This is a genomic window from Adlercreutzia equolifaciens (genome assembly GCF_029076695.1).
GTDB classification, from domain to species: Bacteria; Actinomycetota; Coriobacteriia; order Coriobacteriales; family Eggerthellaceae; genus Adlercreutzia; species Adlercreutzia equolifaciens_A.
Genome location: NZ_JARFIK010000001.1, coordinates 1,381,627 through 1,496,969, shown reverse-complemented (window position 1 = coordinate 1,496,969; position 115,343 = coordinate 1,381,627). Strand labels below are relative to the sequence as shown.

At 61.7% G+C, this 115,343-nt stretch carries 99 protein-coding genes, 7 tRNA genes, 1 other RNA gene and 1 riboswitch (2 of these 108 only partly in view); of the genes, 14 read left to right on the top strand and 93 right to left on the bottom strand.

From position 1 onward, the window contains the following. The 12 genes from PZH32_RS06115 to PZH32_RS06060 form a co-directional block, all read right to left on the bottom strand. Positions 1-710, bottom strand: partial view of a sulfite exporter TauE/SafE family protein gene (locus PZH32_RS06115; protein WP_275206882.1) — the 5' portion only. 40 nt of this gene lie to the left of the window's left edge; 710 of the gene's 750 nt are visible here — the first part of the coding sequence; the start codon lies at positions 708-710; the stop codon falls past the left edge of the window. Positions 711-772: 62 nt separating this feature from the next. Next, positions 773-849: transfer RNA gene (locus PZH32_RS06110), tRNA-Glu, on the bottom strand. Between the two features lie 53 nt (positions 850-902). Next, positions 903-979, bottom strand: a tRNA-Glu gene (locus tag PZH32_RS06105). A 19-nt stretch (positions 980-998) separates the two neighbouring features. Further along, positions 999-1,072: transfer RNA gene (locus PZH32_RS06100), tRNA-Gln, on the bottom strand. A gap of 175 nt (positions 1,073-1,247) precedes the next feature. After that, the gene (locus PZH32_RS06095; protein ID WP_275206881.1) at positions 1,248-1,916 is read right to left on the bottom strand and encodes a TetR/AcrR family transcriptional regulator; all 669 of its coding nucleotides are present in this window, start codon (positions 1,914-1,916) and stop codon (positions 1,248-1,250) included. A 174-nt stretch (positions 1,917-2,090) separates the two neighbouring features. Further along, a complete protein-coding gene (locus PZH32_RS06090; RefSeq protein ID WP_275206879.1) occupies positions 2,091-2,477 on the bottom strand; it encodes a cytochrome c3 family protein in 387 nt (128 codons plus the stop codon). A gap of 3 nt (positions 2,478-2,480) precedes the next feature. Next, positions 2,481-4,166: an FAD-dependent oxidoreductase gene (locus PZH32_RS06085; RefSeq protein WP_275206878.1), complete on the bottom strand. Its 1,686-nt coding sequence runs from the start codon at positions 4,164-4,166 to the stop codon at positions 2,481-2,483. 189 nt (positions 4,167-4,355) lie between these two features. Further along, positions 4,356-5,237, bottom strand: a complete 882-nt coding sequence (gene thiD / locus PZH32_RS06080; RefSeq protein ID WP_275206877.1) for a bifunctional hydroxymethylpyrimidine kinase/phosphomethylpyrimidine kinase — start codon at positions 5,235-5,237, stop codon at positions 4,356-4,358. A 153-nt stretch (positions 5,238-5,390) separates the two neighbouring features. Beyond that, positions 5,391-5,987 carry a cysteine hydrolase family protein gene (locus tag PZH32_RS06075; protein WP_275206875.1) on the bottom strand — a complete coding sequence of 199 codons (597 nt, stop codon included), beginning with the start codon at positions 5,985-5,987 and terminating at the stop codon, positions 5,391-5,393. Between the two features lie 95 nt (positions 5,988-6,082). Continuing rightward, positions 6,083-6,733: a thiamine phosphate synthase gene (gene thiE / locus PZH32_RS06070; RefSeq protein ID WP_275206874.1), complete on the bottom strand. Its 651-nt coding sequence runs from the start codon at positions 6,731-6,733 to the stop codon at positions 6,083-6,085. A 4-nt stretch (positions 6,734-6,737) separates the two neighbouring features. Then, positions 6,738-8,093 carry a phosphomethylpyrimidine synthase ThiC gene (gene thiC / locus PZH32_RS06065; protein ID WP_275206873.1) on the bottom strand — a complete coding sequence of 452 codons (1,356 nt, stop codon included), beginning with the start codon at positions 8,091-8,093 and terminating at the stop codon, positions 6,738-6,740. Continuing rightward, positions 8,083-8,207: riboswitch (TPP riboswitch) on the bottom strand. It overlaps the preceding gene by 11 nt. 15 nt (positions 8,208-8,222) lie before the next feature. Further along, positions 8,223-8,879, bottom strand: coding sequence for a thiamine diphosphokinase (locus PZH32_RS06060; protein WP_275206872.1), 657 nt, complete (start codon positions 8,877-8,879; stop codon positions 8,223-8,225). 124 nt (positions 8,880-9,003) lie between these two features. Between PZH32_RS06060 and rnpB the strand changes: the two genes are divergently transcribed. Then, positions 9,004-9,369, top strand: an RNA gene (gene rnpB, locus PZH32_RS06055) — RNase P RNA component class A. A 259-nt stretch (positions 9,370-9,628) separates the two neighbouring features. Here the strand turns inward: rnpB and PZH32_RS06050 are convergent. From PZH32_RS06050 to PZH32_RS05960, 19 genes are all read right to left on the bottom strand, one after another. After that, entirely contained in the window at positions 9,629-10,432 is an 804-nt protein-coding gene (locus tag PZH32_RS06050) for a DivIVA domain-containing protein (protein WP_275206871.1), read from the bottom strand. Positions 10,433-10,490: 58 nt separating this feature from the next. Continuing rightward, on the bottom strand, positions 10,491-10,748 hold the full coding sequence (locus PZH32_RS06045; protein WP_275206869.1) for a YggT family protein: 258 nt from the start codon (positions 10,746-10,748) through the stop codon (positions 10,491-10,493). Positions 10,749-10,849: 101 nt separating this feature from the next. After that, a complete protein-coding gene (gene sepF, locus PZH32_RS06040; RefSeq protein WP_275206868.1) occupies positions 10,850-11,665 on the bottom strand; it encodes a cell division protein SepF in 816 nt (271 codons plus the stop codon). Between the two features lie 116 nt (positions 11,666-11,781). Beyond that, the gene (locus PZH32_RS06035) at positions 11,782-12,474 is read right to left on the bottom strand and encodes a YggS family pyridoxal phosphate-dependent enzyme (RefSeq protein WP_275206866.1); all 693 of its coding nucleotides are present in this window, start codon (positions 12,472-12,474) and stop codon (positions 11,782-11,784) included. A gap of 7 nt (positions 12,475-12,481) precedes the next feature. Next, positions 12,482-13,303, bottom strand: coding sequence for a polyphenol oxidase family protein (locus PZH32_RS06030; protein WP_275206865.1), 822 nt, complete (start codon positions 13,301-13,303; stop codon positions 12,482-12,484). A 13-nt stretch (positions 13,304-13,316) separates the two neighbouring features. After that, positions 13,317-14,438: a cell division protein FtsZ gene (gene ftsZ / locus PZH32_RS06025; RefSeq protein ID WP_275206863.1), complete on the bottom strand. Its 1,122-nt coding sequence runs from the start codon at positions 14,436-14,438 to the stop codon at positions 13,317-13,319. Between the two features lie 221 nt (positions 14,439-14,659). Then, positions 14,660-15,673: a cell division protein FtsQ/DivIB gene (locus PZH32_RS06020; RefSeq protein WP_275206861.1), complete on the bottom strand. Its 1,014-nt coding sequence runs from the start codon at positions 15,671-15,673 to the stop codon at positions 14,660-14,662. After that, positions 15,666-16,598, bottom strand: a complete 933-nt coding sequence (murB, locus tag PZH32_RS06015) for a UDP-N-acetylmuramate dehydrogenase (protein ID WP_275206859.1) — start codon at positions 16,596-16,598, stop codon at positions 15,666-15,668. Before murB ends, PZH32_RS06020 begins: the two co-directional genes overlap by 8 nt. Before the next feature lie 8 nt (positions 16,599-16,606). Beyond that, positions 16,607-17,989, bottom strand: coding sequence for a UDP-N-acetylmuramate--L-alanine ligase (gene murC / locus PZH32_RS06010; RefSeq protein ID WP_275206857.1), 1,383 nt, complete (start codon positions 17,987-17,989; stop codon positions 16,607-16,609). Positions 17,990-18,025: 36 nt separating this feature from the next. Beyond that, positions 18,026-19,141 (bottom strand): undecaprenyldiphospho-muramoylpentapeptide beta-N-acetylglucosaminyltransferase, encoded by a 1,116-nt coding sequence (gene murG / locus PZH32_RS06005; protein ID WP_275206856.1) that lies wholly within the window; start codon positions 19,139-19,141, stop codon positions 18,026-18,028. Between the two features lie 3 nt (positions 19,142-19,144). Further along, positions 19,145-20,389 carry an FtsW/RodA/SpoVE family cell cycle protein gene (locus PZH32_RS06000; RefSeq protein ID WP_275206855.1) on the bottom strand — a complete coding sequence of 415 codons (1,245 nt, stop codon included), beginning with the start codon at positions 20,387-20,389 and terminating at the stop codon, positions 19,145-19,147. A gap of 68 nt (positions 20,390-20,457) precedes the next feature. Continuing rightward, positions 20,458-21,930: a UDP-N-acetylmuramoyl-L-alanine--D-glutamate ligase gene (gene murD, locus PZH32_RS05995; protein ID WP_275206854.1), complete on the bottom strand. Its 1,473-nt coding sequence runs from the start codon at positions 21,928-21,930 to the stop codon at positions 20,458-20,460. A 1-nt stretch (position 21,931) separates the two neighbouring features. Then, positions 21,932-22,981, bottom strand: coding sequence for a phospho-N-acetylmuramoyl-pentapeptide-transferase (gene mraY, locus PZH32_RS05990; RefSeq protein ID WP_275206853.1), 1,050 nt, complete (start codon positions 22,979-22,981; stop codon positions 21,932-21,934). After that, complete coding sequence (locus PZH32_RS05985; protein WP_275206851.1) at positions 22,982-24,469, bottom strand: UDP-N-acetylmuramoyl-tripeptide--D-alanyl-D-alanine ligase; 1,488 nt, start codon at positions 24,467-24,469, stop codon at positions 22,982-22,984. A 16-nt stretch (positions 24,470-24,485) separates the two neighbouring features. Further along, the gene (locus PZH32_RS05980) at positions 24,486-25,979 is read right to left on the bottom strand and encodes a UDP-N-acetylmuramoyl-L-alanyl-D-glutamate--2,6-diaminopimelate ligase (RefSeq protein ID WP_275206850.1); all 1,494 of its coding nucleotides are present in this window, start codon (positions 25,977-25,979) and stop codon (positions 24,486-24,488) included. Positions 25,980-25,994: 15 nt separating this feature from the next. Further along, a complete protein-coding gene (locus PZH32_RS05975; protein ID WP_275206849.1) occupies positions 25,995-27,863 on the bottom strand; it encodes a peptidoglycan D,D-transpeptidase FtsI family protein in 1,869 nt (622 codons plus the stop codon). Beyond that, a complete protein-coding gene (locus PZH32_RS05970) occupies positions 27,860-28,453 on the bottom strand; it encodes a cell division protein FtsL (RefSeq protein ID WP_275206848.1) in 594 nt (197 codons plus the stop codon). Before PZH32_RS05970 ends, PZH32_RS05975 begins: the two co-directional genes overlap by 4 nt. A 112-nt stretch (positions 28,454-28,565) precedes the next feature. Continuing rightward, positions 28,566-29,522 carry a 16S rRNA (cytosine(1402)-N(4))-methyltransferase RsmH gene (gene rsmH / locus PZH32_RS05965; protein WP_275206847.1) on the bottom strand — a complete coding sequence of 319 codons (957 nt, stop codon included), beginning with the start codon at positions 29,520-29,522 and terminating at the stop codon, positions 28,566-28,568. Between the two features lie 23 nt (positions 29,523-29,545). Continuing rightward, the gene (locus PZH32_RS05960; RefSeq protein ID WP_275206846.1) at positions 29,546-30,022 is read right to left on the bottom strand and encodes a division/cell wall cluster transcriptional repressor MraZ; all 477 of its coding nucleotides are present in this window, start codon (positions 30,020-30,022) and stop codon (positions 29,546-29,548) included. A gap of 399 nt (positions 30,023-30,421) precedes the next feature. On the opposite strand from PZH32_RS05960, the gene PZH32_RS05955 reads away from it, so the two are divergent. Next, on the top strand, positions 30,422-31,348 hold the full coding sequence (locus tag PZH32_RS05955) for a site-specific tyrosine recombinase (RefSeq protein ID WP_275206844.1): 927 nt from the start codon (positions 30,422-30,424) through the stop codon (positions 31,346-31,348). A gap of 5 nt (positions 31,349-31,353) precedes the next feature. On the opposite strand, the gene PZH32_RS05950 is transcribed toward PZH32_RS05955, so the two are convergent. The 6 genes from PZH32_RS05950 to PZH32_RS05925 all read right to left on the bottom strand — a co-directional run bounded on the left by PZH32_RS05950 (position 31,354) and on the right by PZH32_RS05925 (position 38,043). After that, the gene (locus tag PZH32_RS05950; protein WP_275206912.1) at positions 31,354-32,082 is read right to left on the bottom strand and encodes a trimeric intracellular cation channel family protein; all 729 of its coding nucleotides are present in this window, start codon (positions 32,080-32,082) and stop codon (positions 31,354-31,356) included. A gap of 35 nt (positions 32,083-32,117) precedes the next feature. Continuing rightward, on the bottom strand, positions 32,118-33,599 hold the full coding sequence (locus PZH32_RS05945) for a DUF1846 domain-containing protein (protein ID WP_275206842.1): 1,482 nt from the start codon (positions 33,597-33,599) through the stop codon (positions 32,118-32,120). Between the two features lie 241 nt (positions 33,600-33,840). Continuing rightward, positions 33,841-35,685 (bottom strand): FAD-dependent oxidoreductase, encoded by a 1,845-nt coding sequence (locus PZH32_RS05940; protein WP_275206840.1) that lies wholly within the window; start codon positions 35,683-35,685, stop codon positions 33,841-33,843. A gap of 173 nt (positions 35,686-35,858) precedes the next feature. Further along, entirely contained in the window at positions 35,859-37,352 is a 1,494-nt protein-coding gene (locus PZH32_RS05935) for a helix-turn-helix transcriptional regulator (RefSeq protein ID WP_275206838.1), read from the bottom strand. Between the two features lie 108 nt (positions 37,353-37,460). Further along, positions 37,461-37,790, bottom strand: a complete 330-nt coding sequence (locus PZH32_RS05930; RefSeq protein WP_275206836.1) for a type II toxin-antitoxin system HicB family antitoxin — start codon at positions 37,788-37,790, stop codon at positions 37,461-37,463. A gap of 25 nt (positions 37,791-37,815) precedes the next feature. Further along, positions 37,816-38,043, bottom strand: a complete 228-nt coding sequence (locus PZH32_RS05925) for a type II toxin-antitoxin system HicA family toxin (RefSeq protein WP_275206834.1) — start codon at positions 38,041-38,043, stop codon at positions 37,816-37,818. A gap of 272 nt (positions 38,044-38,315) precedes the next feature. On the opposite strand from PZH32_RS05925, the gene PZH32_RS05920 reads away from it, so the two are divergent. Further along, on the top strand, positions 38,316-39,935 hold the full coding sequence (locus PZH32_RS05920) for a CTP synthase (RefSeq protein WP_275206833.1): 1,620 nt from the start codon (positions 38,316-38,318) through the stop codon (positions 39,933-39,935). Positions 39,936-40,603: 668 nt separating this feature from the next. Here the strand turns inward: PZH32_RS05920 and map are convergent. Both map and murJ read right to left on the bottom strand, forming a co-directional pair. Next, the gene (map, locus tag PZH32_RS05915) at positions 40,604-41,377 is read right to left on the bottom strand and encodes a type I methionyl aminopeptidase (protein WP_275206832.1); all 774 of its coding nucleotides are present in this window, start codon (positions 41,375-41,377) and stop codon (positions 40,604-40,606) included. An 11-nt stretch (positions 41,378-41,388) separates the two neighbouring features. Next, on the bottom strand, positions 41,389-43,314 hold the full coding sequence (gene murJ / locus PZH32_RS05910) for a murein biosynthesis integral membrane protein MurJ (RefSeq protein WP_275206829.1): 1,926 nt from the start codon (positions 43,312-43,314) through the stop codon (positions 41,389-41,391). Between the two features lie 63 nt (positions 43,315-43,377). Here murJ and PZH32_RS05905 point away from each other — a divergent pair, with 63 nt between their 5' ends. Continuing rightward, positions 43,378-44,385 carry an NAD(+)/NADH kinase gene (locus tag PZH32_RS05905; protein WP_275206828.1) on the top strand — a complete coding sequence of 336 codons (1,008 nt, stop codon included), beginning with the start codon at positions 43,378-43,380 and terminating at the stop codon, positions 44,383-44,385. Between the two features lie 80 nt (positions 44,386-44,465). On the opposite strand, the gene rplA is transcribed toward PZH32_RS05905, so the two are convergent. The 10 genes from rplA to PZH32_RS05855 form a co-directional block, all read right to left on the bottom strand. After that, positions 44,466-45,176 (bottom strand): 50S ribosomal protein L1, encoded by a 711-nt coding sequence (rplA, locus tag PZH32_RS05900; protein WP_275206827.1) that lies wholly within the window; start codon positions 45,174-45,176, stop codon positions 44,466-44,468. A gap of 61 nt (positions 45,177-45,237) precedes the next feature. Then, entirely contained in the window at positions 45,238-45,732 is a 495-nt protein-coding gene (gene rplK, locus PZH32_RS05895; protein WP_275206826.1) for a 50S ribosomal protein L11, read from the bottom strand. Positions 45,733-45,846: 114 nt separating this feature from the next. After that, positions 45,847-46,377, bottom strand: a complete 531-nt coding sequence (gene nusG, locus PZH32_RS05890) for a transcription termination/antitermination protein NusG (RefSeq protein WP_275206825.1) — start codon at positions 46,375-46,377, stop codon at positions 45,847-45,849. Between the two features lie 3 nt (positions 46,378-46,380). Then, the gene (gene secE / locus PZH32_RS05885; RefSeq protein WP_275206824.1) at positions 46,381-46,794 is read right to left on the bottom strand and encodes a preprotein translocase subunit SecE; all 414 of its coding nucleotides are present in this window, start codon (positions 46,792-46,794) and stop codon (positions 46,381-46,383) included. A gap of 89 nt (positions 46,795-46,883) precedes the next feature. Continuing rightward, a tRNA-Trp gene (locus tag PZH32_RS05880) sits at positions 46,884-46,960 on the bottom strand. Between the two features lie 23 nt (positions 46,961-46,983). Beyond that, complete coding sequence (gene rpmG, locus PZH32_RS05875) at positions 46,984-47,133, bottom strand: 50S ribosomal protein L33 (protein WP_022740305.1); 150 nt, start codon at positions 47,131-47,133, stop codon at positions 46,984-46,986. Positions 47,134-47,247: 114 nt separating this feature from the next. Further along, complete coding sequence (gene tuf, locus PZH32_RS05870; RefSeq protein ID WP_275206822.1) at positions 47,248-48,450, bottom strand: elongation factor Tu; 1,203 nt, start codon at positions 48,448-48,450, stop codon at positions 47,248-47,250. 83 nt (positions 48,451-48,533) lie between these two features. Next, a tRNA-Met gene (locus PZH32_RS05865) sits at positions 48,534-48,610 on the bottom strand. Between the two features lie 3 nt (positions 48,611-48,613). Continuing rightward, positions 48,614-48,689: transfer RNA gene (locus PZH32_RS05860), tRNA-Thr, on the bottom strand. Between the two features lie 5 nt (positions 48,690-48,694). Further along, a tRNA-Tyr gene (locus PZH32_RS05855) sits at positions 48,695-48,779 on the bottom strand. Between the two features lie 552 nt (positions 48,780-49,331). Here PZH32_RS05855 and PZH32_RS05850 point away from each other — a divergent pair. Then, complete coding sequence (locus tag PZH32_RS05850; RefSeq protein ID WP_275206820.1) at positions 49,332-50,510, top strand: coiled-coil domain-containing protein; 1,179 nt, start codon at positions 49,332-49,334, stop codon at positions 50,508-50,510. Positions 50,511-50,585: 75 nt separating this feature from the next. Here the strand turns inward: PZH32_RS05850 and PZH32_RS05845 are convergent, their stop codons facing one another. Together PZH32_RS05845 and putP are read right to left on the bottom strand one after the other, a co-directional pair. Further along, entirely contained in the window at positions 50,586-51,782 is a 1,197-nt protein-coding gene (locus tag PZH32_RS05845) for an FprA family A-type flavoprotein (RefSeq protein WP_275206819.1), read from the bottom strand. A gap of 270 nt (positions 51,783-52,052) precedes the next feature. Then, positions 52,053-53,615: a sodium/proline symporter PutP gene (gene putP, locus PZH32_RS05840; protein WP_275206818.1), complete on the bottom strand. Its 1,563-nt coding sequence runs from the start codon at positions 53,613-53,615 to the stop codon at positions 52,053-52,055. Between the two features lie 292 nt (positions 53,616-53,907). Here putP and PZH32_RS05835 point away from each other — a divergent pair, with 292 nt between their 5' ends. The 4 genes from PZH32_RS05835 to asnB all read left to right on the top strand — a co-directional run bounded on the left by PZH32_RS05835 (position 53,908) and on the right by asnB (position 59,860). Then, the gene (locus PZH32_RS05835) at positions 53,908-55,203 is read left to right on the top strand and encodes an aminotransferase class I/II-fold pyridoxal phosphate-dependent enzyme (protein ID WP_275206816.1); all 1,296 of its coding nucleotides are present in this window, start codon (positions 53,908-53,910) and stop codon (positions 55,201-55,203) included. Positions 55,204-55,734: 531 nt separating this feature from the next. Continuing rightward, positions 55,735-57,192, top strand: a complete 1,458-nt coding sequence (locus tag PZH32_RS05830; RefSeq protein ID WP_275206815.1) for a hypothetical protein — start codon at positions 55,735-55,737, stop codon at positions 57,190-57,192. Beyond that, entirely contained in the window at positions 57,189-57,926 is a 738-nt protein-coding gene (locus PZH32_RS05825) for an aspartate/glutamate racemase family protein (protein ID WP_275206814.1), read from the top strand. Before PZH32_RS05830 ends, PZH32_RS05825 begins: the two co-directional genes overlap by 4 nt. Then, a complete protein-coding gene (gene asnB / locus PZH32_RS05820; protein WP_275206813.1) occupies positions 57,911-59,860 on the top strand; it encodes an asparagine synthase (glutamine-hydrolyzing) in 1,950 nt (649 codons plus the stop codon). Before PZH32_RS05825 ends, asnB begins: the two co-directional genes overlap by 16 nt. 55 nt (positions 59,861-59,915) lie before the next feature. Here asnB and PZH32_RS05815 read toward each other — a convergent pair whose 3' ends face one another. From PZH32_RS05815 to PZH32_RS05800, 4 genes are all read right to left on the bottom strand, one after another. Beyond that, a complete protein-coding gene (locus PZH32_RS05815; RefSeq protein WP_275206811.1) occupies positions 59,916-60,632 on the bottom strand; it encodes a response regulator transcription factor in 717 nt (238 codons plus the stop codon). Then, positions 60,610-62,340, bottom strand: coding sequence for an ATP-binding protein (locus PZH32_RS05810; protein WP_275206809.1), 1,731 nt, complete (start codon positions 62,338-62,340; stop codon positions 60,610-60,612). Before PZH32_RS05810 ends, PZH32_RS05815 begins: the two co-directional genes overlap by 23 nt. 115 nt (positions 62,341-62,455) lie before the next feature. Beyond that, complete coding sequence (locus PZH32_RS05805) at positions 62,456-63,031, bottom strand: 4Fe-4S dicluster domain-containing protein (RefSeq protein ID WP_275206807.1); 576 nt, start codon at positions 63,029-63,031, stop codon at positions 62,456-62,458. Between the two features lie 12 nt (positions 63,032-63,043). Continuing rightward, complete coding sequence (locus PZH32_RS05800; RefSeq protein WP_275206805.1) at positions 63,044-65,668, bottom strand: molybdopterin-dependent oxidoreductase; 2,625 nt, start codon at positions 65,666-65,668, stop codon at positions 63,044-63,046. A 254-nt stretch (positions 65,669-65,922) separates the two neighbouring features. On the opposite strand from PZH32_RS05800, the gene PZH32_RS05795 reads away from it, so the two are divergent. Together PZH32_RS05795 and brnA are read left to right on the top strand one after the other, a co-directional pair. Further along, a complete protein-coding gene (locus tag PZH32_RS05795; protein ID WP_275206804.1) occupies positions 65,923-66,642 on the top strand; it encodes a ferric reductase-like transmembrane domain-containing protein in 720 nt (239 codons plus the stop codon). A 282-nt stretch (positions 66,643-66,924) separates the two neighbouring features. Continuing rightward, complete coding sequence (gene brnA / locus PZH32_RS05790) at positions 66,925-67,194, top strand: type II toxin-antitoxin system BrnA family antitoxin (RefSeq protein WP_275206803.1); 270 nt, start codon at positions 66,925-66,927, stop codon at positions 67,192-67,194. Positions 67,195-67,340: 146 nt separating this feature from the next. Here the strand turns inward: brnA and PZH32_RS05785 are convergent, their stop codons facing one another. From PZH32_RS05785 to nifJ, 3 genes are all read right to left on the bottom strand, one after another. Next, complete coding sequence (locus tag PZH32_RS05785; RefSeq protein WP_275206802.1) at positions 67,341-68,228, bottom strand: LysR family transcriptional regulator; 888 nt, start codon at positions 68,226-68,228, stop codon at positions 67,341-67,343. A gap of 133 nt (positions 68,229-68,361) precedes the next feature. Then, on the bottom strand, positions 68,362-70,056 hold the full coding sequence (locus PZH32_RS05780; protein ID WP_275206801.1) for an FAD-binding protein: 1,695 nt from the start codon (positions 70,054-70,056) through the stop codon (positions 68,362-68,364). A gap of 220 nt (positions 70,057-70,276) precedes the next feature. Continuing rightward, on the bottom strand, positions 70,277-73,828 hold the full coding sequence (gene nifJ / locus PZH32_RS05775; RefSeq protein WP_275206800.1) for a pyruvate:ferredoxin (flavodoxin) oxidoreductase: 3,552 nt from the start codon (positions 73,826-73,828) through the stop codon (positions 70,277-70,279). A 338-nt stretch (positions 73,829-74,166) separates the two neighbouring features. On the opposite strand from nifJ, the gene PZH32_RS05770 reads away from it, so the two are divergent. Further along, complete coding sequence (locus tag PZH32_RS05770) at positions 74,167-75,783, top strand: ABC transporter substrate-binding protein (protein ID WP_275206799.1); 1,617 nt, start codon at positions 74,167-74,169, stop codon at positions 75,781-75,783. An 86-nt stretch (positions 75,784-75,869) separates the two neighbouring features. Here the strand turns inward: PZH32_RS05770 and PZH32_RS05765 are convergent, their stop codons facing one another. From PZH32_RS05765 to PZH32_RS05605, 33 genes are all read right to left on the bottom strand, one after another. Next, entirely contained in the window at positions 75,870-78,047 is a 2,178-nt protein-coding gene (locus PZH32_RS05765; RefSeq protein ID WP_275206798.1) for a cytochrome C oxidase Cbb3, read from the bottom strand. Between the two features lie 81 nt (positions 78,048-78,128). After that, a complete protein-coding gene (locus tag PZH32_RS05760; protein WP_275206797.1) occupies positions 78,129-78,758 on the bottom strand; it encodes an adenylate kinase in 630 nt (209 codons plus the stop codon). A 35-nt stretch (positions 78,759-78,793) separates the two neighbouring features. Further along, complete coding sequence (gene secY / locus PZH32_RS05755) at positions 78,794-80,074, bottom strand: preprotein translocase subunit SecY (protein ID WP_275206795.1); 1,281 nt, start codon at positions 80,072-80,074, stop codon at positions 78,794-78,796. Continuing rightward, a complete protein-coding gene (rplO, locus tag PZH32_RS05750; RefSeq protein ID WP_275206793.1) occupies positions 80,068-80,517 on the bottom strand; it encodes a 50S ribosomal protein L15 in 450 nt (149 codons plus the stop codon). The genes secY and rplO overlap by 7 nt, the downstream gene beginning before the upstream one ends. A gap of 148 nt (positions 80,518-80,665) precedes the next feature. Then, positions 80,666-80,857, bottom strand: coding sequence for a 50S ribosomal protein L30 (gene rpmD, locus PZH32_RS05745; protein WP_275206791.1), 192 nt, complete (start codon positions 80,855-80,857; stop codon positions 80,666-80,668). After that, positions 80,857-81,381, bottom strand: a complete 525-nt coding sequence (gene rpsE, locus PZH32_RS05740; protein ID WP_275206789.1) for a 30S ribosomal protein S5 — start codon at positions 81,379-81,381, stop codon at positions 80,857-80,859. Before rpsE ends, rpmD begins: the two co-directional genes overlap by 1 nt. A 15-nt stretch (positions 81,382-81,396) precedes the next feature. Beyond that, on the bottom strand, positions 81,397-81,765 hold the full coding sequence (rplR, locus tag PZH32_RS05735; protein WP_275206788.1) for a 50S ribosomal protein L18: 369 nt from the start codon (positions 81,763-81,765) through the stop codon (positions 81,397-81,399). Between the two features lie 35 nt (positions 81,766-81,800). After that, positions 81,801-82,340 (bottom strand): 50S ribosomal protein L6, encoded by a 540-nt coding sequence (gene rplF / locus PZH32_RS05730; protein WP_275206786.1) that lies wholly within the window; start codon positions 82,338-82,340, stop codon positions 81,801-81,803. A gap of 18 nt (positions 82,341-82,358) precedes the next feature. Continuing rightward, positions 82,359-82,757, bottom strand: a complete 399-nt coding sequence (gene rpsH / locus PZH32_RS05725; RefSeq protein WP_275206785.1) for a 30S ribosomal protein S8 — start codon at positions 82,755-82,757, stop codon at positions 82,359-82,361. Positions 82,758-82,865: 108 nt separating this feature from the next. After that, positions 82,866-83,051: a type Z 30S ribosomal protein S14 gene (locus tag PZH32_RS05720; protein WP_275206784.1), complete on the bottom strand. Its 186-nt coding sequence runs from the start codon at positions 83,049-83,051 to the stop codon at positions 82,866-82,868. A 97-nt stretch (positions 83,052-83,148) separates the two neighbouring features. Continuing rightward, positions 83,149-83,697 carry a 50S ribosomal protein L5 gene (gene rplE / locus PZH32_RS05715; RefSeq protein WP_275206783.1) on the bottom strand — a complete coding sequence of 183 codons (549 nt, stop codon included), beginning with the start codon at positions 83,695-83,697 and terminating at the stop codon, positions 83,149-83,151. 172 nt (positions 83,698-83,869) lie between these two features. Then, positions 83,870-84,205: a 50S ribosomal protein L24 gene (gene rplX / locus PZH32_RS05710; protein ID WP_428994014.1), complete on the bottom strand. Its 336-nt coding sequence runs from the start codon at positions 84,203-84,205 to the stop codon at positions 83,870-83,872. Positions 84,206-84,218: 13 nt separating this feature from the next. Continuing rightward, positions 84,219-84,587: a 50S ribosomal protein L14 gene (gene rplN / locus PZH32_RS05705; protein WP_275206782.1), complete on the bottom strand. Its 369-nt coding sequence runs from the start codon at positions 84,585-84,587 to the stop codon at positions 84,219-84,221. Positions 84,588-84,633: 46 nt separating this feature from the next. Further along, positions 84,634-84,894: a 30S ribosomal protein S17 gene (gene rpsQ / locus PZH32_RS05700; RefSeq protein WP_275206781.1), complete on the bottom strand. Its 261-nt coding sequence runs from the start codon at positions 84,892-84,894 to the stop codon at positions 84,634-84,636. Between the two features lie 20 nt (positions 84,895-84,914). After that, positions 84,915-85,109: a 50S ribosomal protein L29 gene (gene rpmC, locus PZH32_RS05695; protein WP_275206780.1), complete on the bottom strand. Its 195-nt coding sequence runs from the start codon at positions 85,107-85,109 to the stop codon at positions 84,915-84,917. After that, positions 85,109-85,531: a 50S ribosomal protein L16 gene (rplP, locus tag PZH32_RS05690; protein WP_275206779.1), complete on the bottom strand. Its 423-nt coding sequence runs from the start codon at positions 85,529-85,531 to the stop codon at positions 85,109-85,111. The genes rpmC and rplP overlap by 1 nt, the downstream gene beginning before the upstream one ends. Continuing rightward, on the bottom strand, positions 85,531-86,244 hold the full coding sequence (rpsC, locus tag PZH32_RS05685; RefSeq protein WP_275206778.1) for a 30S ribosomal protein S3: 714 nt from the start codon (positions 86,242-86,244) through the stop codon (positions 85,531-85,533). The genes rplP and rpsC overlap by 1 nt, the downstream gene beginning before the upstream one ends. A gap of 4 nt (positions 86,245-86,248) precedes the next feature. Continuing rightward, positions 86,249-86,590, bottom strand: a complete 342-nt coding sequence (gene rplV, locus PZH32_RS05680; protein WP_275206776.1) for a 50S ribosomal protein L22 — start codon at positions 86,588-86,590, stop codon at positions 86,249-86,251. Positions 86,591-86,604: 14 nt separating this feature from the next. Next, the gene (gene rpsS, locus PZH32_RS05675; protein WP_016309218.1) at positions 86,605-86,877 is read right to left on the bottom strand and encodes a 30S ribosomal protein S19; all 273 of its coding nucleotides are present in this window, start codon (positions 86,875-86,877) and stop codon (positions 86,605-86,607) included. Between the two features lie 20 nt (positions 86,878-86,897). Then, positions 86,898-87,728 carry a 50S ribosomal protein L2 gene (rplB, locus tag PZH32_RS05670; RefSeq protein WP_275206774.1) on the bottom strand — a complete coding sequence of 277 codons (831 nt, stop codon included), beginning with the start codon at positions 87,726-87,728 and terminating at the stop codon, positions 86,898-86,900. Positions 87,729-88,705: 977 nt separating this feature from the next. Then, the gene (locus tag PZH32_RS05665; protein ID WP_275206773.1) at positions 88,706-90,979 is read right to left on the bottom strand and encodes a YgiQ family radical SAM protein; all 2,274 of its coding nucleotides are present in this window, start codon (positions 90,977-90,979) and stop codon (positions 88,706-88,708) included. A gap of 121 nt (positions 90,980-91,100) precedes the next feature. Beyond that, positions 91,101-92,420, bottom strand: a complete 1,320-nt coding sequence (locus tag PZH32_RS05660; protein ID WP_275206771.1) for a trigger factor — start codon at positions 92,418-92,420, stop codon at positions 91,101-91,103. A 132-nt stretch (positions 92,421-92,552) separates the two neighbouring features. Next, positions 92,553-93,296 carry a response regulator transcription factor gene (locus tag PZH32_RS05655; RefSeq protein WP_275206769.1) on the bottom strand — a complete coding sequence of 248 codons (744 nt, stop codon included), beginning with the start codon at positions 93,294-93,296 and terminating at the stop codon, positions 92,553-92,555. A gap of 2 nt (positions 93,297-93,298) precedes the next feature. Beyond that, entirely contained in the window at positions 93,299-94,957 is a 1,659-nt protein-coding gene (locus tag PZH32_RS05650) for a c-type heme family protein (RefSeq protein WP_275206768.1), read from the bottom strand. 21 nt (positions 94,958-94,978) lie between these two features. Further along, positions 94,979-95,788 carry a TorD/DmsD family molecular chaperone gene (locus PZH32_RS05645; protein ID WP_275206766.1) on the bottom strand — a complete coding sequence of 270 codons (810 nt, stop codon included), beginning with the start codon at positions 95,786-95,788 and terminating at the stop codon, positions 94,979-94,981. Positions 95,789-95,795: 7 nt separating this feature from the next. Continuing rightward, positions 95,796-96,389, bottom strand: coding sequence for a 4Fe-4S dicluster domain-containing protein (locus PZH32_RS05640; protein WP_275206764.1), 594 nt, complete (start codon positions 96,387-96,389; stop codon positions 95,796-95,798). Between the two features lie 11 nt (positions 96,390-96,400). Continuing rightward, positions 96,401-99,046: a molybdopterin-dependent oxidoreductase gene (locus PZH32_RS05635; protein WP_275206763.1), complete on the bottom strand. Its 2,646-nt coding sequence runs from the start codon at positions 99,044-99,046 to the stop codon at positions 96,401-96,403. A 240-nt stretch (positions 99,047-99,286) separates the two neighbouring features. Next, the gene (locus PZH32_RS05630) at positions 99,287-102,559 is read right to left on the bottom strand and encodes an FtsX-like permease family protein (protein WP_275206762.1); all 3,273 of its coding nucleotides are present in this window, start codon (positions 102,557-102,559) and stop codon (positions 99,287-99,289) included. Positions 102,560-102,610: 51 nt separating this feature from the next. Next, positions 102,611-103,312, bottom strand: a complete 702-nt coding sequence (locus tag PZH32_RS05625; protein WP_275206761.1) for an ABC transporter ATP-binding protein — start codon at positions 103,310-103,312, stop codon at positions 102,611-102,613. Between the two features lie 111 nt (positions 103,313-103,423). Continuing rightward, positions 103,424-104,701 (bottom strand): hypothetical protein, encoded by a 1,278-nt coding sequence (locus tag PZH32_RS05620; RefSeq protein ID WP_275206760.1) that lies wholly within the window; start codon positions 104,699-104,701, stop codon positions 103,424-103,426. 216 nt (positions 104,702-104,917) lie between these two features. Continuing rightward, on the bottom strand, positions 104,918-106,525 hold the full coding sequence (locus tag PZH32_RS05615; protein WP_275206759.1) for an FAD-dependent oxidoreductase: 1,608 nt from the start codon (positions 106,523-106,525) through the stop codon (positions 104,918-104,920). 237 nt (positions 106,526-106,762) lie between these two features. Continuing rightward, positions 106,763-108,241 carry a helix-turn-helix transcriptional regulator gene (locus PZH32_RS05610; protein WP_275206758.1) on the bottom strand — a complete coding sequence of 493 codons (1,479 nt, stop codon included), beginning with the start codon at positions 108,239-108,241 and terminating at the stop codon, positions 106,763-106,765. A 223-nt stretch (positions 108,242-108,464) separates the two neighbouring features. Then, positions 108,465-110,414, bottom strand: a complete 1,950-nt coding sequence (locus PZH32_RS05605) for a subtype A tannase (RefSeq protein WP_275206757.1) — start codon at positions 110,412-110,414, stop codon at positions 108,465-108,467. 360 nt (positions 110,415-110,774) lie between these two features. On the opposite strand from PZH32_RS05605, the gene PZH32_RS05600 reads away from it, so the two are divergent. After that, the gene (locus PZH32_RS05600; protein ID WP_275206755.1) at positions 110,775-111,599 is read left to right on the top strand and encodes a protein-ADP-ribose hydrolase; all 825 of its coding nucleotides are present in this window, start codon (positions 110,775-110,777) and stop codon (positions 111,597-111,599) included. Between the two features lie 63 nt (positions 111,600-111,662). Continuing rightward, on the top strand, positions 111,663-112,565 hold the full coding sequence (locus tag PZH32_RS05595) for an SIR2 family NAD-dependent protein deacylase (RefSeq protein ID WP_275206753.1): 903 nt from the start codon (positions 111,663-111,665) through the stop codon (positions 112,563-112,565). Positions 112,566-112,684: 119 nt separating this feature from the next. Here PZH32_RS05595 and PZH32_RS05590 read toward each other — a convergent pair whose 3' ends face one another. Continuing rightward, positions 112,685-114,298 carry an FAD-dependent oxidoreductase gene (locus PZH32_RS05590; protein WP_275206752.1) on the bottom strand — a complete coding sequence of 538 codons (1,614 nt, stop codon included), beginning with the start codon at positions 114,296-114,298 and terminating at the stop codon, positions 112,685-112,687. 154 nt (positions 114,299-114,452) lie between these two features. Next, on the bottom strand, positions 114,453-115,343 hold the 3' portion of the coding sequence (locus PZH32_RS05585; RefSeq protein WP_275206751.1) for an MFS transporter. It continues 552 nt past the right edge of the window; only the last 891 of its 1,443 coding nucleotides appear in the window; its start codon lies off the right edge, out of view — the gene reads right to left on this strand; its stop codon occupies positions 114,453-114,455.

The window sequence follows — 115,343 nt, the reverse complement described above, 5'->3', positions numbered from 1 at the left end:
GCGATGACCACCAGCATGAGGGGACGCAGGAGGGCGGCCCCTTTCTTGTCGAAAAGGCTGGTGCCAATCCAGTTGCCGGCAATGTTGAAAAGACCGGCCGCCAAGCCCAACCCGATGAGCACCTCGCCGTGGACGAGAAACACAACAAGGGCGGCCGTATTAGTGGCCAGATTGATGGCCTTCGTCGTGCCGGCCGCCTCGCGCATGCCCTGATGGGCAACGGCCGTCAACAGCAACATGAGAATAGTGCCTGTTCCGGGTCCGTAAAAGCCATCATAAACGCCCACGGCCAAGGCGAGGGCACCCGTGAGTGCAAGAGCGCGCCGCGGTGGCAACGGGCGCTCCGCGAACCGATTCAGATCACGGGTGCGGAAGACCATCCCCGCCACAAAGGGCAGCGAAACAAGCATGAACACCATAAGGGCAAAGCTGTCGGCCACCAGGGCTAACTGCGCCCCCGCCGCCGAGCCCACCAACCCGCAGGCGATACCAACCAGCACGAACCGCTTCACCATGTAGCCGAAGAGCACGTAGCGTACCGTGGCCACCGTCGTACCCATGGTGGAGGACAACTTGTTCGTAGCAATGGCCGTATGCGGGGGCAACCCGGCAAAGAAGTAAGCCGGAAGGGAGATCAGCCCTCCCCCACCGGCCACGGCATCGACCAAGCCGGCGATGAGCGCCAGGGGGCACACGATGAGAAACTCCAAGACCGCCCCTTCCGTTTGGCGGAGACACAAAAAGAGCTGCCCGCAGGCAGCTCGTAAGTTCTTGGTAGCTCCGACCGGATTCGAACCGGCGACCTCCGCCTTGAGAGGGCGGCGTCCTAAACCGCTAGACGACGGAGCCACGTATGCGCTTTTCAAAAAGTCGGGAGGCGGGTGCCTCCCGGCGAAAGTTCTTGGTAGCTCCGACCGGATTCGAACCGGCGACCTCCGCCTTGAGAGGGCGGCGTCCTAAACCGCTAGACGACGGAGCCACGTATGCTCTGCGAAAAATGGCTGGGGTGGAAGGAGTCGAACCCTCACATACGGCACCAGAAACCGCTGTCCTGCCATTAGACGACACCCCAACGACACTTCTTCGCCCGTGCCGCAAAAGCGGCAAGCGCAAGTGGATATATTACGGATAAGAGCACCCTGCGTCAAGACCCAATTTCAGGAATTCGCGAAATAGCGGGGAACGGCACCATGAAGGGCCGAGTAAGACCCGCAACAAGCATGCCGCCCCCAAGTCTTGGGCCGCCTTTATTCCGGCGTACGCCAGTCGCACGGGTCAGGGGCGGCAAGCGCGCGAATGCCGTTGATGATGATCTCCACTCCCGCCGAAAACGACTCGTCGTTGTAAGCCGTGGCCACAAGGCGCTTCCACCGCGGTTCGTCCCCGCGTGCCTCAGCGCTCTCCAAGGCCTCGGCACTCATTCCAGCGGCGCGCAAAGCGATAGCGTTGTCGGCAAAACCCGTAAGGTACGCGTCCACCATGGCCCACAACTGCGCGAAAAGGGGCTCGGGGATGCCCTGGGCCAAGTGCATGTTCACGATGCGCTCGGTATGACGTTCCAGGCCGCCTCCCCCTACCTCGGGCGTCACGCTAATGGAGGCAATTTCCGGGTGTGCCAGCTCCATCGTGATGAGCGAGTGCATCGTGCGACGCAGCGTATCGTCCCAGCGCTCGCCGGGAACAGGCGCCGTGTCCATGGTATCCATGAAGCGCGAGAGTACCTCGGCCAGCAAGACCTCCCGCGAACTGAAATAGCCGTACACTGCCATGGCCGACACTCCCAGCTCGCGACCGAGCGCCCGCATGGTGAACGCCTCGAGGCCATCGCGCTCGATAAGTTCGGTGGCAGCCACGACAATAGCGTCCGCCGAAAGCGACGGACGGCCGTTGCTCGCTTGGGAAGAACGTGGGGGCATCGAAGCGTCCTCTCATGATGGGAAATGCGACCATTATAGCGAACTCATAAGGCCCGATCACCGAACGACTTCGTCAAACCGACAAGCGCGACATCGCATCCAATAAGCAAACAAGTCCACTTTACTGCCTGCAAAAAAAGAAAAGCGCCCGAAGGCGCTTTTCCGTGGGAGGGACTAGGCCGTAGCACCCAAACCACTGGCAGGATTATGGGGCCAGTCATGGCAATGGGTACATTGGTTGTCTGTGATCTCCTTATCGCGAGCATGGCAGTTCACGCAAGAGTTGGGGCCGCCATGAATGGAGTCATGCGGGTTGGACAGCCCATAGTCGGCCGTTGTGGAAGCCAGCGCCTCGTAACTGCCGCCATGGCAGGAAAGGCACTGCTCGTCGGAGACGTACATGCCATCGGCCGAAGCCTCGACCTGATCGGTCGTCTCAGGATCTGCCGCGGTCGACTCTGCCTCTGGCTGCGGCGCGCAGGCGGCGAGCCCGACGCACAAGGCAACGCAGGCCACCGCCATTCCCAACACGCGGCGCGTGCGCCTATCAAGCATCTTCATGACCTACTCTCCTTTCAGCGCGTGCTCGGCAGCTACGAAACCGAACGTGATGGCGCGACCGATGGACGTTCCCGGAATATGGCGCGGGTAGTTGCCCGCGAAGAAGTTGCCCGAGGCGTTGCCCGTGGCGTACAGACCCTTGATGACCTGGTCGTCGACATCGAGCACCTGGGCATTGCCGTTGATGGTAAGGCCGCCCACCGTGGCCAGCACGCAGCTGTTGGTGGTCAGAGCGAAATAACGCTTGCCGGTAAACGGAATAGTGGTGGCCAAATCGCGGTTGAAGTCGAGGTCGACACCGTCGGCGAAGTACCCGTTGTAGGTTTCGATGGTGGAAGCCAAGGTGTCGGGATCCACGCCGATGGCACTGGCCAGTTCTTGGGGCGTGGCGCCCTCGAACAGCCACCCCTTCTCCTTGAACTCATCGACCGCGTCTTCCATGCCCTCGAACATGGTCTCGTCGAACACCTCCCAGCAGTTCACGCCATAGCCTGGCTGAGCGTTTTGAGCATTGGAGATGCTCTGGAAAGGCAAATCCTCGCGCACGAAGCGGTTGCCCTCCCCGTTCACCAGGATGGCGAAGTAGATGGCATTCCAGGTACGGGCATCGTAGAACGAGTCGGGGTTGCCCCAGCGGAAGTTCATGACCGGCTGCGGGCACGGGTCCATCTGCGCGCCCACCTGGATACCCATGAGGTGGCCGTCGCCCGTGGTGCCCCAGCCGGGATTCCACCAGCTGGACGTGGCGTAATCCTCGGGGCGCGTCCAGGCTTCCATAAGTTCGGGGTTGGCATCGTAGCCGCCCGTGGCCAGCACTACGCCCTTGGACGCGTTCAACTGCACAAAGCTGCCGTCGGGGTTCTTCGCGATGACACCAGTAACCGCGCCGTTGTCTTCGCGCACCAGCTGCACGCCCGGGGTGAGGAAGCGCAGATCAAGGTTATCGTACTGCTTGGCCACTTCCTGCATTTCCAGGCACACGTAGATACCGGAGTAGCCCGAGCGCACGCCCGCATCGGGCGGCAGACAGGGGCTGTCGTAAAAACCCAGCTCGGTGGGGATAAGATCGGTCATGCAGGGCATACCGCAGGTGGAAGGCGCCTCTTGCACCGGGGTGATGACAAAGCCGTTCGGGCCTTTGTCCAGCATGGCCTGCCAAAAATCGGCAGCTTCGCCAGAGCGGTCCACATAGGTGCGCGCCGGTTCAGGGCGCGTGCGCCAATAGGCTGAGCGATAGATCTCGTCGAGCAACAGCGTGCGCTTGCAGTCCAAACCCTCCTGGCAGGCGGCGTTCACGGCACCGAAGCACTCAAAACAGCCGCGCCCCTTGGACATCTTCTCGATGCACACCACATCGGCGCCCTCCTCGGCCGCCTTGAGCGCCGCCATGAGGCCACCGATGCCCGCACCCACAATCACCAGATCATGGTCTTCCGTAGCCGCTATCTGATCGGCGGCAATAGGCTCGGCCACAAACGCCGACTCTCCCTTGGGGCCGGGACAGGCCGCCTTCTTCACCGGCACCCAGGCCGTCTCGGCGGCCAACTGAGCAATAGCCGGGGCCGGAGCCTCAGCTCCTTGGGCCGCGACGGCCGGTGCTGCACCGACTACTGCCATGGCGCCAGCGGCAATACCGGCCACTCCAGCGCCGCGCAGAAAATCGCGGCGGCTGACATGAGCGTTCCCCATTGTTCCTCCTTCTCCGTCAACTTGCACGCGCCTTGACGCCCTTGAGAGCATCTTAGAAACAGCGCGACCGTTAAAGTCCACTTGACCAACAAGCGAACTTTACACTGTAAAGTAACAGCGCAAGAGGAATAGTACTCGTTTGGCTTTACATTGTAAAGTGATTAACTTAGATTTTGTTTTGGCAGCGGCCTAGCAAGGGACCGGACCATAGGCCCACATATGGTTGAGGGGACCGCTTCCTTTGCCCAAATTCAAGCCATCGGCCAGCGCCCCGGCAACGTAGGCCTTCGCCTGGCGAACAGCCACGTCCACCGCGAATCCCTGAGCGAGGCCGCAGGCAATGGCCGAGGATAGCGAACAACCCGTGCCGTGGGTATTGTCAGTATCAATGCGACCCCCATGGAGCCACACGCGTTCGCCATGGGCCATCAGTAGAAAATCGTCGGCCGCATCCGGCTCTCCGACACCATGGCCGCCTTTGATCATAATGGCGGGAATGCCCAGTTCGTCGGCCGTGGCAGCGGGGCGCGCCTCGGCAGCTTCAAAGCTTGGAGCGGTTTCCGCGGCCGCACGGCACCGCGCCGCAATAAGATCGGCGGCCCGCTCTACGTCCTCACGGCTCGCAATGGCCATACCGGCCAGCACTTCTGCTTCGGGAATATTCGGGGTTATCACCGTTGCCCGCGGAAAGAGCTGCTCCACCAGGGCATCTACCGCAGCATCGGCGATAAGCGCCGAGCCGGAAGTGGCCACCATGACCGGATCGACCACGATGTTTTGCGCCTTGTGGCGAACGAGGCCGTCGGCAATGGCCCGTACAATTGCCGGCGAGGAAACCATGCCGATCTTCACCGCATCGGGGCGAATGTCCTCGAACACCGCGTCGATCTGCTGCCCCACGAAGGCCGGATCCACGTCCAGGACGCCCTTAACCCCCAGGGTGTTCTGGGCCGTCAACGCCGTGATGACACTTTCAGCAAACAACTGGTGGGCGGCAATGGTCTTCATGTCTGCCTGGATGCCGGCACCGCCGCTGGAATCGGATCCCGCAATAGTGAGCACTGCCTTCATGGCGCTCCTTTCTCGCAACCGCGTTTTCCCTATCTTTTCATAGAACAGGGGCGGGGAACCATCCCCGCCCCTGGTTTGGCAATCAATCGTCACAGAATGCCAGAACTTGCCTGAGCCCAGTAGGCTTGCGCATGGCAGAATGTCTAATGGATCCTAGCCCTCGATGAGCTTGAGTGCCTCATCGGTGTCAATGACCTTGGCCGCATAGCAGGTCTTCATATAATCGAGCCCCTCTTCCTGGTTACCCACCAGGAAGGTGGCCGTGGCGTCGCCCACCACGATGATGTTGAAGTTGTTGAAGTAGGCGTCGGCCACTGTATGCTTTACGCAAATGTTCGTATCCATGCCGCAGCAAATCAGCGTATCGACGCCCAACTCGTTGAGCAGAAGCAGCAGGTCCGTTTGGAAGAAACCGCTGTAGCGACGCTTCTCTACTACGAAGTCGGTCGGCTGGGGGTTCAGCAGCGGCGAGGTTTGCGCCTCTGGCGTCCCCGCAATGCCGTGCTGGCCCCACAGGGCAAGCTCGCGGTCAACACCGGGAATATGGGCGTCATTCGTGAAAATGACGGGCATGTCCACCGCGCGAGCCGCTTCGCACAGCTTCGCCGTCTGCAGCATCGAGGGCAGCAGCACTGCCTCGAGCGGCGTCCCCGTCGGATCGCCCAGCTCGTCGATGACGAGGAGCGCGCATTTCGCACGATCGATAGTCGACAGGTCGATCAGATCATTGTTGTTCTCGTCGCCAAGCATGCAGGTTCCTTTCCTTGTCAGGCGGCCATCCGCCCCTCCCCGTTAGCGCATATTCACAGGGCTTTACGGCGCCCCGCGCGCGGTGCACTTCCAGCCTACACCGGCAATGTTTCATCTATGATACGGGAGAGCTCGCGGGTGGCGTTTTCGATATCGTCGGCGGCGAAGATAGCCGACACCACGGCGGCCCCAGCGACATCCAGGTCCGCCAAAACCGGCACGGTCTCTGCATCGATGCCCCCGATGGCCACGACAGGAATGCCCACCGCCGCGGCAATGGCGCGAAACTCTTCCGGCGTGAGCACGCCGGCCTCGGGCTTGGTGGCGGTGCCCCGCACGCCCCCGACCCCCAGATAATCGGCACCTGCGGCTTCGGCGGCCCTCGCCTGCTCAACCGTTTGGGTGGACACGCCGATGATGGCGTCGGGGCCCAGCAACGCCCTCGCCCGCTCGCAAGCCATATCTTCCTGGCCCACATGCACGCCGTCGGCACCGACAGCCAGAGCCGTTTCGACATCGTCGTTGACGACAAAGGGCACCCCCGCCGCACGGCAAAGTGCCAACAGCTCGGCGGCCTCAGAGCGCAGCGTGGCCTCATTGGCCTGCTTATCACGCAGCTGCACGAAGGTGGCTCCCCCCGCCAGGGCCGCGGCCACACACTCAGCCAACGTGCGTTCACCCAGCCAAGCATTGTCCGTAACCGCATACAGACGAAGGGCTTCCTTCAGGTTCTTCTTATCAAACATGGCCCTACTCCGCATCTAAATCGACCGTCAACCCGTCCATGATGTCGTTGACGGTCTTCATGGCGCACATCTTGCCGCACATGGTGCAGGTTCCCTCGGTGGAGGGCGGCGCACTTTCGAAGATGGCGCGGGCACGCTCCCCGTCAAGCGCCAGGTCGAACATCTCGTCCCAGGCCACGCGACGACGAGCATCGCTCATGCGGTTGTCGCGCTCACGGGCACCGGGCACGCCCTTGGCGATGTCGGCCGCGTGGGCGGCAATGCGCGTGGCCACCAGTCCTTCACGCACGTCGTTCGCATCGGGGAGGCGCAAATGCTCTGCCGGTGTTACGTAGCAGAGGAAGTCGGCGCCGGCCGTTGCGGCCACCGCCCCGCCAATGGCAGCAGTAATGTGATCGTAGCCGGGCGCAATATCGGTGACCAGGGGCCCCAGCACATAGAAGGGAGCCTGGTGGCACAGACGCTTCTGCAGCTTCATATTGGCGGCAATCTCGTCGAGGGCCATGTGTCCCGGCCCTTCTACCATGACCTGCACGCCCGCGTCCCAGGCGCGCTGCGTCAACTTTCCCAGCTCGATCAGCTCGGCGATTTGCGCCGCGTCCGTGGCATCGTAGCCCGAGCCGGGACGCATGGCGTCGCCCAGTGAAATAGTGACGTCGTACTCGTGCAAGATTGCCAGCACCTCATCGTAGTACTCGTAGAAGGGGTTCTCGCGACCCGTGGCCTCCATCCAGGCGAAGATGAGCGAGCCACCGCGGGAGACAATGTTGGTCAGGCGGCCGGTCTCCTTGAACGACTCGATGACCCGACGGTTCATACCCGCGTGGATGGTCACGAAGTCGACGCCGTCCTCCGCATGGGCGCGCACCACCTCAAGGAAGTCTTCGGGCGAGATGGCAATGAGGGCCTTCTCCAAATACCCAATGGCGTCGTACATGGGCACGGTGCCGATCATGGCCGGCGATTTCTCGATAAGTGCCTGACGGAAGGCGCGGGTCTTGCCGGAATTGGACAGGTCCATGATGGCGTCAGCGCCCAGATCCAGGGCCACGGCCACCTTCTCCCATTCCACGGCCTCGTCGGCCAGATCCCCTGAGATGCCCAGGTTGACATTCACCTTGGTGGCAAGCGGCACGCCGTCGAGCGTGGAGCCCACGGCGGCCGGGCGCAAGCTGGCATGGCGAATGTTGGCGGGAATGGCCACGCGCCCAGCGGCCACAGCGGCGCGAATAGCCTCGGGGTCGCGGCCCTCTTGAAGCGCCACCGCCTCCATCTGGGGGGTGATCCTTCCGGCTCGGGCGAAATCGATTTGCGTGACAGGCGCAGCTTGAGCGGCGCCCCGTGACTGTGCGACAGTCATACCTACTCCCTTCGTTGGCATTACCCATATCAGGTTCGGTGGGTCGGAGCGATACGGCGCTCCCTCTCAGCCTGCCCGGCCGTCCAGCGGCTGCAAGCTCCCCAGCTATGAAATTGTAACTGCCGCGAATTATAGCCCCTCGCCGCGTGCGACCGCACTCTCAAGCGGACAGAACACCGCCAGCGTGCCGCTTTCCACGGCAATGCGGGCAGGACGGCCCGTCAGCTCGTTCGAAAGGCCCCAACTGGTGCGGCTCGTCATAGTCACGGCGTCAAGCTCCCATTTCAGGCCTTCTTCGGTCACGCCACGGCTCTCGTCAGCGAGCGAGAACACCGAAACGATGCCGCCTGCGGCCCCATCAAGAGACAGCTCGCTAGGACCGACCAGAAACACCACGCAGGACTCTTCGCCCACGGCGCTCACCGCCAACCCGCGCTCCGCAAAGGAGGCGAGCAGCTGTAGGTTGGCCAGGGTGTGATCGAGACGTTGACCGAGAGCACCGTACACCATCACTGCCGAGGTGCCCTGCCGCACTGCCTCTTCGAGCGCCAGTTCCATATCGGACGCGTCCTTCTCGGGCGGAAAGGCCTGAACCTCCACACCCGAAGGCACAAACCCCAGCGAATCGAAATCGCCAAGAGCCAGATCGGGCACCACTCCGATGGTTTCCAAGGAAGCGAAGCCGCCGTCCACGGCAATGACAGCATCGAACGCGCCGCCCCGGTAACGAGCCTCAAAATGCGCGGCGTTGAAATCAGAGGCGCCCACAAGGGCAAAGGTGGTCACGAATTGCTCCCCTTCCCCGCGCGCCACCACAACGGAATGTGCTTTGCACCAGGAGCCGCGCAGGCCGTCGTACGGTGGCTGACTGTCGATCAGATCGATTCAAGTTCTGCTACAATACCACAGGCGAGTGGGCCAGGCGACCGCGTACTTCGGTGCGAGGAAAGTCCGGGCTCCCCAGGGCACGATGCCAGCTAACGGCTGGGCGAGGTGACTCGACGGATAGTGCCACAGAAAAGAAAACTCCCCTGCGCGAAACGTTCTGCCCGGCAGAACGCACGAAACAGGAGAAAAGCTGAAACGGTGCGGTAAGAGCGCACCAGCGCGTTGGCAACAACGCGGCTTGGTAAACCCCATCGGGAGCAAGCGCAAATAGGAATGCCATACGGTGGCCCGCCGTGCATTCGGGTTGCGTGCTAGAGGCGCCTGGCGACAGGCGCTCGAGATAAATGGTCGCCCCCGACAGAACCCGGCTTATCGGCCCACTTGCCCTCTTTGTTCCGTCGGCCCTAACGGGACCGACGGACTACGTCGACGCTGCGGGTCCGACAGGCACCTGGCCTTGCACCTCAGCGCTTTCCTTCGCGTACCAAAGTACGCTCAGCCGCGCTTCGGCACAATTCCAGGTGCCTGTCGGACCCTCGCTGACTTCCTTGGGCGCACCTGGGTGACAAAAACTTATTTAATTGATTTGAGTAAAAAAGGAGCCGCACGTGCGGCTCCTTTCAGTTCGTATCTCTTTTGGACCCGAGCTAGTCGATTTCTTCGAACTCGAAGTCGTCGGCGTCGCCGAAACCGGAGAGGTCCTTCTCGTAGGCCGAAGCCACGGGCGTTGCGGCAGCCACGGCGGTGCCCACGGCCTGCGGCGTGGCATAGGCCTGGGGAGCCACGTACTCGTCAATCTCGAAGTTGCCAGTGAGGCCGGCGGCCACGTCGTACTCGCCGTCGATGGTTGCCAAGGTCTTCGGGGCCTGGGCGCCGATGTCAGCCAGCTTGCGAGAGGCATCGGAGATGATGTCCTTCAGCAGGTCGGCGTACTCCTCGCGCGCGTCCTCGCGGTCGTCCTGCAGCTTGCGAATGGCATCCACCACGTCCTGACGGTCGGTATTGGCGCGATCGATGATGCGCTGGGCCTCGTCGCGGGCATCCTGGATGGTTTCCGTGGCATTAGCGTTGGCCTTGGCCAGGATCTCGTCGGCCGAGCGCTGGGCGATGATAAGGGCCTGCGCAATGGCGTTGTCGTCGGCACGCTTGTCGCGCAGCTGACGCTCCAGATCGCCGATGATGGCATCCTTCTGAGCCAGCTCGGCCTCAAACTGCGCCGTATCCACCGAAGCCACGGCGGTCTCGGTAATAGCAACCGTGGAAGAGGCGGGGGCGTCAAAGCCGCTGAAACGGTCCTGCTCAAGCTGAGCCTGCAGCTGGGCGATGGTGTCGTTCAGAACGTCGATCTCGTCGGCCACATGCTCGAGGAACACGTCGACTTCGTCGACGTCATAGCCCTTGCGGTCGATGGAGAAGCTCTGATTGTGGATGTCAGAAGCGGTGATAGCCATGGATGTTACCTTTGCCCTTCTTACGATTGCTGTCTTGTTCTGTATGTCGGTTACCTGATCAGAAAAGCATCACAAGCAAACGCACCCCGAATTGTAATACAAGCAAGGCAATGATGGGAGTTACGTCCACCATACCTCCAAGGGGCGGAATCAACTTTCTGAACAGATTGAGATAGGGATCGCACAACTTGCCCAAGGCGCGATAAATGTCGCCGATGATGCCACTTTGCGTGTTGGGCAGCCACGACATCATGACGTACACGAAAATAATCATGGAGTAGGCGTCAGCGAGCCGTACCAGGATAGCGGTGAGCATAGAACAAGCTCCTTCTTGCAAACGCGACGCGCCACGGTGCCGCAGCCGTCAGATCTTGTCGAGGGCAGTCGTCGTAGGCGCACCGCCCCCGACCTGGTGAACTAAATGACTCCTTGGCTGCGCAGATAGGAGCGCTCGGCGTCGGACAGCTCGTTGATGCGGGTAAGAGCGAACACCTTCGTTCCCACGCACTCCACGTTGGCGTCCAATGCGCTGGCCACACCGAAAGAGAAGTCGAGGATGCGTTTGGCCAGGGCATCCGGCGTTCCCGTCAGGCAGAGCACTACCGCCTCGCCCAACTTGAGCGAGGTGGAGACCGCCTCGGCATCGTTGTAGGCCAGCGGCTTGATAACCTTGACCGTGCGCGAGGGGGACAAGCGCGCGTAGGTGCTGGAGGCACTGCCAGACCGCCCCGCCGCAGCGCGGATATCCGCAGGCTCGGGCGCCGGCGTGGTGGGCTCGAACAGCGAGTTCAAGCCCTCGGAGCGCGCGGAATGGGCTACCGAGGCCGCCGCCGAGGCGGCTGCCGTGCCCTCGGGCGTCATCTGCGGAGGCAGCGAGGAATCGACCATGGTGCGAAACGAGCTGGAGCCCGACGTGCGGCGACTCGAAGACGAAGGCTCGCGATCGGACAGGCTGGGCACCTGGGTGCGGGCGCGCACATCCTCGATGGAAACCAGACGCGGCATGGTGGAACGGGCGCCCACCTCGCGGGTGGTTACCGAGTCGTAGGGATCGTAGCGCGAGCCGGCGGCTCCGCGACCGTAGCCGTCGTCATAGCCGTACTCGCCGTAATCGGCCTCGTCGTCGTACTCCTCGTAGTCATCGTAGTACTCTTCGAAGTCTTCCTCTTTGCGGCCAAAGCCCAGTTTCGACTTGAGATCGGCGAAGGCACGCTTGCCGTCGTTCAAATCCATGGGAGCCTCCTGCTTCGTTTCTTGGCGAAGGGTATTCGCCCGGTGGTCTAGTAAGGTCTCGAGGGTGGCACGGCGCCGCGAGCGCAGTGCCTCACGTCATCATACCAGGTTGCGCGCTACTCCTGAAAAGAATCGCTAAAGATCGCACGACCGATACGGACAATGGTGGCACCGCACTCGATGGCGCAGGGCCAGTCCTCGCTCATGCCCATGGAAAGCTCCGTGAAGGCTGCCGCCTGGTCATCGGGCAACTGCGAGCGAATATCAGCCGCCAGCCGCGCCAGGCCTTCGAAGGCACGGCGGGCTTCCTCGGGGCTGCCCTGAGGCGCCATGGTCATCAGGCCGCGCACGCGCACCTGGGGCAGCGCTTCGCAGAAGCGCACCAAGTCCAGCGCCTCGTCGGGCGCCACACCGCTCTTAGAGGCCTCCCCCGAGACGTTGACCTCGATAAGCACGTCCTGGACCTTGCCCAGCTCGGCGGCCGCCTTGTCGATCTTCTCGGCATGGCGGGCCTGGTACAGCGAGTGAATGAGCGATGCCGACCCCACAATGTCGTGAATGCGGCGCGATTGAATATTGCCGATAAAGTGCCAGCGCGCCTCGGGAAAGGCCGCGGCCTTCGGTACCAGCTGATCGGGGCGGTTCTCGCCGAAATCACGGGCCCCGGCGGCGAAGGCGGCAGCCACGCCGTCCTCCCCTACCGTCTTGGAGACCGCCACCAGGCAGACCTCCTGCGGGCTGCGACCGGCCGCCTGAGCCGTCTTCGCCACCTCGGCGGCCACGCGGAGATAGCGTTCTTCGATTCCCATACCTTGATCAGACTCCTTTGCAGGCCAGCGCGCCATGACGGCCGCAACGGCCCTCGGTGGCGCGATAGGAATAGTAGCGGTCCGAGGCGCAACGGGTGCAAATGCCCGCATCGATGATACGCCGTGCATCCACGCCGGCAGCTTGCACGTCGGCCTTCACCGCCTCGGCCAAACTGACTCGATTATCTTCGGAAACCACAGCGGCGCCGAATTCGTCGGCAAACTGTTGGGCCACGTCGGGTCCCACCTCGAAGCAACACTGGCGAATATGCGGACCCACGTAGACGTTCACCTCCGACGGATCCACCGCTTCTAGGGCGCACAGGCGCTCCACCGCCTTGCGGGCAATGTGTCCCACGGTGCCCCGCCAGCCACCATGGGCCAGGGCGTAGGACCCCGAGGGAGCCACGACAATGATGGGGGTGCAATCGGCGAAGCAGAGAAGCCCCAATATGCCTGGCGCCGTGATAACCAAGCCGTCGGCGCCGTCCTCGGCGCTACGAAGCGCCTCGACCAAAGCCGCCTCGTCGGCGGCGTGCACCTCCACAAGCTCCGTACCATGCACCTGGTTCGCGCCCAGCAGCGCCTTCGGACTCACACCAAAAGCCTCGGCCACGCGACGGCGATTCTCGGCCACGCAGACCGGATCATCGCCCACATGGCCGCCGAGGTTGAGGGAACGAAACGCCCCTTCGCTCACACCGCCCTTCTGGCCGGTAAAAGCAACGCGCACGCCCGAAGTACGGGCGAGCGCGTTGTCGGTAAGCACGGGTATCGTGCCCAGCATATCTTCCTCGAGCTGCGGATAAGGCAGACTGAGAACCTCCATGAAGGCGCGCCGCCTAGCGCTGGCGCTTCAGGAAGTCGGGAATGTAGTCCTCATCGGCAAAGCGATTGGAGGGCGCGGCGCTGGAGAAGGTGACCGGCGCCTGCTGCACCGGCTGAGGCGCCGGGGCCTCGGTGGAGGCGAACAGATCCTTGCGGGAGAAATCCATGGAGGACTGGGAGGCACCCACCTTGAAGCCCGTGGCAATAACGGTGATGCGCACGGCGTCCTTCAGCTCTTCGTCGATGATCTGGCCGTAGATGATGTTGGCGTTCTCGTCGGCGCAGGCCTCTACCGTGCGGGCCGCCTCGGACACCTCGGTGAGGGTGAGGTCGGGACCGCCGGCAATGGAGAACAGCACGCGGGAAGCACCGGCAATGGAAGACTCCAGCAAGCTGGAAGAGGTGGCCTGCTGAGCGGCGTCCAGAGCGCGGTTCTCGCCCGTGGCAATGCCGATGCCCATCATGGCCGTGCCGGCGTCCTTCATGACGGTGCGGATGTCGGCAAAGTCCAAGTTGATGAGGCCGGGAATGGTAATGAGGTCCGTCACGCCCTGGATGCCCTGGCGGAGCGTGTCGTCGCAGATGCGGAAGGCGTCGATCATGGACGTCTTCTTGTCGACAATCTCCAGCAAACGATCGTTCGGGATGACGATGAGCGTGTCAACCTTCTGAGACAGCAGATCAATGCCCTGGTCGGCCTGATTGCGGCGGAGGCGACCCTCGAAGGAGAAGGGCTTGGTAACCACGCCCACGGTAAGGGCGCCAATTTCCTCGCGAGCAATTTCAGCCACAATGGGGGCCGCGCCAGTACCAGTGCCGCCGCCCTCGCCGGCCGTGACGAAGACCATATCGGCCTCGGCCAGCGCCTCGCGGATTTCCGCACGGCTCTCCTCGGCGGCCTGGCAGCCCACCTGGGGGTTGGCGCCAGCGCCCAGACCACGGGTCAGCTCTTCGCCGATGTGGATGGTTTTGTCGGCGTCGGACATAAGAAGGGCCTGACGATCCGTGTTCACGGCGATGAACTCCACCCCGCGTACACCGGCCTCGACCATGCGGTTCACGGCATTGGTACCGCCACCGCCGACGCCGACGACCTTGATGACCGCCAAATGTTCAGAGCCTGGAATGTTCGGCATTTCTTCCTCCACACCTTCTGCGTTGTACTGCTGCGTTTTGTCAAATCTTGTGCGCCTGAAAAAGGCGCTGGTTTCCCCGCCGTGCGAAACGGCGTTTATGTGGGGATATTGTACACGATGAAGGTGCCTTTGCAACGCTTTGCGCGGCTAAAGGAATTCCCACGTCCACGAATAAGCCATTAATGCCTGCATTTTTCCCGCCGTCCGCTTCTTGACGCGCTCTAAACGGCGCGCCAGGTGGGGCGGTCCACAACGCGAACGTTGATGTAGGCCACGGTGCCGGGATTCTCTTCCATGATTTTCAGGCAGATGCGCTCTTTGTCGCGAATGTCATCGGCGGTGCCGAAGGCAATCTGCACGCCATCGTCCAAGGTGAGCAGCGTGGACTGGGCGTCGGTGGCCGACACCGTTCGAATGCGATCGGCAAGCTCGGTGGACAGACCGTCCAAGATGGCCAGGGCGTTGTTCACATTGCCGTCGGTGCAGTAGGTACCCACTTCCGGGGTAAGCCCGAAGGGAACGTCGGTGATATGGAGCACCTTCGCCGCGTCTTCGTAGATTTGCGGGCTGATCATCTGACCTAGCTCGCTGTCCTGATCGGGAATCTCCATAAGCCACATGCCGTCCGAGGCAATGGCCCAGTGCTGCGTCACCTTCGCGTTGTCGGCCACCACGTCCACCACCGCGGCAATGGTGCGCTCGGTTACCACAATCTCGAGGGTGTCGGGGAAATGGCGTTCGACATGCACCGACTGCACCCAGGCATCGCGCACAACGCTGTTCTCGATGCCCGCGGTGTCCACGGTCAGCAGCGTGGTTCCCTGGGGTACGGCGGCTAGCACGGCCATCTCTTCCGAGGTAAGGTGATCGGCGCCGGTTACCTCCACCTTCGTGATGGTGAAGACCGGCGTGAAAAACAGCACCGCATAGGCACCGCCCGCGATCACCGCCACGATAGCCAGCACAACGAGAGCGCGAAACAGCCCCGATCGCTTGGGGGCGGGACGGGAAGTGCGCGCCGAGGGCGCCGTGCGCGGCAGATCCCCCAAGCGCACCGAGCTTACCGTTGAGCGCGACGCAGGCGCAACGGGACGGCCCCCCGCGCGCGAGGCGCCAGAGCGAGCCGTGCGGGCTCCGGGTACGGATTGCGGGCGCGACGCAGTGCCCCCTCGCGCCGAGCGGGCACTGCGGGCCGTCGTGCGAGGATTAACCGACGAAGAGGTGCGCCTAGCCATGGAACGGCTCCTCGAAGCCCACGAGGCGCACCTCGGGCAGCAGGCTCACGCCATAGGCCTCGCGCACCCGCGCGGCAATCTCGTCCATAAGGCTGCGCACATCGGCAGCGGTAGCGCCGCCCTCGTTCACGATAAAGTTGCCATGGACCGCAGAGATGCGGGCCTTGCCCTGGGCATAGCCCTTCAGGCCGAGCTCCTCGACCATGCGTCCCACCGACGCGCCTTCCGGGTTCTTGAACACGCTGCCGCACGTGGGCTGGGACAAAGGCTGGGTCTCTTTGCGACGCGCCAGGTTGGCCTCCATCTTGTCGCGCACCTTGAAAGGGTCGGCCACGTCGGCCACCAGCTCGCACTCGATGATGATCTCATCGGGGGCGAAGGAGCTGGTGCGGTACCCCCAGGACAGCTCATCGCCGCGGCGACGCTGCAAACCCGCTCCGGGCCGATAGGTGGTCACCGTGGCCACACGCTCGCCGATCCACTCGTCGCGCGCGCCGGCGTTCATGCGCAGGGCGCCCCCCACCGTGCCCGGCGTTCCCACGGCAAATTCGAAGCCGCCCAGGTTGCGCTTGAAGGCGTCTTGCACCACCGAGGACAAGGTGGCACCGGCGCCTACGAAAAAGCGGCCGTCCTCAAAGCGCATGGAACGGAAGTCCCGTCCCAACGCCACCGCTACCCCGCCGAAGCCCTCGTCGGAGACAAGTACATTGGAGCCGCGCCCCACCACCACCCAGGGCACGTTCGTTTCAGCGCACACGTCGATGAGCCCCGTGAGGGCGCCAACGGAATTGGCGCGCACAAAGAACCGCGCCGGTCCTCCGATGCGATAGGTGGTATGACGGCTCATGGGCTCGTTGGGGTACACGTCGCCGTCGAAGCGGTCATCGACCAGCAACGACTGAAGCGGAGAGGCGTGACGGGCCATAGGACGTCCTAGCGGCCCAGCTCGTCGACAAGCTGCGGAGCAATGGCGGTGACGTCGCCGGCGCCCATGGTGATGACCAAGTCGCCCGGCTCGGCCGTCTCGATCATGGCGGGTACCACGTCGATGCGGCGCGGCACGTAGCGGGCGCAGGGATGCCCGTGCTCGAGCACCACGTTCAAGAACGTCTTGCCCGTCACGCCGGGCACCGGCGCCTCGCCGGCCGAGTAGACGTCCATGAAGGTAACGGTGTCGGCATTGTCGAAGGCCGCGCCGAACTCGTCGTGCATCACTTCCGTGAACAGCGCCGCCCGCGAATAGCGATGGGGCTGGAACAGAACGTGGACGCGCTTGAAATCGAGGGCCTTGGCCGCGGTGATAGTGGCGGCAATCTCGGTGGGATGATGGGCGTAGTCGTCCACCACGGTAATGCCCTGGGCCTCGCCAATAAGATCGAAGCGGCGGCGCACGCCACCGAAGTCGGCCAGCTTGGCAGCAGCCTGCTCCACGTCGAGCCCCAGCAGGGCGATGAGCGTGAGCACCGCAGCGCCATTGGCCACGTTGTGACGGCCCGGATTCTGCTTGATGCGGCTCTCTACCACGCGCCCGTCGGGCAGCTGCAGCGTGAACTGCGAACCCACGCCGTGGTCCTCGGCGCTCAGAATGCGGGCGTCGCAGGACTCACCAAAGCCGTAGGTGGTAATGGCGCGACCCGTCGAGCGCGCCACCTGCACCAGGTTCTCGTCGTCGCCGCATACCACAATGGGACCCTCGGGGGCCACACCCTCCATGAACATGCGGAACTGGTCGTAGATTTCCTGAAGGCCCTCGTAATGATCCAGATGGTCGGCCTCGATGTTGGTGACAATGGCCGCCGCCGGGGAAAGATAGGTGAACGACTTGTCGGACTCGTCGGCCTCCACCACGTAGTAGCGACCGGTGCCCGAGTGGGCATTGGTGCCATAGGCGCGCACGATGCCGCCAATAAGGAAGGTGGGATCAAGGCCCATGGCGTCCAGCGTGCTTGCCAGCATGGACGACGTGGTGGTCTTGCCATGGGTGCCGGCCACCGCCAGGGTGTCCAGGCCACAGCCCAGCCGCGCAAGCATCTGAGCCCGGTGAACAATGGTAAGCCCCCGGCGCTTCGCCTCGATGAGCTCAGGGTTGTTGTCGAGGATGGCCGTCGACACCACCACCAGCGGGTCCCCCTCGGGGATATGGCTGGCATCCTGACCGATGAAAATGGTGAGCCCCGCATCGCGCAGCTGCTTGGTATAGCGGCTCTCCTTCAAATCGGAGCCACTGACCGCCATGCCCTGGTCGTGGGCCACGCGGGCAATACCGCTCATGCCGACACCGCCGACGCCGATGAAGTGAAGCCTATCTTGAGCCATGGACAACCGCCTTTGGGATTCGAGGATCAAACTTTGTTATTGTATAGCATCGGCAGTGCCCGCGGCAGCGGCTACCACAACATCTGCCAAACGAGAGGCTGCCTCCGTGGTCTTCTGGGCCAGGGCCGCCGAGCGCATGGAGTCACGCAGGGCCGCATCGTCGATAAGCGCCGCCACGGCCTGGGCGAAGGCTTCCGTGTCCAGCTGGTCGTCGGGAATCAGCGTCGCGCAGCCCGCTTCCACGTAGGCGCGGGCATTGGTGGTCTGGTGATCTTCGGTGGCATAGGGAAAGGGCACGAGCACCGCCGGGATGGCCCGGGCGGAAATCTCGGCCAGCGAGGTAGCGCCGGCACGGGACACAATGGCGTCCGCTGCGGCCATGGTCTCCCCCATACGGTCCTGGTAGCCCATGATGTGCCAGCGTTGCTCCTGCTCCGGGGTCAGTGCCAGAGCCTCGCGCACCGCTTCCAGCTCCTTCGGTCCCGTGATGTGCACCACGTGTACCGACGGCCGAGCCAGGATGTCGTCCTTCAGGGCCACGAGCGCCTCGTTGATATGACGCGCCCCCAGCGAGCCGCCGAACACCAGCAGCATGAAGTCGTCATCCCCTAAGCCGAACAACGCACGGCCCTCAGCCCGATCGGCCTCGATGACCGATCGGCGCACCGGGTTGCCGGTCACATGCACCGGAGCACCCGGATCGAGGGCCTTGGCGGAATGATCGTAGGTAAGGCACACGGCCTGGGCACGCTTGGCCAGGTACTTATTGGCCATGCCCATCACGGAATTTTGCTCGTGCACCACCACGGGCACGCCGGCCTGCTCGGCGGCACGGGCCACGGGAATGGATACATAGCCGCCGAATCCCACCACCACATCGGGCTTGATGTCGGCAAACCAGCGCTTGGCCTTTTTGGTGGAAGCGGCAATTTTGCCCACGCCCTTCACCAGCGAAAGAGGATGGGCGCGGTCGAAGCCCGAGGCCTCGAAGGCCGTGAAGTTGACCCCGGCCTGGGGCACCAGTCGCGCCTCGACGCCCTGGGGCGTGCCGGCGAACTCTACCTGCCATCCGCGCTGGCGCAGCTCGTCGGCAAGAGCCAGGGCCGGATTGATGTGGCCGGCGGTACCGCCGCCGGAAAGAACAGCCAACATGGACTACCTCCTTGAAGGGAATGCTAGGGAGCGGGCCGAGCGCACCGAGGCGGTCGAGCGGCGATAACCCCGCGAGGACGAGCGCTCGGAGCCGCGACCGCTTTGACGCGCGGTACTGCCGCCCTCCTGCTTGACCAGGCGCAAATCGGCGCGACGCTGCTCATAGATGGACGGCGCCGGCTCGGCTGCCGACACCGAGAGAATAAGCCCCAGCAAGATAAACGACGAGAGCATCGACGAGCCGCCGGCGGAAATAAAGGGCAGCGGCTTGCCCGTGGTGGGAAAAACGCCGATGACGCAGGCAATGTTGAGGAATGCCTGGAACACCAGCATCACCACGCAGCCGCCGGCAATCATGGAACCGATATCGTCGGAGGAGCGCTCGGCAATGGACAGGCCCGACAGCAGCACGCCGAAGAACAGCAGAATGACCGCCATGGCGCCCACCAATCCCAGCTCCTCGCCGATAACGGCGAAGATGAAGTCGCTTTCCGAGGCGAACAGGTACTGGAACTTCTCATGGGAGTTGCCCAGGCCCACGCCGAAAATGCCTCCCTCGGAAAGCGCGTAATACGAGCGAATGATGTTGTAGCCGGTGCCGTAGCCGCCCTCGCCGTCGTCCCAAGGGTTGAGAAACACCATACGGCCCGCGCGGTAGCCCGTGCCGAAGATGGCGTAAAGGCCGAACAGAAAGCCGGCGCCCATAATGAGCAGAATAACCTTCTTCGGCACGCCCCCCAACCACATGACCGCCAAGATGCCCACGGCGCAAATTACCGTGGTGCCCAGGTCGGACTGCGTGCGGTACATAACGCCCAGGGGAACGACGATGAAGATGATCGCCCGCACCACCGATGCTCGAAACTCCACCGCACCGCTGCGGTAGTCCACCAAAAGACGAATAGCCATGAGCAGAAAGGCGATCTTGCAGAACTCCGAGGGCTGAATGCGGAAACCGCCCAGAGACAGCCAGCGCTGCGCGCCATACTCCGCATGGCCCGATAGAGCCGTGGCAAGAATGAGAGCTACCGCCACGCCCCAGATGACCCACACGATGGGCCCTACCCACACGCGATAGGGAATGACCTTCCAAAGCACCAGGGCCATTACCACGCCGACCGCGGCAAAAATCAGCTGATCGGTAAAGTAATCGCTGGCGGCTACGCCGCTGTCCAGCGCCGTCACCATGGAGGCGGAATACACCATGACCAGGCCGATGAGCACGAGGCCCAGGACGCACAAAAGCAAAAGAACACGAGGCCCCTGCTGCGAGGGGCCCTGCTCGGAGGATCGTTGTGAAGCCCGTGCCGTCAAAGCTAGCAGCCTTTCTGCGCGGCCGCGCGCTGAGCCACCAGGCGCTTGAACACCTCGCCGCGCTCCTCGAAGCAGCTGAACTCGTCGAACGATGCGCAGGCCGGGGACAGGATAACCACGTCTCCCGCATCGGCGCAGGCCAGCGCTTCATCCAAAGCAGGCTCCAAAGTGGCGGCGCGCAGTACCGTGGGCACTTTGCTGCCCGAGAACGCCTCGAAAAAGCGATCGGCCGCCTCGCCGAAGCAGACCACGGCCTTGGCATGCTGCTCGCAGGACGCTACCAACGGAGCCAGATCGGTTCCCTTGTCACGGCCGCCCAAGAGCACGATAGGCTTCTGAGGCACGAAAGCGGTAAGCGCCACCAGCACAGCATCCACGTTGGTGGCCTTCGAGTCGTTGTAGCAGGCCACCCCGTTGACGGTGCCGGCCGGCTCGATGCGATGCTCCAGCGGAGCGAAGGCCAGAAGACCTTCGGCCACCTTGGTAGCCGTGGCGCCCAGCACCAACGCCGCAGCCGAGGCCGCCAAGGCGTTCACCTGGTTGTGCTCGCCCTTGATTTGCAGGTCGTCGATGAACACCAGGCTCGATTCCTCGCCCTCCCAGGCCACCGTCAGGCGACCCGAGGGTGCACGGAACGCGGCATTTTCAGCCCCGCAGACCGTGCGCATGTCGCCGCCCAGCCCCTGGGCCGTTCCCACAGGCACATAGGCGAAGGGGAAGCCCCCTTCGCTGCGGGCGGCGCGGATCTTCGCCCGCACCTCGTCGTCCAGCGCATTGAGCACCGCCACGCCATCGGCTTTGGCCAGGTTGGCGAAAGCCTTCCACTTGGCCTCGGCGTAGTTCTCATGGGTGCGGTGCCATGCCAGATGATCCGGCGTAATGTTGAGCATAATGGCCACATTGGGCGCGAAATCCTTCGTGGAAGCCAACTGGTAGCTGGAAGTTTCAGCCACGTAGACGTCCACAGCCCCCGATGCGACGGCATCAATGCAGGTTTCCCCGATGTTGCCCACGGCGGCCGCCTGGAACCCAGCCTCCTTCAGCAAATGGGCCGTCAAGGCCGTGGTCGTGGTCTTGCCGTTCGTACCGGTGACGGCCACCCAGCGGGAGGTGCGGGCACTTTCGCGCCAGGCAAACTCCACCTCGCTGATAACCTCAGCGCAGGCCGCCTCGGCACTGCGGTAAAAATCGGAAAACTGAGAGATGCCCGGACTGGCGATGCACAGGTTGTAGCTCTCCTCGATAGACTCGTGGTCGAACAGCACCCGAGCCCCGCGCTGGCGAGCGCTCTCGGCCCAGGCGTCGGCCTCCCTCGAGAAGGTGCCGGCGGCAATGGCCACCTCCTGCACCCGCGTGCCCAGCAAATCAAGGCAGTAGTTCGCCACGGCCTTGCCGCTCTTCCCTAAACCCAGAATAAGCACGCGGCCCAAGTCCACGGGGGCCTGCTTGCGATCAGCCAGATAGGCGACAGCCATGTTAGTTCACCCCCAGCGTGGTAGCAAAGTACAGCACAAAGCCGCAGGCAGCCAGCATGCCGGACACAATCCAGAAGCGCACGACCACCTTCGTCTCGGACCACCCTTTCTTCTCGAAATGATGGTGCAGGGGCGCCATAAGGAAGATGCGCTTCTTCGTCTTCTTGTAGTAAAACACCTGGATCATGACGGACAGGGCCTCGGCTACGAACAAACCGCCGATGATAATGACGACGAACTCGGTCTTGGTAACCACGGCCAAGCATCCCAGGGCCATACCAAGGGCCAGCGAGCCCGTGTCGCCCATGAAGATGTCGGCCGGGAAGGAGTTGAACCACAGAAAGCCGATGCAGGCGCCGGCCAAGGCGCCGGCAAAGAGGGCCGGCTCCAAGACGCCGGCGCGGAAGGCAATGGCAGCCATGACCAGCATGACGATCATCACCGTGCCGGCCGCCAGGCCGTCGAGACCGTCAGTCAGGTTCACAGCGTTGCACAGGCCCACCAGCAAGATCAAGCAGTAGATAAGGTAGAGCCAGGGAATCTCGATGCCCTCCCCCACGGGCACCACCGTGGTAAGCACACCCAGATCGATGGTGCAGATAAAGGGAATCTCGACCGTGGGCTTCACGCCCAGCATATTCACCGCGCACAGCACGAACACCGTGGCAATGGCGAACTGCCCTACCAGCTTCGCCTTGGGCGTTAAGCCAAGAGAACGCTCGTGGGCCACCTTGGAGGCATCGTCGATCAGGCCCAGAACGCCGGTGAGCACCGTGGCGCCCAAAAGCAGCCACAGCTCGGGCGTGGGAGCGCCGACCGAAGCCAGAAGCGTGAAGGCAATAACCGCCACCAGCATGATGACGCCGCCCATAGTGGGCGTGCCCTGCTTTACCAAATGACTTTGCGGCCCGTCGGCGCGCACCTGCTGACCGATGTGGCTTGACTTCAGGAAGCGAATCCATGCCGGCATGAGCACCATGGTGACCACCATGGACACCACCACGGCCAGAAAGATCATAAAGGTGGGATAGGACGAGAACAGAGAGAACATTTAACTAACCAATCCTTCGACAACACGATTGAGCTCCATGAAATGCGATGCCTTCACCAGCACCGCGTCTCCGGACTCAAGGCGACCATCGAGCTCTTCGAGCACGTCGGCCACTGTATGGGCGCGCACAATGCGCGCCGGATCCATGCCGGCCGCCTCGGCGCCCTCGGCGATAAGCGCCGCAAGGGAGCCCACGCAGACCAGCTGGTCCAGGGGAGCCGCTGCTGCCGCCTCCCCCACACCGCGATGGCAGGCATCGGCGAAATCGCCCAGTTCGCCCATATCGCCCAGCACGGCAATGCGGCGCCCGTTGACCGTCATAGCGGCAAAGGTAGCCAGCGAGGCGCGCATGGAATCGGGGCTCGCGTTATAGGCGTCGTTGATGACCACAAAGCCGTCCCGGGCCACAACCATCTCTTGGCGTCCGGATTCGGGCACCGAGCCGGCCAAGGCGCGGGCGATGACGGGCAGCATCAGACCGCGCGCGCGGCCCACGGCCGCCGCCGCGCAGGCGTTGGCCACATTGTGGGCACCCTGAAGGGCCAGGGCACACGGAGTGCGCTCGAGGGAGCCGCCCTCAGAAAAGCCAGCGGCGCACAGCATGAAGTGCGGACGCCCCTCCTCGTCAAGGGAAACCTCTTCAGCCCAAACCCGGTTCGCCAACACCACACCGGCCTCTTCCAACGTAGCAAAGTGCGCCTCGGCCTGCGGAGAGCCGTCAAACGCCGTGACCGCCACCGCGCGCTCGGCCAAACGAGCCTGTTGCGCGCAGAACGCCGCGAAGTCATCGGCGGCGTTCAGGAACGCGTGCCCCGTGCCTGCCGGCAGCGCGGCAAATAGCTCGGCCTTGGCCCGGGCGATGTTCTCCCGGGAGCCCAGAAGCTCGATATGGCTCTCGCCCACATTGGTGACAAGACCCCAGTCGGGGCGGACGAAATCGGTGAGTTCGGTAATTTGGCCCTGGCCGCGCATGCCCATTTCCACCACGACCGTGGCGGTTTCGGGATCGGCGGCCAACAGCGTGCGCGGCACGCCCAGCTCGTTGTTCTGATTGGCTTTGGTGGCCACCACCGTGCCGGCGGCGGCGCAGACATCGCGCAGAAGATTCTTGGTGGTGGTCTTGCCCACCGATCCGGTAAGGGCGACAACCCGGCCGTGCAGATGGCCGCGCCATTCACGGGCCAAGTCGGTGATGGCGCTGGTGGTATTGGCCACTTCGATGACGGCCGCCCCCATTTCGCGGGCAAGCAGAAGGGCCGAGCGGACGGGAGGCTGCATTACCAGCACCCCGCGCGCGCCGGCACGCAAAGCGGCCTCGACGAAATTGTGACCGTCCACGCGCTCTCCCGGCAGGGCCACGTAGAGCCAGTCGGGCTGCACTTCGCGGGAATCCCAGGTGATGCCCGTCATTAAGGCACTGGGGTCAATGGGATCTACCAGAAACTGTCCGCCCGTGTATGCTGCGATTTGTTTTGCGTTGAGGCGCACGCGCGTTCCTTTCCTATCAGGCTTCGTTCCCTTCGCCCGCAAAAGCCCGTTCAAGCTCTTCGGCAGCGACGAGACGATCGTCGAAGGACAGCACCTGGTCTCCCACCAGCTGATAGTCCTCGTGGCCTTTGCCTGCTAACAGGATAGCGTCTCCTGGCTGAGCCACGGCGATGGCTCGGGCAATGGCAGACCGACGGTCGGGCTCCACCTCGTAGCGGCTGGCATCTTCCATGCCGGCCACGATGTCGGCAATGATGGCGTCGGGGTCTTCCTTGCGGGGGTTGTCGCTAGTGACCACGGCGTAATCGGCCGCCAGAGCAGCCTGGCCCATGATGGGGCGCTTGCTGGCATCGCGATTGCCGCCGCAACCGAACACGACGATGGTGCGATGGTCGGTGAGCTCCTGAATGGAGGCAATGGCCTTGGCCAGGGCGTCGGGAGTGTGGGCGTAGTCCACATAGATAGTGATGGGCGCCTCTACCGCACAGGCCACCTGCTCCAAGCGGCCCGGCACCGGCGGCATAGTGGTCAGGGCCTCGGCAATAACCGCCGCAGGAATGCCCAGATGCAGGCAGCTGGCGAAGGCCGTCATAACGTTTTCCACGTTGAAGCGCCCCACCAGCGGGTAGTCAAGCTTGATGACGCTGCCGCGCACCTCCAGCTCAACCTGGGTGCGGGTGGCGCCGTAGGTAACCGAGCGCGGATGAATCTGGGCGGTGGTATCGAAGCCCGTGGTGATAACCTCATCGCCGGCAGCCGTGCAGCGGCGCAAAAGCTCGCGACCCCACGAGCCGTCGATGCTGATGACGCGCTTCGCCGGATAGTCTTTCGAGAACAGCAGCGCCTTGGCCTCGAAGTAATCGTCGAAAGTATGGTGGTAGTCCAGGTGATCCTGGGTCAGGTTGGTAAAGGCGGTAACGGCGAAGGTAGCGCCCCAGGTGCGCACCAAGTCAAGCGCGTGGGAGCTGACCTCCATGGCCACCACGTCTACCCCGGCATCGCGCATGCGGGCGAACAGCTTCTGCAAATCGGGAGACTCGGGGGTGGTGTGCTCCGACTTCTCCATGCGGCCGTTGATCTTGTTGCCCACGGTGCCGATGACACCGCAGCGCTTGCCGGCCACGCTGGCAATGTGCTCCACCAGGTAAGTGGTGGTGGTCTTACCGTTGGTGCCCGTAATGCCCACCAGGGAGAAGTCCTTGGAGGGATGGTCGTAGAAATTGGCCGCCACCTGGGCCATGGCCTTGCGGGAATCGGAAACCACTACCTCGGTGACATTGGTGGCGTCAGCCAGATACACCTTGCGCTCGACCACCAGCGTGGTGGCGCCGTGATCGATGGCGTCCTGGGCGAAGCTGTGGCCGTCCACCACATTGCCCACAATACAGAAGAACATATCGCCGGGCTGCACCTGGTCGCTGCGAAACGCGAGGCCCGCTACCTTCTCGTCGGAGTTGCCGATAATGGTGCATTCCATGCCCTGGAACAGTTCAGCACAGGTTTTGGTCATAGATGACACGTCCCTTTACGATGCGGTGATGTTGTACTGCTTTACAGCACTGGCCATTATATCGTTAAAGATTTGGGTGGTCTGCCTCATGCCCTCAACCTCGCTGGCTCCTACAAAACAAACTAAATTGCTTGACGAGTTGTCGATGAAGCCACAGAAGCCCAGGTTGTACACGCCTTCCTTGTAGCCGCCCTCTTCGGAGGCAATTTCCGCCGTGGACGTCTTGCCGCATACCTCGAAGCCTTCCAGATCGGTGGCGGCGGCGGTGCCGGTGCCATCGGTGACCACCGAGCGCAGCATCGAGCGCATATCGGCCAGAGCCTCGGCGTCCTCGGATACCTGCTCCGTGGCGTACTCGGGCACTTCCCCGCTTTGGGGCTTCGAGATCAGGAAGTGCGGCGTGCACATGACGCCATCGTTGAGGATCGTGCCGTAGAAGCGCACCATCTGCAACGGCGTGACGGCAATGCCCTGGCCGAAGCTGATGTTGTAGCCGGCAATCTTGCTCCAGTGGTCGAAGTCGAGCACCGTGCCCGCGCTCTCGCCCGGGTAGTCCACGCCCGTGCACTCGGTGAAGTGGTAGCGATGGATGGCGTCGTTCAGTTTGTCGAAGCCGGCGGCATCGCTGGCCAGCGAGATGCCCACATTCGACGAGTGGTTCAAGATCTCGCGCAGCGAGTAGGTGGCACCGTCGCGCTCGTGGGAGTCGGAAACGTCGTAGTCGTCGGCCGAGATAGTGCTGGGGCAGAACATAGTGCTCTCAGGGCCCATGTACTTGCTCTCCAGAATGCCCATGGCCGATACCGACTTGAAGGTGGAGCCGGGTTCGTAGGCCTGGGTGATGGCCTTCACCTGCTCGGAGCCCACCTTGGACTTCTCCATTTTCGCCGGGTTCATGTACGGCAGCGAGCACGCGGCGTAAATTTCACCGGTGGCGGCGTCCATGACCAGGGCACTGCCCTCTTCGGTGTCCAGATCCTTCACGCCCTCGGCCAGAGAGCGCTCCACCGTGTCCTGAAGCTTAATGTCCAGGGAGATCATGATGTCCTGGCCGTTGACAGCCGGCGTCTCTTCCTTCACACCGCCGGGAATGGGGAAGCCCTGCTCGCCGCGCTCGGCCACATACACGCCGGGTGTGCCGGCAAGAATATCGTTGTACTGGAGCTCGAGGCCCGTGATGCCCTCGCCGTCAGCGTTGCAGAAGCCCACCACCTGGCCACCCACCGAGCCATGGGGATACTCACGACGAGTGTCGGCAATGAAGTAGACTCCGTCGAGACCCAGCTCTTTGACCTCCGCGGCCTTATCGACGTCGGCCTGGCGCTTCAGGTAGACGAAGGTGGTGCTGGGCTTGCTCAGAAGCTCCTGGTAGTCGGCGGCATCACCGCCCAGAACCCGCGCAAGCTCATAGCCCTCGCGGGCCGCATCGGTGACTTCGGCAGGGTTGGCGTAAATGGTAGTGGCATCGACGCTAGTGGCCAGCACAATGCCGTTGCGATCGTAGATGGTGCCGCGACGGGGCGTGGTCTCGAAGCTGATGGTGCGCGACTCCTCGGCCATGGCAGAGTATTGATCGGCCATGATAACCTGGAGAAACACCAGACGCAGAAAGAACACCGCCGCCAGAGCCGCAAAAAAGAGCAGCAGGATGCGGGCGCGACCGGTCACCGACGGCGCCTCCCAGGCCGCTATGCCGCCACGGCGAGGAGCCGTGCTGCGCGCGTACGAGGAAGACCCCTCGCGACGACGGCGCGAGGAACGATCGTCGGTGCTGAAGCCATAGTCCGAGCGGCTGCTCGCAGAGGAGCTGTATCGAGAGGAGCGGCCACGGGAAGAGCGACCGTAATCGCGAGATCCGCGCGAGGAACGAGGTCGCTGGCTCATGCGCCAGCTCCTTGCTGCGCCACCACGGCGGCGCTCTCGGACAGCGACAAATTGCCGGCCCCATCGGTGGCCACCACGTCATCGCCCAGGACAATCTGATCGGTGTATTCCGCGGTAGGAGCCGCCATGTTCATGGATTCCGCTTGGGCCCGAATGCGGGCAGGATTGGAAAGCACGCTTTGGGCTACTTCCAGATCGTTGCCCTCGGAGCGCGCCGACTCGATATTCTGGGTAATCTCGCGCGTCTCCAGAGCGCAGGCCGCCGAGGCCGAGGCAATGGTCACGCGAACGATGGCAATGAGAGCCACGGCCACGGCCACGGCCGCCAGCACCTTGGCCGCCATAAGCACACCGTCGGAAAGACCGTTCGACTGAGGGCGACGCCCTTGGCCGGGCACCACGGCAATGCGCGGCTCGGTATCGTAGTCGGGAAGCACCTCGGCCGTGGCCGTGGGCACATAGCGCGCGCCGCGATAGCCGGCGGCGCCCCGCGACGAGCGCGAAGAAGCAGCCGTGAAGCTTGAGCGCGTCGAACGGGCCGCGGAGGAGCGGCCGTAGGACGATGCGCGGTAGTACGACGATGCGCTCACGGTCTCCTCCTTCGGGTACGTTTCAGTCTGCGTTTTAGGCTACACAAGCCCGAGACTCGCGTCGTCGGGCTTGCATGGTTCATGGAGCGTTTCCTTTGGGAAGCCAGGCTTCTCAAAGCTTTTTCGCGATGCGCAGTTTGGCGCTGCGCGCACGGGGGTTGCGGTCTATCTCTTCTTTCGTGGGCACAATCGGCTTGCGCGTGAGCACCTCGAGTATCGGCTTTTTGCCGCAGGTGCACACCGGCAAGTCCGGCGGGCACGTGCAGCGGTTCGCATAATTGGCGAACAAGTCCTTCACAATGCGGTCTTCCAAAGAGTGGTAGCTGATCACCGCGATCAGACCATTCGGGTTAAGCCAGCGCACTGCTGCGTCCAGCCCGCGTCGCAGAACAGTGAGCTCCGAGTTGACTTCAATCCGAAGGGCCTGGAACGTGCGCTTGGCGGGATGCCCGCCCGCTCGGCGGGCCGAGGCGGGAATCGCCGCTTTGATCACTTCGACCAGTTGGCCGCTCTCCGTGAAAGGAGCCTCCGCCCGCGCCTTCACGATGAAGTCCGCGATACGGCTGGCCCATTTCTCGTCTGAATTGTTGCGAATGATCCGAGTGAGATCTGCTGCGTTGTAGGTGTTGACGATCTCTTGTGCGGTTAGGGTTTGATTACCCGGATCCATCCGCATGTCAAGTGGGCCATTCTCCTTGAAGGAGAAGCCACGTGATTGCGTATCGATTTGCACTGACGAGACGCCCAGATCGAACAAGATGGCGTCGATGCCGGGGATCTCGCAGGACAAGAGCAGCTCGTCGAGGTTTCCGAAATTGCCGCGCAAAAGGGCCAGCTCGGGTCGCTCGTCGGCGGGGATGGCTTCCAGTTTCTCGGAAGCGGCAGCCAGGGCCACCTCGTCTTGATCCACGCCAATAAGCAGTCCGTCTTTCCCCAGATGCTTGGCCGCCTCGAAGGAGTGCCCCGCAAAGCCGAGTGTTGCGTCCACGTACACCGGATGATCCGGCAGATCGAGGGCGTCGATGCACTCGGTGAGAAGAACAGGTATGTGCCGATATTCGCTTGTCACGGTTCGCTCGCCTTACGTCCGCCCTAGCTGTAGAACAGGCTGAGATCCACTTGCTCGCTCTCAGCGGCAAGACGATCGGCGTCCCAAATCTCGAAGCGGCCCGTGTTGCCCACAATGGCGACATCCTTGTCGATGCCGCAGGCCTCGCGCACCTGAGGAGAGAGCATGATACGACCAGAGGAATCGACCTCTACGTCGTAGGAGCGCTTCTTCAGTTCACGGCGCAGGCGCACATGCTCGCGATCGGTTTCCTTGTACTCCCCGAAGCGATCGATGAACAGCTTCTCGATCCATTCGTTGAAGTCCGGCGTCTCGAACACGTACACGCACTCATTGGTGAGCTCGGGGGTTACCACGAGATCTTTGGAAAGAACCTTGCGGAACTTCGCAGGAAGGGCCACGCGCCCCTTGCCGTCAACCTTGAAATGAAACTCACCGTTCAGATCCACCTCATGGCGAGGTGCACCTGCGGCGGTTTCATTGTCGTCGGCGTGCGGCACGGCTTCCTTCCCCTGCTGCGTTTTGAGTGGGATTTGATTTCGTGTGTAGTGCGTTTCGAAATCCCGCTCGGTCTTTTTCCACGTTCTGCATACTACCCCACTTTGCCCCACTTCGCAACATTTTCCGCCACTTTTGCCCCCATTTTGACCCACTTCGCACCCGCAATATCTGGCAGAGCCCGCATAGGAAACATGAGGGAAATCAATATCTTGTATGTCTCTTTTAGGATAAGGGGCTTAAACCACTAGATATGCAAAGCGCGGCAAAATACCGTTGACACCCTGTATAACGAACAAGGCATCGAACGGGCTGTGGGTGACTTTTGAAGACCGTGACATTTCGCCCCACCAACGGCGGTACAATGAGATTCCCGTGGTCCCCTTCGACAGGAAGCCCTTATGTTCGAACTGGAAAATGCCCTGGACGAGTATTTGTCCTACCTGCGCATCGAGCGCGGCTCTTCCCCGCGCACCGCCGAGGCGTACCGACGCGATCTCGAGGGATACCTGGCTTTTCTGGACGGCGAAGGCGTCGAGGGCATCGACGATGTCACGCGAGCGATCATCGTTGGCTACGAAAAGTCTCTGCAAGACGAAGGCCTGGCCGCCACCACCGTGCGCCGGCGCATTTCGGCCGTGCGCGGCTACCATCGCTTTCTGGTGCGCGAGGGGCTCACCCAGGCCAACCCCGCCGAAGCGGTGAAGATCCCCAAGGCTCCCGATAGGCTGCCCGATGTGCTGAGCATTGAGGAAGTGGGGCGCATGATCGACGTCTACGTGGACGAACGGCCCCCGGGCCTGCGCGACCGAGCGCTCCTCGAGGTGCTCTACGGATGCGGCCTGCGGGCCAGCGAGATCTGCGACCTTAATATGGACGGGCTCTTTTTGGACGAGGGCTTTTTGCGCGTGTTCGGCAAGGGGTCTAAGGAGCGCCTGGTGCCCATTGCCGGCGCTGCCGATCGGGCGTTGCGCCGCTATCTGGCCGAGGGACGGCCGGCGCTGGCCCGCAAGGCCTCTGCGCCCAGCGCCGACAATCAGGCGGCGGTGTTTCTCAACCAGCGCGGCGGCCGCCTGGGGCGCCAAAGCATCTTCAACTTAGTGCGCAAGGCGGGAGCTGCCATCAACCGCTATGATTTGCACCCTCACACGCTGCGGCACTCCTTCGCCACCCATATGCTGAAGGGCGGTGCCGATTTGCGCGTGCTGCAGGAAATTCTGGGGCACGCCGACATGTCCACCTTGCAGGTGTACACGCACCTTGATCGCACGCACTTGCACGAGGAGTACATCAGCGCGCACCCCCGCGATAAGATGGACTTGGCCTAGCGTCCCTACTTCCGCTTGCGAAACCGCAAAGCGCGAGCCGTCGGCTCCTTTTTGCGATGAAGCGTGGCTCGGCGGAACATCTCCGCACAGAAGTCCTTCGCCTTATGGGCACCACGACTGACCGTGGGCACTAGATTGGCCTCATCGGAGGTTTTCCAGTCGAAGTACACGCTGAAGTAGCGCAGGAACACCACGGAGAACACGCAGGCGATGGCCGTGAGCACCAAGTTCGATCCCAGAAACGCCATGGTGGCGAACACCAGGGCGCCGGCCAAGCCGGCTACGGCATAGAAATTCGAGCGCTGGAAAATTCCCGGGGTCTCCCCCACGGCGATATCGCGCAAGGCACCCCCACCTACCGAGGTGAGTGCGCCTAGGATGACCACCATGATGAACCCCTCACCGCACTGGAAGGCCTTGTTGGCGCCAGCCAGGGCAAACAAGGCTACCGACAGCGCATCGGCAAAGAAGAGCAGCTGCCCCTCGTGCTTGAACAGTCCCCGGAAATAGAACACGAACACCGCGAGTCCCATGCAAATAAGGATAACCTCGGGGTATTGCATGAAGTACACGCCGTGATCCTGCAAGAGAAGGTCACGGATGATACCGCCGCCATAGGCCGTAAGCAACCCCAGCACCACCGTGCCCACAATATCGAGCTTGCGATCGCAGGCGAAGATGGCGCCGGTAATGACGCCGACGGCCACCGAGAAGAAGTCGGCGCCAAAGGGCACTTGCAAGGTGGCCCCGTCTGCGAAGAACTGCTCCATTACTTGTGGTAGTAGCGATGCTGCTCGTACTTGGGCTCGCAGCACACATTAATGCCCAGCGTGCGGTACAGCTTCTCATCGGCCGCCGAGATGATGACCGAGAAGTAGGCATCGCAGCCGCGCAGCTTGTCGGCATTGTCGATGAGCTCGGCCGCCAGCGGATTGGACACCGAGCTGATGGACAGGGCCAACAGCGTCTCGTCGGAGTGCAGGCGCGGGTTGTGGCTCTTCAGGTGCTCGGTCTTCAGGTGGCAAATAGGCTCGAGCACTTCATCGGAAATGACGTAGAGCTCGTCATCAACCCCCGAAACGCCCTTGAGCGCATTCATGAGCAGCGCCGATGCGGCACCCAGAAGATTGCCGGTCTTGCCCGTTACCACACGACCGTCGGGGAGCACCATGGCGCCGGCGGGGCCGCCGGTGGTCTCCTCCTTCAACAGGGCCGCCGAGCGCGCCGGTGACAGGTTCTGCGTGATGTTCGCCTGGTTCATCAGAAGCTCGATCTTCTTGAGCGCTTCCTCACCGGTGCCCGTGCGCTTGATCTCCTCGGCTGTTTGGAAGTAGCGGCGCACGATCTCGTTGTTGCCGGCCTCGCGGCACACCTCGTCGTCCGAGATGGCCAGCCCGGCCATGTTCACGCCCATGTCCGTGGGCGACTGGTAGGGGCACTCCCCCGAGATGCGCTCCATGGTGGCGCGCAACACCGGGAAGATCTCCACGTCGCGGTTGTAGTTCACCGTGGTCTCGCCGTAGGCCTCCAGGTGGAACGGATCGATGATGTTGTCGTCGTCCAGATCGGCCGTGGCGGCCTCATAGGCAATGTTTACCGGATGGGACAGCGGCAAATTCCAGATGGGGAACGTCTCGTACTTGGCGTAGCCGGCGGTCACCCCGCGCTTGTGCTCGTGATAGAGCTGCGAGAGGCAGGTGGCCATCTTGCCCGAGCCGGGGCCCGGAGCCGTCACCACCACGAGGGGCTTGGTGGTCTCGATGTATTCGTTTTTGCCGAAACCCTCGTCGGAAACGATGTGATCGATGTCGTTGGGATAGCCGGCAATGGGGTAATGCAGATAGCTGGTAATGCCCATGGCCGTCAGGCGCTTGCGGAACAGATCGGCGTTCGGCTGGTTGGCGTAGCGCGTGATAACCACCGAGCCCACCTTGAACCCCATGGAGCGGAAGATGTCCATGAGGCGCAGCACGTCCTCATCGTAGGTAATGCCCAAATCGCCGCGCACCTTCGAGCGCTCGATGTCGTTGGCGTTGATGGCAATGACAATTTCCACCTCGTCCTTCATGGACTGGAGCATGGAGATCTTCGTGTCGGGCTTGAAGCCGGGCAGCACGCGGGAGGCATGGTAGTCGTCGAACAACTTGCCGCCGAACTCCAAGTACAGCTTGCCGCCGAACTGGTCGATGCGCTCGCGAATGCGCTCCGCCTGCAGCTCGATGTACTTGTCGTTGTCAAATCCCTCGCGCATGGCAGTCCTTTCCGCAGTGCTCGCAAACGCTTGCCGCCGGCCGGGGCCGGCAACGCCTTCAAACTCCCAAATTATAGCCGAGAAGCAGCCAAGGCGAGCCCACCGCTTTCCCCTGGACAAGAAATGCGGACAAACGCGTTGAAGCGGTGTTGTCTCTTGGATCCCTCCCTCGAAACGCGACGGCACCGCGCGCCGTCGGGGAGGAAGACGGGGCGCGGTGCCTCGGGAGGGAAAGAGAGATTTAGAGACCCTTGGCGGCGTTCTGACCCGCCAAGCGGCCGAACACAATGCAACCAGCATGGTTCTGGCCCATATTGGTGTTCGGGTAGCAGCTGTGGAAGCGGTTTCCTACCATCGATCCGGCAAGATACAACCCGGGAATGGGATAGTTGTCCCCGTCAAGCGCATGGACATGCTCGTCACTCATGACGCCGCCCACCGTATTGCGGAACTTCGGGGGCGTGATGGCCGTGGCGTAGAAGGGCGCCTTGCGCACCGGCGCCATACGATCGGCACGCTTGCCAAAGTCCTCGTCGACGCCCTTGTCGTACAATTCGTTGTAGCGCTCGATCGTAGCCGTCAACGCATCTACCGGCACGTCCATCTGAGAGGCCAGATCTTCCAGGGAGTCCGCCTTGAACTGGCTCATCTTCTCTACCTCGGAGCGCGTCATGGTGCCGATGGGGTCAAACAGGTGGCCCAGGGGAATATCTTCATAACCCTCGGTGATACGCCAATAGCAACGATGACCCACCGGCATATGGGATACCTGCTCGGGGAAATCGTCATCGAAGATCTGCCACATAACCTTTCCGGCCACGCGCATCGACTTGGCCCCGAAGACCTCGCCGACGGCATCCTCGTTCATGAAGCGATGACCCAATCCATCGACCAGCAGGAACGGGTTGCATCCCATGGCTCCGCCGTAAGAGTCGCACACATAAGTCATCGTCTCTGAGCGATCGATGGCTGCACCGGCCCAGGCAGCCAAGCTGATGCCGTCGCCCACGTTGGTAACATTGCCCTTCGCGTCGTTCTCCGGCCAACCAGTAGGCTCCAATTCCGCCGCCGAACGCACGTAGTAGTCGATCATCGCTGGATTGCTTGAGAAGTTTCCCGTGGCCAGGATGACACCGTTTTTCGCCACAGCTTTGTGCATGGCGCCATCCGCGTCCTCGAAGTACACACCCGTAACGCGGCCCGAATCATCCGTGGCCAACTGTCGCGCCCACACGGCATAGCGAACATCAGCGCCCTCTTCCACGAACGCCGCGGAATACTTGCCCACATAGGAATGACTCGGCTCAACAGCGATCACGGAAGCGAACATCGGATACAGCTCGTCGGTGGGATCCCACTCGGGATTCACCGGATGGTTGAAGAGGTTGATGTAAGGAGCCCCCTGCTTAGCCGCCTCTTCGCGTTCCTCCGTCACCTCGTCAAAATGTCGACCGGCCTTCGCCGCGAGACCATCTGTGCAAATATTGAGAATGGCCTCGTAGTCCAAATCCGTCTCTCCCGCCGTTTGCGCAGCGTCGATAACCGTGTAGTTGGGGCACTTCTCCAGGTACCAGTCGAAATCCTCGCCGCAGTGGTACACCATGTGCTTGATCAGGTTGTAATTACCTCGTCCTCGCCCATCGGCAACCATCTGGCGAAGGATCCGATCGAGATCCTCATCGGAGAATTCTACACCTTGAGCCTTCGCAATCTCGGAGTTGATTGCCGTGATTTGATGCGAGTGAAGATGGAACTCGCTGCCCTTCTCAAGACAGATAACGCTCGCGCCCTCCTCCAGGGCAGCACGGGCGGCACAGATACCAGCTAGCCCCATGCCGACCACAACGACATCAGCTTCAACATTTTCTACGAGCGAAGACTCGTCCACAGGTTCGGGCGCCACAAGAAATGACGGCGTATAAACGCCGTCGGCGTCGAAGCTTCCCCACTGGCTTCCGCCCGACTCGGCGAGCGCCTCACTTTGCGTTTTCGGGGCGCAGCCTGCGAGACCCGCGGCGAAAGCCGCCGCACCTGTCATAGCAGCAGCGCCCTTCAGAAAGCTTCGGCGATTCATGTTGGTTTCCATGGTTGGTTCCCTCCTCGTACAGACCTGGATTTCCGTGACGGCTTTCGGATGCCGAACACGACGCTATTCTGATCTGCACAGCGCCCGTTGGGGAATCAACGAACCATGTGATATTGCATCATTTCCCCTCGTCAATCCATGTGAAAACCGAGGAGGGAGGGAGCGGGAGGACGCTATTCGCCCGTTTGGTGAATGACGGCGATCAATTCCTCTCGTGAGCCAATACGAGCTTTCTTGTACACGTTTCTCACATGAGTCCGCACGGTGTTTTCAGAGACCACCAGCTCCTTAGCGATATAGGGATAGCTGTGACCGCGTCCTAGTAGCGCCAAAACCTCACGCTCGCGTGGCGTGAGCGACCACGCCTCCGCAAGGGCCTCGCAGCGTTGGACGGCCGCAGCCTCGAACACCTCCGCCGCGGTAGCCTCATCCCGAACCAGGAGCGCACCTCCATCGATCACCGGCCCATTGGTGATGGCAATGACAATAAGGTAAAGCGTGAAGAGGATGGCCCCGGCATAGAAGGCAACGTCGCCCAAAAGATAAAATGCCCCCATGCCAGCCAGCTCAGCAATGCCTGCGCCAGCGAACAGCAAGCCCGCTCCCACGCCAAGAGAGACGTTCGACTCACGCGCAGCATCGGCCACTGCCACCCATGCCGCCCCCAGGAACAAGGCAAAACCTGTCTCTCTGAAAAAACCGAAGAGCGTGAGGGTAAGCGCGCTGGGCTCGTGGCCAAGAAAGTAAGGACGAACCACGAACACCAGCACCATGAGAGGCAAGACGATATTGAAAAGCACCCGTTGCGCATCGTGACCGCGATGCGCAAATCGACTAAGTAGTAAAAGCACGGCGGCAGCGGCAACCATTCCGTACACCTTCTCGAACGCAAGGAAGATGCCCCCGTTGAGCGCCGCCGGAACCGTGTCCGTATCCCACGTAAGGCCGAACACGAATAAGGTTATCAGCGCTCCGATGCAGGGACGCCACACACCCGAAGCAAACGAGGCCAGACGGCTTTGCGTCGTCACCCCCTCCTCGCACGCCGAAATCTCCAAAATCGGTGCAGCTTTAAACGGAAGCGCAGCCACGGCAGCCCACGTACACAGCAGTAAAATGCAAACCGATCCAAGAGCAAAGGCGCCGGGCGCGAAATACATAGCGGCACTTGCCAGGGCGGCTACGGCAAACGAAAGACCCAGGCACATCAGCCGGTCGCTCATCGTTCGCGCCGAAAACCACGAAAGCCATGGGTAGAGAAGCAGCCCCATGCCAAAGCCACTGGCAAATCCGCGCAGCAGAAGAGGCAACGGACACAGCAGGCCAATAATGGCCAGCACCAAACCGCAGGTTCCCACCATACGACGGAGGAGTGCCCGAAATGCCATATCTTGAGCGTACTCTTCCCGTACGTAGAAGAGCAGCAAAGCGCCTCCGAGCATCAAGCACCCCGCGAAAAAGCCCATGACGAAAGGTTTCCACTCCGAGAGCCCCTCGGCAAATACCAAAATGCCCGAGCGATGTACCACGGCTGTAAGAGCGGCAAGCAGCAGTCCGAAGCCCCCTGCCGCCAGCGCCAGATTACCTAAGCCGCGCGTTCCTTCAGCTTCGCCGGGTATCCCCTTGGACATTGAACCACGCTCCCTGCATGCATTGGCGTCGGACACCTTTCCTCCCCGTTATTCTATCGCTTCCCGAACGTAAGCTGCTCTGCGCGCGAAAACCTACAACCCAAGTGCGGCGCTTAGAGGCAGGAACCCCACTCGCAAGCCTCCCTAAAGCGCCGCCTCAATAGCCTCCGCAACAAACTGATTGAGCGACTCCTGCTTGGCCGCCGCCGCCATGGCCGCAGCTCGATGCAAATCGGGATTAATGCGCACGTTGAAAGTGCCCCGATACGATTTTTCGGGCTCCTTGCCCTTTTCGGCACAGAAGGCCAGATAGTCGTCGACTGCCTCATGGAAGGCACTCTCGACTTCCGAGGCGCGTTCGGTCTCAAAGTACACGCCATCACGCATCCCTACTACTGCACCACACAGCATCTGGGCGTCGGCATCGTATTCAACTGTGGCATAGTAGCCACGATAGGACAGCACGCCGCTCATCGGTCCTCCTCTCCAGCGATGAACTTCACCGCTGCTTTATAGCACCGCGCGACATCTCATCAGAAGGATGCGGGGCGTACATGATAAAAATTCGACCATCCGCTTCGCGCCAAAAGCGCACCCGCGAGCCAGAAGTAGCGCCCTTCTGATCGATCTCGTAGCCATAACTTTCCATCACTCGTACGAAATCGCGAAAGCGAAACGTGCGCGGCCCCGCCAACAACGCTGCGCGCAGTTTCTCTATTGTAGTCATTGCGACTCTCTTTCTGCAACTAAATTATAGTTGCATTTCTCTATTCGCACGATCTCAGTGTGCGCGTGGCCGGGAGACACCCGTTTCTTCAAAAACGATACCGTGTTTCGCCTTCGTTAAAACCTCGGAGAGGGGCAGCCACAGCGGTCTCGAGGCTTCTACAATAGAAAAGCGTTTGGAAGTGCGCGCGATGCGGCTTCAGGCGCATTTTTTATGCCCGCGCCTCGCGCGATATACGGCGCAGCCCGCAAAGCGGGCGGAAGGGAGTCACCATGGCTAAGCACATCTTCGTGACCGGAGGCGTGGTCTCCTCCCTGGGCAAGGGCATCACCGCCGCCTCCCTGGGACAGCTGCTGAAAGCGCGCGGCTACAAGGTGACCATGCAGAAAATGGACCCCTATCTGAATGTGGACCCTGGCACCATGAGCCCCTTCCAACACGGCGAGGTGTTCGTTACTGAGGACGGCCACGAGGGCGATCTGGACTTGGGCCACTACGAGCGTTTCATCGACGAGAACTTGTCGCGCGAGTCGAACTTCACCCAAGGGTCCATCTACCAGACTCTTATCGCCCGCGAGCGCCGGGGCGATTTCCTCGGCGGCACCGTGCAGGTGATCCCTCATGTGACGGAAGCCATCAAGGAGCGCATCCGCCGCGCCGCGGAGCAGTCGGGAGCCGATATTGTCATATCGGAAATCGGCGGCACCATCGGTGACATCGAGGGACTGCCCTTCATCGAGGCCGCGCGCCAGTTCAAGAAGGAGATGCCCGCGGGCGACGTGCTGTTCGTCCACGTGACTTTGGTGCCCTACATTGCCGCCGCCCACGAGGTGAAGACCAAGCCGACGCAGCACTCCGTGAAGGAGCTGCGCAGTCTGGGCGTCCAGCCCGACTTCATCGTCTGCCGCAGCGATCACGAGATCACCGATGGCGTGCGCGAGAAAATTGCCCTGTTCTGCGATGTCGACACCGACGACGTACTGGCCTGCCCGGACGCCCCCTCCATTTACGAGGTGCCCATCAGCTTGTATGAGCAGGGCTTCGACATTTCGGCGCTGGCTAAGATGGGTCTGGCGCCCCGCAAGATCAACCTGAAGCCATGGCGCAGCTTCCTGCAGGCAAAGGACGCCTGCGAAGGCGAGCTTGACCTTGCCGTGGTGGGCAAGTACGTCAGCCTGCCCGACGCCTACTTGTCCATCAACGAGGCGCTCGTAGCCGCCGGCATTGCCGCAGGCCGCAGCGTAAACGTCCACTTGATCGACGGCGAGGAGCTGTCCGACCGAAACGCGGCCGACGTGCTGGGCGCCATGGACGGTATTCTCGTGCCCGGCGGGTTCGGTCAGCGCGCCTTCGAGGGCAAGATAGCCGCCGCCCGCTACGCCCGCGAGCACAACGTGCCGTTCCTGGGGATCTGCCTGGGGCTTCAGGCCGCCGTCTGCGAGTTCGCCCGCCACGTGGCTGGTTTGGAAGGAGCCACCTCGGCCGAGTTCGCCGACAGCGCCCCCGATGGAGTTCCGTTTGTGATCGACCTCATGCCCGAGCAGGAGGACGTCGAGAACAAGGGAGGCACCATGCGCCTGGGCGCCTACCCCTGCAAAGTCATCCCCAACACCCGCGCAGCGGCGGCCTACGGCGAACCGATCATCTACGAGCGCCACCGTCATCGCTACGAGGTAAACAACGCCTACCGCGACGCGCTGACCAGCGCGGGCCTTGTTATCAGCGGCCTCTCCCCCGACGAGCGCCTCACCGAGATGATCGAGCTGCCCGACCATCCCTTCTTCGTCGCCAGCCAAGGCCACCCCGAATTTAAAAGCCGCCCCACCAACCCCCATCCCCTGTTCCAAGCATTCGTGGAAGCGGCAAACAAGCAAAAGAGCAGCCTGGATTAGAGCATCAGCACTGGACCAGTACCAAAAACAAGGCGCAATCGGAAGCGAAGACGGAGAACGCGCAACGAAGGGCAGAGGGCCAGAATCAAGGTAAGTTCCAGGACTCGCCAGTTTAGCTCCCCTCGGATCGCAAAAACCAACTCAGGTTCCAAGATCCGCCAGTTTGGTTCCCGCAGGCTCGTCAAACCCAACTTAGGTTCCAAGATTCGCCAGATTGGTTCCCATGAGAGCGCCAAAACTAGACTGTTCGGTTCCCCGGTTCTGCAAAACACCAGGTCGAAAGACTTCCATTGGAGATACCGGGGTACCAAACTGCTTCATATTGGAACCTAGCGATCGATTCGTGGGTGTCTCGGCGCAAAATCGCACACAAACCTGCCCCACTGCCCCAACTCTAGACGAGTAGCGGACGGCCCCACCGCCCCCGCAGGGCACCGTCTGAACACCAAATAGAAAAGGCGATCGAAGATCGCCAGGTAAATACATGAAGGAGCGCAGCGCACGAGCGAAGCGAGCAGCGGAGCGGCGCGTGCCCGGAGCGGGGCGGCGGGGCCGGCCGCGGCCAGGTGGAGCGACCTGGAACCACCCAGCAACCGCGCGCAAGGCCGAAGGCCGAGCAAGCGGGAGCGACCCAGGTGGAGCAGCCCGAGACGACTCACAAGAGCACGCTACACCGGCCGCTCGTGCCCCTCTTCCGTAGTCAAAATGACCGGCCCGTCCTCGGTAATGGCCACGGTCTTCTCGAAGTGCACCGAGGGCTTCCCGTCGGCCGTGCTCACCAGCCACCCATCGTTGCCAGCCTTAGTTTTGCGCGTGCCCATGTTGATCATAGGCTCGATAGCCAGCACCATGCCCGGCACCAGCTTGAGCCCCGTATGGCGCCGTCCGAAGTTGGGCACGTTGGGATCCTCGTGCATGTCGCGGCCGATGCCGTGGCCCACGTACTCGCGCACCACCCCATAGCCGCAAGCCTCGGCCAGCGACTGGACCGCATGGCCGATATCCCCCAGCCGCTTCTTGGGGCAGGCCTGCGCAAGACCCTCCCACATGCAGCGCTCACCCACCTCGAGAAGGCGCTGCACCGATGGGTCCACCGTTCCCACGGGATAGGTCCAGGCATTATCCCCCACCCAGCCATCAACAATGGCACCGGTATCAATGGAGATGATGTCCCCCTCGCACAGCTTCGTTTTCCGCGAAGGAATGCCATGGACAATCTGCTCGTTCACCGAGGCGCAAATAGAGCCGGGGAAACCGCCATAGCCCTTGAAAGCGGGAATACCGCCCTCACGACGAATGGCCGCCTCGGCAATGGCATCCAGTTCAAGGGTGGTGATGCCCGGCTCCACCGCCGCTCCCACCTCGCGCAAAGCCAAGGCGGAAACGCGGCCTGCCTCCTTCATGGCTTCAATTTGCGCTGGGCTCTTCAGTTTGACGCTCATGGATTCCCTTTCTAGCGGCGAAGACGACGGCTCACCTTGCGCACCGCCCCCGCGATAAACGACGCCTCAGGCCAGTTCAGCTTCAGCGCCGGCGCAAACGTAACCGCAAGGGCCACAAGCCCCCCGGCCACAATATAGCCAAACGCCTGCAGCACGCTACCAGACAAAGGCCCTAGGACGGAACTGAGGCCGAACATGACCAGCCAGCCAGCAGCAGCGCCTAGCCCCCCCAGCACCAGACCGCGAGCAAGGGCCACGAGCACCAAGCCAAGCCCCATGGGGCCGTAATGGCGGCGCAGGTAGATGAAGGCCACTACGTCGCCGATGACGTAGGACACGATGGTGCTGGCGGCGATGGCATCAAGGGTGACGGGCATCCCCTGCTGGTAGGCCCAGGCCGCTCCTAGCGTTACGGCAATTTGCGCCAGTACCGCCACAAAGTTGATGATGGAGAACACCCCCATGCGGCGGATACTGCTGAAAATCTTGTTGAGGTAGGCATTTACCCCATAGAAGGGCAGCGCCACGGCCATCACTGCCAAGTAGCTGGCAATCTGCCCAATGGCGTCGGCGGTGAAAGCGCCAATGTGGTAGAGCGTCACCAACGGCGTAGCGAACACAATAAGGTACAGCGCCATGGGAATCATAAGGAATAGAATCTGGCGCGTGCCGTCGATAATGCCCCGCACCACGCCGCGAATGTTCTCGTCGGCCTGCATATCCGCAAGCTCGGTAAACATCGAGGTGGTAACGGGCACTGCCAGAAACGAGTAAGGGAACGTAAACCACAGCCGTGCATAGGCAATAACCGAGGGGCCATTGTCGGCGAACACATAGGAAGCGGCGTTCTGGGCCGATACCGTGGCGAAAGAGCACACCGTAACAAAAATGGCCGGCGCTCCCAAGCGCAAGGTATCCGACAAAGCCGGATCATGCCAATCGATGCGCGGCCGCAGGCGAATGCCCACCTTCTTCAACGCCGGCAGCTGAAACGCCATCTGCACAAACACACCCAGCGGATTGCCAATGGCAATGGCGAAATAGGCCAGAGCCTGGTTGTGCTGGGCAATAACGGCATACAGAATAAACGACGCAATGACAATCACGTTGTTGAACACCGGGGCGAAGGACGACCAGAAGTACTCGCGGTTGGCGTTCAGCAGACCCGACACAATGGAGGATGCACCATAGAATACAATTTGGATGGCGAAGAACTGGAAGAAGAAGACCGAGAGGGCCATTTCTTCCTGGTTCGAATAGAAGCTTTGCGTATAGATTACCTGGGCAGCAAACACCACGCAGAGCACCGAGACCACGCCGAGCAACAGCACGACAATGGTCAGCAAGTTCGAGGCATAGCGATTGCCGGCATCATGACCCAGCTTCTTTTTGACCGACATATAGACGGGAAGGAAGGCGGTGATGAGCATGCCGCCCATAACCAGCTCGTAGAGCATGTTGGGCAGATTGTTGGCCACCTGATAGGAGCTGGAAACAAAGGTAGAGCCCAGGGCGAAGGCCATGGCCCACGTGCGGGCAAAGCCGGTGATGCGCGAGATAATGACGCAGATGGAAATAAGCGCCGCCGACGCGCCGACGGCTTCGGCTTGCGCCTGGGCGTCGACGGGGGCATCGGCCGTCTCGGCTTCGACGATCTCCTGCTGACGCAGCGTCTCTTCTTCCACCGCCGAAGGAATAGTGCGGTCAAGACCCGCATGGGAACCCACAATCGGGATGAGGCCCGTGGCCCCGGGATCCGTGGGAGGAGATAGCAGCGTCTTGTCCACACCGCGATGACGCCCTCGCGCCGGCATGCGACGCTCTTGATTGAGCCGCGGGTTGTTCCGTGGGCCGCTGGCCACAGGCACACCGCTCTTCTCCGGGCGCGCGGCCGGCTTTTCTTTGCTATGGCGAGCTCGTTGGAGTTTATCGGCCATGGAAGCGCCTTAGGACCATCGGGTATAATTTCCCATCATAGCAAAGACCGAAAGTAGAGCCCCATGCATATACTTGTCGTGCGCAATAACTCCAATCCGCAGGCCATCGACGCCTCTCTTCTGGTGGCCACCTATCTGACCAGCCAGGGCATTGCCTCAACGGTGGTGGACTCCTCCTCACTTGGCAACGACCAGGAACGCGAGGCCATTCGCCGTCAACTCCCCCAGGACATCGATCTTGTCATTGTCCTTGGCGGCGATGGCACGGTGCTCCACACGGTGCATCTGCTCCACACTCGCCACACGCCCATTCTCCCCATCAATTTCGGCCGTCTCGGGTTTCTGGCCAACGCCGACGATGCCGGGCTCATCCCTCTTATTGCCGACGCCCTTGCGGGCGAGCTAACCGCCGAGCAGCGCGCCCTCTTGTCCATTCAGGTTGTGTGCGAAGACGAGCGCGACCCCTATGACGCCGACTGCTACGACGAGGCCGGGGGCTTTGCCGAAGAAGCCACGTGCTCGCTTGACGAGGTGTCGCTGCCCACTATCTGGGGGTCGTGGGTCTGCGAGGACAAGTTTGGAGTTAACTCCCGAGGTCTGGCAGGCATCCGTCACTTCTTCGCCCTGAACGAGCTGGCCCTCACGCGTGGATCGTTGGGGCGCATTATCGAGTTGTCACTGGGTATCTCCGGCACCACCGTGGATCACCTGCGCGGCGACGGCATCATCGTCAGTACGGCCACCGGCTCGACGGCCTACGCTCTTTCGGCAGGAGGACCACTGGTCTCCCCCGGCTTTAAGGGCATGATCGCCGTACCCCTGGCTCCCCATACCTTGAAATCGCGCGCCATTGTTACCGACTCTCATGATGTTATCGAGCTTACGCTTGCCAACGCCGATGCCTTCCGCGAGGCAACGCTGTTTGTTGACGGCGAGATTGTTCCGTTCCCCCAGCCCCTTAAGAAGATCTACGTGCAGCGGGCAGACCATCCAGTTACCCTGCTGCGCGTCGAGGGCACCAGCTTTTACGAGCGTCTCTCGCGTGACTTCTTCGGCGATCAATGCGCCTAGAATCCTCTGCTCGTCTTTCCTCAAACAAAAAAAGAAACCCCGCCGAAGCGGGGTTTCTTTTTGTGACGTGAGAAGTGAGTTTACTCAGCGCCCTCGGTGTAAGCGCGGGTCACCGAAGAGTCCACGGGCACGCCCGGGGTCATGGTGCCGGATACCGTGATGGACTTCACGTACTTGCCCTTGGCAGCGGCCGGCTTCATGCGCAGGATCTCGTCGTAAACCGCGCCGTAGTTCTGAGCCAGCTGCTCGGCGGTGAAGCTCACCTTGCCGAGGATGACGTGAGCGATGCCGTAACGGTCGGCGCGGTACTCCACGCGGCCGCCCTTCAGCTCGTTGATGGCCTTGGCCACATCGTTGGTGACCGTGCCGAGCTTCGGGTTGGGCATCAGGCCACGGGGGCCGAGGATCTTACCCAGACGGCCAACCTTGCCCATCTGGTCGGGGGTAGCCACAGCAGCGTCGAAGTTGAACTCGCCGGCCTGGATCTGCTCCATGAGGATGTCGGTGCCCACGATGTCGGCGCCAGCCTCCTCGGCGGCACGGGCAGCCTCGCCCTCGGCAAAGACAGCCACGCGAACCGTCTTACCAGAGCCGTTCGGCAGGCTCACGGTGCCGCGGAGCTGCTGGTCGGCCTGACGGGTATCGATACCCAGACGGAAATCGCCGGTCACCGTCTCATCGAAGTTGGCGGTGGAGATCTCCTTCAGAAGCTTCATAGCCTCGATAGGAGCCACGGCCTCGGCGGGAATCTGCTTCTCGGCAGCTTCGTACTTCTTACCATGCTTGGTCATGTGAAACATTCCTTTCGTGGTAATGGCGGGCGCTTCTAGCCCTTCCACTGGTGGTTCTTAGTTATTCGGCCTTGCCCTGAAGCAGCGCGGCAACCTTACGGCTGGGCACGTACTTCTTCTTCATCTCGCGACCCTCGATGCGCACGCCCATGGAGCGAGCGGTGCCGGCCACGATCTCCATGGCGGCCTCGATGGTGTTGGCGTTCAGGTCGGGCATCTTGATCTCGGCGATCTCGCGGAGCTGGTCCTCGGTGAGGGTGCCGGCCACCTGAATCTGAGGAATGGCGGCGCCGCTCTTGATGCCCAGCTTCTCCTTGATGAGCACGGCCGCCGGCGGGGTCTTGCACACAAAGGTGAAGGACTTGTCCTCGTAGACGGTGATCTCAACCGGGATGATGGTGCCGGACTGGTCCTGCGTCTGGGCGTTGAACGCCTGGCAGAATTGCATGATGTTGACGCCCTGGGCGCCCAGTGCCGGGCCAACCGGAGGAGCCGGATTGGCAGCGCCGGCGGGGATTTGCAGCTTTACAAATCCAGTGACTTTCTTGTCAGCCATCTGTGACTACCTTTCAGATGTATCGACTACACTTCTCTATCACTAAAAACCCCAGGTTCGCGAGAAGCCCCGGTCCACGCGGGCACAACCCCTGAAGTCAAAGTGCTTGCAAAATTAGATCTTCGCCACCTGGTCGAACGAAAGCTCAACCGGGGTCTCACGGCCGAAGATGGATACCATAACCTTGACCTTGCCGGCGTCGGGCATAACCTCGGACACCGTGCCGTCGAACTCGGCTAGAGGACCATGGGTCACCTTGACCGACTGTCCCACCTCAAGGCTGGTGGAAGTCTTCTTGGGAGCCTCGCGGCTCGTACGCTTCATAATCTTGTTGTACTCTTCGCGCGTAAGAGCCTGAGGGTTGCCCTGGCTTCCCACGAACCCGGTAACGCCGGGAGTGTTACGCACCGCAGCCCAGCTGCGGTCGTCCAGCTCCATGCGCACGAGCACGTAGCCCGGGAACACCTTCTTCTCGCTCTCAACGCGACGGCCGCCCTCTTTGATCTCGGTGACCATTTCGGTGGGGATCTCGATGCCGAACACGTTGTTCTCGAGACCCATAGCTTCAATGCGAGTCTCCAGGTTAGTCTTCACCTTGTTCTCGTAGCCCGAGTACGTGTGCAGAACATACCATTTCTTTGCCATCGATTACGCCCCAATTCCGGAAATCAAAACGAGCAGCGGAGTGATGATTGCGTTATCAAGAACCGCCACGAACACGCCGAAGAACAACAGGGCCACCACCACGACGCCGCTCCAGCGGAGCACGTCGGTGCGCGTCGGCCACGTCACGCGCTTCATTTCAGCCTTCACGTCACGGAAGAACTGGAAGCGCTTCTTCTTTTTCGGCTTGTCCTCGGACTTCTTCGAGGCTTTGCCGTTATCAGAAGACTCAGATTCGCTCTCGGAGCTTTTCTTGAAGAACGAGCCCTTCTTCTTTTCGCTCTCGGCAGCCTCGGCCACAGCCGGCTGCGGGTTGAGCGCCTCTTGCTCGCGCTCGGCCTTGCGCTGCTGACGGGCAGCAGAAGCCTTAGCTTTCTGTGTCTTGGATTTCTTTGCCATGGGATTCCTTATTCGACATATAACTGTCTTCGAGATTCTCTGTCTCTAATCGCCAAAAAAGCAGCCATGGGCTGCTCACGGTAACAAGCTGGCAGGCCAGGAGGGACTCGAACCCCCAACATGCGGTTTTGGAGACCGCCGCTCTACCAATTGGAGCTACTGGCCTATGCCTGTTTCTTCCTTAACCTTTTATCGAGTCTCTTTGTGCACCGTGTGGGCGTTGCACCACTTGCAGTACTTCTTGAGCTCGATACGGTCAGGATTGTTCTGCTTGTTCTTCTTGGTCGTGTAGTTGCGGCGCTTGCACTCAGTGCAGGCCAGAGTGACCAAAGTACGCATGAATTCTCCTTTTACCTATAAAACGAAAGTGCAGGTTTGATCATACACATGAAGCGCAGGGTAAGCGGGGCTTGCCCGATTGAGCAAGCCCCGCCAAATTCCAAGTAGTCTAGCTTACTTGAAGATCTTGGTCACGCGACCAGAGCCAACGGTGCGGCCACCCTCGCGGATAGCGAACTTCAGGCCCTCTTCCATGGCGATGGGGTGAATGAGCTCGCCCTTGATCGTCACGTTGTCGCCCGGCATAACCATCTCGGTGCCCTCGGGAAGGTGGGCAACGCCAGTCACGTCGGTGGTGCGGAAGTAGAACTGCGGACGATAGCCATCGAAGAACGGGGTGTGACGGCCGCCCTCTTCCTTGGTCAGGATGTAGACCTGGCCCTCGAACTCGGTGTGCGGAGTCACGCTACCGGGCTTGCAGAGAACCTGGCCACGAACGATCTCCTCGCGCTTAACGCCGCGAAGCAGGCAGCCGATGTTGTCGCCGGCCTGAGCCTCGTCCAGCAGCTTGCGGAACATCTCGATACCGGTGCAGACCGTGTTGGCGGTCTCGCGGATACCAACGATCTCCAGCGGGTCGTTCACGTGAAGCACACCGCGCTCCACACGACCGGTGGCAACGGTGCCGCGGCCGGTGATGGTCATGGTGTCCTCAACAGCCATCAGGAAGGGCTTATCGACGTCGCGGTCGGGCGTGGGGATGTAGGAGTCAACAGCGTCCATGAGCTCCCACACCTTCTCCTGCCACTCCTTGTCGCCCTCGAGGGCCTTCAGAGCGGAGCCACGGATGATGGGGGTGTCGTCGCCGGGGAACTCATAGCTGTCGAGCAGCTCGCGAACTTCCATCTCGACGAGCTCGATGAGCTCCTCGTCGTCAACCATATCGCACTTGTTCAGGAAGACCACGATGTAGGGCACGCCTACCTGACGGGCGAGCAGGATGTGCTCGCGAGTCTGGGCCATGGGGCCGTCGGTAGCAGCGATAACCAGGATAGCGCCGTCCATCTGAGCAGCACCGGTGATCATGTTCTTCACGTAGTCGGCGTGACCGGGGCAGTCAACGTGAGCGTAGTGACGGGTATCGGTCTCGTACTCAATGTGAGCAATGGAGATGGTGATGCCGCGCTCGCGCTCCTCGGGGGCCTTGTCGATCATGTCGAAGGCGGTGAAGTCGGCAGTAGCGCTGCCATGGGAGCCATCGTTCTCAGACAGGGTCTTGGAGATGGCGGCCGTGAGCGTCGTCTTGCCGTGGTCAACGTGACCAATGGTACCGATGTTAACATGCGGCTTGGAACGCTCGAACTTCTCCTTAGCCATGTTTCATCCTCCTTAAAAAGGGCGATTCGCTAAACGAATTACAACAAAATAAACGCGCCCAAAAAGGACGCGGTAAATCTAAATGGTAGCGGTGACTGGATTTGAACCAGTGACGCCACGGGTATGAACCGTGTGCTCTGACCAACTGAGCTACACCGCCAAGTGGAGCCTGCGACCGGACTTGAACCGGTGACCTCTTCGTTACCAACGAAGTGCTCTACCGACTGAGCTACACAGGCAGAAATGGTGGGCGCGCTAGGATTCGAACCTAGGTAGGCATAACCAACGGGTTTACAGCCCGTCCCCTTTAACCACTCGGGCACACGCCCATTTCGGCGCTTTAATTCATGTGTACTTTTCAAGCTGCCTGCCGCTTTCCCCGAACCAGGAAAAGCGAGCGAATGAATAATACGTTACGGAAGGAGCGGTGTCAACTGTTTACACGCCCCCGGGCGTGTCTCCACGATTCCTCCCCAAATTCCCTGGTTATCCTAGGGACACGCAGGAAATTGTCCTTGAAAATCGGGGGTTCGAGCAACAGATTGAAGGCAAAAGAGAAAATTTTTTCTTCGGCCAACGGATTTTATTCTCAATGACGCTTATGGCCTAAGCGCTCCCCCTCTGCCAGACCTCGCTTGCCGCCCCTTACTATATATATGTAAGGGTCCGAACGCACCGCACTCGAGACCTTGGACCTGCTAATTGCATTGCAGGCCACGGGCAGTCTCTCCTTCTGCCTCTCCAGCCTCCTCTTCGTTACACGGTCAAAAGTTCACGTTTATGGAGCCTTCTCGACGATGCGCCCAAGACTTACGGCGCGTGCTATGATACACGGATAGTTTGCAATGAACGCACCAAATGCTCTTCAGGAGGACCCTTACATGAGTGAGCATACACGCCCCTTTAGCAGACGTGCCTTTGTCGGCGCCGCAGCCGCTCTCGGAATCTCCGTGTGCCTGCCGGCCCTGAATCCCCTCGAAGCCCACGCCGTCACTGCCGCTGAAAAGCAGGCAGAGGCGAATGCTGCCCTTGAAAAACTCAACGCCATGCAGGAAAAGCTGGATCTTGCCGCCGACGCCCATTGGCAGGCCGGCCAGGATCGCCAGGCGGCCGAGGATCGCATGGACGAGGCCCAGTCGCGCATCGACGACGCCTCCAGCCGCATTTCCGAGCTCCAGGACAAGCTGGGCAATCGCGCCCGCAGCATGTACCGCAGCGGTTCTTCCACGTTCCTGGATCTGTTGCTGGGATCCACCACCTTCCAGGCCTTCGCCTCGAACTGGGATCTGCTCAACGACATGAACCAGAACGATGCCGACATGGTGGAGGAAACGAAGAGCCTGCGTGCCGAGGTGGAATCCGAAAAGGCCGTCTACGCCGAGCAGCGCGATGTGGCTGCCGCTAAGGAAAAAGAAGCTAAGGAGAAAGAGGAAGAGGCCAACGCGCTCGTCGACCAGATGACCGAGGTCTACAACTCTTTGTCCGCCGAAGCCGCTCAGCTTCTGGCTGAAGAAGAAGCTGCTCGCGAGCGTGCTGCCCAGGAAGCCGCCCGCAAGCGCGAGGAGGAAGCTCGCCGCCAGGCGGCCGCCGAAGAGGCCGCGGCGCAGCAGAATCAGAGCAGCAATTCGGGCGGCAGCTCCAACAGCGGCGGCTCGAGCAGCTCCGATGATTCCGACGGCGACAGCGATAGCGGCAGCAGCGGTGGCGGCGGTTCTTCGTCGAACAACTCCAAGCCGCAGACGGTATCAGGCAACACCGTGGTCGACCGCGCCTATGGCGAGCTGGGCAAGCCCTACAGCTGGGGTGCCGTGGGCCCCAACTCCTACGACTGCTCCGGCTTGGTAAGCTACTGCCTCACCGGCAAGCACGTGCGCCTGGGTACCACGGGCACTTTCATGGGGTGGCCCCGCGTGTCTAACCCGCAACCCGGCGACATTTGCGTGAACAGCCATCACACCGGCGTCTACATCGGCGACGGCCAGATGATCCACGCTCCCCGCACCGGCGACGTGGTCAAGGTGGGCGCAGTGCACTCCGACATGATCTACGTGCGTTACTAGGCATCCCCTAGCAGCATTAAAAGAAAAGGGCTCGCAGTCTGAACTGCGAGCCCTTTTTCGTTAGCTTCTATTCCCTTAAGCCTCGGCACGCTCATGGAAAAGCTCGACAAACTCAACGACCGCGTCATGCAGGGCCGTCAGGCCACTCTCGTCTTCCACCCACTGATGGGTGAAGGGCGCCTCGGGCAAGGTGAACTTGCAGCTTTCCAGAGCCTGGTATACCTCGTTGGGCCCCATAGGCGCCCAGCCGTAGCTGCCGAAGGGGATGCCCACACGTCCGGCCGGGGCCAAACCGCGCATATAGCACAAAAACGACGCCACCGTGGGCATCATGGTCTTGTTGAGCGTGGGAGAACCCACGGCAATATAGCGCGCATTAAGTACCTCGGCCATGATGTCGGAGATGTGGTTCACCTTCAGATCAAGCAGGCGAGCCGGAATGCCCATCTCGATGAACGCCTCGACAATCTCGACGGCCATGGTCTCGGTGGTATGCCACATGGAGTCGTAAACCACGAGTGCATACTCGTCGGGCACCCCGCTGGCCCACTTGCGGTACATGTCTAGAATCTCGGGCACATGGCTGCGCCAAATGATGCCGTGGGCCGGGGCGATCATGTCGAAGGAAAGCCCAGCCAGCGCCTTCAGGGCCGCTTCCACGTTCTTCCCGTAGGGCATGACGATGTTCGCGTAGTACTTCTGAGCCTGCACCAGCACCTCGGGCAAACCTACCTCGTCATCGAAGCGCTTGGAGGAGGCATAATGCTGGCCGAAGGCATCATTGGAGAAGAGAATCTGATCGAATTCGTCGTAGGTGACCATGGAATCGGGCCAGTGCACCATGGGCGTTTGAACGAAGGTAAGCGTGCGCTTGCCGATGTCCAACGTATCGCCGGTCTTCACACCCATCATATTGAGACCGTCGCCATAATGGGCCTTCAACCCCGCCACGCCCTTGGGAGCGCCGGTGATAATGGTGGCGTTGGGCGCGATGGCGGCCATGGCCGGGAGGCCGCCCGAATGATCCATCTCAACATGATTCGAAACAATATAGTCGATGGAGGCGGGATCAATGATGTCGGCAATGCGGTCAATCAACTCGTTGGTGAAATCGCGCTTGCACGTGTCGATGAGGGTGATCTTCTCATCAAGAATAAGATAGGCATTGTAGGTGCTGCCGCGCTCGGTGGTGTACCCATGGAAGTTGCGCTCGTTCCAGTCGATACCTCCCACCCAAAACACATCGGGCTTGATCTCGATAGCTTTCAGCATAACGTCTCCTTGCTCTCTTTGCCGCCTGTCAACAAGTTCAGCAGCATAGTACCCAGAACGAAAACGGAGCATCCCACTCAGGAATGCTCCGTTGAAAAATTGTTGCGAGTCACCGCCCCTCTGCTGAGGAAGAGCGTAGAGGGACGCGGGGTGATGCTCACCAAGCGAGTTCCGCAGCGAACGGAAGTGTCCAGTGGACACTTCCGCCGAGCGAGGACTGTTTGAGCGACTGAGCATTACCCCGTGGCCCGACCGAGGTGGAGCGACAAGCTAGACGTCCAGCTCCATATAGGTATCGAAGTCGTCAGTGACTTCCTTGGAAGGCTCTTTCGTCAGCTTCGACACCACAATGATGACGATGAGCGCCAGGACAAAGCCGGGGAGCAGCTCGTACACCGCGAACCAGCCGCCGAGCGGGGCGATCAGGTTCTTCCACACCACCACGGTAACCGCACCGGTGAGCATGCCGGCAATAGCGCCGGGCAGGTTCGTGCGACGCCAGTACAGCGAGCACAGCATGAGCGGACCGAACGACGCGCCGAAGCCGGCCCAGGCATAGGACACGATATCGAAGATGGAGGAATTCTGATCCATAGCCAGGAAGATGCCCAGCAGCAGGATGACCGTCAGCGTAATGCGGGCTACGATCATCACCTGATTGTCAGTGGCATCGCGCTTGATGAGGCCCTTGAAGATGTTCGTGGCCACCGCCGAACCGGAAATGAGCAAGTAGCTGGAAGAGGAGCTCATAGCTGCGGCGAAGATGCCGGAGACCACCAGGCCGCAGAAGAACGACGGCAGCAGCATGCGGGAGAGCACGATGAACACGCTTTCGGCGGCCGACTGCGTCAGGAACTCGGTGGGGATGACCGCACGACCGATAAGACCGATGCACACGGCCGACGTAAGGGACACCACCAGCCAGATCATAGCGATGATACGGGACTTCTTGATCTCATCGGAGTGACGAATGGACATGAAGCGGATGAGCACCTGCGGCATGCCGAAGTATCCCAGACCCCAAGCCAGACCGCTCACGATGGTGATGAGACCGTAGGTGCCAGCCGGGCCGAACATGGGCTCGTTGCCCTCGATGAGCTGGTTGCCTGCCTCGTCAAGCAGCGGCGTGGCAATCTCGGTGCCCGAAAGAAAGCCCGGAATGTTCTGCAAGAAGGTCACGGTGTTGTCCACACCGCCGGCAGCCGTGACGCTGCCCACGAACACGGTGGCCAGGGCCAGGAACATGAGCGTGCCCTGCACCAGGTCGGTGGTGCATACCGAAAGGTAACCGCCCATGAAGGTATAGAGGAACACGATGATGGCGCCGATGACCATCATGACGCCGTAGTCCCACCCGAAGAGCGTCGCGAACAGCTTGCCCACGGTCACGAAGCACGAAGCCGTGTAAATGGTAAAGAACAACAAGATGATGACCGCAGCAATGGTCATGAGAATGTGCTTCGTGTCGTGGAAGCGGTTGGAGAAGAAGTCGGGCACCGTAATGGCATTGCCGGCCTTCTCCGAGTACTTGCGCAGGCGCTTGGCCACGAACTTCCAGTTCAGATACGTACCAATGGCCAAGCCGATGGCTGTCCACATGGCATCCGAAGCGCCGGTGAAGTAAGCCACACCGGGCAGGCCCATCAACAGCCAACCGGACATGTCGGACGCTTCGGCGGACAGCGCGGTGAGCCATGGACCCAGACCGCGGCCGCCCAGGAAGTATTCCTCGGACGACGAATTGGAGCGCTTGGCGTAGATGAAGCCAATGACCACCACTACCACAAAGTAGAGCAGCATGGCTATGACTACTTGCATATCGCTTTCGAGCATAGTCTCCCCTTTCTGGAAACCCTTTTCCCGCTTGGGGTTCCTCGAAGACTGAGCTCGGCGAGGGGGCGCCGTCATGAAGCAGCTTCCGCTTCGAGAGCGGCCTCGGCCGTCTCCCTTGATGCGGGACCTGCGTGCGAACCCCCTCGCCGAGCCCAGCTCCGATCATCTTCGGATCGAAACTGAGTTACCCATTCCCAACGGTAATTCTAACCGTTGGGATTATACTTTATCGCGATGGAGTAAACGGCTGCATCTTGAGCGTACGAATAGTTTTACGGCGAAAGGAAGCCCCATGGCGCGTTACGCAGATCTCTCGAAAGCGGAATTGGAAGAGGAACTCGCCCGCGTGCGGGAGCGCTATGCGGAACTGCAAGCTCGTGATCTGGCTTTGAACATGGCCCGCGGAAAGCCCTCCCAAGCCCAGCTTGATCTGTCGATGCCCCTGCTCGACGTGCTGGACGCCGAAGCCGACTTTTGCAGCGAGGACGGCACCGATTGCCGCAACTACGGCGTTCTCGACGGTATTCCCGAGGCCAAGCGCCTGATGGCCACGCTGCTGGACGACGAGCCCGACAACGTTATCGTGCTGGGCAACGCCAGCCTCACGGCCATGTACGACGCCATGGTGCGCTACTGGATGTTCGGCGCTTTGGGCAGTATGCCCTGGGGACGGCTCGATACCGTCAAGTGGCTCTGCCCCGTGCCAGGTTACGATCGCCACTTCACCATCTGCGAGGCTCTGGGCATCGAGATGATTCCCGTGCCCATGAACGACGAAGGCCCGGACATGGACGAGGTGGAGCGCCTCGTCGCTGCCGATCCGGCCATCAAGGGCATCTGGTGCGTGCCGAAGTACTCCAACCCCTCGGGTATCACCTACGCCGATGACGTGGTGCGCCGCCTGGCCTCCATGGACACTGCTGCGTCTGACTTCCGCATTTTCTGGGACAACGCCTACGCCGTCCACCACCTGTCCGCCGACCCCGCCGAGCAGGACACGGTGCTCGACATTGCGCAGGCCTGCGCCGAAGCCGGCAACCCCGACCGCTACCTGAAGTTTGGCTCCACCTCGAAGATCACCTTCCCGGGCGCCGGCGTGGCCGCCGTGGCCGCCAGCCCCGCCAACGTGGCCGAGGTCAAGCGCCACATGAACGCCCAGGCCATCGGCCATGACAAGCTGAACCAACTGCGCCACGCCCGCTTCCTGGACGAGGGCCGCGGCATCGCTGACCACATGGCCCGCCATGGCGAGCTTATGAAGCCGAAGTTCGACCTGGTATGCGCAAAGCTGGAAGAAGAGCTGGGTGAAGCCGGCGTTGCTCGCTGGACCACTCCCCGCGGCGGCTACTTCGTCAGCTTCGAGGGACCCGAGGGCACCGCGAAGCGCATTGTCGCCCTTGCCAAAGAGGCCGGCGTCGTCATGACCGGCGCTGGGGCCACGTGGCCCTACGGCCAAGACCCCGCTGACTCCAACATCCGCATCGCACCCTCGCTGCCTCCGCTGGAAGAGCTGGACGAGGCCATGGACGTCTTCACCTGCTGCGTGAAGCTGGCAGCACTGGAAAAACTGGCGGAGGAGAACGCCTAGCGGGTCGTCCGCGGGCCGGGGCCGGTATCCCTACGGGCACGCCCCGCTCCGCTGGCTCGCTTCGCTCGGGCGCTGCGCTCCTTCATGTATTTACTTGGGCGATCTTCGATCGCCCTTTTTGTTTGCGTTCAGAGGGTGCCCTACGGAATGCCGGCCCCCGCCCGCTACGTTGCCACGGTTGGCACAGAGATTTCGATGGCGGAACAGCTCAGCGGGTAAGGAGCGGCCACCCCATGTTCCAGCTAGGTTCCAAAAGCAGCTGCTTTGGTACCCTACGGGGCGCCAGAATAAACGGGTTTGGTTCCCCGTCCTCGCAAAACCCCAGGTCGAAAGACTTCCATTAGAGATATCGGGGTACCAAACCCCTTCTTATTGGAACCTAGTGAATGGCTCGGGGACCGAATCTTCGTCTTACGAAAAGTTAGCGTTGCCTTACGCTTTCTTCAGCTTTTGCTCTGGGATTGTTAATGTCGCCTTTTTCTATGCTGAATCCTGTCATTGAAAGAAGCATGAATGCAGGAGATGAGCGTTATGGGACGGTTGAAGGCGCAGCATTCGCGCGATGGTCTGGGGGCCGCAAAGCCCGAGGTTCTGCCCGTTATTTTGGGTGGCGACATTGGCGCTTACAGTTTAGCGCGCGCCTTTCACGAGGCTTATGGCATCGTGTCGCTGGTGGTAAGCCAGCGCGCGTCCCATATGTGCAGCGACTCCACCATTCTTGTCAACCGTGTTGAGCCAGAACTGGAGCAGCGCTCCGTGCTGCACGAGGTGCTGCGGGACATTGCCGAGACCCACGGCCATCAGCCCCTGCTGCTTTTGGGCTGCGGCGACTGGTACGTGCGCATGATCGTCGAGATGCGCGAAGAACTGGAGGGGCACTACCTCATTCCCTATATCTCCGAGGAACTCCTGAACCGCTTGGTGCTCAAGGACAGCTTCTACCGGCTCTGTGAAGAAGCGGGAGTCCCCATTCCGCGCACCGTTGTCTACGACACCGCCGATGACCCCACGGAACTGACGCTCCCCTTCTCCTTCCCCGTGGTGGCCAAACCGGCCTCGTCGGCGGCCTACCACTATGCTACGTTTCCCGAGAAGCGCAAGGTGTTCTTCCTGAAGAACCGCGCAGAGTTAGAGGCGGCACTTTCGGCCGTGAGTCGCAGCTCTTATGAGGGGAAATTTCTTATCCAGGAGCACATTCCCGGCGATGACACCCAGATGCGCATTCTGACCACCTATTCCGACCAACAGGGACGGGTGCGCTTTGCCGCTTTCGGGCAGACGTTGCTGGAAGACCCTCGTCCCATGGGGGTAGGCAATCCGCTGGTCATTGTCAGCCGCGAGAACGATGCCATTGTGGCCGATGCGGTGCGACTGCTCGAATCTGTGGGATACACCGGCTTCGCCAATTTCGACATCAAGATCGACCCCCGCGATGGCAGCCATCGCTTTTTCGAGATCAATACACGCCTGGGACGCTCGAATTATTACGTGACCGCCAGCGGTCACAACGTCGCCCGCTGGCTGGTGGCCGATCTGGTTGAGCAGCGCCCCTTTGCCGACGAGCTGGTAGTGGCGCGGGGGCGCGAGAGCCTCTATGCCGTCGCGCCCAAGCCGGTAGTCCTGGGAGCCATCGCCGATCCGACGCTTCGTGCCGAAGTGCGCGATTTGTATGAGCTGGGATGCGACGCCGATCCGCTGGCCTACGAAGCCGAGGGCAAGCTGCGCCGTCGCCTCTACCCCTTCGTGTTCGCCTTTAAGCAGTGGCGTGCCTGTCGCACGGCGCAGAAAGATTACCGTCCGGCAGCACGGGAAATCGAAGCAGGCGAGGCGGGCTCTGGCGACCATGGCCCGAACAAGGCGTCACATCCCAAGACTGCCTCGCGCCAAGCCAAGCAGCACTCCCGCTGCGCGAAGAGCATCACGGCGAACCGAGCAACGGAAAACACCGCCGAGGCGACCGAGTTGCACTTGATGGGAGCCGCCCAATGAGCGCCCAGCTGGTCGGCGTCCTCGGTGGCGTAGGACCGGCGGCCACGGCCTACTTTCTGCAGCGCTTGGTGGCACGTACTGCCGCCACCTGCGACCAAGAACATGTTCGCACCTTGGCCTTCAACGACACGGCCATCCCTGACCGCACGGCTTTTCTGACGGGAGTCAGCAACCGCAACCCATTGGAGTCGCTGGTCGAGGACGGTCTTCTGCTGGAGGCCTGCGGCTGTGATTTGCTGGCACTGCCCTGCAATACCGCTCACGGCTTTTTCGACGAGCTGCAAGCACGACTGCACGCACCGCTGCTCAACATGGTGCGTGCCACCACTGAACGCGCCTCCCAGCAGCGGCTTCGGCGGGTGGGCGTGCTGGCCACCCGGGGCACCGTGCTGCGCAACTTGTACGGCGAAGAGGCGCGGCGCTGCGGCATTGAATGCGCTTATCCGGGCCTTGCCACCCAGCACGAAGTGAATCGCATCATCTTCGATCAGGTGAAAGCCGGCGCCCCCGTCGACCCGTCCTCCTTGACACCGCTGGCGAGGGCTTTGGGCGAACTGGGCTGCGACGGCGTGGTGCTCGGCTGCACCGAGCTGTCCTTCGCTTTCTCGGGCATTGCCGAAGCGGCCAGACTTCCCATCATCGACGCCCTGGACGTGCTGGCCGACGAGGTCATCGAACGCACCGGACATGCCTTACGAGACGAGCAAGAGGGAGCGCCATGTGCGGCTTTGTAGGATTTATTGACGAGGAAGGCAGTTACAACCGCCCGTCGGTCGTAACCGCGATGGCCGAGGCCATCGCCCATCGCGGACCCGATTCGGATGGCTTTTTCGACGACGGCCGCTGCGCCCTGGGCTTTCGGCGTCTGGCTATTATCGACTTGGAAGGCGCTCGCCAGCCCCTCTGCAACGAAGACGGCTCTTTAGTGCTGGTATTCAACGGCGAAATATACAACTATCGCGAGCTTCGCAGTCAATTGCACGCCGCTGGCCACGAGTTCGCCACTCAAGGCGACGGTGAGGTGATTCTTCATGGCTTCGAGCAATGGGGCGACTCCCTGTTGGCGCACCTGCGGGGCATGTTCGCTTTTGCGCTGTACAACCGCCGCACCGGCGAGGTGTTCTGCGCCCGAGATGCATTCGGCATCAAGCCGCTGTACTACCAGGATCAAGGCTCTTGCCTACTGTTCGCCTCCGAGATCAAGGGACTTCTTCCCCACCCGCGGTTCGTCAAATCGCTCAACGAGGGGCGCCTCGCTACCTACTTGTGCATGGAATATCAGCCCGACGACGCCACCTTGTTCAACGGAGTCTTCAAATTGGCCGCAGGCCACTGGATGCGCTGGCGCCAAGGGAAACGCCAGGTGCAACGTTGGTTTTGGCCGCGCTACGCTCCCGATGTCGCCACCTCGCCGGAGGAGAACGCGGCCCGTATCGAGGAGGCGCTGCGCGACTCGGTGTGCGCCCACGCCGTCGCCGACGTGGAAGTAGGCTGCTTTTTATCCGCCGGCGTCGACTCGAGCCTGGTGGCCCACGAGGCCTCGCAGCTCATGGACGCGCGCAGCTTTTCCATCGGCTATGGCGAGGAGCGCTTTTCGGAGCTGACCGCTGCTGGCAACTTCGCACGCACCGTGGGGCTGCGCAACCGCCAGAACCTGCTCGATGCCGCCACATTTTTCGCGTCGGTTCCGGCGGTGCAGTATGCTCTGGACGAACCGTTGCCCAATCCCTCGGCCATTCCCCTGTACCATCTGTGCCGCATGACCGCCGAGGACGTTAAGGTCGTGATGTCCGGCGAAGGTGCCGACGAACTCTTTGGCGGCTATCCGTACTATCAGGAATGCCTCACCTATGAGCCCTATCAGGCCGTGCCGGCACCACTACGCCAGGCGCTGGGACAACTAGCAGCGCACCTTCCTGCTGGCACCCATGGTCGGCGCTTCCTTATGCGCGGAACCCAGCCCTTCTCCCGCCGCTACCTGCGCTGGGAGTACAACTTCACCTTCGAGGAAGCCTGCAACTTGCTGCAGCCCGACCTGCTCGCTTCCCTCTCGGCATCGGGCAGTATGGCGGTGGAACTGCCGACAGACAGCAACGATCAGACCCCACCGCATCCTCATAGCACAACGTTGAGCGGGCTGCATTGCCCCACCCCGCCATGGGTGCTGGGCCGTGACCTTACCGAAATAGCCCAAAACGACGAAACCGATGAGGTCACCGCCATGCAGACCCTCGACCTCCTCACCTGGATGCAACAGGACATTCTGCTGAAGGCCGACAAGCTCTCCATGGCCGCCTCACTGGAGCTGCGGGTGCCCTTCCTCGATCGCACGGTCTGGGCTGCGGCGCGCGCCCTTCCCACCAACCAGCGCGTCACGCGCCACGAGACGAAAGTGGCCCTACGACGCGCCGCCGCCCGGACGCTGCCGCCGCGCACCGCCGCCATGCCCAAGAAGGGCTTCCTAACCCCTTTGGTGCAATGGCTCCGCGAAGAGCCCTGGGCAAGCCTCGTGCGCGAGGAGCTGAACAGCGAAACAGCACGGCGGTACTTCCACACCGATCAATTAGACGCGCTGCTCAACGAACATCAGTCCGGCGCCTGCTCCCATATGAAAAAGATCTGGTCCGTCTATTGCTTCCTAGTCTGGCATCGCCAGTTCTTCGGCTAGCGTCCTCGGGGATAGCCCGAGGACGCCGCCGGACACAATGCACCCTACCAGCGCCCTACTCCGACTCGATCATCGATTCGTCGCCCAAGCGGTAGCCCTCGCGCCATACCGTTTGCAGGTAGCGCGGCTTCGAGGGATCGTCCTCAATTTTGCTGCGAATCTTGCGCACAAAAACGGCAATGCTGCCCGAGTCCGGCATGTAGGCCTCGCCCCAAACGTTGGCGATGATATCCTGGGAGGAAAAGGCCTCGCCCACGTGGTTGGCTAAAAAGGCAATGATCTGGAACTCCTTGGGGGTCAGATTCACATACTGGCCGTGCACCAGCACTTCGTTGCGCTTCAGCCGTACTTCCATATCGCCCAGGCGCACAATAGAGCGGTTGCGGCGTACCGGCTCATCGGCCGCAGCTAAGCGCACGCGGCGCAACTGCGCCTCAATGCGCATGGACAGCTCCTGGCTGTTGAAGGGCTTGGCAATGTAGTCGTCACAGCCGGCCGCAAAGCCAACGCTCTTGTCCACGATATCGCTTTTCGCCGAAAGCATGATAATGGGCACCTGGGCATCGCGCTCGCGCAAATCGCAGCACAAATCGAAGCCGTTCACCTCGGGCATCATCACATCGAGAATAACCAGGTCGGGGTTCTCCCGCTCGAAGGCCTCCAAGGCCAGCAGACCGTCGTAGACCGCAAAACAAGTGTGCCCCGCCCGCTCGACAATCTTGCGCACTGCCTCGCAGATATCGCGCTCGTCATCGGCAATCAAAATCTTCATCGCTCTCCTCCTCGAGCACTTCCACGGGAATCCGCACGCTGAACACGCTGCCCTCTCCCACACGGCTTTCGACACTCACTGTACCGCCCAGGGCCTCGGCGGTTTTCTTCACCAGCGATAGCCCCAAACCGCTGCCTCGGTACTTGCGCGAAATGGACGCATCGGCCTGCACGAACCGGTCGAAGATGCCCTCAAGGCGATCCTCGGCAATGCCGATGCCCGTATCGGCCACGGTCAGCACCAGGGTCGCGGTCTCCGGTTCAAACCCTGTCCGGAAATCCACCCGGCCGCCTGCGTCAGTGAACTTGACGGCGTTGCTCAGCAGGTTGCCCAGGATCTTCTCCAGCTGCGACCAGTCGCTGCGCACCAGCGGCACCTCCGACGCCACGGCGAACTGCACATCGACGCCCTTCTTCTGCGCTAGGGGAGCTATCCCGTCCACCACCGTCGACGCCAAGTCGACCATATCCACGGGGTCACGGGCAATCTCGAGCACGCCGGACTCCACGCGCACCATATCGAGCACGTTGTTGACCATCTCCAGCAGCACCTGGCTCTGGGTCTTTATCTTATCGAAGCACTCGCGGCTCTCGCGACTGTGCTGTTCGCCCGAGGTTTCCCATAGATCCACGAAGGCCAGAATGGAGGTGAGCGGCGTGCGCAGCTCGTGGCTCAAAATGGCCACAATGTTCGTGCGGTACTCGTTCTCCTGGGCCAGCTTGTCGTTGGACTGCTCCAGCAGCTCGTTGGTACGTGCCAGGGCCGCCCGCTGCTCCTCGAGCATCTCGTTGGCCTCGCGGTACAGCCGCGTCCGCGTATCAACCTTCTCTTCAAGCGTAGCGTAAAGGGCATCCAGCTCGCCGGCCATGGCTTTGACGCCGGCCGTCAGGTCGTTGATCTCCCGCACCCCGCCCTCGGGCGGCAAAGACGCCTGGAAGTTGCCTCGTCCCACCTCGGCCACAGCCGTCTCCAAATTGTCCAGCGGCTCCGTGACCCGGCGGCGGAAGAACAGCAAACTTGCCCCGAAGGTCACCGTCAGAAACAGTACGAAGAAGCCGATAATGAGCAGGGTGTTGCGATTGATACCCGCCTCGTAAAGGTCGGTGGGCATGCTAATGCTCACGGCACCGCCGATGTCGCCCACGGCCAGACCCTCTTTCGGAAAGCCCGTCACGTCCAGTTCTCCAGCAGGGCTGCCATGGCATTCCAAGCATGACTCCGTCAGATAGATGGCCCCCACGTAGCGGTACTCGCGCTTGCCCTCCTCGTTTTCGACAAACCCCGTGTACTCGGCTACCCCTTCGTTATAGAACGCATCGAGGGCTGCCTGCTCGAAGCCGTCGGGGGCATCGAGGGCATTGCGCGGATCCAAGCGCGTGTAGCGCAGCTCGTACTGATTGTCGGTGCTCATGGTGAACAGCTTGCCCACCGATTTACCCACCAGCGAGCAGTACAGGCCCTTGAAGTTGTAGGTGCCGTCGCGGTCGTAGTTGATATTGGGCTGCTCGAAGTCAATGAAATCCCACGTGGCCCGCACGGACTTCTCCAGCACCCGTGCCTCGGCCAGCATCTGCTCCTCCATGTGGCGCGATTGCTCGTGGTAGGACATCACGCCGAACAGGGCAATCAGCACCACGGCCACCGCCGTCATCAGCGCAATATAGCGAACCACCAAGGGTCGTGCCCGTCGCGCCCCCTTCTTCCCCATGCATGCCTCCTTAACCCATCCTCGATTCTTTGTGACACCCTGTCAGCGTACCCCGAAACCACAGCGAGCCGCAAGCCCGAAGAGGGCCTGCGGCTCCACTGAATGGGAGGGTCTGCTAGAGAATGATGGGTACTCCCTCGTCCTCCAAGGCCACGGAGCGTGCCTTGATGAGCGTGTGCGAACCCGTCGTGTCCTCGCCAAGCACCGGCAGGATGGTTACCAGATCGGCACCGTACTTCGCCGCCAGCTCCTCCACATCGCCGAAATCGAGGGCGCGGTAGGGGCAGGCCTCCACACAGGCCGGCAGATAGCCCGCCTCGCGCCATTCGGCGCAGCTGTCGCATTTGACCGACAGGCCCGTCACCTCGTCGATCTGCGGATGCCCGTAGGGACAGGCGTTCACGCAAGAGGAGCACCCGATGCAGGCCTCGGCGTCGCGCACCACGGCACCGTCCTCGTTCTTGTCGATGGCCCCCGTCGGGCACTTCGCCATACAGGCAGGCATCTCGCAGTGGTTGCAGGAAGCCGACACATGGTACATCTTCGGGGCCGGATAGGCGCCGGTCTGGCGGCTCGTCACCTTGCGCAGCACCGGGCCCACGCCCAGGCGGTTTTTGTCCTTGCAGGCCACCTGGCAGGTCTTGCAACCGGCGCAGCGCGTCTGATCGTAGTAGAAACCAATTTGCGTCATGATCGCTCCCCCTTAAACCAGCTCGACGACACGCTGCGGCAGTTCGCAGTCCGGCACCAGCGCCTCGCCCTCGTATTTCTCGAAGTTGCAGTTGTAGTTGTTGTAGCCTGATGTGCCCATACCGCTGGTGACCGAACCGCACAGCACGTTGTCGGTGCCCGCACGATCGATGCCCTCGTCCTCGTCGTAGTTCACCCAGGCCCCGTGGGGCAGGCCCACGCAGCCGGGCATGATGATCTCGCTCACCGAGGCCGTGCGCAGCGTCGCCCCGTGAGCGCTGAAGACGCGCACCGTGTCACCGTCGGCCACACCCTTGGCCGCCGCATCGGAGGCATTGAGGAACACCGGGTTGACCCAAGCCTCGCGCAGCCAGCCCACCCCATCGAAGACGCCGTGGGCGCGGCGCAGGTAGTGCGGGTTGTACACGATGAAGGGATACTCGCTGGCCTCGCCGCCGATCTTACGGTCGGCGAACATGCCCTCGCGACCTTCCGGCGCCTCCACATAGGTGGGATAGGGTTTGAACGCGCCCTCAGGGCTGTAGCCCATGGCGTTCAGCGTATCGGCCTTGTACTGGCAGTAGATCTCGAACTTGCCCGAGGCGCTGGGCAGCGGGTTGGCCTCGGGATCGGCCACGAAGTCCTCGTAGCCGATATAGGAGTAGGCATCGCCTTCTTCGCGCTTGATGGTGTAGCAGCCGGCCTCCAGGAAGTCGGCCAGGGCAATATCGCCCTTTTGGGCTGCGCCCTCAACGCCCCACGAAGCAATATCCTCGTCGGTGATGGTCACCAGCGGCTGCGAGGCGCCCGTCGTGTCCACGTAGGTGCAGCCGGCAATCTGGTTGAAAAAGGCCTGCTTCTCGCTGATGGGCCACAGCTCGTCCGGGTTCATGCCCAGCCGCGCGGCCAGCATGCGGCCAATCTCGAACTCGGTCTTGGCCTCCCACAAAGGCTCCGTTACCTGGGAGTACACTACCACGGTCTCACGGGAGCGCTGGTGGCCGGCGAAGCCTCCGACCCGCTCCCACTCGGTGGCGCAGGGCAGCACGATGTCGGCATAGCGGGCGCTCGAATCGAAGCTGTAGGCCAGATCGGTGACCAGGTCGAGCTTCTGCAGCGCCTCCATGGCGTCCGTGGTGCCCACGGCTGTCTGCAAGGTATTGCGACCCTCGATGTTGAGCCACTTGAAGTCGGCTTCCTTGATGTCCTCGGCGTTGAACTCGGTGCCGTAGGCAAGGCCCGTGCTGTTATAGCGGCCCTCCAGAATGCACTGCCACATCAGCGGCTCGGGCATGGTGTCCTTCAGCGGATTCGACGTACCGGGCAGGCCCGTATCGCCGAAGCTCACCAGCTCGGGACCGCCGGCGCCGGCGTAGGTCTTGTAGGCGCCGCCGCAGGCATGGCCCGATTTGCCCATGTGGCCGCCCATGGCTCCCATGGTCATGAACAGCTGGGGCACGTTATCGGCCGACGCGCAGCGGGCAAGGGCGTAGTTGTGCATGAGCATGACCGCGTGGTCCTTGCCGATAGTCTCGGCGAACCAGCGAATATCCTCCGGCGAGGTACCGCACAGGGGGCTGGCCCATTCGGCCGTCTTAGGGGTACCGTCGTAGTCGCCCATCAGATAGCCGCGGAAGCTCTCCTTCGAAGCGGCATCGCCGGGCATATGGTCGTCGTCGAAACCGACGCAGCACTTGTCGAGGAAGTCATAGTCCACCACATCGGCGGCAATCATCTCGTAGCATACGCCCAGCATGAAGGCCGTGTCAGTTCCGGGAAGCACCGGCACCCACCGGGCCTCGAAGTACGCTGCCGTGGCATTGTAGGAGGGGCCTACGTACACGAACTGCACGCCGGCGTCCTTCGCCTCGTTGAAGTTGTTCATGGTGGAGCCGCCCGACGACCAGGCCGGGTTGCCGCCCATGATCACAATGGTCTCGGCGTTCTTGTTGTCGTAGCGATCGTTCAGAAAACCCAAATCCGAGGAGGCCAATCCCAAAGCGCCAATATTGAAAGCATAGGTGCCGATAGAGCTGGTGTCGGAAAGCGACACATGACCGCCCAACTGGTGAAGGATCTTTCCCACGGCGAGAGCCTTCGTGCCGATAACTGCCGTGGGTCCGTAGGTGCCATAGATGCGCTCGGCCTCCTGGGCAATGTAGTCAATGGCCTCTTCCCAGGTGATCTGCTCCCACTCGTCCTTGCCGCGCAGTTCCCCATGGGCGTTCTCGCCGCCGCCGGGCTGCCAGTTCTTGCGCTTCATGGGGTACTTCACGCGATCTTCGCCGAACACCTGCTGGGCGCGGGCGCGACCGCGGGGGCAACCGCGCTGCTGCAGCCAGCCGAAGCTGTCCTCATGGGACGTCTCGCTGCCCTGACGGACAATCTCGCCGTCGCGCACCAGCACGCGATTCACGCAGCGGCCTCCGCAGTTGTCCCAGCAGGCCGCGGCAATCCACGTTCCCTCATCGACAGGGGCCTTCTCCCCTGTTTCAGCCAAGCTGTCGCCCGACGTCTGCGGCGCGCAGGCCGCCAGCGACGACAGCGAGCCCGCTGCCAGCGCACCGGCCGCGCTTCCCTTCAAAAAGCCGCGGCGCGTCAGGCCGGACTGGACGGGCATCATGCGAGATTTGCTCATGGCATCCCCCTACTTCTTAATCCTTCGGGCGGGAAGCCCTCTCTTCGCCTTCCCGCTTTCCACATTCCCCACTATAAGAAGCAGCAAATCAGGCAACAAGATACCACGACGGTAACCCCGTTGGTATTTGAGTAAGCAAGATTACCAGGTGGTAAGGGTAGAGGCTTCTGTGCACAGAATTGGGTGGTACTCGGGGCAAGTTCTGTGCTAGGGTACTCAGAGAAACCGATCATCATGAACGAAGAGGAGCCTTTATGCGGTTCGCTATCGCTCTTGCCCTTTCGCTTGCTCTGGTGTATCTCTGCGCCAAGCCACTGAAGAAGCATCCGGTGCCGTTCTACGTGGGCGCCATTGCACTGGTCGGTGTTTACTTCTGGGGCATCCAGGCCAACGCGCACAACGAACTGTGGGGCTACTTCCAGCCGCTCATGCAACGCTGCGCCCTGGCTTTCCTTCTGTTCAGCGTGGTCATGTTTGTGGGCGTGCTTGACGAGAAGTCCCGCCTGCGCACCCATCTGATGCCCATCCGCCGCCAGCTTTCCATCCTGGCGTGCATTTTCGCCGTGGGCCATATTGTGTTTTACGGCTCATCCTATCTCATGCGACTTTCGGGCGCCTTCAATGCCAACCTTGTGTTCTCGCTGAGCTTGGCCGCCGTTATTACCGTGCTTATGGCAGTGCTGGGCATTACCTCGTTCCAGGTAGTCAAGCACGGCATGACTGCTGCCGTCTGGAAGCGTATCCAAAAGCTTGCCTACCCCTTCTACCTGCTTATCTATGTGCACCTGCTGCTGCTTCTTGCCCCCAGCGCCGCTGCCGGCAACAGCGTTGCGGTGCTCAGCGTAGCCGTCTATTCAGTGGTAACAGGCGCCTACGTTGTGCTGCGCCTCCGCAAGGCCCTGGCGGATCACGCCGCAACCGCCGCCCGCCCCTCCCCCGCGTTGGACATCGATCTGGAAGCAGCGGGAGCCTAAGGAAGATCAGAATTCTCGATCGCTGAACTTTTGAGCCCCTTGGCCTCTCACGGGCCAAGGGGCTCTTTTTTGAATCAACCTGCCAAAAACTTTTTCCTAGTTCGTTTCTGAAGAAACGCCTTCGGCAGCTCGTCCGCTATGCTGGTCTGTAAAGGCTAGCCTATTCTAATTCTATTCATATTTTGGTATAGTAATTATACCAATTCTCTTTATCAACTTACCGAGGAAGTCGCACGCGCATCATCTCGATCAGAAGGGCAACGGCGAAGGAAGTGAGCATTTATGACAAAGCAAATAACCGCTGAAGAATTTGACCAGCTCGTGGATGACGAACAGGATATCACCGAGTACATCGATGTGACCACCATCGTTCATCCTGCGCAAGGCGAGGAAATCCGACGAGTGAATGTCGATTATCCTGAATGGGTTGTCAAGAACCTTGACAACCAGGCGGATCGCGTCGGAGTCACTCGACAGGCTCTTATCAAACTGTGGACTGTGGAGCGCCTTGAAGAAGAAGCGCTCAAGCAGCGGGAGCTGATGCAGGGATAGTTTACTGCCTGCAAAACAGGGGGGCGATCCGCACGGGTCGCCCCCCTGTTTTTTTCTCAATAGCGGTAGCTCATCTAACCACTCAGGCCCTTCTCCCTTCGACCGAATTTGCGCCCGAGCTCCAACACACCATCACCAGTAATTACCTATCTCGCCAGGATGAATTCCTTGAGCTCTGCCATGAGGGGGCTTTGGGGCACACCCCGCTTCTCAGCCAAGCCCAAGGGCAGCGTGAAAGCGTCCTCGGGCGTAAGCGGCCGGTAGACGATGCCCTCGGGCGGCTCGTCGGCGTTATGCTCGGGAGAGAAATCCACTCCTTCCCCGTTACGCACAAAACGCTGGGCGTTTTCCAAACTGAAGGGCAGCGGCACGTAGTTGGGCTTCAGGCCGTAGCGCTCGAAGCCGGCCACAATGCGGTGATACGTCTCTTTCAGATCAGGCGTGGGAAAGATGGGCACTCCCGCCAAATCGCGAAAGCTGATAGCCTCCTTCAACGCCAAGGGATGATCGGCTGGCAACGCCACCAGCAAATGAGCATCGACCAGCTTGGTAAAGGAGAACTGTGCCGGATCGGGCTCACCTACCACAAAAGCCAAATCAACCTCGCCCTGAGCTAACGCTGACAGACATGCGTCGCTCGTCAGCTCAAACACTCGCAGGTCCGCATCGGCATGATCGGCGCGAAAACGCGCCAGACCCTCCAACGTGAAGCCTTCGCCCTGCTGTTGTAAGCTGGCCGAGGCATAGGCGAAGGTGGCCGTCTGAGCCACCGATTCTCGATACCGATCTACCAGGCCGCCCAGAGACGCTGCCTCCTCCAGCAGATGCTCGCAGGCAGGCAGCATCGCCTCACCGAACGCCGTCAATTCGACGCCCTGGCGCCGACGATTGAACAGCGGAATCCCCCACTCTTGCTCAAGCGAGGCCACCGAAGCCGACAACGTCTGCTGGGTCACGTAAGCACTCTTAGCCGCCGCCGAAAACGATCCCGCTCGAGCGACCAGGTGAAAATACTCAATTTGCCGTAAGTCCATAGGTTCCCCTCCCTGTGGGTTTCTCTATCATACTTCACCCCTCGTCTCCGCGCAGCCTTTGCAACGCGAACGGGACGGACGCCGCAAAGGGCATCCGTCCCAGGGAGGGGGAGGTAGAGTTGTGGGTGTGACGCTAGGCCTGAGCCGCCGTCACGCCAGCCAAATAGCCCGAGCCCACGCAGAAGCCCTGACAGGAGCCACCCTCGAAATAGGGTACCGCCCAGAAGTCGCCGTCGACGCCCGCCACGAACAGGCCGGGGATAACGTCGGCATCAGCATTAACCGCACGGCAGAAGCCATCGGTTTTGATGCCGCCGAGGGTTACCCATGCGGCAATGTCAAGCTCCACCGCATACAGCGCGCCATTGTCTACGGCACGCAAGAACTGCTGCTCCTTGAACATCTCCTCATCGACGCCGTTTTTGCAGTATTCGTTATAGGCAGCCAGCGTCTCGGGCAGATTGGCCAGCCCCGTGGCCTCAGCCAGCGCCTCGGCGGTATCGGCCTTCCAGATCCAGCCCTCATCGATACCCTGCTGCACCATGTCGGGTAGCGCCGTCAGCGTCTTATCCATAAAGCCCATCTGCACCCCGGGAGCCATGTTGCCGAAGGCATCCTCTGAAATGAAATCCATAACCGGCGTGGTGGCCAGCTCGCTGATCAGGCCGTCGTCGATGACCATATAGTACACGCCTTCGCGCAGCAGCGGCTCGCCGCAGTACATGGTGTGCTTGGCCATGGTACCCTCGTCCATGAAGCGCATGCCATGCTTGTTCACCATCAGGCCACCGAACAGCGGCAGACTGAACACGGGGGTGGCATTGCAGTCCTCCAGGCTGACGAAGCGCGCCGAGGACTTCATGTTGCAGGCGCCCGACTCGTTGATGGAGGTACTGAAGTTCTTGCCCATCTGGGCACCGGCCGACTGGGCCAGCTTGATGCCAGCACCGTCGTTGTACTGGTTGCCCGTGCCGTACATAAGGGCGCCGGAGTAATATTCGCGCAGCATGTCCTCGTTCTGGATAAAACCGCCCGTGGCCACGATAACGTTGCGCGCCTTCACGTCGGTGGTCTTTCCGCCATTCTCGTAGCGCGCACCAGTGACCCGGCCATCTTCAATAAGTAGATTCGTGACGTTGGCGTCCCAGCGAGAATCGACACCAAACTTGTCGAGCATTCCCTGCAGGGCCTCGGCGCGCTCGGCTCCGCTGGTGGCATAGATATGACCGCCACGATTCAGCATGAGAGTGTTCTCGTCGGCGCCCTCGAAAGCGAACATGAAAGGCACGCCGCCCTCGATCATGAGATCGATGCCCTTACCCGATGCCGGAAGAACATTACGCAGCAGCGGCGCATTGGTCTGGTAGTGGGTACCCGTCCAGATGAAGTCGAACATGTCCTTAACGGTCAGGTGGTTATCGTATTCCAGCTCAGGGCTCGACTCGATGGCCCACACGCCCGATACCATAGAGGCATTCGTGCCAGCCATAGACGTTGCACGGTCGAGGCCAATCACTTTCGCACCCTCCTTGGCGGCCGCCGAAGCTGCCACCAGGCCGCTGGTGCCAAGGCCCACCACAACCACATCACAGCTTTCCTCGGCATCGGCCGCAGGCAGCTCCTCGGCAGCAGGAGCCGTATCGGTGCTGGTACCATCGTTGCCCGCGCTCGGCGCCTGGGGCGCGCAACCAGCAAGTCCTAGGGCACCCAGGGTGGCAGCACCCAAAGCACCCAAGCCCAGGAAGGAGCGGCGGGACATGCCCTGGCCGGTCAGGCTCTCCTCGCTGGTCGTTTCAACAGCGGATTCGTTGACAGCATTCTTCTTCATGGGAACCCTCCTTCGGTCGTTCTTTTCCCTGTCCAAAAGATTACCGAGCCGAGCGCTGCTTGCATAACAAACGTCTCCGAAGGGATTTCAGGAAATTTTTGTAGCTGGTCGGCGGAACAAGTCTTCTGCCAGAGCCAACGCAAAAAAGAAAGGAGCCCCAAGGCTCCTTTCTTTTTTTGCAGATAGCGCTTGCGCCGAGGCTTACGGAACAGGCAGTAGCTTACTCCTGGCCGTAGAGGTCCTTCAGCTTCACCAGGTGCGCGTAGCGGTCCATGGCGACCTGCTCGTTCTCGGCGAACAGCTCGCCGGCGCGCTCGGGGAACTCGCGGGTCAGACGGCTGTAGCGGGCCTCGTTCATGAGGAAGTCCTGGTACTCGCCTTCCACGGGCTCCTTGGAGTCCAGAATGAGCTTCTTGCCCGGGGCACCCTCGGGATTGAAGCGCAGCAGGTTCCAGTAACCGCAGTCCACCGCCTTCTTCATCTCGGTCTGGCAGTTGGTCATGCCGCCCTTGATGGAGTGCATCTCGCAGGGGCTGTAGCCGATGATGAGCGAGGGACCGGGATAGGCCTCGGCCTCAACGATGGCCTTGATGGTCTGGTTGAGGTTGGCACCCATGGCCACCTGGGCCACGTACACATAGCCGTAGGTCATGGCAATCTCGGACAGGCTCTTCTTCTTGATGTCCTTGCCTGCGGCGGCGAACTGAGCCACCTGGCCCAGGTTCGAGGCCTTGGAGGCCTGGCCGCCGGTGTTGGAGTACACCTCGGTGTCGAACACGAAGATGTTGACGTCCTTGCCGGAAGCCAGCACGTGATCGAGACCGCCGTAGCCGATGTCGTAGGCCCAGCCGTCGCCGCCGAAGATCCAGACGGACTTCTTGGTCAGGTACTCCTTATTGTCGAGGATGCCCTGGGCAAGCTCGGCCACCTCGCCGGTGCCCGCAGCTGCGGCCGTCAGCGCCTCGATATAGGCCGCAGAAGCCGTCTTGGAAGCCTCGGCATCCTCGCGGGCCTCCAGCCAAGCACGAGCCGCGTCGGCCAGCTCACCGGCAGCGCCGCCGCACTCGATGAGGGCCTCGGAGTCCACAACCACCTTGTCCTGGACGGCCTCGTAGCCCAGCAGCATACCCATGCCGTGCTCGGCGTTGTCCTCGAACAGCGAGTTGCTCCACGCCGGGCCATGACCATCGGCATTCACCGTGTAGGGGCTGGTGGCCGCCGGACCGCCCCAGATGGAGGAACAGCCCGTGGCGTTGGCGATGTACATGCGATCGCCGAACAGCTGGGTGATCAGGCGGGCATAGGACGTCTGGGCGCAGCCGGCGCAGGAGCCCGAGAACTCGAGCAGCGGGCGCTTGAACTGGCTGGCCTTCACCGACGTGCCCTCAAGCTCGGGCTTGCGGGATACCTCGTTCACGCAGTAGTTGAACACCGGCTGCTGATCGAGCTCGTCGGCGATGGGCATCATGGTCAGCGAGTCAGTGGGGCACTGGATGACGCACAGGCCGCAACCCATGCAGTCGAGCGGCGAGACGGCCAGTGCGTACTGCATATCGGCACCCACCTTGCCCTTGACCGGAATGGTCTTGATGTTGGCCGGAGCCGCCGCCACCTCGGCGTCGGTAAGAGCGAAAGGACGAATGGTGGCATGGGGGCACACAAAGGCGCACTGGTTGCACTCGATGCAGGTGTCGGGGTTCCACTCGGGCACCGACACGGCCACACCGCGCTTCTCGTAGGCCGAGGCGCCCAGCGGGAACTGGCCGTCCTCGTAACCCACGAAGGCGGAAACGGGCAGCGCGTCGCCGTCCATGCGGGACACCGGCTCCATGACCTCGGTGACCAGCTTCACCGTCTCGGGGCGACCCTCGATGGTCACGTCCTTCGGCGCAGCCTCGGCCGTCTTCCAGGACTCGGGCACCTCGACGCGCACGAAGGCGGTGGCGCCGGCGTCGATGGCCTTGTGGTTCATGTCGACGATGTCCTGGCCCTTCTTGGCGTAGGACTTCGTGGCGGCATCCTTCATGTACTGGATGGCCTCTTCCTGGGGCATGACCTTGGCCAGGGTGAAGAAAGCCGACTGCAGGATGGTGTTGGTGCGCTTGCCCATGCCCAGCTCGATGGCCAGGTCGATGGCGTTGATGAGGTACAGCTTGATATCGTTTTCCGCAATGTAGCGCTTGGCCTCGGCGGACAGGTGCTGCTCAAGCTCCTCGGGGGTCCACTGGCAGTTGATGAGGAAGGAGCCGCCCGGCTTCACGTCGCGCACAATGGGGAATCCCTTGGTGACGTAAGAGGGGTTGTGGCAGGCCACGAAGTCGGCCTTGTTCACATAGTAGGGGCTGCGGATGGGGCTGTCACCGAAGCGCAGGTGCGAAATAGTGACGCCACCGGTCTTCTTCGAGTCGTACTGGAAATAGGCCTGCACGTACTTGTCGGTATGGTCGCCGATGATCTTGATGGAGTTCTTATTGGCGCCCACGGTACCGTCGCCGCCCAGACCCCAGAACTTGCACTCGATAGTGCCCGGCGCCGCCGTGTTGGGAGCCGGCACCTCGGGCAGAGACAGGTTCGTAACGTCGTCCACAATGCCGATGGTGAACTGGCGACGAGGCTCGTCCTTCTCCAGCTCGGTGTAGATGGCGAACACGGAAGACGGCGGAGTGTCCTTCGAACCCAGGCCGTAGCGACCGCCAGTGACGGTGATGCCTGTGCGGCCCTCGACGGCCAGGGCGTTCACCACATCCATGTACAGCGGCTCACCGATGGAGCCGGGCTCCTTGGTGCGGTCCATGACGGCAATCTTCTTCACTGTGGCCGGCAGCGCCTCCACGAACTTGCTGGTCACGAAGGGACGGTACAGGCGAACCTTCACCAGACCCACCTTCTCGCCCTGGGCGTTCAGGTAGTCGATGACCTCCTCGGCCACGTCGCAGAACGAGCCCATGGCCACAATGACGCGGTCGGCGTCTTCGGCACCATAGTAGTTGAACAGCTGGTAGTTGGTGCCCAGCTTCTCGTTCACCTTCTGCATGTACTCCTCCACCACGGCCGGCAGATCGTCGTAAAGGGAGTTGCAGGCCTCGCGGTGCTGGAAGAAGATGTCGCCGTTCTCGTGGGAGCCGCGCATGGCGGGACGCTCGGGGTTCAGCGAATGCTCGCGGAAGGCGCGCACGGCGTCCATGTCGCACATGTCGGCCAGATCCTCGTAATCCCAGACGGCAATCTTCTGCACCTCATGGGAGGTACGGAAACCGTCGAAGAAGTTGAGGAAGGGAACGCGGCCCTTGATGGCGGCCAAATGGGCCACGGCCGAAAGGTCCATGACCTCCTGCACATTGCCCTCGGCCAGCATGGCGAAGCCGGTTTGACGGCAGGCCATGACGTCGGAGTGATCGCCGAAGATGTTGAGCGCCTGGGTGGACACCGTACGGGCGGACACGTGGAAGACGCTGGGCAGCTGCTCGGCGGCAATCTTGTACATGTTGGGAATCATGAGGAGCAAGCCCTGGCTTGCCGTGTAGGTGGTGGTCAGCGCGCCAGTGGCCAGCGAGCCGTGCACGGCACCGGCGGCGCCGCCCTCGGACTGCATCTCGCACACTTTGACCGTGGTGCCGAAGATGTTCTTGCGGCCCTGGGAAGCCCAGATGTCGACGAAGTCGGCCATGGGGCTGGAAGGGGTAATGGGGTAAATGCCCGCTACCTCGGTAAACGCATAGGAGACATGCGCCGCCGCATTGTTGCCGTCCATCGACTTGAGTTCTCTCGTCATATTCCTCTCCTTTGTAATGACCCGCACCACAAACAACCGACCGGCTTTGCCGCGGCACTTTTCGCGTTGGTTGGGGCACTGTCGCGGAAAGGCTGGATCGGGCAGGAGCTCTCTGTGGGAGGATCGGGTTTGTTCTGCGAACAGAAATACCTTTTGGATATTAGCACGGGCCTCTTGCCTCCCTGGGTTGAGGGGCGCATGAAAGGCCACGACGGGTCATCCCCTCGGTGGGCGGGATACCTTCCCGCAAGGGCCCGCGGCTTTTGCTGTGGGTTTTTGCGCTGCTTCGATGCGAGTTCGTATAATGGTTGCAATCAACGAATCACCAAGGAGTCTCCATGTTCGCACACCCTCTCAGTCGCCGCGCTTTTCTGGCAGGCACGGCCCTGGCCACCCTGGCTGTCGCTGGCTGCCGCAGCAACGAGGAAGCCGCCCCAGCGGATGTTCCGCCGACGCCGGACGCCATCGAGAGCGGTGTCGCCGACGCCCTGACGGCCGCCTTAGCCTACGAGGGCGGTGACTGCAGCCCCGTGGGCACCGCCTCGGCGCTGTTCGTTGCCGCCGGCTGGCATGTGTTCGAGGGGCTCTACGAGCTGGACCTGCACACCTACCGCACCGAGCCGGGACTAGCTGCCGACGTGCCCATGCAAATATCGGAAATCGAATACGAAGTCACCCTGCGCGAAGACCCGCGCTTCTCCGACGGCACCCCGGTAACGGTGACTGACGTATGCCACGCCTTCGAGCGCAACATGGCCGACGATCTCTACGGGTCGTTCCTCTCGTTCATCGACTCGGTCACTGCCAAAGACGAGCAGACGCTGCTCTTCACCTTGAACTCCCCCATGGGCATCCTTCTGAAAGAGCGTCTAGCCCTGGTACGCGTCTTTCCCGCCTCCCTCACCGACGAGGCCCTGTCCACCATGCCCATCGGCTCCGGTCCGTGGCGCTACGAGTCCATCGACGGCGCCGATGGCGGCGCGCTGACCTTTGTGCCCAACGAGTATTACACCGGCTCGTTCCCCGCTACCTGCAAGCGCATGATCTGGTCGATCATCCTCGACGACGAAAAGCGCACCGAGGCACTCACCCAGCAAGAGGTCTTCTGCATGGAAGCGGCGCCCGAGGTGCTGGCCGACCGCATTACCGATAGCGGCGCCACGCTGGAATATGTTCCGGGCTTCAACGCCCCCTTCCTCATGTTCAACTGCCTGAAAGCCCCCTTTGACGATCCGCGGGTCCGTCAGGCACTGCTCTACGCCATCGATGTCGATAACCTGATCGCGCGCTGCGTTGGGGGCCACGGCCGTCCCTGCACGTCGCTGCTTCCCGATTACTTCCGCGGATACCATCGGGCCGCCACGGTGTTCAGCTACGACCCAGAGAAGGCCCAGGCGCTGCTCAAAGAGGCGGAGGTCGAGGAGTTGTCTCTTACCCTGCGCTGCAACGACAACTGGGTCAGCGATTTGGCCGAAACCCTCAAAGACGACTGGGAGGCCCTGGACATTACCGTAGAAGTGGAATCCCTCCCCACCGAGCAGCTGTTCGCCGGTCTGTCCACCCCGCCCGAGGGCTCCAAGCCCCTCCCCTTCGACGTAGTGCTCTCCCCCGGCGATCCTACCTGTTTCGGCAACGATCCGGACCTTATCATGAACTGGTGGTACGGCGACAACGTGTGGACCCGCGCGCGCAGCTGCTGGGCTACCACCCCCGAATTCAAGCAGCTGAGCCGCATGCTCACCCGCGCCCGCACCACCGACGACGAGAACGAGCAGCAGGATCTATGGAACCTCTGCTTCGACCTTATCGCCGCCGAAGTGCCGCTCTATCCGCTGTTTCATCGCGAGACGGCCACTGCCTACTATGCCGCCAATCTGGACGGCTACGATCCCATCTCGGCCACGGGGCTGCTGCTGTTGGGCACCACGCCCATGGAAGAAGCCACCACGCTCTAAGGCGCCACGACCCCGAAGCCGGCAAAGAGGTCGCATCCTCTTGCGGGAGCCGTCTGCGCGGGCCAGCTTGCGCTGCGGCTGAACCCTTAGGTCCAGAACAGAAACGTCTCCAAAAGCCCTTGGTAGGCCCAAGGGTACACGTTGGAATACCAGCCGGTTTCCGGCACCAGGCAAAGCAGCGCACTGTACAGCAGGCCCAGGAATACCAGCACCAACAGCACCTTCAGCAGCAGCTGATGCAGCGAGGCTGTGAGGGGTATCTGCTCGTTAACCACAAAGCACAGCAGCACCGCCGCCATCAGGAACATGAAGCTGAAGTCGGCGTAATAGCGCTGCAGAATACCCGCAAGTTCCGCATCGAGAAGCGCCACCAGCACGCCCGACACGAGCAGCACGATGATGATACCCATAATAGTGCGCGTGGAACGCTGTCGAGCGCGCATAGCCAGAATGCGGCGGGAGAAAGCCAGCACCCACAACAGCGGGAAGCAGGCGAAGATACCGCCAAAGGTGACTTCTTTGATGGTTTGCCCCATATACGTGGTGTCGAAGGGCGCCGGCTGCAGGAAGGGAAATACCCCGGTCATAGAGGGCGGCTGCAAGAAATAGGTGAAGAAGGCCGGCGCCAGGCGACCGATATTCATGCCGCGCTTGGTCATGTCGTTCACCGTCAGATTATAGTTGGCGCCGAAGTCGGTCAGCGAGCCGAAACGAGCATAGTTGTAGGCCATGATGCCCGCCGCCACCAGCACATAGGGAGCCACCAGGCAGCCGAATTCGCGCAAGCCCTGGGGTGTCAGCAAGCGACGCTTGGTAATGTAGGTACGCCAGAACAGCGGGAAGGCCAGAAGCGACAGCACCAGCAATTGAGGACGGCAGCCTGCCACCAGCGCCATGCACAGCGACCCCGCGAATAGCCAACGGCACGGCGTCTTCGAGAGACGACCCCGCATCCAGCAGTAAAGCCCCCACACAGAGAAGGCCAGGCCGCACATAATGGGCAGCGAATAGAACGTAGGGAACTTCACCAGATATAGAATGCCGCAGCAGAACACCAGGGGCATTTGCAGGAGCAGGTACATGCCCAAGCTGACCGAGCGGAAATGGTATCGCGCAAAACGGTCGAGCAGCGCCGAGCAGCCCAAAATGAAAGCGATGGCCATCACGAGCACGCCGATGGCCGTGGGAAAGTTCGCTCCCGTAAGCAAATAGAACGGGAGGTAGAACAGAAGCACCGGCACCACGCCGAAGTACACGTAATAGTGTCCCTCGTAGTAGGCCACATCGAAGAGGTACTTCTCCCCCGTTTCCTTCTGCAGCTCGTCACGAGCACCCTTGTCGTAGGGATCGTCCATGGCCTTGAGCCAGTCCGGCGGCTCCTCGTCCAAGTAGAGCCGCCCCTCGGCCATGGCTCGGGCCAACTCCGCATATTGCTGGGCGTTGTCGCCCCCTACTTCGAAGGTATTGACGATGGAGGCGCCGTCCCATGAGCCATGATTATAGGAAGAGGTAGCCACGCCCACCAAGTTGGATCCGTAGAAGAGGAACACGGTTACCAGAACAACCTCGACAAACACCGCGAAAAGAATGCCCGCCTTGGATTTACGCGGGTTCTCGACAACGCGAATGCGGTAGATAACCGAGCCGGGACGAAACGCGTAACCCAGAAGCAGCACGGTTAACGCCACGACGAAACGGAATCCGTTGAACTCGAAGGGATGATGGGCGTTCAGATACAGCCCCTTGAGCATGATGGGGTAGGAAACGTCGTCCCCCACTATCTCCAGGCGCAAGTTCTCCACCAAGCCCGCCGTTTGCAAATTGATGTACTTGCTCTGCTCGTCGAAGGTGGACACGTGGGCCAGAGGAACGCCCACAGTGTACTCAGTGGAGTCGAAATAGGTTTGATGCGCCGAGTCCGTGAACTGGATTTTCACGTCGATGGTCTGGGCCGGCTGATCGCGATCAAAATCGATCTTGATGTTGTGAATCTCGGTGTTGAGGTGAGAGAACTCCAGGACGTGGTTGATATCGGTCAGGCGAATCTCATCGCCTTCTTCCTCAGCCGAGGTGATTCGATCCGTCAGATCGATGGTGGCGTACCCCGCAGAGGCAAAGTAGTTGAAGTTGAACACGAACACTTCGAGCAATGCCGCCACCAACACAATCAAGGCTACGGCCCGCGCCACCCTTAAAAGGGAGCCGCGGTAGATGAGCCATCCCTGCTCGAAGGTATATCCTATGTTTTCGCGAACTGTGGGCATGCCCCTCATTATAAAGAAAACCCGCGCCCTCCCAAGGAGAGACGCGGGTTTTCTCAAGGGTCGCCATCAATAAGCCCCGGCTTACAGATTAAGCGCCTCTTTCACGTCGGCATAGACCACGTTGGGGTCACGGTCGCCGTCAATGGTGACCAGCAGCTCGCAGCCGCGATAGTAGTCGATCAGCGGGCTCGTGGACTTCTCGTACACATCCAAACGGTTGCGCACCGTAGCCTCGTTGTCGTCGTCGCGCTGGTACATCTCGCCGCCGCACTTCGGGCACGTGGGACCGTCGGCCTCGGTGCCGATGTAGCCGCAGGCGCGGCACATGCGACGGGAGGTAAGACGGTTCACGATGACCTCGGGATCCACGTCGATGAGCAGAGCCGCGTCCAGGGGACGACCGAGCTTGGACAGCTCGGCATCAAGCGCCACCGCCTGGGGAGAGGTGCGCGGGAAACCGTCGAGGATAAAGCCGTTGGCCGTATCCGGCTCCTGCAGACGCTCGGTAACCAGACCGATGATGACGTCGTCGGGCACCAAGTCGCCGGCGTCCATGTAGGACTTCGCCTTCAGGCCCAGCTCGGTGCCAGCGGCCACCGCGGCGCGCAGCATATCGCCCGTGGAGATGTGCGGAGTGTTGAACTCCTCCACCAGCTTGGCAGCCTGAGTGCCCTTACCGGCACCCGGAGCCCCCAAAAGAACGATGTTCATGAAACATCCTTTCCCAACAGACCCGCGAGTCTGCCTTACTTGAAGAAGCCTTCGTAGTTGTACATCTTCAGCTGCGACTCCACCTTGCTCATGGTGTCAAGGGCAACGCCGATCATAATGAGAATGGAGGTGCCACCGAACGCCTGAATAAGCTGGTTGTTCGTGAAGAAGAAGATGATGGTGGGCACAACGGCAATAAGCGCGATGAAGATGCCGCCCGGCAGCGTCACGCGATTAATGACGTTCTTGATGTACTGCACCGTGGCCGTACCGGGACGAACGCCGGGAATAAAGCCGCCCTGCTTGCGAATGTTGTCCGCCGTCTCTTCGGGGTTGAACACCATAGAGGTGTAGAAGTAGGCGAAGAACACGATGAGCGCCACCGTGAGCAGCCAGTTCAGCCAACCCGTAGAGCACCAGTTCGCGAAAGTGGTCAGCCAATCAACATTGAAGATGGCCGCCAGCTGCGCCGGGAAGTAGATGATGCAGCTTGCGAAGATGATGGGGATAACGCCCGCCGCGTTCACCTTCAGCGGAATGTAGGTGGACTGGCCACCCATCATCTTACGGCCCTGCACGCGCTTCGCGTAGTTGACAGGAATGCGGCGCTGTGCACGCTCAACAAAGATGATGAGCGGGATGCACACCAGCACGACCGCCAGGATAACCAAGGTGAGCGCAATGCCCGTGCCCAGGTCGCTGGTCAGAGTGACCGACGAGAAGATGGCGGAAGGCACGCGGGACACGATGCTCACGAAGATGATGAGGGACATGCCGTTGCCGATGCCGCGCTGAGTGATGAGCTCGCCCATCCACATGATGAAGGCCGTGCCTGCCACCAGCGTGAACACGATGATGATGTTCGTCAGCGCCTCGGGCACCTCGGTGGAGAACTGCACACCGTAGGCGGGAGACTTGAACAGCAGCAGGTAGCCCACCGCGTTGATGAGACCCAGGCCCAGCGTAAGGTAACGCGTGACCTGCGTGATCTTGCGACGGCCCGTGTCGCCCTCGCGCGCCCAGCGGCCCACGGCGGGAATAACGCCCTGCATCAGCTGCATGATAATGGAGGCAGTGATGTAGGGCATAATGCCCAGCGAGAACACCGAGAAGTTAGAGAGCGCACCACCGGTGAACAGGTCGAGCATCGTCATAGCCACACCCGTGTCCTGGAACGCCGCAGCAAACTCGTGGAACGGAATGCCCGGTACCGGCACGTAGGCACCGAAGCGGTAGAGCGCAAGAATAGCCAACGTGAAGAGGATCTTCTTGCGCAGCTCCGGAACCTTGAATGCGTCAATGATTGAGCTTAGCAAGGCTCTTCGACCTTTCCTCCGGCCGCCTCGATCTTCGCCTTGGCGGAAGCGGACACTTTGTCAACGCGCACCGTGAGGGCCTTGGTGATCTCACCATCGCCCAGCACCTTCACCAGAGCATCAGCGTGCTTGATGATGCCCTTGGCCTTCAGGGAATCGCCGTCAACCACGTCGCCGGCCTCGAACTTGGCCTCGAGACGGCTGACGTTCACGGGCAGGTACTCAACGCGATTGATGTTGCGGAAGCCCGGCAGCTTCGGCAGACGACGAGCGAGCGGCGTCTGGCCACCCTCGAAGCCGGCACCCTTGCCGCCACCGGCACGGGACTTCTGGCCGTTCATACCGCGACCGGCGGTCTTGCCGGTGCCGGAAGCCGGGCCACGGCCCACGCGCTTGCGGTTCTTCGTCGATCCCTCGGCGGGGCGCAGATCCTTGAGTTCCATGTAATTCATTCTCCTTTTCGCTTTCCGACCAGGTATTTCCTTTTCCCTGACCGGCGTCGGCAGCTCGCCGCCGACAAACTTCCTTGTATCATGGCAACGGCGTGCCCTTGCGGACACGCCGAAATCCATCCAATGTGGGTGCGAGGATTTAGATTTCCTCGACGGTGATGAGATGCTTCACGGTGAAAATCATGCCGCGGATGCTCTCGTTGTCCACCTGCTCGCAGGTGTCGCCAATGTGGTGCAGACCCAGAGCCTTCAGGGTGCGGCCCTGGTTCGGGGCGCGACCGATGGCGCTCTTGACCTGGGTCAGACGCAGCGTCTTCTTTGCCTCAGCCATTAGTTCTGCTCCTTCCCGCCGAACATCTCGGCCACGGAAATGCCGCGGCGCTCGGCGACCTCAGCCGGGCTCTCCATGTTCTGGAGACCCGCAGCGGCGGCCTTCACAATGTTCATGGCGTTGTTGGTGCCCAGAGACTTGGTGATGACGTTCTGCACGCCCGCAAGCTCCATGATGGCACGAACAGGACCGCCGGCCAGCACGCCGGTACCGGGAACAGCGGGCTTGATCAGCACGCGGCCGGCACCGTACTCGCCCATGATCTCGTGGGGGACGGAGCCCTCAGCGGTCACGGGAACGGTGAACATGTTCTTCTTCGCGTCCTCGACGCCCTTCTTGATGGCGGTGGGAACTTCCTGGGACTTGCCCATGCCCACGCCCACGCGACCGTTGCCGTCGCCCACGACCACGAGGGCCGTCAGCTGCATGCGGCGACCGCCCTTGACGGTCTTGGCAACGCGGTTGATGAAAACGACGCGCTCCTGAAGCTCAGGGACGGTGCTTTCCTGTTGTTTACGAGCCATAAGCTAAAACCCCTTCTAGAATTTCAAACCTGCTTCACGGGCAGCGTCGGCCAGAGCCTTGACGCGACCGTGATACAGGTGGCCGCCACGGTCGAATACAACTTCCGTCACGCCGTTTTCCTGAGCCAACTTGGATACGATGGTGCCGAGCTCGGCAGCGCCCTCTACGGTGGCGCCGTTCTTGCCCGTGGCCTTGAAGGCCGGGCCGAGCGTGGACACGCCGCAGATGGTGGTGTGGCTCACATCGTCGATGACCTGAGCATAGATGTTGTTGTTGCTGCGGGTCACGCAGAGGCGCGGACGAGCAGCAGTGCCGGAAATCTTACCGCGCACGCGACGGTGGCGACGGGCAAGACCGGCCTGTTTCTTCTGTTGCTTATTCATAGGTTAATCCCTTCAATCAGCTACCGAATAGGCACTTAGTCTTTGCCAGCCTTGCCGGCCTTGCGACGGACATGCTCGCCCTCGTAGCGAATGCCCTTGCCCTTGTAGGGCTCCGGCTTGCGCCACTTGCGGATGTTCGCAGCAACCTGGCCGACGGCTTCCTTGCTGGGGCCGGATACCACGATCTCGGTCTGGGAGGGAACCTCGAAGGTGATGCCTTCGGGAGCCTCCACCAGAACGGGGTGGGAGAAGCCCAGCTGCATCTCGAGGTCCTTGCCCTTGAGAGCAGCACGGTAGCCGACGCCGACGAGCTGGAGCTTCTTGGAGAAGCCCTGGGACACGCCCTCGACCATGTTGGCGAGGAGCGAGCGGGTCAGACCATGATAGGCCTTGGACTCGCGGGTGTCGTCGGGACGGGTAACGATCAGATCATCGCCCTCGCGGGTGATGGTCATGGACGGCTGGAACGTGCGGGTCAGTTCGCCCTTGGGGCCCTTCACCGTCACGGTGTTGCCGTCGATGGTCACATCGACGCCGGCAGGAACGGCGATGGGCATCTTGCCGATACGAGACATATGCGCTTCCTCCCTTTCCTACCAGATGTAGGCGATGACCTCGCCGCCGATGCCCTCTTTGCGGGCATCGCGGTCGGTCATAACGCCGCGGCTTGTCGAAATAATTGCAGTGCCCAGGCCACCGAGCACGCGGGGCAGGTCGTCCTTGCCCGCGTAGATGCGCAGACCAGGCTTGGAGATGCGCTTGATGCCACGGATGGTCTTAGCCTTCTTCGGGCCGTACTTGAGGGTGATCTCAAGAGTGCCACGGGGCTCGCCGTCGATCACGTCGTAGCGCTGCACGTAGCCTTCCTGCTCCATGATGCGCGCGATCTCGACCAGCTTCTTGCTCGTCGGCATGGAAACCGTGTCCTTGCCGGCAGATTGGGCGTTACGCACACGCGTAAGCATATCTGCAATGGGGTCGGTCATTGTCATGTGTGTTTTCTCCTTTGATCCGTGATGAACCTCGACGCTCGGTTCGTCGGCGCCCATAGCGCCTCCGCCTTTAGCATCGGGCACACCCGATTACGTGAGCTAAAGTTCCTACCAGGAGGCTTTGGTCACGCCGGGCAGCTCGCCTTTGTTGGCCAATTCACGCAAGCAGATACGGCACAGGCCGAACTTGCGATAGTAAGCGCGGGGGCGTCCGCAACGGGTGCAGCGGTTATGCTGACGCGTCGAGAACTTCGGCTCACGCTTGGCTTTGGCGATCATCGATTTCTTAGCCATGCATTCCTTCTTTCTTATTTATCCAGGCCCGCAACCTTTCCGTGCAGACCTAAATACCGAGGTTACGCGACAAAGCCCTCGGACGAGGGCTGTCGGTTTACTTGCTCTTGAACGGGAAGCCCAGGGCGCTCAGCAGCGCGAAGGCACCCTCGTTCTCACCGGCATTGGTGACAAAGGTGATATCCATACCACGGGTGCGGTCGATCTTGTCGTACTCGATCTCCGGGAAGATGAGCTGCTCGGTGATGCCGAGCGTGTAGTTGCCACGACCGTCGAAGCTCTTCGGCGAAATACCGCGGAAGTCGCGCACGCGGGGAAGGGCGGTAGCCAGAAGGCGATCCATAAACTCCCACATACGGTCGCCGCGCAGGGTGACCTTGCAGCCGATGGCCTGGCCCTCACGCACATGGAAGCCAGCGATGGACTTCTTGGCGCGGGTGACGCAGGGCTGCTGACCGGTGATGATGCGCATGTCGTTCATAGCGGCATCGAGGAGCTTGGAGTCGCCAGCGGCGGCGCCCACGCCCATGTTCACCACGATCTTCTCGAGCTTCGGCACGCAGTTGATGTTCTTGATGCCGAGCTGCTCGACGAGAGCCGGAACAACTTCCTTCTGGTACTTTTCCTTCAGACGAGGAGTAGCCATGTCATAAAGCCTTTCTTCGATGGATTAAACACCGGATTTCCGACCCGGTGTCCCTGGGACCTTCCCAGGGCCATGGCGCTTGACGCGCGATTGGATATTGTCCCACACTACGGGGCTTTATCCAAGAGAAAATCCGTCCGCTCCAAAGAACGGACGGATTTTCGGTAAAAACTTACTCGGTAACGGCGGGGATGTCCTTGCCGCACTTCTTGCAGACGCGGACAAGCTTGCCGTCCTCGCGGCGACGGGCCACGCGGGTGGCCTCGTTGCAGCTGGGGCACACCAGCATCACGTTGGACACGTGAATGGGAGCCTCAACCGTAGAAATGCCGCCCTGGGGGTTCTGCTGGGTGGGGCGCATGGCCTTCTTGACCATGTTCACCTTCTCGACCACCACGCGGGACTTCTCGGGAACCGAGCGCAGCACCTTGCCGGTCTTGCCGCGGTCCTTGCCGGAGATCACCTTGACGGTGTCGCCCTTGCGGATCGTCATCTTGTTCTGAGCCATTCTGACACCTCCCCTACAGCGTTTCCGGTGCCAGAGACACGATCTTCATGTACTTCTTGTCACGCAGCTCGCGGGCGACGGGCCCGAAGATACGGGTGCCGCGGGGGGAGCCGTCGTTGTTGATCAGCACGGCCGCGTTCTGGTCGAAGCGGATGTAGGAGCCGTCGGGACGACGGACTTCCTTCTTCACGCGCACGATCACGCAGCGCACGACCTCGCCCTTCTTGACGTTGCCGTTGGGCATCGCTTCCTTGACGCTGCAGATGATCACGTCACCGAGGCCCGCGTAACGGCGCTTGGAGCCGCCCAGGACCTTGATGCACTGCACCTTGCGAGCGCCGGAGTTGTCGGCCACGGCGAGCATGGATTGCATCTGAATCATGTGATGTTCCTACTTTCCTTACTAATAGCTTGGCGCACAGCCCAAACTATTTGGCCTTCTCGACGATCTTCAGCAGACGCCAGCGCTTCATCTTGGACAGCGGACGCGTCTCCATGATCTGAACGGTGTCGCCGACGCCGGCTTCGTTGTTCTCGTCATGGGCATGGAACTTCTTGGTGGTGGTCATCATCTTGCCGTAGACCGGATGGGGCTTGCGCTCCTCGACCATGACAACGATGGTCTTGTCGTTCTTATCGCTGACCACGACCCCTTGACGGATCTTACGCAGATTGCGCTCTTCAGTCATATTCTTGCACCTTTCTTAAGCTACGCGCTCAGCTCACGAGCTCGCATCTCAGTCTGGATGCGCGCGATATCCTTCTTAACCTGCTTCACACGGGCCGTGTTGTCCAGCTGACTGGTGGCCATCTGGAAGCGGAGATTGAAGAGCTCGGCACGAGCCTCCTTCAGCTTCACCTGCAGGTCTTCGGCAGAAAGTTCACGAATCTCTGCTGCTTTCATTATGCCTGCCCCTCCGTTTCACGAGTGACGATCTTGCACTTGATGGGCAGCTTGTTGATGGCCAGACGCAGAGCCTCGCGGGCGGTTTCGTCGTCGACGCCGGCGATCTCGAACATGATGCGGCCCGGCTTGACCACAGCTACCCAGCCCTCGGGGTTGCCCTTACCGGAACCCATGCGGGTTTCGGCCGGCTTCGAGGTAATGGGCTTATCGGGGAAGATCGTGATCCACACCTTGCCGCCACGCTTCATGTGACGGGTCATGGCGATACGAGCAGCCTCGATCTGACGGTTAGTGATCCAATGGGCCTCGAGGGCCTGGATGCCATACTCGCCGTGGTTCAGACGGGTGCCGCCCTTGGCCTTGCCCTTCATGGAACCACGCTGCACCTTGCGGTGCTTTACGCGCTTAGGTACGAGCATTACTTGTCACCCCTCTCGCGACGGTCGTTACGACGGGAACGGTTCGGGCGGGAAGAGCCCTCGAGTGCGGGCTGCGGAGCCTTCTGGCCCGGCAGAACCTCACCGTGGTACACCCACACCTGCACACCGATGGAACCCATGGTGGTGGCGGCGGTGGCGAAGCCGTAGTCGATCTTCGCACGGAGGGTGTGCAGCGGCACGCGACCCTCGCGGTACCACTCGCGGCGGCTCATCTCGGCGCCGCCCAGACGGCCGGAGCACTGGATACGGATACCCTTGGCGCCGGACTTCATGGCGGACTGCACGGCCTTGCGCATGGCGCGACGGAAGGCCACGCGGCCCTCGAGCTGCTCGGCCACGGACTGGGCGATGAGGTTGGCATCCAGCTCGGGGCGCTTCACCTCGACCACGTCGATGGAGACGGGGCCGTTGGCCACCTTCTCGAGCTTCTTGCGCAGGGCGTCGATCTCGGCGCCCTTCTTGCCGATAACCACGCCGGGACGGGCGGTGGTGATGGTGACCTTGATCTTGTCGCCAGCGCGCTCGATGTCCACGCGAGACACGGAGGCACGGGCGAGCTGCTTGTCGAGGAACTTGCGAATGGCAAGGTCGTTCTCAAGCGTCTTGGCGTAGTCTTTGCCGGCGTACCAGCGGCTGCGCCAATCCTCGGTGATACCGAGGCGGAATCCGGTAGGGCTTACTTTCTGACCCATGGATTTATGCCTCCTCTCGGGGTGCGACGACGATGGTGATGTGGCAGGTGCGCTTGTTGATGCGCGAAGCCGAACCCTTGGCGCGGGGACGAATGCGCTTCAGGGTGGGACCCTCGTCGACGTAGGCCGTCTTCACGACCAGGTTGTCGCCACGAAGGTGATTGTTGTGCTCGGCGTTGGCCACAGCGGAGTTCATCGTCTTGGCGACGGTCTCAGCGGCGGCGCGCTCGCAGAAGGCCAGGATCTCGCGGGCCTGAGGCACGGACTTGCCGCGGATCAGGTCGACCACGATGCGGGCCTTGCGGGGAGCGATACGGACGTAACGCGATACAGCCTTAGTTTCCATAATTCACACCCGTCCTATCGCTTCTTCTTGTCGGCCGCATGACCCTTGAAGGTGCGGGTGGGGCTGAACTCGCCCAGCTTGTGGCCAACCATAGACTCGGTAATATAGACCGGCACGTGCTTGCGACCATCGTACACGGCGATGGTGTGACCCACCATTTCCGGGAAGATGGTGCTGGCGCGGGACCAGGTCTTGATGACGTTCTTTTCGCCTGCCGCGTTCATTGCCTCGATGCGGGCAAGAAGGCGCGGTTCTACGAAAGGACCCTTTTTCAAACTTCTGCTCACTATGACTCCTTAAGTTTCCGCTACTTCTTGCGACGACGGATGATGAGACGGCTGGAGGCCTTCTTCGGGTTGCGGGTGCGATGGCCCTTGGTGGGAACGCCCCACGGGGTGACCGGGTGACGACCAGCGGACTTGTTCTTGCCCTCGCCGCCGCCGTGCGGATGGTCAACCGGGTTCATAACCGTACCGCGGACGGAGGGACGGATGCCCTTCCAGCGGTTACGGCCGGCCTTGCCGATCTTGATGTTGGAGTGCTCGGCATTGCCCACCTCGCCGATGGTGGCGCGGCAGGTGATGAGCACGCGACGCATCTCGGAAGAAGGCATACGAAGGATGGCGTAGCCGCCTTCCTTACCCATGAGCTGGATGGAGGTGCCGGCGGAACGGGCGATAGCAGCGCCCTTGCCCGGCTGGAGCTCCACGTTGTGGATGAGCGTACCGACGGGGATGTTGGCCAGCGGCATGGCGTTGCCCGGCTTGATATCGGCGTCGGGGCCGCTCAGAACGATGTCGCCCACCTTCAGACCCTTGGGGTGAATGATGTAGCGCTTCTCACCATCGATGTAGTGCAGAAGGGCAATACGGGCGGAGCGGTTGGGATCGTACTCGATGGTGGCCACGCGAGCGGGGATACCATCCTTGTTGCGCTTGAAGTCGATGATACGATAACGCTGTTTCGTACCGCCACCCTGATGACGGGTGGTGATGCGGCCGTACATGTTGCGGCCGGCCTTCTTCGGCTTCGGGGCAAGCAGCGACTTCTCCGGCGTGGACGTGGTGATCTCTGCGAAGTCAGAGACCGTCTGGAAACGTCGGCCAGGGGACGTCGGCTTGTACTGTTTGATTCCCACAGTAACAACCTTTCTTACTTCCGGGCTTGGCGGCGCTTCCTGGTAACGGCAAGAAACGACACGTACCCGCTTCCTCGGACACCCGCTCGCGCGCCTCTCCGCACACCGGGCATCCCCTACTAGTAGTGGTTAAGCGATTGCCGATCAACGCAGATGGAGGCTCTACGCTGCGACGCCGTCTAACCACGCGCCCGGGTGTATCCATAGGCACACAGACGCAAAGAAGCATTATAGGTGTGCGGGTTTCGAGGCTCAAGGAAAATTTTTGCAGCTCGGTAAACGCCACATTTCCCGCACATACGGGGCGGGACGGGCGCATGGGGGCGGAGCGCGGTCAATCAGAGGGCGTTTTCCGCTGACGGCAGAGAGCCATGGTCAATTTACGGGCGGCTTCCGCCGACGGCGGAGGGCGCTGGTCAATTGTTGGCCGTTTTCCGATGACGGAGTCGGGAGCTGGTCAATTGTCGGGTGTTTTCCATCGACGCCAGCGGAACACGGTCAATCGGAGGGTGTTTTCCATCGAGAGCCCTTTTTCTCGTACTTTTTGGTCAATCAGGCGGCGTTTTCCGACGATTCGACCCTTTCTTCAGCAGGCTCGAAAAAATCACGAGCCGCTGACCAGGCACTATAGAAATGGGTGCGGAAAACACCCCTCAATTGACCAGCAAATCGATGGAAAACGCGTCCTGATTGCCCAAAAACTGCCCGAAACGACGCCCGGGATGGAAAACACCCGCTGATTGACCAGCCCTCCCCTGTCATAGATACAGAACCTGCCATCCTTATTTTAAGTCTGCGTGAGACCGTTTTTCGGGGCTACGTTAGATTGACCAGCCCTCTCCGGTTGCCCACGCAGATCCTGCCATACTTCTCTTTCAAGACCGATCCAGAACGATCGGATCCCCCTCTGCCACAAAAGTGAAATCCAGCCACCAGCTAATCCAAGAGCTGGAATACAACACGCGGCCGCTCAACGCCTACCGTCCCTTGCGGATCCCGCCTTTGCGACCGTTGGCCTTCGGGGGTTTGCCAGGGCGCTGCGAGCGGGTCGGGCGCGGGAAGCCCTTCGCGGCGGGGGCCATACCGCGCTGATCGCGTTTCTGCCCCTTGCCAGCCGCCAGCCGCCCCGTTTGACGGCTTTCCTTGGCACCTCGCTCAGGAGCTGCACTCGAGCCCTTTGCTCGGCGATCGTCGGCGCGAGCACCCGTAGCACCGGCACCCCGTTCGGAGGCTGCACCCGAGTGCTTTCCCCCAATCGCCTGCTTTCCCGGGTTACCGCCCTTGGTGCCTCGTTTCGGGCCCTTGCTGACGCGCTTTCCGTCGCCGCCGGTCCCGCTACCCTCCCCCGCGGCTTTCGGACGCTTGGGGCGAATGAGGGCTTTCTCGTCCCAGCCGATGAGGTCGGTGCGGCCGGCTTTTACCAGGGCCTCGCGCACCAAGTCGTAGTTGGCGGGGTTGCGGTACTGGATGAGGGCGCGCTGCAGGGCCTTCTCGTGAGGCGTGCGCGGCACGTAGATTTCCTCCATGGTCAGCGGATCAAGGCCCGTGTAGTACATGCACGTGGACACCGTTGAAGGTGTGGGATAGAAGTCCTGCACTTGCTCTGGGTTGAAGCCCATGTCGCGCACGTACTCGGCCAGCTCCACCGCTTCTTTCAGCGTGCTGCCCGGATGCGACGACATGAGGTAGGGCACCACGTACTGCTTCTTGCCCACTTCACGGTTGATGTCCTCGAAGGCCTGGCAGAAGCGGTCGTACACTGCCCGCGGGGGCTTGCCCATGGCTGCCAGCACCGGGTCGGACACGTGCTCGGGAGCCACGCGCAGCTGGCCGGACACATGGTGCTCCGTCAGCTCGCGCAGGAAGGTCTGCTTCGGGTCGGGGTCGGCCAGCACGTAGTCGAAGCGTATGCCGCTGCGCACGAACACCTTCTTCACACCGGGCAGCTTCCGCAGCTTGCGCAGCAGCCCCACGTAGTCGCGATGGTCGGCGCGCAGAGCCTTGCAGGGACTGGTACCCAGGCAGCGCTTGTCGGTGCACGCGCCGGCCTTCAGCTGCTTGGCGCAGGCAGGAGCACGGAAGTTCGCCGTGGGACCGCCCACGTCGCTGATGTAGCCCTTGAAGTCAGGGTCCTCGATCATGAGCTGCGCCTCGTCTACCAATGATTCCTGGGATCGCGCCGTGACAATGCGGCCCTGATGGAACGTCAGGGCGCAGAACGAGCACTCGCCGAAGCAACCGCGGCAGCTCGTGAGGCTGAACTTCACTTCGGCCAGTGCGGGCACACCGCCGGCGGCATCATAGGAAGGATGCCAGGTACGCGCATAGGGCAGCCGGTAGACCGCGTCCATTTCAGCGGTGGTCAGGGGCAGCGCCGGCGGGTTCTGCACCACGTACACATCGTGGGGATAGGCCTCTACCAGCCGCTTGCCTGTAATGGGGTCGCTGGCGCGGTACTGCTCGGCGAAGCTCTCGGCGAAGGCGCGCTTGCTGGAGGACACCTCTTCCCAGGACGGCAGCATGACGTAGTCCACCACATGCTCCAGCGAACGGGTTTTGTACACGGTGCCGGGTATGAACGTCAGATCGGACACCGCCAGGCCCGCGTTCAGCGCATCGGCAATCTCCACGATGGAGCGCTCCCCCATGCCGTAGGACACCAGGTCGGCCCCGGAGTCCAGCAGAATGGAGCGCTTGAGGGAGTCGGACCAGTAGTCGTAATGGGCCAGACGGCGCAGACTGGCCTCGATACCGCCCAGGATAATGGGCGTCTTCTTGAAGGTGCGGCGAATGAGGTTGGAATACACCACGGCGGCGTGGTTCGGGCGTTTCCCGCCCTCGCCGCCCGGTGTGTAGGCGTCCTCGTGGCGGCGCTTTTTGTTCACCGTGTAGTGGTTCACCATGGAATCCATGTTGCCGGCGGACACCAGAAAACCCAGACGCGGCTCGCCGAACAGGGCTACGGAGGCGGGATCGTTCCAGTCGGGCTGGGCGATGACGCCCACCTTGTAGCCGTGGGACTCCAGCACCCGCGTGATGATGGCCGGTCCGAAGGAAGGATGGTCCACGTAGGCGTCGCCCGACACGTAGACAAAGTCAAGTTGGTCCCATCCGCGTGCGTCGGCCTCGGCCCGCGTAGTGGGCAGAAATGCCGAAAGCGGCACGGCAGGAGCGCCGGCCGCTTTCGCGACAGGGTTCTTCGCTCCCGACTGACGAGACTTCGCCGAAGATTTCTTGGAGGGCTTCGTCACAGGAAGACGCCTTTCCGGGGTCGAGGCCCCTGCAAAGAAGGGCGGCCCGCAGCCGCCCTTCGGTTCATCGTGCTTAGCTGGGAACGAATCGGCAACGCCGACCGCCCCAAAACGCTATCGGCTACTCGGCCGCCGGGGCGGGAGCCTCCGGCTCCTGCTCGGTGATAACGGCCTTCTCCACCACAAAGCGCAGGGCCTTGTTGCGCTCGGCCGTCTCGCGCAGGGCGAAGCCGCGGCCGGCGGCCTCCAGCTGCTGGCGCAGGTAGCTGGGATTGCCCTGGGGATTCATGGCCAGGCAGGCCGCGTCCAGATCGGCATCGGTAAGGGTCATGCGCTCGTGGCGGTACACTGCGTCGAGGCAGAAGCCCTGAACGAGCACCTCGCGGGTCTGCATCATGAGCATCATGCCGAACTGCTGCTCGCCGCCGTTGGCCGCGACGAACTGCTGGAAGTCCATGCCCTGCTGCTGCAGCTCCATCTGCAGGTTCTGCATGAGCTGGTTGCGGGTGGCCTCGTAGATCTCGTCGGCAATGCGACCCTCGAAGCGGCGCGCCAGCTGCGAGAGCACCATCTGCTGCACGTAGTTCTGATAGCCTTCGCGCTGCTGCGCCTCGAACACGCGGCGCATGTCGGCGCGCAGGGCCTCCACCGTCTCCATGCCGGGCAGGTTGGCCTTTACCCAGGCGTCGTCGATGACGGGCACGGCCTCCTTCTGCACTTCCTTTACGGTAACCTTGCAGTCGAGCTTCTGCGTGACCTCTTCGCCGGCCTCGTTCAGCTGCGGAGCGTCGAAGGAGAACTCCTTGGTCTGGCCCGGCTCCATGCCGATGAGCTCCTTGTCGAAGCCCTCGGGCATGAACCCTTGGCTCATCACATAGGTGCGGCCCTCGGTGCACAGCGCCTTGATCTCCTGGCCGTCCTGGGAGATGGTCATGGCAATCTCGCAGGCGTCGCCCGCAGCCAGGGGCTTGGGATCGGCCGTCACGTAAGCGGTATAGCGATGGGCCAGCTCGTCGATCTGCTGGTCGATAACGGAATCGTCGAAGGCGAAGGGCTGCACCGTCACCTCGATGGGCTCGTAGGACTTCAGCTCGTAGGTGGGCTTGACGGTGACGTCCATGGTGAAGGCGAAGCGCTTGCCGCGCTCGAACTTCTGGGACGGCGTGGCCTTCGGCGGGAACGCCGGCACCAGGTTGCGGCGATCCAGCGCGCGCGGCACCAGCACCTCGATGGCGTTGGCCTCGATGACCTTGTCCAGATCGGTGATGCCCAAAGCCTCTTTAACGCACTCGTCCACGGTCTTGCCGGGCTGCAGACGCACGCCCATGGACTGGGCAAAGGCCTCGCCAGCCTCGCGCAGGGCGTTGTTCACCTCCTGGGCGGTAGCTTCGCAGGAAAGGCGAATGATGCCGTCGGCGATCTTCTTCTCGGTTACTTGCATGGGTCAGGTTCTCCTCACAGGTTGAAGGGTGGGGTGCGACGCACCCGATAGTTCGGGCGTTATTGTAGCAAAGCCCCAACCTCTCCCCCGCCCACGCCGAGGAAACCCACAGAAAGCAATTCCGCCGCTGTGCTACACCCGCTCGACGAACTTGTAGCCCACGCGCCATACCGTAAGCAGGTATTTCGGCTGGGACGGGTTGTCCTCGATCTTCTCGCGAATCTTGCGCATGAATACAGTGATGGTGCTCTCGTCCACCGAGCTGTCTGCGCCCCAAATGTGCTCGTATATTTGCGCTCGGGTAAAAACCTGGCCGGGATTTGCCGCCAAAAGCGCCAAGATTTCGAATTCCTTGGCCGTCAGGTTTACCAGCTCGCCGCGCAAGCGCACCTCGTACTGGTTGAAAAGAATCTCCAAGTCCCCGGTGCGGCTGCTGCCCTCGCGACTTACCGCTTTGGCGAAGGCCAGGTCATCGCGGTGACGGCGCAAATGGGCCTGGACGCGCAGCAAGAGCTCGTCGGAACTGAAAGGCTTGACTACGTAATCGTCACCACCAGCGTTGAAGCCGATGGACTTGTCCACAATATCGCCCTTCGCGGAAAGAAATATAACAGGAATACGGCGTCCCTGCTCGCGCATCGACCGGCAGACGTCAAAACCGTTCATGCCGGGCATCATGACGTCGAGCAGCAGCAGATCGGGTTTCTCACCGGCAATCATCTCGAGCCCTGCCAGTCCATCCTGGGCTCCGCAGAACTCGTAGCCGGCACCCTCCAAAATGCGCCTCATGAGCACATGGAGGCTCTTGTCGTCGTCGATGAGCATAACCTTGCCCGCACTACCGCGCTCCGAACGCCCCGTCAGAGACTGCTCCATGGTTACTTCTCCTCTCGCTCGACGGGCAGATGCACCGTGAAGACGCTCCCCTCGCCCAGTGTGCTTTCCACCTCGATGGTGCCGCCATGCATTTCCACGTACTCTTTGGCCAGTGCCAGGCCCAAACCGGTGCCGCTGTACTTGCGCGACACCGACGAATCAGCCTGCACAAAGCGCTCGAAAATACGTTGCTGGTCTTCGGGGGCAATGCCGATGCCGGTATCGGCCACATGAATGAGCACGACGTTGCTGTCCGCATCGAAGTCCATACTCAAGGTGACACGGCCGCCTTCGGGGGTGAACTTCATGGCATTGCCGCACAGGTTTTCCACCACATGACGCAGCTTCTCGAAATCGGCGCGCACCAGGGGTACGTTCGGGTCGATCTCGCAGGTAAAAGCAATGCGGTTGCGCGCGGCCAACGGCGCCACCACATCGAGCACCATGCCGGCGACGTCGCCCAGATCCACCACTTCCACGCTCATATCCGTTCTGCCGGCGTCAAGCCGACTCATTTCCAAAATATCGTTGATCATGAGCAGCAGCGCATGGCTGTTGGCCTCAATCTCGCGGCGCGTCTCCTCTTCCTTTTCGTCCATAGGAGCACGCTCGTTGTTCAGCAGTTCGGTAAAGGCGATGATGCTGGTCAAAGGCGTGCGAAGCTCATGGCTCATCATGGCCAGGAAGTCCGACTTGTACTGATTGTCCTGACGCAGCCGGTCGTTGGCCTCCTCAAGCTGGGCGCGCTGGTTTTCCAGTACCGCGTTGGCCCGCTCAAGAGCCGCTGTGCGGTCGGCCACCTCGGACTCCAGGTTGTTATAGACGTCTGCAAGCTCAGCCGCCATGGCGTTGAACTCTTGCATAAGGTCGTTGATCTCGCGCGAGGACTGCGAGTGGGCGAAGCGCACGCCAAGGTTGCCGCGCTGGATACTGGCCACACCCTCCTGGATGCGCGCAAGCGGCCGCGTGACCAGGTACTTGAGCGCCACATAAATGACCAAGAGGCACACAAGCAGCATACCGCCGAAGAAGATAACGTCCTGAATCACCGAGAAGCGCTCGCTCTCCATGTAAACGTCAAGGGGCATGACAATGCTGATGGCACCGCCCACATCCCCCAGCTTCCAGCCCTCTTTGGGAAAGCCGGTCACGTCTATCTCGCCTTTGGGCTCACCGTGGCATTCGAGGCAGTTCTTCTCGATGCGCATAGGCGCCACGTAGCGAAACACTTCTTCGCCGTCTTCCTCCACAATGCCGCAATACTCCGCGGCCGTGCCATTGCCGAAAGCGGTCAGGGCCTCCGCCTCGAACGCATCGGGCTCGTCGGCCTCGTTGCGAGGATCGAAGTTGACGAACTTGGTAGCGTAGGTTGACTGCGACGTGAAAAGAGCGCCGATGGAGCGACCGACGATGGCGCAATGGAGCCCTTGGTACACGCCTTCATCGGTATAGGAGATCTGCTCGAGGCGATCCTGGTTGGAGGCCATGAATTCCCAGACAGCATCCATCTGCTGGGCAAGCACCTGACCCTTTTCTCGCAGCTCGTTCTCCATTTGAGCCCGGGCATTCATAGAGGTCCAGCCTATGTTGGCCACCAGCGACACCAAGATGAGGAGCACGATGAGCACTCCGAACTTCGTCTTGAGCTTGATATTGCCCATGGGCTCCCCTCTCCTGAGCGCCTAATGCCCTTCGATACCGCTTGCTTCCCCCAGAGCCGTCGTCAGCTCGTCGATAAGCCCACGATCGACTTGGCAGAAGCGCTCGGCAACCTCCGCAAGCACAGGATACAATGTTCCCGCTCGCAGTGCGGCAGGAGCTTCGCGCAAACGGCAGCTAAAGAGCCCGATCCAGCGAAGCAGATGGCGATCGAGAAAGTCCCGTTGAATTGCCAGATCGCTCAAGGCCGCCTCTTTATTGTCGGCGGCCCATGCGTCACCAGTCCGCTGCGCCAGGGCGGCCATGAAGCTGCACTCGGTACCCAGGTGATCATCGGGCTCGCGCGGATAGCCAGCGGCCTTGAATCCTCCGCGACGGTAGGCATCGCGCACCGCCAAAGTGCTTTCCTGGAAAATAAGGCGGTCCGCGCCAAGGTGCACCGACTCCCACGGCGGCGAAGGCAAGGTGCCCGGCCCGATAAAGAGCCGCGTATACTGGCCGGCTGCCTCGTCGAGAGTCACCTCCTGGGCAGTCTCGACCATCTTCCCTGCAAGCGACGGATGGCCGGCTTCGCCATCGAGCAAAAGGGCGGCCGCCTCAACAACGGCCTCGTCGGTCATCAGCGCGAGAAGATTGCTGTCGGGCTCGGCGCCAAAAGCCCGGGCCAGGAGCCCATACAACACCGTGCGAGCCGTCAACAGGCATTGAAGCGCCTCGTCCGTCGAGGCTTCTTCCTGATAGGTTTGCTCCTCCACCGTACTCCCCTCTCCGACGCACGAGCGACGGCAGCGGCCAAGGGGAGGGGTGCCGCTGCCATCGCTCGGGTTCGTCACGTTGCTCCTACAGGGCCACCTGCACGGGATCAGCCTCCAGAGCAGCCGCCTTGGCATCGATGACCACCGACGGGTTCGTCTGAGAAGCATCGGGCAGCATGGCCAGCTGGTTGACGCCCTCGGGGTGCGCCGCACGCAGCTCGTCGATATCACCGAACTCCAGGGCGCGCATGGGGCAAGCGGCAACACAGGCCGGCTGCTCCCCCGCCTCGCGCAACTGGATGCAGGCGTTGCAACGATGGACAACATGCAAGCTCTCCACCAGTTGCGGATGGCCATAGGGGCAGGCCTTCACGCAGTACTCGCAGCCGATGCACTTGCTATCGTCGTGCTGCACGGTGCCGTCGGCCTCGTTGAGGTAGGTGGCGCCGTTGGGGCACACCTCCACGCAGGCCGGGTTCTCGCAGTGATTGCAGGTGGCAGCGTAGTGATAGCCCTTTACTGCAGGGTACGCACCCACCTCATAGTCGGTGACCCGGCGGAACACCACACCGATCTCGTTGTCGTTCTTGTCTTTGCAGGCAATCTGGCAGGTGCGGCAGCCGATGCAATTGTCCTGGTTGAAATAGAAGCCCTTGCGGGCAGATCCCTCGTTAGCCATGACCTCTCCTCCTACAGCTCGATGATGCGCTGCGGCTTCTCGCAGTCGGGCACCAAGGCCTCGCCGGCGTACTTCTCAATGTTGCAGTTATAGTTGTTGTAGCCCGTCACGGCCATGCCGCTGACCACCGGGCCGCACAGCACGTTGTCCGCGCCGCCCAGGTCGTATTCCTCGTTCTCGTCCAAGTCGACCCAAGAGCCATGGGGCACGCCGATCATGCCGGGCATGAGCGTCTGCAGCACGCTGGCGGTGCGCACAATCTTGCCGTACTGGTTGTACACCACCACGTCGTCGCCCGATTCAATGCCCTTGTCGGCCGCATCCTGGGCGCTGATGAACACTGGATTCGGCCAAGCCTCACGCAGCCAGGTGACGTTGTCGAAAACGCTGTGGGAGCGGCGGAAGTAATGCGGGTTGTACACCACATAGGGGTATTCCTCGGAACGCGTCTCCCAGCCTTCCACGGCCGGATGATAGGAGGGGTAGGGCTTGAAGTTCGTGTCAAAGCCAAAGCTGTCGAGCGCATCCTTCTTGGCCTGGCAGTAGATCTCGAACTTACCGGAATTGCTGGGACGGGGGTTGGCCGCCGGATCAGCCACGTAGTCGCTGTAGGCAACGAAGCTGTACTCGTCGCCCTCGGAGCGCTCCACCTGGTAGCAGCCATCGGCCAGGAACTTCTCCAGGGCCACCTTGCCCTCCTGGGGCTCGCCCTCGCACTCCCAGGCGGCCAGGTCGTCGGCGGTTACCGTCACCATGGGCACCATATCGCCCGCGGCGGGGTCGAAGACCGTGCATCCCAGAATCTGGTTCATAAACTGCTGCTTCTCGGAAAGCCCGTAGACCGTGGCTGGGTCGATGCCCATGGCCTCGGCAATGCCCACGCCGATCTCCTGATCGGTTTTGGCCTCGAACAGCGGGTCGATGACCTGGGTATGCACCACCAGTGCCTCGCGGTTGCCCAGCGAGCCGAAGCGGCCCACGCGCTCCCATTCGGTAACGACGGGCAGCACGATGTCGGCGTACTTGGCCTGGGTGGTAAGAAACTGGGCATTGCAGAACACGAAGTCCATGGCACGATGTGCCTCGATGCCGCGCATGAGGTCGGGCGACGTCTGCAAGCGAGCCGAATGACCCCAGAAAATGAGGTGGATGTCGATGTCGCGCTCCTCGCGCGGAGCCATGACGCCGTAGTGGTTGCCGATGTAGGGGTACTTCTTCTCCAGGATGCTCTTCCACAACACCGGACCGGGAATGACGTCGTCCACCGCGTTGGCCAAAGGCTCCAGTCCGTGACCACCGGCGGCCACCAGGTTGGGGCCACCGTTGCCCGCTGCCGCATAGTAGGTGGAGCCGCAGGCATGGCCGCTCTTGCCGAAGTGGCCGCCCATGGCACCCAAGGTCATGAACATCTGGGGAATGTCCTCGGAATCATGGTTGCGGGCAAAGCTGTAGCTATGAAGAATCATCACCTTGTTCTGCTTGCCCAGCAGTTCGGCGTACCAGCGAATATCCTCGACCGGGGTGCCGCAAATCTCGCTCGCCCATTCGGCCGTCTTGGGCGTCTCATCGTAAGTGCCCAGCAGGTAGTCCTGGAAGTTCTCCTTCGTGGCAGCATCCTCGGGCATGTGGTCCTTGTCGAAGCCCACGCAGTAGGTGTTCAGGAAGTCCCAATCGATCACGTCGCCGCGCTCTTCGTCAAGCTTGAGCATTTCGTAGGCAACGGCCAGCATGAAAGCCGTATCGGTGCCGGAACGCACGGGAATCCAGCGGGCATTGAGCAGCTGGGCGGTGGCGTTGCAGCTGGGGGCAATCATAACGAACTGCGTTCCCGCAGCCTTGGCATGCAGGAAGTTGTAGCAGGAAGAGCCGCCGGAAGCCCAGGCGGGGTTGCATCCCTGGAATACAATCCACTCGGCGTTCTTTAGATCGTAGCGATCGTTCGCCGACTCGGTGGCGGAATCCTGCAGGGGCAGGCCCAGACGCGTGGTGTCCAGGCAGTAGGTGCCCATGGACGTCGTGTCCGTAATGCCGCAGGCGCCGCCAAGAGCATTGATGAGGCGAATGGTGCTATAGCCGGCATAGCCGCCATCGTGGGCCAGCACGGCGCGGGGGCCGTAGGTCTCGTAGACCTTCTTCAGCTGATCGCCCACGTACTTGAAGGCCTCTTCCCAGCTGATGCGCTCCCACTCGTCCTTGCCGCGCAGCTCGCCGTGGGGCTCTTCGGGGCTCCAGTTCTTGCGCTTCATGGGGTACTTCAAGCGGTCGGCCGAGAAGACCTGCATGCGCTGGGAACGACCGCGCAAGCAGCCGCGCTGCTGGGGGAAGTCAGGGCTGTCCTCATGATGATCGTCGGCCTTCTGGCGCACGACCACGCCATCGCGAACCAGGGCCTTGTTGACGCAGCGGCCGCCGCAATTGTGCCAGCACGAGGCGCTGACCCACGTGCCCTCGGTGAGGTTGCGGCCATAATCGGTCTCGGACGTGTTCTCGCTGCGTCCGTCGCCGCTCTCGCCCGTTTCGGCCATTTCAACCTTGTTGGGCGAGCAAGCCGCCAGACTTCCCGCCGCCAAGGCAGCCGTGGCGGCCGCCCCCGCCTTCACGAAATTGCGGCGGCTCAGCGCTGACGATTCACGAACCTTGTCGAGATAGCTCGTCATGACTCCTCCTTCGTATCCTCTTCTCTCCCTCGGGATCCTCTCATCCCGACGATATGATTAGAGTAATTTCGCGAAGAATTAATCACTATGCCTTGAATCCTGAGTCTTTCTTACCAGGATCTTTCCAAATTATTAACGTGGCATCCCCCGCGGCCTTTTCATCGCGAGCCAGCATACCGTCGCGAAGACGGCCCGTCATCCCACTTCGCAGATCCTCGGTTTTTCGCCACGGAACCCTGTTTATTCGTTGCTCTTCAGACTCTCCACCATATCGACGTGGGCCAGCTTCGGACGCATTACCAGGGTGACCAGCAAGGTGAACACCATGGTAAGGACGAAGGCCGCTAAGAAGCTGAGCCCGTGGATGGTGCGGCCGAACATAACCTGGTCCACCTCAGCCGTGGTAACCACGAAGCCCTCGAGCACCACGCCGAGCGCCAGACCCAGCAACGCTCCCATGAGGGAAAGCAAGGCAATTTCCCGGAAGATGTAGGCGTCCACCTCGCGCGGCAGGAAACCGAGCACCTTCAAGGTGGCAATCTCCCGCGCCCGCTCGGTGATGTTGATATTCGTCAGGTTGTACAGCACGATGAAGGCCAAGGCCGCCGCGGCAACTACCAGTACGACCACCACCATGTCCACCGAGCGCAGCATCTTCTTGTAGGAGCTGATGACCTCCTCGTTGAAGGCCACCGTTTCCACGCCGCCCGTATCGCGCAGCGCCTCGCTGAGCGCCTGCTGAGCCGAGGGATCCTCGGTTATCTTGGCGTAGACCGTGAGATTCGCCCCCGTCTCCCCGAAGGTGCGCTCGTAGAGCGTAGGGGTCATAAAGGCATAGTTGGCCACGTAGTTCTCCACCACAGCGGCCACAGGAGCGGTGTAGATGGTATCAGTGGCGTTGCCCAAGGTGTCCTGCTCGGCGAAGCGCACCTTGTCGCCCGGCCCCACGCCCAGAAGACTGGCCAGCTTCTCGGTGAGCACCACGCCGCCGTCGGACAGGGTAACCGGCCGCTGGGAGGAACGGGTGCGCAACGTCCACAAATTGCCGAAAGCAGAGGGGTCCTCCGGTGCCACCACGGTAGTCATAACCTCCGTGCCGTCCGCGCCCACGGCCATTACCGACTCCACCGTAGCCTGCGCGGCCTCCTGCACCGTGTCGCCGGGAGCCAGCAGCGCATCGGCCTTCTCGCGCTCGCCGGTGGCCGCATCCTCGTCGCCGGACACCACCACGTTGTAGTGCACCAGCTGCCCGTACTGCACGTCGATGATGTCGTTGATGGAGTTTTGCAGCCCTAAGCCCGTCAGCAGCAACGCCGTGCAACCGGCAATACCGATGACAGTCATGACCAGGCGCTTCTTATAGCGGAACAGGTTGCGCAGCGTGACCTTCCAAGAGAAGGACAAATGACGCCACAAGGGGCCGATGCGCTCGAGCAGAATGCGCTTGCCGGCCTTGGGCGCCCGCGGCAGCATAAGCGATGCCGGCGTCTCGCGCAGCGTGGCAGCGGCCGCGGCCCAGGTGGCCACCAAGGTGATGCCCACGCCCAGGCCCGTGGCTGCCAGAGCAAGGGGCCAGTTCACGGGCATAGCGCCACGGGGCACGAAGTACACAATGGAATAAGCTTCCATGATGACCCAAGGAAGCACCTGGGAAAGCACGGCAATGCCCACGATGCTGCCCAGAAGCGAGGCGGCCGCGGCATAGATGAGGTACTTGGAGGTGATACGCCCGCGGGAATACCCCAGCGCCTTGAACGTGCCAATGAGCGGACGCTCCTCGTCCACCATGCGGGTCATGGTGGTTAGCGCCACCAAGGCGGCTACCAGGAAAAAGATGAAGGGGAAGAACGAGGCGATAGAGTCGATACGCTCGGCGTCGGCCTCGAAGCTAACTACGCCGCTGTTCTTCGTACGGTCCATGACCAGCCACTCCGGCGTTGCCAGATCATCGATCTCGCGCTGGGCATCCTCGAGCTTCTTCTCGGCGCGCTCCAGCTCGTCAGCAGCCTCGGAGGCATTCTCGTCGTACTCGGCTTTTCCCTCGCGGTACTCCGTGCGACCGTCCGACAGTTCCTTTTTGCCCTGCTCGTAGTCTTCCTTGCCCTTCTCGAGCTTTTTCTGACCCTCTTCCAGCTCCGTCTTGGCCGCGTCGAGTTTCTTCTGGGCGGCGGCGAACTGCTCCTCGGCCGCTTCCCGCTGCGCCTTCAGCTGGGCCTTGGCCTCTTTCAGCTGGGCCTGGCCTTGTTCAATTTGGGCAATAGCGGCCGCCACCTGCGCCTTCTGCGCTTCCAGGGCGGTCTTCTGCTCTTCGGGCAAACCTGGGACCGTCAGCGCCCCTTCCAGCTGCTCCAACGTAGCTTGGAGCTCGGGAAGCTGGGCGGCGGCCGCATCCACTTGCTTTTGGTTCTCGTCGATGGCCTCCTGGGCCGCCGCAAACTGCTCTTCGGCATCGGCGCGCTGCTTCTTGAGCTCGGCAACGCCCTCGTCGTACTCCTTCTGGCCGTCGGCCAGCTTCTCCTCGCTTTCGGCAATATCTGCTTGGGCCTGCTTAAGGTCCTTCTTGCCGCTGGTTATGTCCTTGCGCGCGTCTTTGAGCTTCGCCTCGGCATCGGCCAACTCGGCCTCCACCTTCGCCTTCTCCTTCTTGTACTCGGCGCGCTTCTCGTCGAGTTCCTTCTGAGCCTCCTCTTGCAGGCTGGCCACCCGCGCTTGCTCGCGCTCAGGAGCAATGGCCTCGATGGCCGCCGTTACCTCGTCGATGCGCTGCTGATAGGCATCGCTCGAGGCGTCCAGCTCACGGGCGCCCTTGACGGCAACGAAGGCTTCCGAAATAGGGAAGTCCTCGTCGAAATCTTCTTGGGGGATGTACATGAACTGCTGGATGGTACCGGAGCCCAAGGTGGTGGTTCCCATGGCCGTCGAGCTGACATAGAGCGGCGAGTGCACTTTGCCCACGATGGTGAACTCGGTGCGCTTGAGCGTGTCCTCCAGATCCGTGGCGCCGGCATCGATAGTTACCACGTCCCCGATGTCCGAGGGGCCGCTCATCACCCGATCATTAAAGATCAGGCACTCCCCTGCGTTCTCGGGCCAACGTCCTTCAGCCAGCTCAAGGCGGTTGAGGTAGGCACGGTCGTCGGAGGCCACCGTGGCGCTGTCAGCCTGGTAACTGGCCGCCGCGCTGTCGGGCAGCGAATGAACGCGCATGGCGTACTGTTCGCCCCCCAAGGTGGCCAGCACATCGGTTTGGTAGGCCGGCATAACCGCGTAGACCCCGTCCACCTGGCGCAGGGCGTTCATGTCGTCCTCGGTAAGCCCCATGGTGGACACGACGCGAATGTCCATGAGCGCCGTGCCGTCGTAGTAGGCATCGGCGGCCAGGTTCATATCGGGAGCCGTCATGCGCAGGCCCGCATAAAAACCGGTGCCCAAGGCCACAATGGCGGCGATGGCCACAAAGCGGCCCAGGGAATGGCGAATGGAGCGGACGACGTCCTTATCGAAGGCACTCATGGACGCACCTCGCTTCCGGCTCAACGGCGGATGCAATCCGCGCCGATGCGGCTACCATTCCAAAACCTCCGCGGACAGCGGATTCTCGTTCACCTCAACAGCGGCCACCGACCCCTCGCGCACATGGATGACGCGATTGGCAATGGCCGTGAAGGCGGTATTGTGGGTGACCACCACCACCGTTTTGCCCGTGGAGGCGCAGGTGTCCTGCAGCAGCTTGAGGATGGCCTTGCCTGTTTGGTAGTCCAGGGCGCCCGTGGGCTCGTCGCACAGAAGCAGCTTGGGGTTTTTGGCCAGGGCGCGGGCGATGGCCACGCGCTGCTGCTCGCCGCCGGACAGCTGACCGGGGAAGTTCCGCTTGCGATCGGCCAGCCCCACCGCATCCAGCGTGGCGTCGGCATCAAGGGGATTCTTACAAATTTGCGAGGCCAGCTCCACGTTCTCCCGGGCCGTCAAGTTCTGCACCAGGTTGTAGAACTGGAACACGAAGCCGATGTCATAGCGGCGATAGTAGGTAAGCTGCTTGCGGTTGTAGGAGCTGACCGCGTTACCGTCCAGCAAAATAGTACCCGACGTGCAGCGATCCATGCCGCCCAGCATATTGAGCAAGGTGGTTTTGCCCGCGCCCGAAGGCCCCACGATCACCACGAACTCGCCCTGCTCGATGGTGAAGTTCATGGCGCGTACCGCGGCCACTTCCACTTCGCCCATCTGATAGATTTTGCTCACATCGCGAAATTCTACGAACGCCATGACGCCTCCGTGCCCCGAGTGGTTTCTGTTTTCTCCTAAGATACACGAGAAAACCCCGCACCGCGAGGGGCAACCGCGCCAACCAGGCAAAGAGCGGCCGAAGGGGCGCCGCTAGTCCTCCAGGTACTCCCGTTGACGCTTGCGGGCCAGCTGCAGGCCGCGGGCCACAAAGCCCTGACCGTACTCCTCGCGAATCTTCCAGGCGTAGCGCGTATGGGGATCCTCGAACTTCTGACGCTGGAAATCCAGGCAGTCATGGACCACGCTGCCAAAGTCGGCATAGAACTTGTCCATAGCGTCGATGATCTTCTTGCCGGCCTTCACCACCGAATGGGCGCTGCCGTCGGGCATGACGATCTTGACGGTTTTCAGGTCGTAGTGGGCCGCGTTCTTGAAGTTCTGCACCGCCTGCACTTGGTCCTTCGCCGAAAGCCGCGGACCCTCGATGGAGGCGGCCCACACCAAGAACAGCTGGCTGAACAGCACGTCGCGCTCGTCGAGGCCGCTTTTTACCAGCGGGTTGAGATCCACCATGCGCAGCTCGATGTGGCTGACGCCCTCGGCCAGCCCCTCCAGGCTGTAGGCACCGAAGTTCTTGAGGCGAATGGGATAGTAGAGCTCGGAGGGATAGCGAATCATGCCGCGATCGATGTAGTCCTGAATGGAGGCCGCGTAGGCCGCGGGGCTCGAATAGTCGAGAATGGGCGCGAAGAAGTTCCAGTAGCCCAGCTCCGAGCAGCGTACCGTGGCCAGACCCTGGAACAAGTCGCCGCCGATCTTGCCCTTTTCCACGTAAGAGGAGTCCATGACGGGGCTGGCCGCCATGACGGCCGTGAGGATCCATCCGTAGGTGACGCAGTTCTCGGCAAGGCGCACGTAGAGCTCGTCGCGATAAGCGTCGAAGTCGTCGCTGTCGGTGAGGGCGAAGTCGGCGCGCAGCAGCTCCTCGCCGAAAGAGTAGTTGATGTGAATGCCCGAGAAGGCCATCTTGTAGCGGCCGTAGCGGTCGGACAGGTACTCGCGGTACTCCGTCTTGTCCGCCTGGTCCCCGAAGTACTGGGCGATGGGAATGTCCTTCTCGTTCAAAATATAGGGCGGGTTCGAGAAAGGCCACACCAGTTCGTGGTACTCCGGCTTGGCCAGGGCGCGCTGTACTTTCTCGTTGTAGTATTCCAGCGACTGCATAGCCTCGGCCACGGTGCCGCAAACCGGCGTGTTCACCTCCACCTGGTTCTCGGAAAAGTCGCGGACGATGTGGACGTCGTCGGCGAAGTCGGCGGGCGTGTGGGCCAGAAAGCCGCCGCCGTCGATGCGCAGGCTTTCCTTCTCAAGGCCGAAGCCGCCTTCGAGCAGATGGGCACGAACCGATTCGTCGTGGGCGTGAAGCATAAGCGCCTCCCCTGAATGCATTGGCGAGGTCGAGCCCGCCAAACCTGATGATCGCGCTTAAGTTTACCAGTTGCGACTTCTCCGCGCGGCAACATCTTCGCATCGCCATCGTCTTGCAACAAAAGAGCCGCGATCAGCGCGATCGCGGCTCTTTCGTAAAGCGGCTGCCCCGGCGGGAGGGGAGGAATGACCAGGGCAACCTGTGAGGGATAGCTCTTAGGCCCAGGGCTCCTCGGCAGCGGCCGCAATGCCAGCCAGGCGGCCGAACGTCGAAGCGGTCATCTGGTAGGTGCCCATGATGGCGTCCTTGCCGAAGTGGCCGCCCGTGCACAGGCCGGCAGCGTACAGACCGGGGATAACCTCGCCGTTCACGTGGTACACATGGCCGTCAGCATCGGCGTCGTAGCCGCCGAGAGTCATCTGCACGTGAGCAGTCTGCTTCGGGCTCACCCAATACGGCGGGGTGTCAAGCGGGGTCAGGAAGTTCTTCGGCTTGCCGAACTCCGGATCCTCGCCCTTCTCGCAGTAGGAGTTGTAGGTCTCGATGGTGTTCAGCGCCACCTTCTCGTCCATGCCCCACACGCGGGCCATGCCAGCAGCCAGCTCCTCGAAGGTGTCGGCCTTCACCATGTAGCCCTGCTCGGCCCAGTTGTTCATGTCCTCTTCGGTGGCGAAGGGCAGCATCTTGCCGGGAATCCACTTGCCGTCGTAGATGACCAGATAGGTGCTCTCGGGCTGGGCGTAGATGTCCTCGGCCATCTGGCCGCGGGTCTTCGACTCGTCGTAGAAGCGCACGCCGTTCAGGTTCACGTGGAACTCGTCAGGCTCGCGGGTCAGACCCTCGGTGGCGATGACCAGCTCCTGCAGGTCCATGGTGGAGTGGTAGGGCTCAGAGTTCATGTAGCTCATGTGACGCATGTTGGCGCCAATGCGCTGACCGGCCTTGATGTGATCGCCCATGAAGGGGCCGAAGGGGATGCCCTTCGAGCCGCTCTCGGTGTTGGCATCGAGCAGGTCCTGGTTGATGGTCGGCCACTCCTTCAGGATCATCTCGGTGTCGTGGAGCCACAGGCCCGTGCACATGATCACGGCACGACGGGCCTTGATGGCCAGCTTCTCGCCCTTGGCATCCTCGAACCAGGCGCCGATCACGCGGCCGGACTCGCCGTCCACAATGAAGTCGGTCATCTTGGTCTCGAGCTTGGTCTCGCCGCCGCGCTCTTCGAACACGGCCTTCAGCGCCATGGGGGCGCCGCCGGCCTGAGCGGTCTTGTAGGCGCCCTGGCCCTCGCGGCCCTCGACGGGCTTCAGCTCCGGCTCGAACTCGCAGCCGTTGTCCACCAAGAAGTCGATGGTATCGGCGCAGTTGTCCACCAGCGCACGGGTCAGATCCGGGTCGGCCAGATTGCTGCCGCAGGCCATAACGGCCTCGTACATCTGGTCGGCGTCATCGGTAATGCCCTCGAACTTCTGGGGAAGGCTCAGCTTAGTCGAACCCCACGAATAGAAGATCTGGCAACCGCCGGAAGCACCGCCGGCGCCGTTGTACTGCTCGCACACAAGCGCCTCGGCCCCGTTATCGGTGGCGGCCACGGCAGCGGCGTAGCCCGCCACGCCCGAGCCCACCACGAGCACGTCGGTCTCGGCGGCCCACTCGATGTCGCCGGTGTTGGCAAGGTTCACGCTTGCCGTAGAGCCGGCGGCCTCATCGTCGCTCTTGCCCTTCGGCGCGCAGCCCGCCACGCCCAAGGCGGCGGCGCCCAGCGCGGCCACGCTCAGACCCTTGACGAAATCACGGCGCTCGAAAGAATGCATTTCAGTCATAAGTTCCCTCCTAGAAACCTGACGCGGCAAGCTCGGAAAGCTTGCCTCTCCCTGTTGCCGACGCGGTGCGCCGACACCTCAGGAGTCTAGGAGCGAAGGGGGCTGTCTGTCTTCATGCGCCTTGGCGATTTTGCCTGAAGATTCTCACCTCTCCCCCATCGCCAAACGGGATGAGATGAGGGGATGAGACCTAAGTTGACCTGGTGCTTTAATTGTCACCGCGGTCTTTCGTGGAGGTCAACCCTTTTCGTCGCGCAAAAGGTCGATAAGCTCGTCGACGTTGTGGGTGCTGCTCTTTTGATAGATATGGGCCACGTGGGATTTCACCGTATTGCGCGACAGAATGAGCTTATCGGCGATAGCCTGCTGGCGATAACCGCGCAGCAAAAGCTCGAGCACTTCGGCCTCGCGAGCCGTCAGGTCGAAACGTTCGACGGCGCAGTCGACCAACGCTCGGTCGCGGACAGCCTCGACCTCGGGAACCGCTCCGGCATCGGCGGATTCCTCGGCCTCGCGAGAATCTAAAGCCCGCTGCGCCGCCTCGGCCTCCTTCTCGAGCTGACGGCGCTGCGCGAAGCGCGGAAGCAGGAGAATGCCCGTCAGGAACACCGCGTACATGATGAAAGCCGTGAAGGCCGGAAGCGTAGCAGGCGCGAAGGCCCCGAACCAGAGCGCGCAGCCCAGACCAACGGCCACTCCGGCATCGATAGCCACAAAGCCACGGGCGAAAACCTGCGCCGGAGGCAGCGTGCTCGTGCGCGCATAGGAGGCCAGCACGTCGAAAATAAACACCAGCGACAGCTGCTGACCGAGCATGATGGGAATATTCACCACATCCTCGCGCACCGATCCCACGAATACCGACAGCATCAGACCGCCGCCCAAGATGGCAAGCACGTAGCCCGGTATGTTGTCGCCGACACGACGGCTGGCCATATAATCGACGAGCGCCGCAGCCACAAAGAAAATAAGAAGCACCGCGAAAATGAGATTCCAGTCAAGCGGGGCGGCGGCTTGGGAAAGCAGCGCCTGGTAGGCTCCAAAGGGCAGTGCGCACACGAAGCCATAGAGAAGCACGAACAGGGGGAATTTCGGGCGCTCCGTCCGCGCGTCCTCCTCGGAGACACCGTCCTCCTCCCCCGCAGCAGCACCTCCGCCCGACGGCTTTGCCGCGGCGGGAGCGCGCAAGAGCACCATAGCCAGGAACGGAAGCACGACCGGCAATCCCAGGGCCAAAACGGGCACCGCGCCGGCAACTACGCAGATGTTGTAGGCTAAGGCCATACCAAAGAACATGACCAGGCGTCGACTGCGCGCATCGGGCAGCTCGGAGAACGCCTCGCCCCAGATAAGCCGAAAACCCGAAAGACCCACGCCCGACAACAGCGCCGAGGCCAGCGACAGCAGCAGCGACCGGCCCAGAAAACCAGTCACTATCACCACCAAGGCGCCCATGGCCAAGGCCACGGGACACGCAATTTGAGCGGTTCGCTTCGACCGCAGGGGAAAGAAACGCCGAGACACCAAAACCGCCGCCATCACTACGACAAGCTGCACAAGAGTGATATAGAAGTGCTGGACGGAGAGGGCCGAGGGCTCTATGGGCGAGAGACCCACGGGAGGAGCCATGAGCATGAGCGGAGTCCAAGCCCAGAAGGCGCTGAATCCGATGATCTTCTTGAGGAGATCGCGGTCGAGCACGAACGAGTTGTTCAAGGCATTCCCTCCGTCGCCCCTCAGTCCATCGTCGATGAACGCCCCCTCGCGTTCCTTTACAGTTTGTCAGTATACCATGGGCTGTAACAATCACTGTTACCGTAAAGGAACCTGAGGGCCGACGAATCGTCTCGGATCCGCCTTGAAGGAACGGCCCGGCTCTTAGAGGAGCCGGGCCGTTCGAGCAAGCTGTCCTAGGGGCGATGGAGAAGGAGTCTGTGACCTATTGCACGCACTCCTTCACCCAGGCGATGAAATTCTCGTCGGAGTCTCCCGTGCGCTCGGCCTTGACGTGGCCCTGGCCCCAAACGGTAGCGAAGTCGACGTCGGCGCCGTCGTTCTCAAGGGCCAGCGCCAGGTTCACCTCGGTGGTGAGAGCCGTATCGCCCTGGTTGATGCCCGTGCGAATGCGCCAGAACTTGGCCACTTCGGAGGTATGGTATCCCTCCGAGTTGGAAGCCAGATAATAGAGCGGGCTGTACATGTTCAGGCGGGTGGCAACGGACGTGCCCAGAGCGTCGGTGCGCGTCAGATCCTGGGCATAGGCATCCGCGTACTCGGTGCCCTCCAACACCCCTGCCATCAGGGCGTCAAAGTGATCGCCCTCGCCGTCCCCGTCGCCGAACAGCACATTCTCGCCCTGGGACTCGTCCAAGGCGTCAAAGGCGCCCAAGGTCTTCGAGGCGCGCTTGAGCGCGTTGGTAAAGTCGGCGATGCTCGTAATGGTGGCCGTATTGGTTTTGGCGTCGTAGGTTACCCACGTGCCGTCGGCGTTCAGCGCGTCGATGTAGTCTTGGGGCGTATCGTACGTGCCCGATAAGGTGATGCCGCCGGCGTTGTCGACGCGGGCAATATTGTCCATGGCAGCAAAGTCCTCGCCCTCGGCACCGCCGTTGCCGCCCGCACCGTTCGGACCGCCGCGGCCGTCACGGGTCGGCTTCTCGCCGTCAATAGCAGGCAGATCGCCCTTGCCCTGCCCGTCCTTGCCGCCCTGGCCATTCGGGCCGCCGAAGTCCCCGTCGCCATCGGGGCCGGGGAAATTGCCATCGGGGCCGTCGCCGTCGGGGCCGTTGCCGTCGGGGCCGGGGAAGGCACCGTCGGGGCCGTCGCCGTCGGGGCCGTTGCCGTCAAAGGTGCCGAAGCCGCCCTTGCCCTTCTCCTGCACCGTGTAGGGGAAGGTGGTGTCGGCCAGGAAGTTGTCGAGGGACTGCTCGATAACCTTCTTCAGATACTCGTAATAGCTGCCGGACTGGTAGACGCCCTCATCGGACTTTTCGAGGGTGAGCACATTGCCGTTCTCGTCCTTCAATCCCAGGGCGTTGAGCGAGAGCGCGAACTGCTCGGCCATGTCATCGGAAATAGCCTGGTCCTCGTCGGAAAGATCCGTGCGCGTCGAGCCCAGATTCCACTCGTAGGCCTCGCTGGCCGTATCGAGGCTGGTAACCGGGCACCAGCACATGGCACCGTTGACGGCGTCGCTCACCCCCTCCACGGCCCCAATGGCCTGAAGATACGGATCGTACAGGGCACTGTCCCCCGAAGCGCCCAGCACCGCGCTCTGAGCGCCGCCGCCGCTCATGCCGAAGCTGAAGATGCGGTCCATGGCGCCCGGAAGCGCTCCCTCGTTGCTGCGCACATAGCGAATGGCGGCCTTCAGGTCGGTGACGCCAGCCGGGGCGCCGGCCTCGCGGCCGCGGCATCCCGCATAGACGTAAACGAAGCCCGCATCGGTATAAGTTGCCGTGCTCTCCACGTAGTCGGTGGGAGCTGCCATGGCCATGTAGCCGGGCGTTTCCACCGGCAGCACGATGGGAGCGGTGGCGGCGGTGAAGTCGCCGACGGCGCCCGTCTCGTTCAGAGCGCAGGTATAGGTGCCGTCCCCGTTGTCGGTAGCCTGGAAGTAGGCGGCCGGCACGAAAAGCCCCAGGGTTTCCGCGGAGGCATCGGCAGGGTTCTGGCAGTAGGCAATGCCCGTTTGCCAATACACGTTATGGTCGGCGTTGAAGTGCCAGGCGCTCATATCCACCTGATTCCAAAGCGAGGCGGCATCCGCACTGGGCTGCTCGGCGGCCGGAGCGGCCTGGTTGTCGACCGTGACTGCCTGGCAGCCCACCAGGGAGCCGCACGCCAAGGCGCACGCCAGGGCGCCGGCCGGCACAAGTCTCATTCTCATGGGAACCTGCTTTCTGAGGGGGACCGACCGCCGTCGCTTCCGAGGATGCGGAACGGCCGAATCCGATCTTGTAATAGTTGATTTTACAAATTATCTTACCGCCGTCCCTTTCATCCTGACGATAGAGCAGTTTTCAATAAATATCAGCAAAGCTGAAACCCGGCTGAAAGCTTCTTCCAATGTGGAGATGCGCCCCTCTAGGGTCGCCTGCAACAAGGCGCACTCGATTCGTTGACGGTACGGCATCATATTTGTAAGATCAATGATTACAAATTATTATGGAACAGGTAATTGAACGGACAGACCATGCGCGGCGCAAGCACGCATTCGCCTCTCCCCTTCTAGCAAAGGAGGTTTCCTGTGAAATACGAACGAAAAATGGAGCTGGTGCGCACCTTGGCAGGGTATCTGGCCGACGAGGCAAAACGCCACGGAGCCTGGGCCCCGGCAGACATTACGCGGACTCTGGACAACCCGAATGCCGACTTCGAGTCGCTGTGGCTGGCCTTCCGCGCGCTGGTCAACGTGCGTCCCCCCTGGCCGGCCTCGGCCGACTTCCTGGTGGCCCAAGACGAGCTTTTGGAGGGCCTCATCGAGGAGGCGGGCGTAGCCACGGTGGCCGACGCCGAGCGCAGCCCCCTGGACGGCCGACTGCGGCTTTGGCGCGGCGACATCACCACTCTGGGCACGGACGCCATCGTGAATGCCGCCAACTCGGGCATGACCGGCTGCTGGCAGCCGCTGCACTACTGCATCGACAACGCCATCCACACCTACGCCGGCATCCAGCTGCGCGCAGAGATGCACAGCATCATGGAGGCCCAGGGCCACGAGGAGCCCACCGGGCACGCAAAGATCACCTCGGCGTACAACCTTCCCTCCAAGCACATCATTCATACCGTGGGACCCATCGCCAACGGCCGTCCCACCGATACGCACCGCCGCCAGCTGGCCCAAAGCTATCGGGCCTGCCTGGACACCGCCCATGCCCACGATTGCCTCTCCCTGGCCTTCTGCTGCATTTCCACCGGCGTGTTCGGCTTCCCCCAGGACGAAGCAGCTTCCATTGCCGTGAGCGTCGTGCGCGACTGGTTCCAGGAGCACCCCCAATCATCGCTTATCGTAGTGTTCAACGTCTTCGGCGAAGCGGACGAGATGCTCTACCGCCGCTTGCTCGAACTGTAAGAGAGGGTCCGCCTCCGAAAAGCGAACCCTGCTCCCCCTCCACCCCCGTTCGAAAGGATTCTCATGCTTCCCTTTTTCTCCACCCCGCCCCGCCCCCAAACCCCCGAAGAGCGCGAAGAGGCCCTGAAGCGCGCCCGCGCCGTCATGGCCGAGACCGACCGCGTGCTCATCGGCGCTGGCGCCGGACTGTCCACGGCCGCCGGCATCAACTACGGCGGCCAGCGCTTCCAGGAGACGTTTCCCTCGTTCATCAAGCGCTACGGTATGACCGACATGTACACGGCGGGCTTCTACCCCTTCCCCACTGAGGAGGACCGCTGGGCCTACTGGGCGCATCACGCCACGGTGAACAACTTGGGGCTCGAGGCCCAGCCGCTTTACGAGGAAATCTACGAGTGGGCGCGCACCCGCGACTACTTCGTTATCACCACTAACGCCGATATGCAGTTCTTCAAGGCCGGCTTCGACCCGGAGCGCATCTTCGCCACCCAGGGAGATTACGCTCACATCCAGTGCATTACCGGCCAGCACGGCATCCGCGAGGACGCCGAGCTGTTCGCCCGCATCGAAGAGGACACCGACCACGGCAAGCGCACCCGCATCACCGACGCGAGCCTGGTGCCCACCTGCGACGTATGCGGAGCGCCTATGAACATGCATCTGCGCGTGGACGACTCCTTCGTGCAGACCGACGACTGGTACGCCGCCGAGAAGCGCTACCGGGAGTTCGTGTCGGAAATCCCCGAGAAGAAGACACTCCTCCTGGAGCTGGGCGTGGGCTGGAACACCCCGGTGTGGATTCGCATGCCCTTCGAGCGCATCGCCAAGCAGACGGGAAGCCCGCTCATCCGCATGAACTACGACAGCGCCGAGGTGGACGGCTCCATCAAGAGCGGCATTGCCATCGAGGGCGACATCGCCCAGACCTTCCCCGTCATCAGCGGCGAGGAGCCTTTGGCGTCCTAAAAAAGAAGCCCCGCCAAGAGGGTGGCGGGGCAAAGAAGATACAACCTTGGCAGGCACCCGTAGGGAGGGGGGTCGGGCGCCTGCAAGGCCCTCGAATTGGTTGCTAATGCAGCTTCGGCTTACAGCTCCTTGATGGCGCTCTGCACGGCCTTGCGACCGGAGTAGCAGCAGTAGCCGGAGTTGCCACCGCAGATGGCGATGTTGTAGGTGTCGCCGAAGATGGCGCAGCCGTCCATACCGGCGCCGTAGAGGCCGGGGATGACCTGCTGGGTAGCAGTCATGAGCTGCATATCCTCGTTGAGCTTGTAACCGCCGATGGACTTGATGATCTGGAAGTCGGTACGGGCCGCGTAGTACGGAGGCGTCGTCACCGGCTTCAGGAACTTGGCCTGCACGCCGAACTCCTCGTCCACACCGCTCTCGCAGTAGCCGTTGTAGTTGTTCACGGTCTCGACGAGCGTGGCAGCATCGATGCCCATCTGCTCGGCCAGCTCCTCGATGGTGTCGCCCTTGAAGACCGAACCGGCGTTGTCGGCGATGGCCCCGTCGATCTCGGCCTGCAGACCCTCGAGCTTGGCGCCGATACCCGGGCCGAACATGTAGTCGACGTACACGCCGTCGCCATTCTCGAAGTAGTCGACCATGGCGGAGTCGAAGATGGTGTGCACGGTGCCCTGGGTACGGATGCAGTTCGTGGCCACGTTCTGGTCGATGGCGTCCTGCAGGTCCTCGCGCATGAAGCGACGGCCCTTGTTGTTCACCTCGAGCAGGAAGTGGCGGGTGGCGCAGCCGTTGAGCGCCTCGCCGGCGCCGTAAACATAGGAGTTCTGCAGCACGCACATGGAACGGGTACCCGCGCCGGCCTGCATGGCCATGCGGTAGCCGTCGCCGGTGGAGTCCTGGCCGGTGGTGGAGGCGGAGTAGGTGGTGTCGATGCCCATCTTCTCAGCGATAAGCTCCAGGTCGCCAGCGGCACCGCCGGTGCAGATGATAACGGCCTTGGCGTTCACCTGCAGGTAGTCCTTGGAGCCGTCCTCCTGGGCGTACACGCCCTTCACCACGCCGTCCTCGATGACCAGCTCGGTGGCAGAGGTCTTGTAGCGCACGTTGACGCCGCCGTCCTCCAGAGCCTTGGCCAGGCAATCCATAGCCTGCTGGCCGTTGTGCTCCTTCCACCAGTGGAAGCAGTCGAACTTGCCCATGCCCTGATAGTTGTCGATCTCGCCGAACTCGACGCCGTGATCGACCATCCAGTCGACATTCGCGCCGGACGTGCTGAAGAACTCGTCGTACTGCCAGAAATCGGTGAAGAAGTGAGCGTACTCCTGCTCCTCCGAGATCATGTCGCGCGTGTCGTAATCCGGCACACCCTGAGCCTTCTGCATCGAGCTGCCGCTGCCGAACATGCCCTCGGTGAAGATGCCCGTGCCGCCGTAGGTGGCAGCGCGCTCGAGCACGACAACGTTCACGCCGGATTCCATGGCCTCGACGGCCGCGGCCAGACCGGCCCAGCCGGCGCCCAGCACGACAATGTCGCAGTCAACGGTCTCGGTAACGTTCTTGGCCTCTTCGGCAGCCTCGCCGGTGTCAGCCAGCGGAGCCTCATCGGACGCGTTGCTGGCGGTGGGGGCGCAGCCGGACAGCGCGCCGGCAGCCAGAATGCCGCCGAAAGCGGCGGCGCCGCTCAGGAACGCACGACGAGATACGCCCTCGGTCTTTTCAAATTCAGTCATTTTTCTCCCTTTCCTTTGAAGCCTCCAAAACTTCATAGCCTGAAGTGTAGGCTCCGCGGGAACGCAAGAGAATAATCAACCTATTGTGCTTTCCACAACAACGAGTTGTGGCCATGGCCGACAAGGGATGAGCGTCTGTGGCCAGGCGATTCGGCTATTCGATGGCGTCTGCAGCGCGCACCTCGGCATCGGCCACCGCGTCTTCCGCCACCTCAAGTGCCAAGGCGCGGCGCTTGCGAGCGTAGAGAAAAGCAATGACCGTGCCGACAACGGCGATGGCGCAGGCCACCGCCACCGCTGCCGCAAAGCCGTCGGCCTGGGCCACGGTAGCGGCCGCTCCCTCGGCCTGCACGTTGGCCGCCACGGCCGACAGCACCCCGATGAACAGCGACGGGCCGATGGAGGCGGCGATTTGGATGAACGTGTTCAGGATGGCCACACCGTGCGGATGCTGATGGGGCAGCAGCGTTTGCAGACCGGCCGCCTGGGAGGGCGACAGAATAAGGCCCACGCCGGCATATACCGCCACCGAGGCCAAAAGCACGCCTAGCAGGGACAGCTGCGTGGCAAACAGGCACACCGCCGCCTGCCCCACGGCAATGAGCCCGAAGCCGGCGGGCAGCAAGGGCCAGCAGCCCTTAGTGTCCATAACCTTGCCGCCGATAAGCGCCGTCACCGCGTTCACCAGAATGGGCGCCAGCAAAAGCGCGCCCGCCGCCAGAGCCGTCGTGCCCAGAGCACCCTCGAAGTACAGCGGCAGCAACACACTCATGGAGAAGGTGGTCATCATAGCCACCACCATCAACGCGCACACCGGCGAGAACAAGGAGTTGTGCAGCGGGCCCAGGTTCAGCAGCGGGTTGGAAATCCGATGCTGGCGAATGACGAACACCGCCATGGCAGCCAAACCCACCACGATGGTCCCCAGCGCCAAAAGCGTCTCGGACGCAACGAGCGACAGGCCGAACACGAAGAAGAACAGCCCCGCCGCCGAAAGAACCACCGACGGCAGATCCAGCTTCACGGGCTCCGGCTCGTCGATGTT

Coding starts and splice junctions, on each gene's coding strand:
- PZH32_RS06095 (WP_275206881.1), bottom strand. CDS start 1,916: ATGCCCCCACGTTCTTCCCAAGCGAGCAACGGCCGTCCGTCGCTTTCG.
- PZH32_RS06090 (WP_275206879.1), bottom strand. CDS start 2,477: ATGAAGATGCTTGATAGGCGCACGCGCCGCGTGTTGGGAATGGCGGTG.
- PZH32_RS06085 (WP_275206878.1), bottom strand. CDS start 4,166: ATGGGGAACGCTCATGTCAGCCGCCGCGATTTTCTGCGCGGCGCTGGA.
- thiD (WP_275206877.1), bottom strand. CDS start 5,237: ATGAAGGCAGTGCTCACTATTGCGGGATCCGATTCCAGCGGCGGTGCC.
- PZH32_RS06075 (WP_275206875.1), bottom strand. CDS start 5,987: ATGCTTGGCGACGAGAACAACAATGATCTGATCGACCTGTCGACTATC.
- thiE (WP_275206874.1), bottom strand. CDS start 6,733: ATGTTTGATAAGAAGAACCTGAAGGAAGCCCTTCGTCTGTATGCGGTT.
- thiC (WP_275206873.1), bottom strand. CDS start 8,093: ATGACTGTCGCACAGTCACGGGGCGCCGCTCAAGCTGCGCCTGTCACG.
- PZH32_RS06050 (WP_275206871.1), bottom strand. CDS start 10,432: ATGGCTATCACCGCTTCTGACATCCACAATCAGAGCTTCTCCATCGAC.
- PZH32_RS06045 (WP_275206869.1), bottom strand. CDS start 10,748: ATGCTCACCGCTATCCTGGTACGGCTCGCTGACGCCTACTCCATGATT.
- sepF (WP_275206868.1), bottom strand. CDS start 11,665: ATGGATTTGAACGACGGCAAGCGTGCCTTCGCCGATCTCAAGTCGAAA.
- PZH32_RS06035 (WP_275206866.1), bottom strand. CDS start 12,474: ATGGGAATCGAAGAACGCTATCTCCGCGTGGCCGCCGAGGTGGCGAAG.
- PZH32_RS06030 (WP_275206865.1), bottom strand. CDS start 13,303: ATGGAGGTTCTCAGTCTGCCTTATCCGCAGCTCGAGGAAGATATGCTG.
- ftsZ (WP_275206863.1), bottom strand. CDS start 14,438: ATGCCGAACATTCCAGGCTCTGAACATTTGGCGGTCATCAAGGTCGTC.
- PZH32_RS06020 (WP_275206861.1), bottom strand. CDS start 15,673: ATGGCTAGGCGCACCTCTTCGTCGGTTAATCCTCGCACGACGGCCCGC.
- murB (WP_275206859.1), bottom strand. CDS start 16,598: ATGGCCCGTCACGCCTCTCCGCTTCAGTCGTTGCTGGTCGATGACCGC.
- murC (WP_275206857.1), bottom strand. CDS start 17,989: ATGGCTCAAGATAGGCTTCACTTCATCGGCGTCGGCGGTGTCGGCATG.
- murG (WP_275206856.1), bottom strand. CDS start 19,141: ATGTTGGCTGTTCTTTCCGGCGGCGGTACCGCCGGCCACATCAATCCG.
- murD (WP_275206854.1), bottom strand. CDS start 21,930: ATGGCTGTCGCCTATCTGGCTGATCGCAAGCAGGCCCCCGTGGACTTG.
- mraY (WP_275206853.1), bottom strand. CDS start 22,981: ATGTTCTCTCTGTTCTCGTCCTATCCCACCTTTATGATCTTTCTGGCC.
- PZH32_RS05980 (WP_275206850.1), bottom strand. CDS start 25,979: ATGACCAAAACCTGTGCTGAACTGTTCCAGGGCATGGAATGCACCATT.
- PZH32_RS05975 (WP_275206849.1), bottom strand. CDS start 27,863: ATGAGCCAGCGACCTCGTTCCTCGCGCGGATCTCGCGATTACGGTCGC.
- PZH32_RS05955 (WP_275206844.1), top strand. CDS start 30,422: ATGTTCGAACTGGAAAATGCCCTGGACGAGTATTTGTCCTACCTGCGC.
- PZH32_RS05945 (WP_275206842.1), bottom strand. CDS start 33,599: ATGCGCGAGGGATTTGACAACGACAAGTACATCGAGCTGCAGGCGGAG.
- PZH32_RS05940 (WP_275206840.1), bottom strand. CDS start 35,685: ATGGAAACCAACATGAATCGCCGAAGCTTTCTGAAGGGCGCTGCTGCT.
- PZH32_RS05930 (WP_275206836.1), bottom strand. CDS start 37,790: ATGAGCGGCGTGCTGTCCTATCGTGGCTACTATGCCACAGTTGAATAC.
- PZH32_RS05925 (WP_275206834.1), bottom strand. CDS start 38,043: ATGACTACAATAGAGAAACTGCGCGCAGCGTTGTTGGCGGGGCCGCGC.
- PZH32_RS05920 (WP_275206833.1), top strand. CDS start 38,316: ATGGCTAAGCACATCTTCGTGACCGGAGGCGTGGTCTCCTCCCTGGGC.
- map (WP_275206832.1), bottom strand. CDS start 41,377: ATGAGCGTCAAACTGAAGAGCCCAGCGCAAATTGAAGCCATGAAGGAG.
- murJ (WP_275206829.1), bottom strand. CDS start 43,314: ATGGCCGATAAACTCCAACGAGCTCGCCATAGCAAAGAAAAGCCGGCC.
- PZH32_RS05905 (WP_275206828.1), top strand. CDS start 43,378: ATGCATATACTTGTCGTGCGCAATAACTCCAATCCGCAGGCCATCGAC.
- rplA (WP_275206827.1), bottom strand. CDS start 45,176: ATGACCAAGCATGGTAAGAAGTACGAAGCTGCCGAGAAGCAGATTCCC.
- rplK (WP_275206826.1), bottom strand. CDS start 45,732: ATGGCTGACAAGAAAGTCACTGGATTTGTAAAGCTGCAAATCCCCGCC.
- nusG (WP_275206825.1), bottom strand. CDS start 46,377: ATGGCAAAGAAATGGTATGTTCTGCACACGTACTCGGGCTACGAGAAC.
- secE (WP_275206824.1), bottom strand. CDS start 46,794: ATGGCAAAGAAATCCAAGACACAGAAAGCTAAGGCTTCTGCTGCCCGT.
- rpmG (WP_022740305.1), bottom strand. CDS start 47,133: ATGCGTACTTTGGTCACTCTGGCCTGCACTGAGTGCAAGCGCCGCAAC.
- tuf (WP_275206822.1), bottom strand. CDS start 48,450: ATGGCTAAGGAGAAGTTCGAGCGTTCCAAGCCGCATGTTAACATCGGT.
- PZH32_RS05850 (WP_275206820.1), top strand. CDS start 49,332: ATGAGTGAGCATACACGCCCCTTTAGCAGACGTGCCTTTGTCGGCGCC.
- PZH32_RS05845 (WP_275206819.1), bottom strand. CDS start 51,782: ATGCTGAAAGCTATCGAGATCAAGCCCGATGTGTTTTGGGTGGGAGGT.
- putP (WP_275206818.1), bottom strand. CDS start 53,615: ATGCTCGAAAGCGATATGCAAGTAGTCATAGCCATGCTGCTCTACTTT.
- PZH32_RS05835 (WP_275206816.1), top strand. CDS start 53,908: ATGGCGCGTTACGCAGATCTCTCGAAAGCGGAATTGGAAGAGGAACTC.
- PZH32_RS05830 (WP_275206815.1), top strand. CDS start 55,735: ATGGGACGGTTGAAGGCGCAGCATTCGCGCGATGGTCTGGGGGCCGCA.
- PZH32_RS05825 (WP_275206814.1), top strand. CDS start 57,189: ATGAGCGCCCAGCTGGTCGGCGTCCTCGGTGGCGTAGGACCGGCGGCC.
- asnB (WP_275206813.1), top strand. CDS start 57,911: ATGTGCGGCTTTGTAGGATTTATTGACGAGGAAGGCAGTTACAACCGC.
- PZH32_RS05815 (WP_275206811.1), bottom strand. CDS start 60,632: ATGAAGATTTTGATTGCCGATGACGAGCGCGATATCTGCGAGGCAGTG.
- PZH32_RS05810 (WP_275206809.1), bottom strand. CDS start 62,340: ATGGGGAAGAAGGGGGCGCGACGGGCACGACCCTTGGTGGTTCGCTAT.
- PZH32_RS05805 (WP_275206807.1), bottom strand. CDS start 63,031: ATGACGCAAATTGGTTTCTACTACGATCAGACGCGCTGCGCCGGTTGC.
- PZH32_RS05800 (WP_275206805.1), bottom strand. CDS start 65,668: ATGAGCAAATCTCGCATGATGCCCGTCCAGTCCGGCCTGACGCGCCGC.
- PZH32_RS05795 (WP_275206804.1), top strand. CDS start 65,923: ATGCGGTTCGCTATCGCTCTTGCCCTTTCGCTTGCTCTGGTGTATCTC.
- brnA (WP_275206803.1), top strand. CDS start 66,925: ATGACAAAGCAAATAACCGCTGAAGAATTTGACCAGCTCGTGGATGAC.
- PZH32_RS05785 (WP_275206802.1), bottom strand. CDS start 68,228: ATGGACTTACGGCAAATTGAGTATTTTCACCTGGTCGCTCGAGCGGGA.
- PZH32_RS05780 (WP_275206801.1), bottom strand. CDS start 70,056: ATGAAGAAGAATGCTGTCAACGAATCCGCTGTTGAAACGACCAGCGAG.
- nifJ (WP_275206800.1), bottom strand. CDS start 73,828: ATGACGAGAGAACTCAAGTCGATGGACGGCAACAATGCGGCGGCGCAT.
- PZH32_RS05770 (WP_275206799.1), top strand. CDS start 74,167: ATGTTCGCACACCCTCTCAGTCGCCGCGCTTTTCTGGCAGGCACGGCC.
- PZH32_RS05765 (WP_275206798.1), bottom strand. CDS start 78,047: ATGCCCACAGTTCGCGAAAACATAGGATATACCTTCGAGCAGGGATGG.
- PZH32_RS05760 (WP_275206797.1), bottom strand. CDS start 78,758: ATGAACATCGTTCTTTTGGGGGCTCCGGGTGCCGGTAAGGGCACTCAG.
- rplO (WP_275206793.1), bottom strand. CDS start 80,517: ATGGAACTCAAGGATCTGCGCCCCGCCGAGGGATCGACGAAGAACCGC.
- rpmD (WP_275206791.1), bottom strand. CDS start 80,857: ATGGCTGAGGCAAAGAAGACGCTGCGTCTGACCCAGGTCAAGAGCGCC.
- rpsE (WP_275206789.1), bottom strand. CDS start 81,381: ATGGCTCGTAAACAACAGGAAAGCACCGTCCCTGAGCTTCAGGAGCGC.
- rplR (WP_275206788.1), bottom strand. CDS start 81,765: ATGAATAAGCAACAGAAGAAACAGGCCGGTCTTGCCCGTCGCCACCGT.
- rplF (WP_275206786.1), bottom strand. CDS start 82,340: ATGTCTCGTATCGGCAAGATGCCCATCGCCGTTCCTGCCGGCGTCGAT.
- rpsH (WP_275206785.1), bottom strand. CDS start 82,757: ATGACAATGACCGACCCCATTGCAGATATGCTTACGCGTGTGCGTAAC.
- PZH32_RS05720 (WP_275206784.1), bottom strand. CDS start 83,051: ATGGCTAAGAAATCGATGATCGCCAAAGCCAAGCGTGAGCCGAAGTTC.
- rplE (WP_275206783.1), bottom strand. CDS start 83,697: ATGGCTACTCCTCGTCTGAAGGAAAAGTACCAGAAGGAAGTTGTTCCG.
- rplX (WP_428994014.1), bottom strand. CDS start 84,205: ATGGCTCAGAACAAGATGACGATCCGCAAGGGCGACACCGTCAAGGTG.
- rplN (WP_275206782.1), bottom strand. CDS start 84,587: ATGATTCAGATGCAATCCATGCTCGCCGTGGCCGACAACTCCGGCGCT.
- rpsQ (WP_275206781.1), bottom strand. CDS start 84,894: ATGACTGAAGAGCGCAATCTGCGTAAGATCCGTCAAGGGGTCGTGGTC.
- rpmC (WP_275206780.1), bottom strand. CDS start 85,109: ATGAAAGCAGCAGAGATTCGTGAACTTTCTGCCGAAGACCTGCAGGTG.
- rplP (WP_275206779.1), bottom strand. CDS start 85,531: ATGCTCGTACCTAAGCGCGTAAAGCACCGCAAGGTGCAGCGTGGTTCC.
- rpsC (WP_275206778.1), bottom strand. CDS start 86,244: ATGGGTCAGAAAGTAAGCCCTACCGGATTCCGCCTCGGTATCACCGAG.
- rplV (WP_275206776.1), bottom strand. CDS start 86,590: ATGGAAACTAAGGCTGTATCGCGTTACGTCCGTATCGCTCCCCGCAAG.
- PZH32_RS05660 (WP_275206771.1), bottom strand. CDS start 92,420: ATGCAAGTAACCGAGAAGAAGATCGCCGACGGCATCATTCGCCTTTCC.
- PZH32_RS05655 (WP_275206769.1), bottom strand. CDS start 93,296: ATGGAGCAGTCTCTGACGGGGCGTTCGGAGCGCGGTAGTGCGGGCAAG.
- PZH32_RS05650 (WP_275206768.1), bottom strand. CDS start 94,957: ATGGGCAATATCAAGCTCAAGACGAAGTTCGGAGTGCTCATCGTGCTC.
- PZH32_RS05640 (WP_275206764.1), bottom strand. CDS start 96,389: ATGGCTAACGAGGGATCTGCCCGCAAGGGCTTCTATTTCAACCAGGAC.
- PZH32_RS05635 (WP_275206763.1), bottom strand. CDS start 99,046: ATGACGAGCTATCTCGACAAGGTTCGTGAATCGTCAGCGCTGAGCCGC.
- PZH32_RS05630 (WP_275206762.1), bottom strand. CDS start 102,559: ATGAGTGCCTTCGATAAGGACGTCGTCCGCTCCATTCGCCATTCCCTG.
- PZH32_RS05625 (WP_275206761.1), bottom strand. CDS start 103,312: ATGGCGTTCGTAGAATTTCGCGATGTGAGCAAAATCTATCAGATGGGC.
- PZH32_RS05620 (WP_275206760.1), bottom strand. CDS start 104,701: ATGCTTCACGCCCACGACGAATCGGTTCGTGCCCATCTGCTCGAAGGC.
- PZH32_RS05615 (WP_275206759.1), bottom strand. CDS start 106,525: ATGACTGAAATGCATTCTTTCGAGCGCCGTGATTTCGTCAAGGGTCTG.
- PZH32_RS05605 (WP_275206757.1), bottom strand. CDS start 110,414: ATGAGAATGAGACTTGTGCCGGCCGGCGCCCTGGCGTGCGCCTTGGCG.
- PZH32_RS05595 (WP_275206753.1), top strand. CDS start 111,663: ATGCTTCCCTTTTTCTCCACCCCGCCCCGCCCCCAAACCCCCGAAGAG.
- PZH32_RS05590 (WP_275206752.1), bottom strand. CDS start 114,298: ATGACTGAATTTGAAAAGACCGAGGGCGTATCTCGTCGTGCGTTCCTG.